Source organism: Flavobacterium salmonis (assembly GCF_903819435.1).
Lineage (GTDB): Bacteria > Bacteroidota > Bacteroidia > Flavobacteriales > Flavobacteriaceae > Flavobacterium > Flavobacterium chungangense.
Window position 1 is genome coordinate 1 of sequence record NZ_CAIJDP010000068.1, and the last position, 115343, is coordinate 115343.

The following is a 115343-nucleotide window of genomic DNA, read 5'->3' on the forward strand; positions in this document are numbered from 1 at the left end:
AATGGCCGTAAAGATTATCTATTTGCTCTAAAGCAGGAATACCAGATGTATCAAAATCTGCAAAATCAGATCAAAGACTGCGATATAGAAATAAAAAAAATACTCCAAGACCAGATTGATAGCGACAACAATAAAAAACAACATTACACGGATCCGAAAATTCACAAAAGAGTCAATAAAAACACACCTAAAAATATTGATTTAAACCTGATGGGTTATCAATACTTCGAAGGAGTAGATTTGTTAAAAATAGAAGGATTTAGCCATCAAACCTTACTTACATTAATGAGCGAAGTAGGTTTAGAAGGGATCAAAAAATTCGGCACAGCCAAACAATTTTCCAGTTGGCTCAGACTTACTCCAAACAATAAAATAAGCGGTGGAAAAGTACTCAGCAGTCGCGTGCCAAAAGGGAGTAATCGCTTGAAAATAGCCTTACGAAATGCTGCCAATGCCATCGGGAATTTAAAAGAATCAACACCTCTGAGAAACTTTTTTCATCGAATTAATTTTCGAAAAGGAAGAGTGTCTGCCATAAGTGCAACAGCAAGAAAATTAGGTATAATCATTTGGAATATGATTGTCAAAAATACCTCATACTATAATCCAGAAAATTACTTATATTTAGACGAAAAAAGAAAACTAACGGTACAAAAAAGAATACAAAAACAAATGGAAAAACATCAATTCAAAGTCGATGATTTTAACTTTATAACCATTTAGTTTTTAGATATCTATAAAACGTTAGTTAGAAGCATAAGATGAAACAATACACAAACATATCCTCAGTTGACTATATAAATAATTTGACATTTGACTATGTTGAGATGTATTCATTTCAGCGAGGAACGGAGTTTGAAGAAAGCAATAAGACAAGTCGACCAGAATATGAGAAGTTAAAGATTAGAAAAGAAAAGCGTAACGATTTGACAATCCTCGAAAAAAAGCGATATTATGAATTGCACCAACTTTTTGGATTTACACAATATTTAATCGATGATAAAGGACAATTTCATCCTTCTAGCACAAAGACAAACACTTTTAAAGCGACTGACCCTCAAATAAACATACTGAAAAACATCTTGCGGACTGAAATTGTAGACGTACCATCTTGGATGTGTGCCCCTATTTATCGTGATGCAATAGTTTTTTATGACAAATTGAACCGAATCATATCTACTTTAAATATCTGTTTAAGTTGTGAATATATGGAAACGAAAATGTTTTGTCACATAAATGGAGACAATAAAACTTATGACTTGCTAAGGCAATTTTTTATTGAACTGGGACACAAAATTGAAGATAGATAAATACCAGCTGGTAACAGCTACAACGGATTTGGGCAGTTGGCTTAATGGAAAAAAGGTTTTGAGAAGGGAAAAGTGAAATGGGAAACAAACGTAATTAAGATTCTAGGAAAACCAAAAATTGGAAAACCCGAAATTAGAGCTCTTCAATACAATAATCTAACAATTACAATTTCGTACGGAAAACATGATTTTGCAGTAGTCAATATTGAAACGGGAGAAATTAAATTTCACGGAGCAGACTAATAACAACTATCGCCAGCAGCGGCAATATCTGCCAACGAAGGTGAATTCAATAACTTAATATAACAAATGATTAAATTAAAAATTATTACTCGCTCATTTATATACTTTACTTCAGTTTTGCTTTTATCAGCTTATACTGTTGGAATAACGGATAATCAAATAATTATAAAAGAAAAAAAACAAAGCATCTCAATTGTTCCGGGAATATATGAGTTTCAGACGAGTTGGCTTCAATCAACTGCTAATTTTAAATCCGATGGAACTTTTGAAATGAGTTACACATTAAGTGACAAACACGAAACTTCTGGAACTTGGACTATTAAGAAAGACATATTGATTCTAAAAAACGATGATAAATTCCCTGCCAATAAAAAATGGCTCATTAGGGATGAAAAACTTTATCCAATATTAAAATCATCAAAAGAATATGATATGAATTATTACTACATTTTACAAAAACAACCTACCGAAAAAGTAAATTATTCCTCATTGAAGAATTGTAAATTGAAATATTCTGATATTGATGATAATTCAACTTACATAATTATTAAAGACAATATACATACTGAGTTTCCAAATGGTGGCAAAAACTATATTAAATCAAAACTGGAATGGATAAATAATTTTGAGTACAATGCAACAGTAATCGAATTAACAGCTAGCGATTTATCTTTTAAAGTTGGTGATAAGATAAATGTGAAATTTGATAAAATTGATAATGAAACTTTTTATTACACAGCGAGTTTTGAGGGTAATATAGTAACAGGGAAATTCAAAATCATTAATTGATATCCTGCGTTCTCCGAAGTGTTCTCATAAAACTGCGCAAATAAATTCGATTATGGAAAACCGTAAGATATGTGATTAAAATTAGGGCTAACTTTGAACACTATTAATTTAAAACATAAAAATGAAAAAGATATTTTTAATAATAATTATTGTTTTTGTTTCATGCAACAAAAAGGAATTACCTTCTAATGTCTCAATGGCGTTACATGAGTTGGATGATTTTGAAAAAATATGTAGAGATTATGACAGTTTGGTAAATACATTAGATGAATCAAAAATCAATACTTTACCACTAGATTCTTTAGATAATATAATTGTTAGATTAAATGTTAATCGTGAGATGCTTGAAGAAAGGGAAAATAAAGTAGAAGAGTTTCTAAAATATAATCCCGAACTTTCAGATTATGATGAAATTAAGAACAGAAAAACAAATTCACTTATTGATATTAATGAAAATTACAGTTTGATCTTAAAAAGGCATGCTGATCTAAAATATAAAAGAGACCGTTAATAAATTTGTTATTCTTTTAATAATATAAACCGTTCAGAGATGAGCGTTTTTTTTGTGGTTTAATCCTAGCCGCAATCTTACCGTTATAAATATCATTAATGATTTTAAATGATTTGTTTTGCTACCTGTTACGCGTGACAGTTCAAATTATTATCAAAAGTAAAACAATACGCGTGCATATTTATTTGATTATCAATATTTTTCAAGTTCAATTCATAGGGTTAATCCGCGTTTTCCGAAGAGTTCTTTTGAAAAGCTATGCGAGTATCTCCTGACTTCGCACCCATAAAATAATGTCCCAAAACAATAAAGAGACTCGAAAGTCTCTTTATAAAATAATATATCTTTATAAAAAATTATTTATTAATCAATTTTTCAAGCCTCACCATCATTTCATCCTTCTCTTTCAACATACGCTCGTACAATGCAATTTTTTCTTCGTGTAATTTTAGCACTTGCTCTACAGGATTAAAAGTAGGGTTATCATTTTTTTGATATCCAATACTATTATCGCCAAAAGTATTAGAAATAACATTCACCGCCTGTTCTTCATCAAAATTCTGAAAAGCTTCAACAGGAATTTTTAATACTGTAGAGATTTGTTTCAGTAGGCTGTCTTCAATTACATCTTTCTGCTCCAGTAAAGAAATTTTCTTTTGGTTCCAGTCTTCTCCCAGATCATAAGCTAATGCTTCCTGCTTTATATTAAGCATTTCTCTGAAACGTTTTACGTTTCTTCCCTGATGTATTTTCTGTTCCATAACGAATATCAATTTTTCTAAAAGCTCAAAGATAAAGCCATTTGAATTAAAAATCCTGAATTTCAAAGATAAAAAAATATCCCGTAAAACATCCTTTTGTCAGTTATTATACCAGTTATATTTATATTTTACACCACTGTTCTCTGGTATAAATTATTGAAGCGTGAGATATTAAACAATCTGAAATTGTTTTTTTAGCCCTCCCCTGCTTAATTTTTAAAGATAGTGTCTAATATATATTGACATACGAAGTTGCTCTCTATTTTCCCGGAAAGATTTTTTTTACTGATAAATACTGGTTTATCCTGCTCTTTTTCAGGAATACATCCATGGGAACCGTTAACCAATTTGGCATCAAGCGGAATCACATTCATAAGAGTGCGAAATCCCAGTTTCTTTTTAATTAATTTTAAAATAATGCGTGGTAAAATAAATTTCTTTTTAGGATCCAAAAACAATTCTACAGGATCATAACCTGTTTTTTTATGAATTTCTACCGTTCGGGCAAAGTCAGGTGCTTTTGCATCATCCAACCAATAATAATACGTAAACCAACTATCTTGTTCTGCCACAAGTATAAGATCGCCTGCGCGTTCGTGATTGAGGTGATACTCTGTTTTTCCTGCATCATCCAATACTTTTGCTACTCCTGATATTTTTTCCAGTAGTTTTTTGAGCTCAGGAATATCATTTTTATTTTTTATATATACGTGAGCTATCTGATGATCTGCCAATGCAAAAGCGCGACACTCACCAGTATCTAATAATTCTAATCCTCTTTCTTCTCTAATTTCCAGATAACCATGGACGCGTAAAAACCTATTGATATGTACTGGATTTGTCACCTTGGTAATCCCATACTCAGATAAAACAATAACTTCTACGCCATTGCCTTCAAAATATTCAATTAAATCCTTACATACCTGGTCAATGGCTTTGACTTCTGTTTCAATTTTTGATGATTCAGGCTTAAATTTTTGACAGCAATAATCTAAATGAGGCAGATAAATTAAGGTAAGTGTGGGATTGTGCCATTCATAAACCAGTTTTGATGCTTCGGCAATCCATTCACTGGAACGGATGGTTGTTTTTGGCCCCCAAAAATCAAAGAGCGGAAATACTCCTAATTGGTCTTGTAAGCGATCCCGTAAATTGGCAGGTTTTGAATACGAATCCGGTTTTTTCTGTCCATCAGCCCAATATTGTGGACGAGGTGTTACTGTAAAATCAGCGTCTGAATACATATTGTACCACCAAAACAAATTGGCACAAGTAAAGGCCGGATCAATCTTTCTTGCTAAATCCCATATTCTTGGAGATTGTATCAGCTTGTTCGACTGTTTCCACATTTTTACTTCGGCATCAGTTCTATCGTACCATCCATTACCAACAATTCCATGTTCTGAGGGCCATTTACCTGTTAAATAAGTAGTTTGAGCTGAACAGGTAAGGGCAGGAAGTACTGGTTCGATAATACTTAAATTCCCCTTTTTCTTTTGCCACTGATGCAAAAAAAGATCGGGATTTTGAAGTAAAGTAGTTGTAAGTCCTACTACATTAATAACGACTGTTTGTTGCATTGTTTTGGTATTAATATCTTTTATTAAAGCGCATTTACATTTATAGTTTGCTCTTTTACATTATCGGTTACCCTGTTCATGACCCATTTTAATTCTCTCTCGATAGATTTAGCCAAATCCGTTTGTAAATGAACAGGTAATACTTGCCATGTATAGGTTTCTACTTCTAAATGTCTGGTAAATTCTTTTTTGCGCCAGCTTTGCAAAATTGTTATAATATCATTTTGGGTAGATTGTAATCGTTGGTAATCCTCAACAAATATTGGGACATGAAAATGCGTGCGAAGCTCCTTAAAGTCGGTACGTTTCATGGCTTCTATTCCATTTTTTAAGTCATTAAATTTGAGAAACTCTCCATTTATCGTCTTAATTACTGCCTGATGCAAATAGGTAGGTTCGTCAAAAGTACGCAGACATTCTTGTAGTTCATCAATTGTTACATTCGCTGAAGCTGTACATTTAAGAGCTGCACTAATCTGTAATTTTCCAATCTTTAAATCGTGTTTTTCCATCTTTTGAATTACTTCTTCACTTTCTTCAAATCCAATGGCAAAATGACAAACATCATAACAAAGCTGTATATGGTTTCGCATATATTCCTGTGCCTGCAATAAGGCACAATCAAGAGTTGAAGCTAATGATACAGCACCTTCCCTGAGTAAATAATCTTCAAAAAAAGCAATATATTCATCGCTGTTTTCAATTATACCATCGGGCTCCGGTTCAATATCCAAATGCATCATTATACCTTTAGTCTCATAAAATTCTACTAACTGAGTAACTACTTCAACTAATTGTTTTGCAGCAACTTGTTTGGCCTTAATTAAATCAACTTCAGTAGTATGCCAATACTTATAAGAGAGTGGTGAAGTCGAAATACCTCCTTCTATACCAGATGGCAAAAGTTCAGCCAAAATAGTAAAAAGTAACTGGGTATACTGCAATCTGTCGTCGCTTGTCCAATCCGGAAAATGAACTTTGTCTTTGACTGGCTCGTTATGAAAATTTCCATACGGAAACCCATTCATCGTAAATACGTACATTTCATTGTCTAGTAACCAATCTTTAAAAATCGAAAGATTATCATCTAGCATTAATTCGGTCGTGGCTTGGTATGAAAGACGTAAACCAATTCCAAAAGGTTTATCCGGTGATACTTCTTTCTTGAGAGGAATACAATAAGTTTCTATGCTTTTAAAAACAGCCTCCCATGACTCACCTGCGTGAATGTTGGTACAATAACTTAAATGACCACTTGGACTTATTAACATACTTCGGTATTTAATTGACAAAATGAATATAGATATCGAATAGATTCGGCAATTAATGTATTATTGAGTGAATGCACCTCTTCGCCTGTTCCAATGTCACTTAATAACATAATGGTAAGCTGACCACCAAGATGTTCTCTAAACTCATCTAATCCTTTTATAACCTCATCAAGATGAGTATCAAGAATAGGGTGAGTTATGGCAAAACCTAAGGTTAAAAAACATTTTAAGATTCGATCCAGGCTGGGTTTGTCAATTTTATGTGCTAAAAAAGAATAAGTAACATCAAGTGCTATCCCTATTGCCACAGCTTCTCCGTGTGTCATTTCATAATTAGTAAGCTGCTCCATTTTATGTGCTGCCCAATGTCCAAAATCTAAAGGACGCGAAGAACCTTTCTCAAAAGGATCTCCTTTTTTAGAAATGTGATCGGTGTGTAAAGCTGCACAACGAATTATAAGTGTTTCCATAACCGGAATATCTCTATTGTTGAGTGCTTGTGCGTTTTGTTCTATCCAGTCAAAAAAAGAGGAATCTTTAATGAGTGCCACCTTTATGGCTTCGGATATTCCGGAACGCCAATTGCGTTCACTTAAAGTCTTCAAAAAATCAGAATCATTAAGTACTGCGTATGGTGGCGCAAATGTGCCCAGAAAGTTCTTTTTGCCAAAATAATTCATGCTGTTCTTTACCCCGACACCCGAATCATTTTGAGATAAAACTGTTGTAGGTATTCGGATCAGGCGTACACCACGATGTGCAATCGCTGCAGCATATCCCACAGCATCGAGTACTGCTCCTCCTCCTATTGCTATAAGAAAAGAATGTCTGTCTATTTTGTTATTGTTTATTAATTGCAGTACTGCTTCTATATGATCCGGACTATTCTTAACGGCTTCACCTCCCTGAACTACAAGTATATTTGCTTCGGTAATTTCAAATTGATAATAATTAAAATAGTTGATAACCTTTGTAATAAATTGGTTTGTACAATCGACAACCCCTTTATCAATTACAATTGTTACTTTGGGCTGTTGAAAACCCGGCTCTTTTTTGATCACATCAATAAGCGATGAATTACTGACATCAAATAAGGAACGGCTAAAAATAATGTCATAATTAAATGTGACTTGAAAATTTTGCTGAAGTATATATTGGTGTTTCATTTTTTGTAAGATATAATCAAGTAACTGCAAATTTTTTGGATAACAGAATGGATAATGGCAATAAAGCCAAAACAAATAACGCATAAAACAATCCTGCTGAACCTGCTACATAACTAGCATTAAGCGGAATTAATGACAGTACTCCTGTTTTTACAGCTTTTTGTATAGTAGCCGGTTGGTTGTAAATGAAGGCTTTATATTTTGCGAAAAAATTAATTCCGTACCAAAAAAGAAGAAAGGGTAATAAAATCCAAAATCTAAACCCAAGTAAGTGTCCTACATAAACAAATAGAATTACTACAATGACATCCAGCAGTAAGGCAACAAGTATAGCTGCTTTGTTATTACCTGATGCTTCTTTTTTGGCAGTAAGTGTAATGGCTGCAATAAATAAAATAGGAATAATACCGATATACCAATAATTAAAAACGGCATCGTTACTAATACTCATTCCTAAAAGCAAATTACCTCCCCGACAAAGTCCCATATTTAATGGACCTACAATAGGATAATGTTTACTTATCTTATCATAACTAAGTGCTAAAAGGCTAATAATAAATGCTAAAATACCACTAAAAACCGATACTATAAAAGCAAGTCCAACTCCCATTAACAACATTAGGCATCCTAGTAAAATTGCCTCATTTTTGCTAACTAAACCACGAGGAAGTATTCTTTCTGGACGGTTTATGGTGTCCGATTCCAAATCAAAAATATCATTAAATACAATCCCTCCTCCATATAAACCAATGGTAGAAAATAGCAGTAACAGCAAATCAAGTATAAAATGACTACTGCTGGTATTAAAGACTAAAACTCCAGAAATTGCAATGCCCGCAAGAATATCAGTCATTGCTGTAATGATATTTGCGGGACGCAGTAAGGTTAGTAAATAAAAAGGCTTACCAGACATTAGTTTTCTATAATAATATTAGGATACACGATTTCTTTGGCTTCTTGCCCTCTAAGAACACTACTTCCTTCAAAGAGTGAATCTTGCGTAATTACCATTTCATTTTTCCAGTCTTCTTCATTCATTTGTCCGCTTTGAGAATAGGCCGTTAAGGCATTTTTATAACACGTTAAATGAACGTCTTCTTTGGTAATTCCTCTTTCCAGCATTAAAGCTGCTGTTTTAGGAACAGATAAAGGATCACTTACACCCCAATCAGCAGAACTGTCTACAATAATACGCTCAGAACCATATTGTTTTACAACTTCAACCATACGTTCATTCCCCATTTTGGTATTAGGATAAATCGTAAAAGCCGCCCAGTATCCCCTATCCAGAACATGTTTGGCAGTTTCTTCATTATTGTGGTCAATAACTACCATATGAGGAGCGATTCCGTGTTCTTCTAACACATCCATACTTCTAATGGTTCCGTTTTTTTTATCTCTGTGTGGTGTATGAACCATCACCGGTAAATTAAATTTTAGTGCCAGCTCAATTTGTAGTCTAAAATATTTATCCTCGACCGCAGTCTGATCATCATATCCAATTTCACCAATAGCCACAACTCCTTCTTTTGCAGCAAATAAAGGCAATAAGTCCATTACTTTTTCTGCCAAAGCTTCGTTGTTTGCCTCTTTTGAATTTAAACCAATCGTACAGTAATGTTTAATTCCGAATTGCGAAGCCCTAAATCTTTCCCAGCCAACCAAAGTGCTGAAATAATCTTTAAAAGAAGAAGCTTCTGTTCGGGCTTGACCTAGCCAAAAAGCCGGTTCAATAACAGCTACAATACCTGCGGCACGCATAGCCTGGTAATCATCAGTCGTTCTGGATACCATATGAATGTGTGGATCTATATAATACATATGCTAAAATTTTAAGTGTGAATAATATTGCGTCCCCATTTCGTCCCATGTAACTAAACTGTCAGGCAGTGTCTCGTTGGGAATTTCATTCTCATTATAAAATGAGCTTTCTTTTAATGCTTTTATAGCTGCTTGTTTTGTTAGTGTATCTCCCGTATGCATAGCATTTACTAAATCAGCTGCTATTTCCTGATTTACATAACCGGCAACTAATCTCCATATTTCGGGTGATACTAATCTGCCAGCCGACCATCGTTCATGAATATAATCATGTATTATTAAGGCTAATTTTTCGTTTTTACGCAGATCCAGATCAATGATTTGATACAACGGACGTCCCATAAAAAGGGCTTTTAAAACCAATTGATTCCAAGCATCAACCGGCAGGTATTTTGCTGCAAAAGGATTCGCTAAAGCTATAGCATCAAACACTGCAACCATATTGGTTCTGATTCCTTCCTGAACCGTCAAAATAAAATCGGCTGCATTTTTTAAGAAAAAAAGGCTCTTATACAAACCAACCAATTCTTTTATATCTGCCATCTCTGCGAGGTTCTTTATTATTTCAACATTTTGATGCACTGGAAGCTGTGTCATTAGCAAACCACGACTAAGCTGTTGTAAATCCCAATGACTCTGTGTAAAACCGGGATATACTTCCTCTAGTATGACGGTTTCCTCTGTCGTCCATTCGGGAATTTCCAGCGAAATTTTTCTGGCAATTAAGCCAAACGTCTGAAAAAACTGTGCGTTATTTTCAAACCTGATATTGTTTTCAAACCAATCTGCTTCAGCTTTTGAAAGTCTGCGTTGAATGATGGTTTGTATGATTTCTTCTGAGCCGGTTTTTAGTGCTATTGCTGTCATGTGGCTTTTTATTTTACAAACATTTCTCTGCCTAATTACTTCAGAATATTCTCCCGTACAACGAGTGAATTATTATCCGGATCCCTGAAAAAGAAAAAATGGTCCATATAACCTTCGTCTGAGCTATTAGTATTGATTATGACACCGTCTATTACATCAATTACAACTTCACTGGCTCTGAAATAATTAAGCGTTGCCTGAATGTCATCTACAATAAAACTGGGTACAGTTCCTGTTTCGGGCAACGGATTAAAAGGAGTCTCAATATCTTTGTACAATCCCAGCATAAAACTTTTTTCATCTTTATCCCCAAGATATAATTGTATATAAGATTCTGTCCCATAATCCCCATCAGAGTTGAGCGTATATCTGTCATCTGTTTTAAAATTGAGGATTTCCTCATAGAATTTTTTAGATTTAAGAATATCACTCACTGATAATTTTATCACTACTGCTTTTGACCTGAATTTCATAAATGGATAAATTATTTATGGCCGGTCATTGTGTCCGGCCAAGTTATTTTAATAGTGATTTTAATTTTTTAAGGAGTAACCGAATGGGCTCCTACCTTTACAAATTCGTATGAAGGTCCAATGGTGTATCCTTCTACACCAGGAAATGGTGTTTCTGCCAATTTTTGACAAATCAGCCTAAGATCAAACATCACTCCGATAGTATTATTAAGGTAACCAGGCTCTCCATTGAAGGTGCGGTGCAAACCGTATAATAAATCGCTATAGGACTGATTGAACAAATCTACTTGTCTTCTTTCCTGAGAACCTGCTGGCAGCATACTGGCTTTTGTATTAGGAAACATAGGCAGTACGTTACTTTCATCAAAAGGAATTTCCGGTCCGCTAAAAGAGTAACCGTGTGGCGCTGTTGGGTCTTTAACCAGTTCTTTGCCCACATATATTTCCTGAAATCTGTAATAATGCGCTATTTCTCCTTCTTCGTCTACCGGTGAAGTTGAAGTTCCTTCTCCCTGCTCAATAATAATATTAATAGCATTTATCGCATCTTCTTTTGTCAAGATAGGGTATAACTGGTCTGAAGGAAAAAATTCTGAGGTTACCTGTCTGGCAGGATCACCCGGCAATATCTCCGGAGCTATCTGGTCTATTTTCGCCTGCAAAGCCATATAAAATTCTCCAATTGTTTTGAATGTTGTTATTTCATTGGCTGCAAACCTCTTGTTAAGATCTAACGGCTCTTCAGGCTCTTCAATTTCCATAAAGACATTCTTCACCAAATCACGCGAAAATTTTTCGATAGGCACAATTAAGCTTCCTCCAATACCCATTGGCAAATGTGTTGGATATTCGGGTACAAAATTCGGATTGGCAATGTCGGGTTTCCCGCCCAGTGCATTCAGTATATTTGCTGCTATACTCATGTGCAGCATTTCTTCGATTACAATAGAATGGATAATACTTCTAATAGCTGTTTCCGTATTAGGTTTAAACGAAAACAAGGCTGTTAAATACGGAGGAATAGTGGCATGTTCTAATTCTATTGCATTTTGCAATAACGGATACAACTCCTCTAAACGTTCAGCATTAACTATAGCATTTACAAATTGTGGGCTTATCTTTAGCATAATATTTTATGTATTAAAATTCAAACAGGTTAGTAATTTCCGGCATATTGAAGTCTGCCCCATTTTTTGCTCTTACAGCATCTCTAAGTCGCAGTTGATTATTTGTTAAAGGAACAGCCTCCGTTACTGTATCTTCCTGAATTAGATTTATTTCTCCTTTGGCTTTTTGTTGTGTTACAACGATCGCTTCTCCTTCAATAATTGGATTTCTAAGCCATTTTAGAATGGTCAGTCTCTTCGTTTCGGATAAATCACGGGTAACCGGCATGTATATCGGATCCTTAATATCCCTGTCAAAAGCAAAAATCAGAAGTTCTTTTTTGGCGATAAGTGCATTCGGATCACTAAAATCGATAAAGAATTTACTCATAATTGGATATAGATTAGCAAACTGTACCATTGTAGGCTGAATATCAGCCCAAACTGGTGTTTCCGGAATTTCGAAATAATCTCTTAAGTGTATGGCAATAAAATTCTGCGGCATTACAGAACCAGATGCAGGATCTGTATTAACACCAGCCAAATCATAATCCAAAGTATATATCTGACCGTCGAGATACCCTCTCGGACTATCAATACTGTTTCCTGTTAATTTTAACACCCCTACACCATTTACGTCGGTAGTAATTACAGCATCGAAAGTCAAACCGTCTGCCGGATAATTATTCCCTGGCACGTCACAAATCGGAGGTGTATTTTGGAGTTTTGGAGTCATGGGAGTAGGTGGCTCCAAAGTAATGTATATAGCATGATTTGGCAACGGCAATCCATACTGAGAAGCATAAAAACTAATTTCATTGGTTTGATTCGTGTCTAGACGCTGTACAAATTCGTCTGCTCTCAAGACGATACCATCAACAGCTTCTCTGGCAATAACTACAAACTGATCTGCTTTTGAAGAAGCTCCAAGCAATAATAACTGGTTGTCTTTTAATGCTGAAAGAACTTCATGTGACAAATTATTAAAATCAACAATACCACTTGTACTGTTAAGCCACCCTGTTCCGTTTTCATATTCCAGTTTTCCTATAAAGAGTACACCATCAGGAGAAACCATATAAGGTGTTGCACCGGGAGAAGGTCCTATTGCTGTTTTGCTAACAGCAAGAAATAATTCAGTATTAAGAGCAATAGTACCTATTGAATCTGATACCGGAAATGAACTTCCAAAGTCAATAGAAAGTCTTGCATTTTCTTTGTCCAATATAAAATTAGAAGCTGCAAAGAAAACATTATTGTTATTTGAAACAATCCCATACAGTCTTCTGGCCGGTGGAAAAAGTTTTGGTTCACCCGAAAACCAAGGCCCCAGACTTCCTAGTATACGTCCTAGCGAAAATCTGCCATCTGTAGCATGAGCATAATAATACCCAAAACCGTTTAAATTAATACTAAGTCTGTTTTCCTGTGTTTTACTTTTTAAGCTCATCAAAAAAAGTGATTGATATGCAAGATCTCCCCAGACAACATCTTCAAGAACTGAAGTCCAGGTGCCTCCTAAAGGCTGCCCGTTAACTCTGGCTCCTGTTTGCTGGCGCATTTGTAAATCTCTAAAACCAGTAGGTTCAATTTTACCTTCAAGCAACAATTCGTTCGTAGCCGTAAGAATTCTGAAAGTTACCCCCCAAAGCTGTGAAACCATCTGCTGCTGTGGATCTAAATCCACCATCTTTCCTGAATTTCTTCCTTCAGCACCACATACAATCTGGCCTATAATACCATCCAGTAAAGGGTCTGAACTGCTATTTCCATCTTCTCCTGTAATTTGCTGTACATGACAATCCTGAAAACCAAAAGTAGCACCACCCTCAGGATTCCACCATCCGTTGTTTGATCCTGTACCAAATTCCTGAAATGATTTTTTAAAAGTGTTGTTGTTATAATGTTGTGGATCATTATTTACAGTAGAAACATCTGAAATGAAATCTCCGGAAAATGTAAGACGAGGGACGTTTAAGTATGACATATGTTTTATGTTTTGATTAAATAAGTTTTATATTTTAACTATTAATGAGAAATAAATCTGCTGAATACCCTTCTCTGGTAAATTTATTTTATCATAACCCTTTTTTACGATTAAATGTCATGAGGAAGCTTTTTTTATACACAGAACGGATAAAATAGTCTATAAGTTTTTGGATAAAGAAGTATAAAATATCGATACTTAAAATTAGGTATCTATACATTTTGATATGCCATATTTCTGACACATTACCTGCGAAAAAGAAGTATTTATTATAAAAAGGAAGACGAACAAAAAAAGTAGTTTTGCTTTCATAAGCTGTTACGACGTTTAGTTATATCAAGTAAAAATATATACTTTTCTTACAAAAAAAACAAGTATTTCTACCTGTTTTTTTATAACTTCTAATTTTTTAATTAACACATAAGCAAAGTATAAAAACCTGTTTTATACATTTGAGATCATGCCAGGACGCTAATTATAAAGCCCAATTTTTAAAGGAATTGGGCTTTATTAAGCATACATCTGTTTAAATACCCTTTTCTGTCATTTTTTAGATATGAATATTTTCGTTTTTTACTTTACGCTCCTTAGGTATTTCATTTTTTTCACTCTTTATGATAAGGGCATCCTGAAGCAGATGCATTTTTTTTATCACTAAAAAACTGCTCTTCGATTAAGCGTCTCTGATCATCAGAAACATCTTCAATTTTTCGAAGTGTATTTACCTGAATATGAGGCCAGCTAGTAGTACCTCCGTCATCTCCAAAATCAAATTCGAAGAATATAATTTGTTCGTATTGCAGCTGAAGGATTTCTTTTCCGTCTTCAACAACAGTTTCAATCCACATGTTCGTATTCATTTCGACTGTAGGAACAAAACGATTTACAAACGGAATATTTAATATTCCTCCTTGCGCTCCGGTTTTATTTTTGGATGACATTTGGATAAAAACATAATTGATGATGTTACTGTCTTTATTAGAATCACGAAGACGTAAATCCGGCCTTACGGAATAAGGATATAAAGGATCTGCAAGTATGCGCTGTGTGTAGATTTTATTTTCTCCGGGATCATTAACATCATTAAGTTTTTCAAATACCCAGGCAGGTGGTGGTGCGTCAAGATTAATAGGATTACTTTCGCTTGCTCCGGCTCCTCCCATGGTTCTTGAAATTGAAAGATGATCGTATCTCCAGGCAGCATCACCCTCCGGAAATGGTGGCGGACCTATGAATAAGAATTTTTTGTCATCTTCAATTCCAGCCGCATTATTTCGAACCAAATCTCCTAATAAAGTTATAGTGCTTCCGTGCGGAATTACGCCACTTCTGGAAATAGAGTAATCCGGTATAAAATATTGCCCCGTTTGACCAGCTCCAACTTTAAGCTCTTTGGCTGCGATAATTTCATAATATTTTCGGCCATTTAAATTTTCCTGCGTTACATATTCTTTTTGACCCAAATCATTTACAATCAAAAATAGCGTTTCGTCCTGATAGCCGCTTTTATATAAATCTTTGTTGGGATTAAGCGGTGATACCGGGTGTATACCGCGATCTTCACTAATCGTTTTTTCAGTCGCCGCATAATTAAATACATCGCTCAACCATAAATACATACCGGTTTCTTCGTGAATTGGGGTATATTGCAAAGCATCCTGACCTTCAACAGTAGTTACGCTTTTAATGCTTTGGTCATATTTTACAGCTCCGCAAAATTGTTCGTTTGCCCCACCTCGATTACGAACTCCTCCAGGAACCAGATCAAATGTTAGTTTTTCTATATACTCCTGACAGTCAAAACTATATTTTCCCGGAATTGTTCCTGCATTTGTGCCAGGCGAAGGCATGATGGTAGTATGTATACCGCTCCCAATCATTTTTCTATCCTTGTCACTATTGTAGCTAACCCAAGTACCCTGTAATGCTTCTAAAACGCCATAATCTACATTGTTTACTATGTTTTGCAAATCATTTTCATGAAAAGGTCTAATGGGATCTTCAATTTGAAGTTTTGTATATCCTTTCATCAAAGAAGCTAATACACCTTCGTTAGCTTCCTGAACAGCTCCCAGGAAGACTTTATTTTTGTTTTCATCTGAATTGACCTGAGATAAATTTATCTCATTTTCAGCGTTTTTACGTTTTAACATGATATCGTTTTTAAAATTAATAATTTGTGCATAACAGGGTTGGCAGCCTCTCTTTTTTAAGAAGTAACTTCATTTTACCATCCCAAATAATAATCTTTAGACAACCAGAACGGACGATCGAGACCAAAATACTCCTGCAGCATTTTTTCTGCTTCACAGAAAGCTCCTTCAACCCAGCCTTGCTGATCAGAATAGGCTTCTCCACAAATATGGATTTGCTCGTCAGCTACCGGTTTTCTCATGTACGGCATTACATTTTCAACAGAAAATCCGGCTTTCCATGCATGATATCCTGCGCCAAAAGGTTCGTCTGTCCAGTCTTTAAAATAAGTTACATAAGGTTCCGGTATCGTTACATCTGGACCGTGCAGTTCGCGAAGCTGGTTCATTAACTCGCCCACCATCATTTTAGTCGCCTGAACATCATTTAGTTGATGAAGTTCTTTTAATGATGCTGATTTGGCCGCTTTTACTTCAAAAAGTACTTTATCATCAGAAAGTGCTTTCCAAAAGGTTTCTGTTTCCATGTCTCCATAACTTCCCAGCAACATCGAATTATCATTTTCGGCATCTGTACCAAAATAATAACACTGTCTCATTGGTAAATCGGTGATAGAATGCCCTGAATCAATTCCTAATTCTTTCCACCAGGGATGCGGAAAGCCCATTAATATCTTAAAAGCCGGTTCCATAATTACGGATCGGATATTGGTATTTAAAACCGAATTTTCGTTAATGTTGAAAAAGAAATTATTCTGATCTAAAAGTTCCAGAGATTTTCTCGGCATGGCAAGAACTAAAGTATTGGCATACACTTTCCATTCGGTATTGGTTTTCAGATTTAGAAAAGTCAGTTCGTATTTATGTGTATCTTTTGAAGGATGCTCTTTTGTGAAAGTAAGCAGTTTGTTTTCAGACCAAATGCAGGCACCTTCATGATCCATATATGAATTGGCTATTGCATAAGCGATACTGTCATAACCCTCTTCAATGGTTTTATAAATTGTTCCTGCTGAGAAATCTCCAACCATATAAGGAAAAGCCTCTGCGGAGTTCCAATTAATGGTATTCGAATAATATCCTCCGGCATTGGCTAAAAATTCATATCCTTCCTGTGAAACCTGATCTTTGATTAAATTCCAGAATCCTAAATCGTTTACTTTACGCTTGTTGTAAGGAGAATTGGGGAAATTATATACCAGTTTAGGTTTTATATCATCCCAATCTCTACTGGTTAATTCAAATGCATAATCATAGATTGAAGGACCTTGTTTAATTTTTTTTCCATAAGTCGCAGCAACCCAAGAATCTGCCATTAAAACATCATAAATGATTTTATTGAACAATTGATCTGAACTGAAACCAAAATCATTATTATTCAGGTAATATCGGGTTGGTAATTTCTGATTTTGTCCCTGAGCAACCGTCCAGGCATCTTGTTTAAAACGCTCTTTTCTAAGATACATTAATAGTTTTGAAGATTCACCCATAGGAAACGGAACAGGCGTCATTTTGTCTTTCAAAACAGGAATACGTATGTTCGGATTTTCCGGAGGTATATAGCCTTCAATTAATGTTGTTACGATTTCCTGAGAAGTCAGGTAACGCATTCCTCCAAGTTCTCCCCAGAAATTCATTCCCGGCATAATAACAGATTCGAGTCTTCCGCCGAGTTTACTGTTCATATCAAAAATTTGCACTTCGCCAGCTGTAAACTTTTTATCTGTTACCAGACGATATGCAGTGTACAACCCTGAAGTTCCGGCACCAATAATAGCTACTTCTGTTTTTAAACCAGGATGCAGTCCTGTGTTTAGATCAGTATTTTTATTCATAATAATACATATTTAAAATGCTTTAAAGAATTTGTGCCCTAATTGAAATGGCGTAATATCAAAATCTGTATGTCCGTCTAATACAAGGTCAGACATGATTTTTCCTAAAAAAGGAGTGAATTTTGCTGCCCATCCTGTGGCGTATAGCACAATATTTTCATGATTGGGTACATAACTTGGTGCAAAATCAATCAGTAATTCTTTATTAGGTATTGTGCTCAGGGCGATAAGACATGTGGAAGTATATTCAGGCTCTGCGCTTAATCCTGTCATATGTTCTTTTACCCAATCAGAAGTGTAGCCCAGTTCTTGTCGGTTAGGAATTAATGTTCTGTCGCTGGGTTCTTCTAAAGGTTCTATTACAAAATCAGGCGCTACACGAATGTATTCCGGATGATCCCAATCGACTTCAGGAAAACCATAAAACTGATTGCCGTTTTCACCTATTGGATTTTGAAATACAAACCAGGTTGGATATTGTATAGCCGGATCGGTCTTTTTAAAATAAGCCGAAGACATATTCCAATAAACAGCATCAATTTTAAAATCTAGTAAGTTGATTACGCTATTAATGTACGGACCAGGGACGATAGCTAGTTTTTTAGTAATATAAGATCCGTTTGGCGTAATAATTTCAAAGAGTTTACCAACATGATTGATTTTAAGCACTGGTGAATTTTCTTCTAAATGAACCGTTTCTTCTTTTTTACACAAGTCTAGAAGCGCTTCATTTGTTGCCTTAAAATTAATGCTGGCACCATCGGCCTGAAACAATCCGGTATAGGTTTCAGGCAGATTTTTAAAATGGTATTTTGCTTCAATTTCTTTCGCTGTTAAAGTGGTATACGGAACGTTTAATGCTTTTAGCGCTTCTTCGGCCTCTGCTATATTTCCTTCTGTAGAATGTACTTCGGGGTCTCCAAACCAAAGTGTACCTACTTTATCCAATAATTTTGTATCGGTTTCTTTTTCCAGTTCATCCCAGTAAGGCTGTGCGTCTAAAGCCATTTGCACCATATATTCATCCGGATATGGAATTCTAAACTGGCGAGAAACTCCGGCAGAACTGCCTAATTGGTTTACAAACGTAAATTGTTCCAACACCAATGTTTTTGCTTTTCGTTTACCAAGATGGTATGCCGTAGCCAGACCTATTGGCCCTCCACCAATAACAATTACATCGTAGTTTTCTGTGTTCATAGTTTTTTTCTTTATAGTAGATTTTGGACATGCATTTAGAACAATACACAAGCATTGTCATAGGTCTAAATTACTGGAGATACAAAATCAATTATAAAAAAATGACACAAAGCAGAGATTATAGGTCACAAGACAAACTATATACTGAATGAGAGATATAAAAGCATAAAAAATGCGCAAAATCCGTAGACATTTGCACATTTTTTATATAATACTTCAAATTACATTACTACTTTTTTCAACTTACTTTTGCTACAAAAGAAGATACTGTTTTGGTATCAGCACTATTTTCGACTACATAAATACCTAATATGTTATTTCTATATACAGTATTAGCACTTGTTACACTGGAATCCGGAAAATCAATATCAATCCAATTTGCTTCTCCAAATGATCCGTCAGAATTTCTGTTTACAGAAACAAAAGATGCTCCGTTTTTTTCTCCATTTACAGTAATCCAATCCGATGGCATATTATAACCATTATCTTTAGCAACTGTAATACCTTCAAAATGAGTAATTATGGATAAAGCTGTTTCGTTCTTGTAACTAAACGATTTTAAATTACTGGTTTCTTTGGTTTTAGAATTGTAATCTACCAGAAAGGCCTGACTTATTTTTCCTAGTTTGAGACTAGTGTATCCTCCGGCCATTGTATAACTGTCTCCACCATTATGCCAAATACCATATAAAGTGGTGGTTAATGAATCCGGCACTTTAAACCCGGTACATTCTTTACTGGATGTATTGTATAAAAATGCATATCCGTTCTTATCATTTTCAACATCATAATTTCCAACAGCTATACCACCCATTACACTGTGAACAAATACATTATTGGTATTTCCTCCATTAGGTGATACCTGAACCCATGTTCCGGAACCATCAATAGCACCTTCGTAATAAAATCCTAGATTTCCACTTGGAGCTTTACCGGTAGAAGCGGCTATTTTATAAGATCCAACAATTTGTATTGTGCCATGAGGTCCGTTATTAGGTCCGTAACAAGAGGTGTTAATAACCGCTGCTGTTGGTGTACTCGGAAAATTAACAACATACCACTTCCCTTCATTCCCATTTGCTTTAAGTGTTCCTTCGTAAATTAATCCCTGAACAAGATTGTTCTCACTTAATAAACTGCCTGCAATATATACATTTTCAGACTCTGAAACCCCTCTTATTCCCTGTATGGTGGTTTGTCCGGCAGGATTATTAAAATCTGTATAACTTACTGTATTCACTTCTGAATTTATATTTTGTGACATGATGTGTGTGTTTTTATTATTAATTGATATTTTTTAGATTTTTAAAGATGCTTTTTTAGTTGAATATTGTAGTACTATAAACATCTTTTGGCATATTAACCCAGAGTTTTTCTATCTCAAGCTGATGCAATTGCTCTTCTAAATCTCTTCTAATTTCACTGTATTCAGGATCGTAAGCAAGATTTGTAATCTCTAATGGATCATTAATTAAATCATACAGTTCATATTGCTTGAAATAAGCTGTTGATGCATCAAAATAATAATCAAATTTCCATTTTTCTGTTCTTATACAACGAATACGATTAGCCGCTTTTACAATTGTCCAGTTACTATTAGAACCAGCCTTAATATCGTCATAAGTAAATAAGATACTATGCTGGACAGGAGTATTATTCTCCATTATTGGAAGTAAACTTGTACCTGCAAGTCCTGTAGGTGGATTTGATACATTTGCTATGTCGATAAAAGTGGGCATAATATCTGCCAATGTGGCTAATGCCATTGATTGCTTTATACTGTGATCTTTGAATAGTATTGGATTTGAAATTACAAGTGGCACTCTTAACGCTTCTTCATAGGCTACAAAAGTTTTCTGACGCAAACCACCGTGAGCCAACCCCATTTCTCCATGATCTGAGGTTAAAGTAACAATTGCAGAATCTGCCAATTTATTTCCATTCTCATCTTCTTTATATAGTTCCTTAATTAAGTAACCAATTTCCTTGTCAACATGACTTAATAAATAACCATAAAAATTAATATAGTTCAGTTTATCCTCCGGAGTAGCTATTTCACCCAGACTTAATGCCATATTGAGTAAAATTTGTTCCTGAGCCATAGGCTTTTTATTTTCAAGCAAATTTTCATTGACAGTCGCCGGAAGTCCAATTTCCCTGCCCGACCAGGTTTCTGTATGATATCCCGACGTTCCGGCCGTTTTTGGATACGCTAAAACATCATGCGGATTAACCAGTGAAAGAATAAGACAGTAAGGTTTATGAATTCCTGCGGCTCTTTGAGCTTTTACACTCTTTAAATATTCTATGGCTTGAGCTGTATATTTTGCATCATGATTTGCATATCCACCACCAAAATTAAGCGGATTAACATCTTCACCTGCATCTGGTGCAACCCAGCCCATTGCCCCATATAACGAAATATCTGCAGCGGTTAAATCTTCGTAATTTGTTTTAGTGCCATTAGGAGCAACTCCTTTACTCATATGCCATTTACCTCTGTATTGCACATCATAGCCATCTGCCCAAAGTACATTCATGATATTAGGCAGCGCATTACTGAGTGTTGGTTCTTGTGGAGATAAAAGACCTCCTTCGGTTAAAGTTTGGCTCACTCCATGTTTAGCAGGATAGGTTCCTGTAAATAACGTTGCACGACTAGGAGAACACATACAGGTGTTACAAAAAGCTCTGTCAAAACTAAATCCATTCTGTTTTAGAAATGTAAGAGTTGGAAGGTTTTTCTCCTCCCATCCCGGAGGAAAATGTTGTGTTGCACGTTGCTCATCGGTAATAATAAGAATCATGTCCGGTTTTTGTCCAATTTGATTAAATTTTTCTTTTAAGTCCATTACGTATTGATTAAATTATTAAATAAAAATATAATTCATAGATGTATCAATATTTTGTCATAACATTAATTTTAGATAACCTGAAAATGTTTTCTTTAAAATTAAAACAATGAAAATGAAATAATTAAAAAGATATTCAATACAGTTAAACAGATCTAAAACTTAGTAAATATGATAACGCTTTATACACATTACAATAATTGTAAAATCCAGCAATTAAATTAACAAGAATAAAATTATATTAATAAAACCGCCTCACACAACGTATAAATACCTGTTTTAGAAAAAAATCGAAATGAATTAAAAAACAATTCAGAAATTACTATAATCAACCCGTTGGGTGAAATTGATTAAAAAAACTGATTTGATTATAAAAAGTATAAAATCGGGAGTAAAACATCATTTATGACTTAAGGAATTGATGTCATCCTGAGCGGAGTCGAAGGCTTTTGAACACGAAAGGACTTCGACTAAGTTTATCCTGAGCGAAGACGAATGGACTCAGCCTGACACTTATTTTTAATTTCACCCAACGGTTTTTTTATTATAAAACTAAGGATGTAAGCTTCAAGACAATAAAATATTACTTTAAACTTAAATCCTTTTTAATAAACATTTCAAAAACAAAATCAGATTAGAAAAACTACTCCATTGAAATAATTACAAACTCACTTCTTCTATTTAATTGGTGCTCTTTCTCTGTACAATCTATATCATCTAAGCATTTATTAATCAATTTGCTTCACCATATCCTTTACCAGTTAATCTGTTTACTGCAACTCCTCTTTTTACAAACCATTCAATAGTTGCTTTGGCTCTTCTGTTGGATAACAGCATATTGTTTTTTTATCAAAACCATATTCCGTTATAACGATAGCTTCACATGCCAAGTCTAATATAACGTTGACAGTCACCTTTATTTCTAAAGGCGAAAACTCGAAGAAATCGCTAAAAATCAATAAAACAAAAACTATTCTTTGGGATTCATCTGATTGAAAATACCTTCCAATGTTTCCTTTCCTGCATTACTCATTGCTATACTAAAACCATGCGATACACTTTTTTTACCTTCTTTTAACTGCCTAAAAATAGAATCAATAAAAGTATCTACCGAATCCCACATATCATGTATTCCTTTACCTCCAAGATCAGTATTCAATGCCGGAGGAATAACCTCAATTACCTCTATCGCACGATCTTCAAGCAGGCGACCAAGAGAAAGAGTAAAGGAGTGAAAAAAGGCTTTTGTAGCACAGTAAACAGGAGCTTTGATAAGAGGCACAAAAGCAAGTCCTGAAGTTACATTTATTATTGTTTTTAATGGCTTAAGCTCTTTGAACAAAACAGTTAGATGCAATGGGGCTTCAACATTAATGGTAATCTCTCTTTTGACTTTGTTAAAAAACTCAGGATCCTCAAGTGACATCCAGTTTTGTATACCCGCATTGTTTACCAAAACACTTAAATCGCTATGCTCTTTCTCAATCCAATGATAGAGTGCCTCACGTTCGCTTTCCAATTCAAGATCACATTGTTTTATTATAAGTGAAGGAAGTTTAAAAACTGCTTCTTCAAGCGCATCCAGTCGTCTTCCACAAATGATCACAGTATTTCCTTCTTTAATAAAACGCTCTGCCATTCCAAATCCTATACCGGTAGCACCGCCGGTAATTAAAATTTTATTGTTACTAAGTTCCATATAATTTTATTTAATTTAATAGTAGTCAAAGGTCGAGATCATATAACCGTTACGGATATACAATACAAACAGACTTTTAGACAAATCAAACTATTTTTTATATCTGACGGAAAGAAAGCGGTGTCAAGCCACTGTGTTTTTTGAAGAATTTAGAAAAATGAGAGACCTCATCAAAGCCAAGGGAAAATGCGATTTGAGCAATACTCCAGTCACTGTGCTTTAAAAGAATTTTGCCTTCGCGAACGGTTCTTCCTCCTAATAATTCACTGGTAGATTTTCCAGTAATTTCTTTTAGGTTTTTGTTGAGATAATTAACATGTACACAAAGTTTTTCAGCATATTCTTTTGGTGTGCGCACTTGTACCCTATCGGCAGGAGAGTTGATAGAAAACTGCTGTTCCAAAAGATCAAAAAACTTTTCAGCAATTCTCTGGGGAGCGTTACGCAATTCATTCCTGCTTACATTAGGTATTAATTTCTGTCCATAATGAATAAGTTCTGCAACATAAGCTCTTATAAGATCATATCTATAAGCATAATCACTATTAATTTCACTACATATCTTTTCAAAAATAATACTCAAGTCATTAAAATTAGTAGACATGACAGCCTTAGATTCTGAAATGATGCAGCTTATTTTTGAAAAAATTGGAAAGTAATTCTAATGCAAAACAAGTCAATGGATGCGAATGATTTTAAAGCATTTAAAATTGAAAATCTGGATACTTATACGCCCTCTTTTGGCAGAAAAGATCTTTATCGAATATGTTTGGTAGACGGAAAAAGTACGGTACATTTTAGAGATAAAAGTATTACCATAAATGGGATGTATCTTTTTTTTGGCAATATAAATACACCCTATTCATGGGAAACAGAATCCGAACAAATTGGCTACAGCTGTCTTTTTACTGAAAATTTCCTGAAGGTCGCCGGATATTTAGATAACACGGAATTGATTTCTATTTTCAACATAGAAAAAGTTCCTGTATATGAAGTTATTGAAGATAAGGAAAAAGCTAATATTCAGTTTATTTTCGAAAGAATTCTGGAAGAAAGCAAAGGTCAGTATCTAAAAAGAAAAGACATGGTTCGAAATTTCATCAGTATATTGATTCATGAAGCATTAAAACTGAATAGTAACGGAGATAATCCTGCTGCCTTCATTAGTAAAAAAGCCTCCGAAAGAATCTCTTCCAAATTCTTAAATCTGCTTAATGAACAATTTCCCATAGAGGATAAAAATCGTATTCTTCCTTTTAAAACAGCTGCTGAATTTGCGCGCCAGTTGAATGTTCATCCCAATTACCTAAATCGTCTGGTAAAAAGGGAAACCGGAAAAACAATTTTAAAAATCATCAATGAAAGAATTGTAACCGAAGCCAAAATTTTACTGCTGCATACCGATTGGACCATTACAGAAATAGCCTGTACCCTCGGGTTTGAATATACCTCTTATTTTGATAATGTTTTTAAAAAGACAACGGGTTTGAATCCAAAATTATTTCGGAAAACAAACTAAAATTTCCTCAGTAATAAAAACTCTATTTTTAAATGAAATGGTTTGAAATTCATAAATACCGGTATAAATATTCTTAACAAATTACTTCTGACGCACTATAATTTTGCTGCATAAATAAATAAGAAAAATATGAATACAATATTAGTAAACACTGTTTTAGGTAAAGTCGAAAACATTGATGAGATTTTACCTCATGAATTTGCTGTTGTGGCAGCCTTGAAGGAAGAAGGTGTTTTAGCTCATCTTTTTATTAAAGAAGCTATGGGTGGTGCTGTTCTTGTTTTTAATGAGACAGATCAGGATAAAGTTCAGAAACTGCTTGCCCGACTGCCACTTTATAAATATTTCGAAAAAATAGAGTACACACTATTAAACCAACAATTTTAATGATGAAAAAAGTATTATTTGTAGTTACAAGTTGTAATGAAAAAGGTGAAACAAAGCTTCCAACCGGATTTAATTTAGCCGAAGTTACTCATCCGTTAGAAGTTTTGGAAAATGACGGAATTCATGTAGATATCGCTTCTATAAAAGGAGGACCCGCTCCGCTTGACGGATTAGAAGATTTTAACGATCCTGTTATTGCCAAATATTGGGAAGATATGAATTTTAGAAACAAAATTGATAACACCCTGAAACTGGAAGATGTAAATGTAAAACAATACGACGCGATATTTTTTGCAGGCGGGCATGGAACGATGTGGGATTTTCCAGACACACCAGCTGTTATAAATGCGATTCGCAAAATTTATGAAGATGGCAAGATAGTATCAGCCGTATGTCATGGGCCGGCAGCACTTGTAAATGCTACATTAACCGATGGTTCGCACTTAATTAGCGGAAAAAAAGTAGCCGCGTTTACAAACGACGAAGAGGAAGAGGTACAGTCTACTCATGTAGTTCCTTTTTTATTAGCCGATGCCTTAAAAATTAATGGAGCGTTTCATCAGCCTGCACCAAACTGGAGTGATAACACCATTGTTGATGGTCGTTTAATTACAGGTCAAAATCCGCAGTCTGCTGCCAGCGTTGGTAAAGCATTGTCTAAATTATTATTAAACAAATAAACGGTTTACAATGAATAATATCGAAAATAAAGTAATCGTAATTACAGGTGCAAGCAGCGGATTAGGCGAAGCTTCTGCAAAAGCATTATCTGCAAAAGGGGCAATTATTGTCTTAGCAGCAAGACGTTTAGAGCGTATTGATGCACTTGTCGAAGAGTTTTCTAAAAACGGAAAAAAAGCTCTTGCGGTACAAACCGATGTGACCAATTTTACACAGATGCAAGCTTTGATGGAAGCGTTGATACATAAATTCGGAAAAATAGATGTGCTGCTTAACAATGCCGGAATTATGCCTTCTACTCCACTAATACATTGTGATGTAGCAACATGGAATCAGGTTATTAACGTAAACATGAACGGAGTTTTAAATGGTATTGCAGCGGTACTACCTTATTTTAAAGAGCAAAAATCCGGGCATATTATTAATGTATCTTCGGTTGCAGCACATAAAATAGGCAAAGGTTCAGGAATTTATTCTGCCACTAAAACCGCTGTAAGAGCAATCTCAGAAGGTTTAAGAATGGAAGCCAAAGATTACAACATTAGAACTACTATTATTTCTCCGGGAGTTATAGATACTGAACTGCCGAACGTAAATGGTGTTCCTGATCAATTAACCCAACAATTCTATCAGGCTGTGGCTATTCCGGCAGATTCTTTTGCACGCGTTGTAGAATTTGCGATCAGTCAGCCTGAAGAAGCTGATATTAATGAAATTCTGTTTCGACCTACACGTCAGGAATATTAAACCGTAAAAAATGAAAAAAATAACCATTATATATTTTTCAGGTTCGGGCAGTACAGCAAAGTTTGCTGAATCGATTGGCAAGGGAGTTTCGTCTCTTGAAGGCGCAACTTTGAATATTATTTCAATAGATGAAAATGATATCATAAGGGGAGGCTATAAAAATGACCTTGTCATAAACCAATTAGAAACAAGTGATGCCATTATATTTGGAACGCCAATTATATGGCGGGATGCGCCGCACAGTTTAAAGCCTTTGCCGATGCAACAATTGGAAGCTGGTCACAGCAAAAATGGAAAAATAAGATCGCCGCAGGATTTACAATATCAGGAACACCAAGCGGAGACAAAATAATCACTTTACAGTATTTACAAGCCATTGCAATGCAGCATGGAATGATCTGGCTGGGCACAGGCGAAATGCCTTCACAGTCAAATGGTGTAAATCGTCTGGGAACATGGATAGGTGCCATGGCTTTTGCAGAACAAAATCAAACAATATCAAGATCCAATTATCATAAGATCCAAATTAAAAACTCGCACTATTGATGCGAGTTTTTAATCATTATTTGATATAATTTTGCCAGATATGAAACTTAAAAAAAATATTCTAATATTTAGAATTTACAGTAAGGTTCTTTTATATAATCATTTAAAACTTATTTTCAACTTCTGCGGCTTTCAGCATCAAATAATGCAAATCAGTATTTTTTACAAAAGGTTTTAAAAGTTCGCTTCCCGGACCAAACATTGCCAGTTCAACATAATCGGCAGAGTGATCCATGCTAATCCAGCCTACCGAATTTATTTTTCCCTGCATTTCTGCAAAAGCTTTATAAGGCAGTTTTTTGTAATTATACAAACCATCTTCTTTATGCAATCCATCATAATATCCTAAGACTGTTTTTGCTTCTTCATCAGAAACCGAATGGCCATTTGCTTTTTCAATAATTTCTTTTACTTGCGAAACAGAAGATTCTGGTTTTATCTGATTCAGAATCCATTCGTTCGTCTGAGTATATTTTTGGATACTGTCAAAATTATCGTTGGCATCTTTACCGTAAATAATTCCAGGATTTGCATTTCCGTGATCTGTGGTTATAACAACCAAAGTTTCTTTGTCTTTCTCAGCAAAATCTATTGCAGCTTTTACAGCTTCATCAAATTCAATCTGATCCTGTATCAAACCTGCAATATCATTGCCATGTGCTGCCCAATCCACTTTTCCGCTTTCAATCTGCAAAACAAACCCCTCCTTATGATTTTTCATTCTGTCAATTGCCTTTTGGGCCATTTCAGCAAGACCTGGAATTGTCTTTTTTAAATTTTCATCACTATTTCTATCCACATAATACGGAAGCCCGTCATCTGCAAATACGCCCAAAATTGGCTGCGTACTTAAAGCTGAATTCATTTCAGATCGCGTTTTTACAACCTGATATCCCTTTGATTTAAAAGCAGAGAACATGTCTTTTTTATCTTTCCTTAATGCCGGGCTAAAATAGTTTGCACCACCTCCCATCATAACATCAAAACCAAGTTCTAAATACTGTTCGGCAATATCCTCCTGTGCATTCCTGCTTTTACTGCTTACGCAAAAGCCCGCTGGAGTAGCGTGCGTTATAGGAACGGTGGTCACACAGCCTGCCATTTTTCCTGCCTTTTTAAATTTTTGCCAAATGGGTAAATGAGGTTCTCCATTCGGACTTATATTCAGTACACCATTATTGACTCTAAAACCACCTCCCCACGAAGAGCTTGCTGCAGATGAATCTGTTACTATAGAACTCGCAGAGGCTGTATCCATTAAAGCCCTTGAAACCCTGTTATCTTTGTATAACTGAATCCAGTTTGAGCCTTTGCCCGTTTTTCTGTTTAGAAATAAATCGGTCATGTTTAATGTTCCCGTGCTCATCCCGTCACTAACCAATAAAATAATATTTTTTGCTTTCTTATTTTTATTAGTAGTTTCTAAATCTAAAATATTGGCCGAACCCTGTAAAGGATTTATCATTACTGCCCCGATTGTAAATAAAGAGCCATTTTTAAAGAACTTTCTTCTGTTCATTATTATTTTATTTAAGTATTTCAAAGATAATTAATAACCCGTAAATCAAAAGCACTATAAGGATAGTACGGTAAACATAACTTTTTTTTAATCTACAAGGTTACCTGCAGTTCTGGGAATTGGAAAAGGATCATTCTCAGAGAAAAAACCATCCTGCAGGTCCATAATTTCGTCAGCCGTGCAAAGACTGTTTTCTAATTGTTTTCGCATTTCTTTTTCATTGATAGAAAATCCAATAAATACTAATTCGTTAAGTCTGTCACCAAAATCAAGTGTCCAGCGTTCTTCTATAATATCCTGGTTTTCGGCAAAGCTTTGATAATTCATTCGCTCTGCCAATGGCATACTTGCCCACCAAACACCTGCGCTTTCCGCTTTTATAGAACCTCCAGCCTGACTCCAGTTTATGGCTTGTTCGGGACGGGATGCCATCCAGAACAAACCTTTACTCCGAATAACAGAGGATGGAAAATCCTTCGAAATAAAATCCCAAAATCGATACGGATGAAAAGGTTTTTCGTTTCTAAAAACAAACGAACTAATGCCATATTCTTCGGTTTCAGGTGTATGGATACCTTCCAGTTCGCGTATCCATCCTGCTGAATTCTCAGCCTCTTCGTAATTAAATAATTCTGTATTGATAATTTCGTTTGGATTGACTTTCCCTAATTCAGAAGAAATAATTCTGGCTACAGGATTCAGTTTTTTAATAGACGCTTTTAGGGCTTTCAATTGGCTTGGGGTAACAAGATCGGTTTTATTGAGGATAATTACATTGGCAAATTCTACCTGATCCATCAAAAGATTTACAATCGTTCGATTATCATTTTCGATGTTGGTTGCCTGAATATCTTCCAACGTTTGGGCAGAACCAAAATCTTTAAAAAAATTCAGGGAATCTACCACCGTTACCATAGTGTCTATGTAGCTAAAACGGGATAAATCAATATTCTCATCCTCGTTTACAAAAGTAAAAGTCTGGGCTACAGGAATAGGTTCGCTGATGCCGGTACTTTCGATTAGCAGATAATCAAATCGGTTTTCTTTGGCCAGTTTCTCTACCTCAACCATCAAATCTTCCCGAAGCGTGCAGCAGATACAGCCGTTGCTCATTTCTACCAGTTTTTCTTCGGTGCGGGAAAGTGTATTTTCTGCTTTTACCAAATTCGCATCAATATTTACTTCGCTCATATCGTTTACGATTACAGCAACTTTCAATCCTTCTTTGTTATGCAGAATATGGTTTAGCAGGGTCGTTTTTCCGGCTCCCAGGAATCCTGATAATACAGTTACAGGTAATTTTTTCATGTATTTTGGTATTAATTTGATGTAGATTTTAGCGTGTGTGTTTTTAGATTTGGCAGCACTTTAAAATAAATCGTTTTGGAATCTATTTTGAAACTATCATAAAAAAACTAATAGAGATTCTGGCTTCACTTCTCAAACCGCCACTAGATCTCGCTATGATATTATTTTAAAGTTGTTACCTTCCTTATCAGGCAATGCTTTTTCATTCTTAACATAACATTATAGCTTGACAGTACTGCTACTGCAATTGTATAAAGAATCGCTGCTGTTAATTTTTGACCGAAAAGCTAATGAATGAAAGGCGTACTATTTGCCAAACAGGATGAGCCAGAAAAAAAGATTTTTTTTCCAGATTATATAATCTGGAATATTGGCGGACCCCGAAGAGAGAAAAGGCTTCCTTTAAAAAAAGAGGAATGTTGGTAAAAGAAAAATGAAGTTAAAGTGTTTACTGCACTATTTTTATGAAAGTGTAAAACATAAAAATTAGTAATTGTAAACAAAATGAAGTTAAAATCACAAGTAAAACATTTTTCAGAAATACTATGACTATGGGTTACTTCTGCTTTACTTTTAGAATAATGACAATGTTTCTCTGCCAGTTGTTCAGTATGATGTTCATAAGAATGTATGGACTGAAACAGTATTGAAAACAATACTGCCATAGACAGAAACACATTGATTATGATAAATTTCTTTTTCATTACTGAAAATTGAACCACCAATTAATAGCATTATAAGACAATTTCTTTATTTGTCTTTTGTAGTACCTTTAATTTAATGCAATAGTGTTGCAAATATAGAGATCTTATTTTTAAATGCAATAAAGTTGCATTTAATTTTACAAACTATTTCTCCGTAATTTTTATAAATCCTTAATTTGATGAAACTAAAATTGAGCAATATTTCACAGCTTTATAAACTTTTTAAGGAAGTGAATCATATGTCAAATGCAAAAACTAATATCCAAATTTTCGACCGCTTCGGAAAATTATTAAAACAAATCAGTCCTCTTGATATTGGATGGGATGGTACCTATAATAACACGAAAATGCCTGCTACTGATTACTGGTATGTTATTAAGTTAGAAGACAATCGCATTTTTAAAGGCCATTTTACTTTAAAACGATAGAACAATCTCAAAAAATGAAGTGGGTAAAGACACTATTAAATAAAATAACGCCATTGTCTTCCAATGGCGTTATTTGTCTTTCGTGGAGTCGCCGGGAATCGAACCCGGGTCCAAACAAGCAACTAAAGAGCTTTCTACACGTTTATTTCCTGATTAGATTTTCGATGTTAAGCAAGGCCAGAAACAGCCACTCAACACTTATCTTCTTAATTTTCAAAATCCACCCGAAGCTCATGGAAATCTAGGTTTATTTTTACGGTTCCCCTAAACAGAACGCCACAAACCAAGGCTTTCAAGGAGAATCCAGCTTCCCTACCTTGTAGGGACGTGGCTAATCTTACTATAATTCGGATTATGCAGCTAAAGCGTAGTTATTTTCGCCGTGTAAAAGTGTAAGATCTTATATTTACGAGCAAGGTCTCAATGCTCGACGTGCTTACTTTTCAATTCGACTTGCTGTCAAAACCAGTCGACCCCAAAAATGAGTTTGCAAATTTATACTATTTGCAGTTACTTTCTATTAAAATTTTCAGAAAAATTAGAAAGCCAAAAGTCGAAAGTTGTAAAGTTTTTAAAGTCACACGGTTGCTTCTTTTTGTTTTCCGCAATTGGTATATTTAAAAGGAACAAAGTCAATATTTACAATTTCTTTATGACTTTCGACTTTGTGACTTATTATATTACTCTTCTTCTTTAAACTGAAAAGGATAATCTCCAAAAATTGGAGCCAGTTTACGAACTGCATACGTATTTCTTGTCATTTTATTAGATAATGCTATAATGGTTATATGCTCTTTTTGAAGCGTAATATAAGAAGATGTGTTTCCGTGCCACCAGCCATTGTGAAAATAAAAATTCTGACCTGTTTCCCAATTGATCATTCTGATTCCTAATCCATAATTTTTGGCACCTTTACGTTCATTGCTCTGACCAGTGTAAACCTCTTTTAATAAAGCCGGTTTTAAAAAATCGGGAGCATATCTGGCTCTGTCAAATTTTAAAAGATCACGAACTGTCGAAAAGATATTTTTATCACCATAAACGTTATCCAAATAGTCAAAACCAATTTCGACCCCATTCCCTTTATAAGAAGGAACAATGTTTTTTCTGTCTTTATCATCATCAAAAACATAAGTATGCGTCATTCCAAGAGGTTTGAAAATCATTTGCGACATTGCTTCTTTGTAGGTCAGTCCCGTTATTTTTTCGATTATGAGTGCCAGCATGGCGTAATTGGTATTACAATAGGCAAAACGGGTACCTACCCTTGACTCCAGACCTACATCTTTAGTCGCCAGAATGTCTAAAATATCTTTATTGGTAAGCTGGTTGTGCCTGTCCCAAACCGATTTGTCATGATCTGTAAAATAAGCATAATTTCGCATTCCGCTTCGATGGCACAATAACATTCGAACCGTACATTCTTCGTATGGAAAAGTTTTTAAAATAGTATTTACTTTTTGATCCAGGCCAATTTTGCCTAAATTGATTAATTTTAAAACAGCAGTTGCAGTCAGTACTTTGCTTACAGACGCAATTTGTACAGGGGTATCAGCAGTAATTTTAGTGTCTTCATTTTTATTGGCAAAACCATTATATCTTTCAAAAATAATCTGACCGTTTTTTGCTACCAGAAAACTTCCATTCATGCAGTTGTTTGGCCAGTTTTTATTGTAAAAATAATTTATTCTCCCTTTTACAGAATTAATATAGGCCGCACTTATTTTTTTTTCAGCCCCCATCGGAACCATTTTTCCCAATGTATCTTTTTCTTTTACAGCTCCATCCTGACTGTTGTTTTTATCTTTTCCACATGAACTTAAAACTAAAACTGAGAAAAGTATTTGTGGTATATTTGTCTTTTTAAGGAAACTCATTTTCATCATTCTTTAAAAACAAATATATAGAATTCAATATTTATGTTTGGTAATTTTGAGAGCTAAAAACGGATACCCTTAAAAGACAATTAACACGTTTTTTTGTTAGCCATTTGAAAATCAGATCATAGTGATTCAAAATCATTAAAAATAAGAAAACAGCAACAAAAAATTAACTATATTTGTTATATTTAAAACAAAATAACAAATAAAAGTTATATTATTAAATTTTAAATCCTAATAAATGAAATTCGGAATTATCAAAGAAAGAAAAAATCCACCTGACAGACGTGTTGTCTTTGCCCCTGATGCATTAGCAAAACTAAAACAACTCCACCCTGAAGCCTATATAAGTGTTGAAAGTTCAGATATTAGAATTTTTTCAGATCTTCAATATAAAAGTATGGGAATTAATGTTGCTGATGACGTTTCAGATTGTGATATTTTATTTGGCGTAAAAGAAGTTCCTGTAGCTAATTTAATTTCGAATAAGTCTTATTTCTTTTTTTCGCATACCATAAAAAAACAGCCTCACAACAAAAAACTTTTACAGGCCATATTAGAAAAAAATATCACTTTATACGATCATGAAACGATTGTTGATGAACATAACCGCAGGTTAATCGGGTTTGGGAAATATGCCGGAATGGTTGGGGTTTATAACGGAATTCGTGCGTTCGGAATAAAATTTGAATTATTTAAACTTCCAAAAGCAGAAACTCTATCAGGAAAAGATGCCCTGATCATGCATTTGAAAAGAATAACACTGCCTCCTTTAAAATTTGTAATCACAGGAACAGGAAAGGTTGGTAGCGGCGCGCAGGAAATTTTGAAAGCAATCAAAGTAAAGGAAATTACTGTAGAAAATTATCTAACCAAAAACTACACGCAGTCAGTTTATGTACAGCTTGATGCTTTAGAATACAATAAAAGAACTGACGGTAAGATTCTTGACTTTGTAGATTTCACCCAACATCCTGAAGATTATACGTCTGATTTCGAAAAATTCACCAAAGTCAGTGACATTTATATAGCCGGGCATTTTTACGGAAATAATGCACCAATGATCCTGACTCAGGAAATGCTGAATGCTAAAGATTGTAAAATAAGAGTTGTCGCTGACGTTTCATGTGATATAAATGGCCCAATTGCAAGTACACTCCGTTCTTCTACAATTGCTGAACCTTTGTACGGATATCTGCCATCAGAAAATAAAGAAGTTGATATTTTTCATCCGGCTGCAATTGTAGTAATGGCAGTTGATAATTTGCCTTGTGAAATCCCAAAAGATGCCAGTGAAGGTTTTGGAGAACAGTTTATGGAACATGTTATTCCGGCTTTTTTTAACGGAGATAAAGATGGAATTCTGGAACGAGCCAAAATTACCGAGAATGGTAAACTTACAGAGCGATTTAGTTATTTACAAGACTATGTTGATGGGAATTAATTAATTTAATTTGTGTTGCTTATTAATTTGTAACTATTTTTTAACACACTTAAAATAACATATTTACTATCAACAGCCAACATGAAAAAACTCATAATTACATTTTCGATTTCATTATTATTAAACTGTGCTCATTTACTCGCCCAAACCAATCCGGAAACTCTTTTGTTTCCTAACGGAATTGAAAAAAATACGGTAACGCATCCTAATCCTGAAAAGGTAGTTGACTCTGTTCTTAATCCGTTGTCATTATCCCATAAAAACAGGGTAATCAGTAATATTTCGGTTCCAACCTATCAATTATTTCCGGCTTCTGAATCGAACAACAAACATATTGGAGTCGTTATATTTCCGGGTGGAGGTTTAACTACGAACTGGGTCGATAAAGAAGGAACTGATCTTGCGATGTGGCTTTCCGGACAGGGGATCAATTGTATAGTGGTAAAATACAGAACTAACAGAAAAGATGAAAAGAGAGAAATGATTATTCCGATGGATGATTATAAAAGAGCCGTTTATCAGGATGCCAGAACAGGTATTTTAAAAATGAAAGAACTGGCGGAAGGCTTAAAAATTGACAAGGACAAAATTGGAATTTTGGGCTTTTCGGCCGGTGGCTGGCTAAGCGAACGCATTGTAATCAAATCTACCGAAACAAAAGAAGCCGTAGACTGGAAACCCGCTTTTGCTGCTTTAATTTACCACGGCAATACGTTAAGCAATTTTAAAAAAATTGACAACGTTCAGGCCTTACCTCCTATTTTTATGGCGATTGCCCGTGACGACAAAAAAATGCCTGTAAAAGAAATTATTCCGGGGCTGGCTGCCATTGCTGCCGAAGTAAAAAATTCGGAATTACATATTTATTCAAAAGGTGATCACGGTTTTGGACTGGCTTATGATAAAGGGCATTCGGTTTCAAAATGGAAAGACAGTTTCTATGACTGGTTATTAGACATTTACAATAAGTAAAATATCAAGTCTTTTAAAAATAGTTTAAACATATAAAAAAGGGAGGGAATTTTAAAATTTCCTCCCTTTTAAGATTGATATATCTCGATCGAAGCCGAACTGATTGCAGTAAAACTAAACCATTTCCTCAGGTTTGACCCATGCATCAAAATCGTCAGGAGTAACGTATCCTAAACGAACGGCCTCCTCTTTAAGCGTAGTTCCGTTTTTGTGAGCGGTTTGAGCAATTTCGGCTGCTTTATAATAACCGATTTTTGTATTTAAAGCTGTTACTAACATCAATGAATTATCTACTAATTCTTTGATACGTTTGTAATTAGGTTCAATTCCCTGAGCACAATGTTCGTCAAATGAAACACACGCATCGCCTAACAGTCTTGCTGACTGTAAAAAGTTTGCTGCCATAACAGGCTTGAAAACATTCAATTCATAATGTCCCTGCATTCCTCCTACTGCAATTGCTACATCATTTCCGATTACCTGAGCACAAACCATTGTTAAGGCTTCGCACTGCGTTGGGTTTACTTTTCCGGGCATTATTGAAGAACCCGGTTCATTTTCAGGAATATGAATTTCGCCAATTCCGGAACGAGGCCCTGAAGCCAGCATTCTGACATCATTAGCTATTTTATTTAAAGAAACAGCCAACTGTTTTAAGGCTCCATGAGTTTCTACAATGGCATCGTGTGCGGCCAAAGCTTCAAATTTGTTTTCAGCCGTAACAAATGGATGACCGGTAAATTGGGCAATATATTCGGCTACTTTGACATCATAGCCTTTTGGAGTATTTAGTCCTGTTCCTACTGCCGTTCCGCCTAAAGCGATTTCAGATAAATGTGCTAATGTATTTCTAAGTGCTTTTAAACCGTATGCCAATTGAGCTGCATAGCCTGAAATTTCCTGTCCAAGTGTCAATGGCGTTGCGTCCATAAGGTGTGTACGTCCGATTTTTACAACGTCTTTAAACTCGGTTGCTTTTTTGACTAATGTTGCATGCAGTTTTTCGACTCCCGGAATGGTGGTTTCCAAAACCATTTTGTAAGCTGCAATATGCATTCCGGTTGGAAAGGTATCGTTTGACGATTGTGATTTATTGACATCATCATTGGCTTTTATGAATTGTTCGCCTTCGCCAATTTCAAATCCTTTAAGCACCTGAGCACGATTTGCTATTACTTCATTGACATTCATATTACTTTGCGTTCCTGAACCGGTTTGCCAGATCACAAGCGGAAATTCATCTTTTAATTGTCCGGCAAGTATCTCATCACAAACTGCAGCAATAGCGTCACGTTTTTCGATTGGCAAAACACCTAAATCATAGTTGGCATAAGCAGCTGCTTTTTTAAGATAAGCGAAACCTTCTATAATTTCTTTTGGCATTGATCCTGAATCTCCAATTTTAAAATTATTTCTGGAACGCTCTGTTTGTGCACCCCAATATTTATTAGCCGGAACCTGCACTTCGCCCATAGTGTCTTTTTCTATTCTGTATTTCATTTTGTTGTTTGTAAAATATTGTTTGTAAAATGTGAAATGTTATTTGTGAGATTTAGAAACTGACGTTTCTTTTGAAAACGAATGCTTTAGCCCTGATGGAAACGGCATCCTTTTATGGGGTGTTCCCCATAAAAGATATAGTGGACAGCAGGAAACAGCTCCTGAAAACACTCATGTTATTTTATTTTAGCTACTTAAAAAAAATCCTTATTTAAAATGAGTATAAATATAGCAATAATTGCCCTTTTAGAAAAATTGATTTGGTTTTTATTGGCAAGGAAAAATATAAAACCTACATTTGTGCTTACATTCAAAAATTCCGGAAAACATGTTTGAATTTTCACAGTACTTAGGCTTTTTGCTTTTCTTAACCATACTAACTATAGGGTTTTGGTTAATGTTTTTCTTGGTTGGTTTCGTATCTTATTGGGTTACGGGAGCTAGCTGGGAAATGTTCAAAGAAAAAAGAGCTAAAAAAAGACAAGAAGAACAATCAGTTAAACTTTAATTGATTTCATAAAAAAGGACCCGTGAAAACGAGTCCTTTTTTTATGCTAAAAAATGAAAAAAAATCCAAACTCCAACTTTTACATTGGAATTTGAATTTTTACGTTTTGGGATTTAACCTATTTTATCCAGGAAACTCTCCTCCATCTCCTCCACCATCATTTCTCGGTGCTCCATTCTTCTCTCTGTCATTTTTAGACTTGTTGAAACGATAAGTAAACGATAAATTGAACTGACGTTTACGGAACTGAAATTCACTGTATGATGTCTGAGTCATTACTCTTGAGTCATTGTAAAAATTCGTGTATGACATCATTTTTCTTGAATTGAAAATATCACTGATATTGAATGCAATTGTAGCTTTGTCTTTTAAAACGTCTTTACTGAAAGCTGTATTTAAACCAAACTGTCCCAGATTTTTACCTTGTGCTGTTTTTTGTTCGCCATTATAATTACCGCTTAATTGCCAGTCTATTTTGTATGGCAGGGTAACTTTTGAACTAATTCTGGCAAACCATGTAGTAGCCTGGTTGTCTAAATTTTGTACAATCACACTACCGTTATTATCTTCATAAGTGTTTTCTCCGGTTGTTTTTACATTATAAAAATTGAAATTACTGTTTAATTTCCACCATTTGAATGGAGTGTAATTAAATGTAAATTCGAAACCAAATTTTTGTTCTTTTCCTAAGTTAATTGGTGAGCTTTTAATAACCGGAATACCTTCAACTGTTTCGCCCGGTGCAGGAGTTACAACATCACCATCAGGAGTTACAACCTCACCTGTAGGAAACCTCACAAAACTAAAAACGTCTTTGGTATCTTCAAAATAAGCAGAAGTACTAAAAGTTACTTTATCCCAACGCTTAAGATATCCAATATCATATTTATCAGTCAATGAAGGATTTAAATCAGGATTCCCCTGAAAGATATTGATATTACTGGCATAGTTTACCGCTGGGTTCATAAAACGCCCTCTCGGTCTGGTTAAACGCTTGCTGTAACTTGCAGTAAAATTGCTTTGGTCTGAAATTTCATAACTTATAAAAGCACTTGGAAATAAATTATTGTAATTCTTAGTATTAAATTTATTTGTATCTAAAAGATTGACTTCAATATTGGTGTCTTCCCAACGCAATCCAAATAAATAAGAAAATTTATTTACTTTAAAACCGTATGAAGTATACAATGCATTTATATTTTCTTTGTACTCTAAAGTATTGGATAAATTTTCATCTTTTTCATACACCCCATTGACAAGATTGGCAACATAGTATACATTATTTAAATCGCCAAAACTTCCTTTGTATCCTGCTTCAAACTGACTTCCTTTTCCTAATGGCAAAACATAGTCTGCCTGCAGCTGAATTTGTTTCTGAACCTGATTATTTAACGTTCTATTGAAAGTAGGCTCAGCTGTAATGACGCTTTTACTGTCGTCTGTGTTTCGTGAAATCGATAAATCGGCTGTAAGTTTATGTCCTTTATCGTTGAAATTTTTGATTAAATTGGATGTATATTCTACATTTTCACCTCCGGTGTCTCCATTATTTAATCTGAATGAATTTCCTGTAGCAACACGATTAGCATCATAATTATAATAATTGATCAGATCTCTGTCTTCTCCTGTATTTTTTTGATAATTGATCGCATTTGTCCAGAAAGTCGTTGGCGTAATTGACCATTCTATTCCGGCCCTTCCATTGAATCCGTCTCTGGTTCTTTTAGTGTCACGGGTTTCATCTAAGTATGATTTAGGAGAACCATCCTCATTAAAGTATTCTGTATTGGTTAAGCCTTCTCCTTCATTTGTTCTGTAATTATATCCGGCTGTAGTAAAATAATTTAATTTTTCCGTTTTATAATTCAGATTGGCACTGAGTCCATACGTTTCAGGAAGTCCCGTTGAAGCAATAAAAGTTCCGTTGAAACCTTGATTTTTTCCTTTTTTAAGAATAATATTAATCAAACCAGAACCACCTTCTGCATCGTAACGCGCTGATGGATTGGTAATCACTTCAACTTTATCAATTGCATCTGCCGGAAGCTGACGTAAAGCTTCGGCAACATTAATTGCGTTTGATGGTCTTCCGTCTATTAAAATTCGGATATTATCACTTCCTCTTAAGCTTACATTTCCTTCTGTATCCACAGAAACTGAAGGAACATTATCCAGAACATCACTAACTGTTCCTCCTTTTACCATCATATCCTGCCCAACATTGTATACTTTTTTGTCCAGCTTTATTTCAACAGATGATTTTTCGGCACGCACTACAACCTCATTCAATTGCGCAGCGTCTTCAGACAAGCTTACAACTCCTAAATTAGTATCTTCTGAAATATTTTTTCCTTTGATTTCAGTAGCTTTAAACGAAATAAACTCAACTTTGATATCATAAATTCCAGACGGAACTGCTAAATCAAATTCACCTTTTGGATTTGTAATTCCGCCGGCAATCACTTTAGTTTCATTCGGTAGAGTAATTGAAATTGTAGCATACTCCAGTGGTTGTTTTGAAACTTTTTCTAAAACTTTTCCGGTAACCTTTACTTTCGCTTGACCCGAAGGTGGTTGTTGTGCATAATTACATAATCCTGAAAGCATAATTAGGATCAATATCGCAAATTTGATTTTTTTCATTATTTTTTTTGGTATTTCTTTTCCTTTTAGACCGCAAATATAGCTTTTGGTTTAAAAGAGTAAATCACAAAAAAATGTTAATCAAATATTTTATATTCCATCTAAAAAAGAAGCTACTTTGTCCAAATCACGTCCAATTATAGCTTTTCCATCTTTTATAACAATCGGCCTCTCTATCAAAATCGGATTATCAACCATAGCCTGAATAACTTGCAAATCTGTCAAGGTTTTTCCTTTGTACTCTTCAATCCATACTTTTTCTTTAACTCTAACTAGTTCAATTGGTTTCATGTCTAATTTTTCTATTAATCTTTTCAGTCCTTCAAAAGTTGGTGTCTCAATAAGATATGGAATAATTTCATAGTCCTGATTCGCATTATCCAGAAAAGCCAGACAACTTCTTGATTTTCCACATCGTGGATTATGGTAAACTTGTATCATGTTATTTTTTTAAGTTGTTGTAAAATAATTGGGCTAAAAAAGGGTATTTTAGCAATCCCCAAAAATAAGATTTACTTATTAATTAGAACTCCATTTTAATTTTAAATAATATGTTTTTAGAACAAGGAATTAAACCAGAAAATAAATTTTGGAAATATCTTTTAGGCTCTGTAGTCATAATTTCAGCATCTGTTTTTGGTCAGTTTCCTTTATGGCTGGCGGTAAAATATGAAACTCTAATCAACAAAAAACCGTATCCAGAGAACGATAAAATGCTGATGAAAATGTTTGATTCAAACCTGACTTTATTTTTAGTTATGGTTTCGTTCGCTTTTGCCTTAGCAGGGGTTTATTATGTTGTCAAATACATGCATCATCAAAGTATCTTATCCGTTACAACTTCGCGAAAAAAAGCAGATACAAAACGTATTTTGTTTTCCTTTTTTATATGGGCGGGTTTTTCAGTATTGAGTTTTGTGTTTATTTATTTACAATCACCTGAAAACTTTATTTTTAATTTCAAACCAATTCCTTTTTTAATATTAGTAGTTATCGGTACCCTGATGATCCCGATACAAACCAGTAGTGAAGAATATGTTTTTAGGGGCTATCTGATGCAGGGTTTTGCCAGCTTAGCCAAAAACAGATGGTTTCCGTTATTAATGACTTCATTTATATTTGGTTCTATGCACTGGTTTAACCCGGAAGTAACTAAAATGGGCAATATTATCATGATTTATTACATAGGTACCGGATTCTTTTTAGGAATTATTACTTTAATGGATGAAGGCATGGAACTGGCACTTGGTTTCCATGCTGCCAACAACCTGATAGGCGCTTTGCTGGTAACCTCAGACTGGACCGTTTTTCAGACCTATTCCCTTTTTATTGATAAATCTGAACCTTCTGCCAGCTTTGATGTTATATTGCCTGTGGTTGTAATCTACCCCATTTTGCTTTTTATTTTCAGCAAAAAATACAACTGGACAAACTGGAAAGAAAAATTAACCGGAAACATCAAAGAAACAAACGATGAAGTGACCGAATTTTTAAATTTAAATTAATACACCATGCTAAACCTTACTCATAAAAACGTTCACAATTATTTTAAAATAGATGGTTATCATTTAAATGGAGACGATTTGCGTTCTGTTGCTTATAGCTACATTAAGGAAGGTGATACTAATCAACAGGCAATTGGAGAATTTTTATTAGACTGGTTCGACGATAAAGAATATATCGAAATGAGAACATCAGGGACTACAGGTCTGCCTAAATTAGTCCGATTACAAAAACAAGCGATGATACAATCGGCATTGGCAACAGGAGATTTTTTTAATTTAAAACCTGGAAACAAGGCTCTGCTTTGCCTGCCGGTGAAATTTATTGCAGGAAAAATGATGCTCGTACGAAGCTTTATTCTGGGTTTAGAGTTGGACGTTACAGAACCCAGCACAACACCATTATCCCTAAATGATAAATTATATAATTTTGTCGCGATGGTACCTTTGCAGGTTCAAAATTCGATTGAAGGATTAAAAAATGTCAAAAAATTAATAGTGGGCGGAGCAAAAATGGATACTGCTCTCGAAGAAAAAGTTTTGCCTTTGAAAACTGAAATTTACGAAACTTACGGAATGACCGAAACTATTACTCATATTGCAGCTAAAAAAGTGGGAGAAAAAGCATTTACTATTCTGCCTAATATAAAGATTTCCAAGGACAGCAGAGGGTGCTTAGCAATTACAGTTCCTGCTATTTCCAACGAAACTATCATTACCAATGACCTGATTGAGTTTGTAAAAGAAAATCAGTTTATATTTTTAGGAAGAATTGATAATGTAATTAATAGCGGTGGCGTAAAATTAATTCCTGAACAAATTGAAACAAAACTCATTAAAAAAATTAATTCAAGATTTTTCGTTACCGGAATTCCGGATTCAATTTTGGGAGAAAAACTAATTTTGGTTATTGAAGGAGAAAAACAAGATTTTCCAACTGGCTTTTTTGATGTTTTGGATAAATATGAAAAACCAAAAGAAATAGTTTTTGTCCCTAAATTTAAGGAAAATGAAAATGGAAAACTATTACGCAAACCAAGCTTACTTTGATAAAATCACAATAAATAAATCCCAAATTCCAAAATATGAATTGGAATTTGGGATTTTAAATTTTAGTATCTATTTGACTAAATTTACTCTTTACGCTCTAATAATGCCATATAAAATCCATCGAAACCAGATTCTGAAGCCAGAATTTTACGGTCTTTTATAAATGTAAATTGTTTTCCGATTTCTGTTTTCAGGAACTTCTCAACTTGTTCCTGATTTTCTGATGGTAAGACCGAACATGTAGCATATACTAATTTTCCACCTGGCTTTACAATTTTAGAATAACTTTCTAAAACCTCAGACTGTACTTTACGAATATTATCAATAAATTCAGGTTGTAATTTCCATTTGGCGTCAGGATTTCTTTTTAAAACTCCTAAACCGCTACATGGCGCATCAATTAACACTCGATCTGCTTTTTCATGGAGTTTTTTAATCACCTTTGTAGTGTCAATAATACGATATTCGATATTAAAAGCACCATTTCGTTTAGCTCTTAATTTTAATTGCTTCAGTTTACTTTCGTATAAATCCATTGCAATTAATTGTCCTTTATTTTCCATTAAAGAAGCAATGTGCAATGTTTTCCCACCCGCTCCGGCACAAGTATCAACAACACGCATACCTGGTTTTACATCAAGAAAACCTGCAACCAATTGTGAGTTTGCATCCTGAACTTCAAAAAGTCCCTGTTTAAAAGCATCTGTCAAAAATACATTTGCTCTTTCTTTTAAAACTAAAGCTTCAGGCTGATCTTTTAAATATTCTGTTTCGATATTTAAATCCATCAATGTGTTTCTTAAGTTTTCCTTAGTTCCTTTAAGTGTGTTGGTTCTTAAGATAACTTTTGCAGGCTGGTTTTGGGCTGCAATTTCTTTTGCCCAAACTTTTTCACCTAGTTCTTTAGCTCCCAATTCATCCATCCAGTCCGGGATAGATTCTTTTAAAGCCCTAACTTTTGAAAGCTCGTCAAAACGACCTTTTATTTTTCTTTCAGGTGTTCCTTCCAACTGTCTCCAGTCCGGAATTGGATAACCTCTTAAAACTGCCCAAACAGCAAACATTCTCCATAAATTATCTCTGTCAAAGGGTTCTTTAACTTCGGCAATTTCAGCATATAATCTTTTCCAACGAACTATTTCGTATATCGTTTCAGCAACAAACTTCCTATCAGAACTTCCCCAACGTTTGTCTTTTTTTAAGGCTCTTGCTACCACTTTATCCGCGTATTCTCCTTCATTAAAAATAGCATTTAAAGAATCGATGGTAGTATAAACTAAATTTCTGTGTAATCTCATTTTAATTGTTTGAGTTGCAAAGGTACTATTAATTGATTGAAAGTTAAATTTTTTAATTTGATTGTTATTTTAACTTCCGGTAAAAAGAAAAACACTCTAAAAGAGTGTTTTTGAATGTATTTTGAAAAATGATTTATTTTATAATCCTTGTCAAACCAATATTCTCCGGAGCATGAAGCACCATTGGAAATTTTTCTATTTTTACAGAACTGCTGTCTAAACCAAAAGCACTTTCTTCAGATAAACTCAATTTCTTAATTAAAAAATAAGAATTCATGATTATTTTTTCGTGCCATAATAAATCAGAGTCATTAGACAAGAATTTTTCAGACAATACAAATTTGAAATCTCCAACAATATTATTTTTGTTCAATGATTCGTAACGGCTGGTAATATCAACTTCTCCATTTTTTACCATATCACGAATAACTTCCCTAAACATTAAATTAATTTTGGTTGGTTCTCTGAAGCCTAAATTGAAATCAATTCTGTAAATATCATCTTTGGCAATTTCGGTTACTTTATACTGAGTTTTATAAGGCTCAGTTAAAATATTCACATGGACAAACCAATAAATATCAGCTCTTTTTGGACGCTTTTGAAGAATAGAATACATCACTTTTTGCTCTAATTCATCAACACGATTAGCATTTGTCATGTAAACCAAATGGGTAGCATATTTTGGAATGGATAAATCTTCGCTCAATTCCATTAAGACTTTCTTGTAATCATCAATTTTGACAATTTTAGTATAGCTTTTATTAATTTTTTTAGCCATATACCATACTGTCATTACCGAAATCAATAAAATTGCAATAATCAACGTTACATAACCGCCTTCGGCAAATTTGGTAATATTAGCCAGTAAAAAACATCCTTCAATTATTAGGTAAATTGTGATTAGAGGAACCATAAAATATAGTTTTACTCTTTTCATAATCAAATAATAGTTCAGTAAAATTGTAGTCATAATCATGCAGAGTACAATTGCCAAACCATAAGCATGCTCCATATTACTGGATTTTTCGAAGTGCAAAACGATTCCCACACACCCAAAAAACAACAGCCAGTTAATTGACGGAATATACAATTGCCCTTTTACTTCGGTAGGATATTTGATTCGTACTTTTGGCCAGAAATTCAATCTCATGGCTTCATTTATCAAAGTAAATGAACCACTGATAAGTGCCTGAGATGCAATAACCGCAGCCAAAGTTGCTATTACGATACCGACAGGCTGAAACCAATCCGGCATGATTAAGTAAAACGGATTACCGTTTTCACCTCCTAATACCTGCAATGTTTGTCCCTCATGATGAATTAAATAAGCAGCCTGACCAAAATAGTTTAATACTAAAGTTAGTTTTACAAAAACCCAGCTAATTCTAATATTTTTTCTTCCGCAATGCCCCATGTCAGAATACAATGCTTCTGCTCCTGTGGTACATAAAAATACAAACCCCAATACAAAAAAACCATCGGGATGTATAGATAATAAATGGTAAGCATAATAAGGATTAATAGCTTTGATGACCTCCGGATGATCCAAAATCTGAATTACTCCTAAAGTCCCCAACATAGCAAACCAAATTAACATCATTGGCGCAAAAAATTTACCAACCAGTTTAGTACCAAACTGTTGAATGGTGAACAAAACAAAAAGAATTCCAATAACAATCGGAATCGTATTTATTTCAGGATAGTAAGTTTTTATTCCTTCTACTGCTGAGGAAACCGAAATAGGTGGTGTTATAATACCATCGGCAAGCAAGGCGCTACCTCCAATAATTGCAGGCACTATAAGCCATTGAATTTTTGTTTTCTTGACCAGGGCATACAAAGCAAAAATCCCTCCTTCACCATGATTGTCTGCACTTAAGGTTATAAGGACATACTTAATTGTAGTTTGGAGAGTTAATGTCCAGAAAACACAGGAAATACCTCCTAAAACAATATCAGCATCGATTGTATGTTCACCAAGTATGGCTTTCATTACATATAACGGAGAAGTACCAATATCTCCATAAATAATTCCTAATGTGATCAATAAACCCCCAATAGACAACTTACTGTGTAAGTTTTTATGCGATGCGCTCATGTATGTTTTATAAAAGACGGTTGCAAATTTACTGTTTTAAAACAAACTAACGCTATTTATAAGAAAAAAGAACAAAAAAAAAACACAATCTAACGATTGTGTCTTTTTTTGTTCAAAACCTTCTTTTGAGATTAACTTCTTCTTCCTCCCCCTCTTGATTCTGAATTATTCTGTCTTTGTGACTGCCCCCCTCCTCTAGCTTCCTGATTTCCTCGTGAAGCCTCTGAACGTTGTGATGCTTGCGGTCTTGCAGATCTGTTATCAGAAGCTGTCCTTTGAGATTCAGCTCTTGGAGACGACGAAGCGGTTCTGTTAGTATTCATTCTGTTCTCATAATTCCCTCTTGAAGATTCTGTTCTTGGAGCTGAAACTGATCTGTTTTCACTCATCCTGTTCTCAGAATTCCCTCTGGAAGTGTTGGTTCTGTTTTCATTAGAATACCCTCTTGATTCTGTTCTGGAATTATCTTCAACCCTAACAGGACTATTTCCTCTAGATGTATTATTCCTGTCTGAACTACCTCGGTTTGAATTATAACTTCTATCAGATGATCCATTTCTATTTTCAGCATAGTTTCTGTTTGGAGTTCTATATTCCGCATTAGAAACTCTAGCTGAGTTTGATCTGTTGTTACTGTAAACACTTTGATTTCTGTTTACTTCTCTGCTTGCAACACGTCTACGATCCAACTCATATCTGTTACCCACATTTGCATGTCTTTGCGAAAAACTATAATTAGGATGGCGTCTTTCGTAACCATAACAACGTCTGGTTTCATATATTACAGGAGCTCTGTAACTTCTTCTGTGATTCACATAATTATAACGATTATTCACATTGATACAAATATTGATATTGTTTCTATATCTGTAAATTGGGTAAGGTCTCCATGCCACATAATATGTTGGGAAAAAATTCCAGGTCCACGTAGAGCAATAAGGTCTGTAGTTCGTAACCCAGAATGATGAATATATAACCGGAGCTACATTATAAACAGGCTCATAAATATAGTTGTCTCCATATAAATAATTATTCCCTACAATCTGAATACTTATTTTATTATAGTTATCCCTCTCAACATCTATTGTTGCAATATCCTGATAAACATCACGATCAAGAACAGCCTGAATGATAACAACGTGAGTTCTGTCTTCAACAGATTCAATAACACGTAAATAATCAACCTCATCATCATTATTCAAGTCAAGATTTGAAATTTGGTATTTTGGATCATTTAATCTTCTTTCGAAATCCTGAAGATTATCCGAGTCTCCAAAAATAGAAGCAACAGCTCTTAAATCTAAATTATCACTGATATCTGAGTTTTTTGCATAAACATTTGTTTGGCTTTGTACAGCAGAAGAACTTAAACCTATAGTTACTAACGCTAAAAAAAGTAGTTTCGCTTTCATGGCAAATCATATTAAGATTAATATTCTGGAGTATCCAATTACTGTGCCACAAAAAAAACAAAATATATTTCACATGTTATAAATAATTGTATTTTAGCAATAACTAAATCTTAACCTATATGAAAAAAGTAATATTATTTTGCGGTGTTTTTATTTTATTCATATCTTTTAAAACATTGAATAATAGCAACAAAACAACTATGTATAGCGGTTTTACTTCTATGCAAACAGATACTTTATTTGAAGATAAAATTAGTATTAGGGCCATTTTAATTGATAAAAATAAAGTTTGGTATGGCGCTGATAATTCCCGTTTTGGATACTACGATTTAGATAAAAAAGAAAAATTTGAAGAGCATATTTACCGGGACACTTTAAAATTAGAATTCAGAAGTATAGCTCAAACTTCAAAAGATATTTTTTTATTAAGTGTTGGAAATCCAGCATTACTTTATTCAGTTTCAAAAAAGACACAAAAAACAAAATTAGTTTACAAAGAAATCAATGAAAGAGTTTTTTATGATTGTATGCAATTTTGGAACGATAAGGAAGGAATTGCAATTGGAGATCCTACAGAAGATACTTTTTCTATCATAATAACCCGTGATGGAGGAGAGACATGGACAAAATTATTATCAGATAAATTACCTACAAATGCCAAAGGCGAATCTGCCTTTGCGGCCAGCAATTCAAACATTGTTATAAAAGGAGATGATACCTGGCTGGTTTCGGGAGGAAAAAAATCCCGGGTTTTTTATTCTCCCGATAAAGGCAAAACCTGGAAAGTTATTGAAACTCCTATTATTCAGGGGAAAACAATGACAGGTATTTTTACAGCAGATTTTTACGATTCTAAACATGGATTTATTGCCGGAGGTGATTACGAACTTCCAAACCAAAAAACTAATAATAAAGCTTTTACAACAGATGGTGGAAAAACCTGGGAACTAATAGGTCAGGGTATGGGTTTTGGATACGCATCATGTGTGCAGTATGTTCCTGGAGGTAACGGCAAAGAAATTATCTGTGTTGGCTCTGAGGGGATTCAATATTCTCAAAATGGCGGTGAAAACTGGACGCAATTATCTACTGATTCAAAGCTTTTTACAATTCGTTTTATCAATAGAAATACAGCAATTGCAGCTGGACATAATAAAGTCATTAGACTTCGCTTTAAATAAATAACATAATAAAACCCCTAAATAATAAAGTAAGTATTATTATATAGGGGTCTTATCGCTGTTGTTCCTGTGATATTTGTCGCCTTTGTGGCATTTGTGACGGCAGTCGGTTTTACTTTTTAAACATTAGTTCTTACCTGCTTTTTCTTTATATTGCTTTAATAATTTTCGATTAAAGTCATCTTCTGATTTTTTTAATTTCAATATTTTTTTAGCCGAAAGCACTTTGCGAAGGTTGCTCATATATTTTTCTCTTAAAAAATATAATTCTTTATCTGTACTTTCTATTTGAGACAACAATGAAGCAGCTTCTTTTTCTGAAAGTGAATTAACTGTATCATCATTCAGCTTTCTCAAATAGGTTTTCATTTTTTCATGACGCAATTCATATTGTTTATCATCAAAATCGTTATAAATTGGCCAGAATTTTTCAGCTTCATTAGAGGTCAGTTCTAACTCTGTAGTCAAAAAGGACACCTTAAAAGCTTTAATTTTTTCACGCTTTTCATCTATTTTATCACTTTGCGCATAAAATGAAAAACTAACTAAAAATAGCAATATGGGAAGTATATTTTTGATTGTCATCTTTATTGTTTTTTTTATTTTTATTCTGAAATTAAATTCTCAATATTTGGATTTGAAGACAAAACATCTTCAAGAGTTTCCTGCTCGAGGACAATATTTTTATTTATAGCTTCAATATCTTTTGTGTCCAGTTCCCGAATCAAATCATATTGATTCAAATTGGACTGATAAGACAAATATGTTTCTAAAGTAGCTTCATCAAGTTCTTTAGATGATTTATAATTATTTACTATCGGAATCATCAATGCAATAAATACTACTGCAGCAGCAGCCATTGTAACAACCTTTTTACGTTTGTAAATTGGTATTACCTTTACTTCTGTTTCACTAATTTGCTGTAAAACTTTTGCCGAAAGATCATCAAAATAATGATCCGGAGTTTTAAATCCAGTTTTAATCTTCGGTTCGTTTTCTAATTTAAATACTTTCATAATACTTATAAGACAAGTTTTATAACAAAAGGTTTAATTTGATGTAACATATAACTCAATTTTTTTTACCGCATGATGATATGAGGCTTTCAATGCTCCTACTGAAGTGCCCAGGATTTCGGAGATTTCTTCATATTTCAATTCTTCGAAATACTTCATTTTAAAAACCAATTGTTGTTTTTCAGGTAATGTAACAATGGCTTTTTGAAGTTTTATCTGAATGTCATCCCCATCAAAATAACTATCGGCCTTTAAATTATCTATGGTTTTATTCTGTAAAGCTTCGGATGTTAAACCATTCAATTTTGCTTTCTGACTCAAAAAAGTCAAGGCTTCATTGGTTGCTATTCGATACATCCAGGAAAAAAGTTTGCTTTCGCCCTTAAAATTTTTCAGATACTGAAATACTTTTACAAAGGTATTCTGCAAAACATCATCGGCATCATCATGATTCAAAACAATATTCCGAATATGAGAATACAACGGTTTTTGATATTCTGACAAGAGTTTCTGAAACGCAACATTCTGCGTTTTAGGATTTAATAATTGTGCTATAAATTCCTTCTCTTCTGTCAAGTTTTTTTTTATTTATCTTGTTTGAATGAATTTATCACAAAAGGTTTAATCTCTCCTTTTATTTTTTTTTAAAATTCAGATTCTTCTTCCGGAGTTGTTTTAGCAGGAGGCGTTTCGGCAGGTTTTTTAGCAACCGGTTCAGACGCAGCAGGTTTGTATACCGGAGTTACAGCAGCCGGAATGACCTTAGGAATAACTGGGTAGTAAATTTCTGTTACTAATCTTGATGAACTTTTAACATCCAATTTCCCTGCTGTTAAGATTTCAAGATGTGACCAGCTTAAATCAGGAGTTATTTTTTCCTTATTAATAAAAGCTGTTGTTTTGGCAATAGCTTCATTTGCATGAGAGTAATCTCCTTTTAAAGTAGTTTTCACAGCCACAAAACTGTTCAATTTACCAGATAAGATATCACTTCCTGCACTTGTGAAAATTTCTTTGTTTATTGGCAAACAAATCGAAATTTTTGCCAAATTGGTATTTGTATCATAAGTATGATAAATAATAAAAGGCTTTCCGTTTGTATATAAATTATTAGTTTTACTAAACTCTATCAGTTTCGGGATAACAATTCTGGCATTTTTATTTACTTTTTGAATCTCACTTGTAAAAGTCTGCTTAATATAAAAACTCTCTGTTTTTTTAACAACCCCATTTACTTTTATAGCATACGTTTTAGTTTCGTAATCCAGATTCTTATCAATATTGACAAGGGTTTTTTCATACATTGTCCCTATTACTTTATCAGAACCACCATTCAAAACAGTATAAATTTTAAAAAGAAAGCTCATTTCTCCTTTAGCTTTCCAGGTAACTTTTGTTTTTCCGTTAAGAGTGTCTTTAAAAATCCAATAAACATCAGCATCTGTCCCGTCAAAATTCATTTTTTGATGAATACTTTCCCCGTCTTTAGCCTGTAGTGTTATACCGCTCCCTTGTGCTTCACTGCCTTCCCATGAAAATAAAGCTCCATTTCCTGTTGTCTTTCCCGGAAAAGACATTTTTATTGTTGGATCTTCAATTGCCCAAGATTCAAAATCTTCAAAATTTCTAAAATCATTTACATAATTATATACAGTTGCTCTTGGCGAATTAATAACTTTGCTTCGCTCAACACTAAAAATGCCTTTTTGAGTAGCCACAAAAACACTTAAAGCAACAAAACTTAATAACAGTAAAAGAAACAGATATTTTAGGATTTTCATGTGTAGGTTGTTTGGTGTCGTAAAGTTATAAATTTATTAATAGTGTTACGAATTACAAAAAATAAAAACAGTTTTCTTAATTATATTTTCTTCAAAAACACATATAACAAAACTATTTTAAAATATTTAAAGTATACTTCAGGTTTTTAAATATAGAAATAGTTTTCAAATTTATCTCTTAAAAAAGAATTTGATTAAAAACAGAATCAGAATAAAAAGCAGAAAACCAATTAATACTTTATAATTTCCCTTATAAAATATCTTGTGTAAAGCAAGATCTTTTCGGTAAGCGAAAATCATTACGATAACAAATGTGATAAAAAAACAGACTGCGAATATTAATTGTCCCTGACTAAACATAATTGAAATTATTTTTGACAAATTTAGAGAATTGTATACGAATAGTTGCTAATTTGGCAGTCCATTTAATCAATAAAAAAATGAAGAAACAAATAGATGCTGTAAAAGAATTCCACACTGCTTTTAAAATAGGTCATAGTGAAACTCCCATTGCAGATTTAGGCGAAACAAAAAAACACCTTCGCTATAATTTAATGAAAGAAGAAAATGAAGAATATCTTGAGGCGGTACAAAATAACGATTTAATTGAAATCGCTGACGCCCTTGGAGATATGATGTATATATTATGCGGAACAATTATCGAACATGGCTTACATGACAAAATTGAAGCCGTTTTTGATGAAATTCAGCGTAGCAATATGAGTAAATTAGGCCAGGACGGAAAACCTATTTATCGCGAAGACGGAAAAGTTATGAAAGGTCCCAATTATTTTAAACCGGACTTTTCAAAATTACTTTAAAATATTAATCCCTAATACGTTTTTAAAACTTACTAGGGATTTTCTAATTTTAAAATCTAATTATTATACTTCAGGAACATCCTCCAGACGATAATAAATCTTCAATTCTTTTTCTTTAGCAATTTTTACATCGTTATCTGCCCCTTTTGATTCTCCTTCAAGACGAAGAACAGCGTCGCATTTTTCAAGAAGCCGATGTGCAACAGGATATTGGATTTCGTCCCAGACGCTGTCACCAATTGCTTTAGATCCGGCTAAATGAAGTAGCGGCAAAGCTAACCATTCGCCAATTACAGGCAAATGCCCCATTCTGAATAACGGAAGGGCTACAGCTTCTAATTTTTCTAAATTTTGTTGAATCAATTTGGGATCGTCATTTGTCCCGCCACGATAAGGGCCAGCGATAAGTATTAACATATTTTCTATATTTTTTTTCACAAAGCACGTGAACATATTACAGCAAAAAAATAATGTAGTTTAAGAAAACCCTATTTCTTTTTATTTGCTTTAATCATACTTAAAAACTCAGGCGTAATTCCCAAGTATGATGCTATTTGTTTTTGTGTAACTTGTTTTACCACTTGCGGATATTTTTCTAAAAAAATATAATACAGTTGTTCTGCCGTGAGAGAAAGATTTTGAATAACCCTTAACTGTTCTCTTATGTAAGCATTTTGCATAATAATCCTGAAAAACCGCTCAAATTTTGGAATTTTAAGATACAAGTCATCTAAATCATCTTTTTGCAAATGTAACATATAGCTCTCTTCAATTGTTTCAATATTCAATATTGCAGGTTGTTGGTTTATGAAACAAGCCATGTCTGTAATCCACCAGCCAGAAACAGCAAACATGATAGTTGATTCTTTTCCTTGCTGATCTCTGTAAAATGCTCTTAAAGTTCCTGATTGTACAAAATTTATTGTTTTACAAATATCTCCTTCTTTTAAAATAATAGTTTTTTTTGGATACTTCATTTCTTTTAAAATCGAAAGAAAATAAGCTGTTTCATTTTCGTCAAGCGAAATGTGTTTGGCTATATTTTTTAAAACCAGATCCTCCATAATCTAAATATTGTTAAAAAAAAATATAAAATAGAAAACCCGACAACTGTTAAGTCATCGGGTTTGTTTTTATATAAATCTTTTGATTATTGAACTTTTACAGTCCATCCAAAAGTATCCTCAGCAAGTTTGTTTTGAAGATTTGTTAGTTTTTCTTTTAGCAGAGAAGCATATGAATTCTCAATTGGAGCCATTTCATAATAAACATCCTGATAAGAAAATCCTTTGATAACACTTACAACGGCTGCTGTTCCTGCTCCAAAAATTTCTTTTAAAGATCCGTTTTTAGCAGCTTCTACCAATTCTGAAACAATAACAGGACGAACTTCTACATTCAGACCTTCTTTTTCAGCAATGGCAATTAAACTTTTTCTGGTGATACCATCTAAAATTCTTTCACTAGTTGGAGCTGTCAATAAAGTATCATTGATTCTAAAGAAAACGTTCATTGTTCCGGCTTCTTCGAGTTTAGTATGCGTTGCATCATCAGTCCAGATTACCTGCTGGAAACCTTCTTTATTAGCCAGGTTTGTTGGGTAAAACTGTGCAGCATAATTTCCTGCCGCTTTTGCAGCTCCAATTCCACCATTAGCAGCTCTACTGTAATGCTCGGCAATAATAACTTTTACTTCACCAGCATAATACGATTGTGCAGGAGAAAGTAAAATCATGAATTTATATTCATCTGAAGGATTTGCAACAACTCCGGGACCTGTAGCAATCATAAACGGACGAATATACATACTGCTTCCGTTTCCTCTTTGAATCCAGTCTTTATCAATTTTTAATAATTCATTCAAACCATCCATAAAAACTGATTCAGGAACTTCCGGCATTGCCATACGAACTGCAGAGTTATTAAAACGCTTGTAGTTTTCATCCGGTCTGAACAACCAAACATCATTATTATCATCCTTGTAAGCTTTCATTCCTTCAAAAATTGCCTGACCATAATGAAAGACTTTAGAAGACGGATCCATTAAAATTGGAGCATAAGGCTTAATGACCGGTGTTTGCCACTCTCCATTTTTAAAATCACATTCGAATAAATGGTCTGTAAATACAGCACCAAAGCTTAAGTTTTCAAAGTCTACACTGCTAATTTTAGAAGAAGTGGCTTTTCTGATTTCAATTTTGCTTGTTTGAGATGTACTCATAATAATGTAAGTTTTACGTAATTTTCATCACAAAAGAAGAATCTTAAAGTGATAATTTGATATAAAATAGAATTTATTGAATGCAAAATTAAGTAAAAATATATAAATTACTTGCCAAAAAACCATTAATTACCTCATTTAACTGCGATTTATTTATCTTACAATAAACTTAAAATTTTAACTGTTTTTTATATGGATTTTATGAAAAAACCTTGATTTTTTAAGGCTTTACGCATTTGTTTTGATTAAATTTGACTTATTCTAAATATTAGAAAGTATCTAAATCGCATTGTAAAGTTCAAAATTAATGGAAAGAGAAATTATAAAAACGCTAGATGGCTCAACTACAATTCATTTAAAAGAATGGGATGAATGTTATCATTCAAAACACGGCGCAATTCAGGAAGCAAAACATGTATTCATAAAAAATGGGCTTTCACTTTTTGAAGATAAACCCGTGAATATTCTCGAAATTGGTTTTGGAACTGGACTAAATGCTTTTATAACTTTTTTGGAAGCAAATCAAAAAAATCAAATCATTGATTATACAGGTGTAGAAGCTTATCCTGTCAATGCCGACGAAGTTTTATCTATGAATTATGTATCTGAGCTTGAAGCGAATCAATTTGAAGAAATTTTCAAGAAAATGCACGAATGCGATTGGAATCAAAAAAATGAAATTAGTCCTAATTATTCATTAACCAAAAGAAAACAATTTTTTGATGAAATAGATGATTTTGAAATTTTTGATTTGATTTACTTTGATGCCTTTGGATACAGAGTACAACCTGAGCTTTGGAGTACCGAAATTTTTCAGAAAATGTACAATAGCTTAAAAACAAATGGTGTTTTAGTAACTTATGCCGCCAGAGGAGTCGTTAAAAGGAGTATGATTGAAGTTGGATTTACCGTTGAAAAATTAGCTGGCCCACCTGGAAAAAGAGAAATGTTCAGAGCTGTAAAATAATTCACACAACATTATTTAGAATAAATCTATATTGATTTATATATATTAAGAAAACGTATTCGTTACCAATATTTTAAAAAAAATAAGTTAAAAAGCTATTTTATATGCGATATTTGATTAAATTTGGTTCGAGTTCAAAAATAGAGATAACCCCCCAAAATCTTATTTTATTATGTCAAAAATGATGTTTGATTACACGAAATCTATACTCGAGAGAGTAAGTTTCGACCCGGTACTTTTTTGTAAAGAATTAGAAAAAGCTATCAAAACACTGTTACCTTACGAAATGGAACAATTGCAAGAATGGTTATTAAACTTCATCGTCGAAAAACCAGAATTAAAAGAATGTTTACTATTAGTTAAAGTATAAAAAATGAGAGACTGTCTAAAAATGACAGTCTTTTTTTTTTGCAGTACTGTTTTGGCTTCATCTTTAAACTAATCTCAATATATTTTGAGAGAGGAGTTGTTTTCTTAAAAATAAAAATCAGCAACTATCTGTAAATTTAAGTTCACAAAAAAAGCCTTGAATTACTTCAAGGCTTTTAAATTTCTGGGTGGCTGACCGGGTTCGAACCGGCGACCCGCGGCACCACAAACCGCTACTCTAACCAACTGAGCTACAACCACCATTTACTTAAGCTTTCGCTTAGCGGTTGCAAATATATGACAAAGGTTTACTTCTACAAAGAAAAAATTAAAAAAAATCTATCTTTTTTATATCAAATCTCCTAAGCTATTGACAGCCAAACACCTTTCTACAGTAAAACCTTCTGCAAAATCTTTACCAACCAGCCTTCCCAGGTCCTGTGCTCTGTAATTTAGGCTTTCCAGAAAATTTTTGCTTGTGATTGGCGTAGCAGGTTCTTTAGAATCTGGATCATAAAATTGCGTTTTGTAAGCCAGAATTGCCTCTATTTTCTTTTCTTCAAAACCAGTAATATCTACAACAAAATCAGGTACCAGATTTTTCCATTGTATATAATGATACACTACTTTAGGTCTCCAGGCTTCCTGTTTTTCTCCATCCATTAAAGTTTCAATTTTTACCAGGCCCGATAAAAAACAAGCGTCTGACACCAATTTACTTCCTTTTCCGTGATCAATGTGGCGATCATCAATAGCATTACACAAAACGATTTCAGGCTTATATTTCCGAATCATTTTTATGACCTCTAATTGATGTTTTTCATCATTAGCAAAAAAAGCATCACGCATAGCTAAGTTTTCACGTACAACCACTCCTAAAATTTTTGCAGCATCTTTTGCTTCCTGATCTCTTGTTTCTGCTGTTCCACGCGTTCCTAATTCTCCACGTGTCAAATCAACAATACCTACTTTTTTACCAAGCGATACTTCTTTTAAGATTGTTCCGGCACAACCCAATTCTACATCATCCGGATGCGCACCAAAGGCTAATATATCTAATTTCATAATTTATCAAATTCAATGGCAAAAATCAATGACAATGGCAATGAGAATTTCAAAAATCAATTCAATCTCAATTTTGAAAACCACAATTGATTTTAACAACATTCTTAATTCTTAATTCTTAATTCTTAATTCTTAATTCTTAATTCTTAATTCTTAAAACCCTTTTCATTGTCATCGATTTGTTGACACTTTCCTCCCACTCCTTTTCTGGAATACTTTCTTTTGTAATTCCACAGCCCATGTACAAAACGGCTTTGTTTTTCTGTATTTGCATGCTTCGTAAATTTACAAATAAATCAGAACTTATATCATTTCCTGCAAAACTGCTATTTAATTCTCCTAGAAAGCCTGTATAAAAAGTTCTGTCATAATTTTCATTTTCCAAAATAAATACTTTGGCTTTTTTCTTTGGCAAACCACAAACTGCCGGAGTTGGATGAAGTGTATCGATTACTTCTTCTAAAGTTGATTTTTTATTTAAAACTCCGGAAATATCCGTTTTAATATGCCAGATTGATCCCGCTTTAATACTATAAGGTTCTGTAACCATCACTGAATTTGCAACTTCCCTCAATCGCTTTATAATAAAATCAGTTACATATTGTTGTTCCTCTTTTTCTTTTTGCTCCCAACGAATTTCAGTTTCAGAATTTGCTTTTTGAGTCCCGGCCAAAGCTGTTGTTTCAAAAATATTTCCGTTCGCTTTTAGCAATTGTTCGGGCGTTGCTCCCATCCAGAATCCAATTTTCGGATGAAAAAAACAATAGCAAAAAGTAGTCGGGTATAACTGAACCAAATGCTGGAACGTTGCTACAAAATCAAATTCAATTACCTCTACAGTTTCACTTCTGGATAAAACTACTTTTTTAAATTCATCATTTTTAATGGCTTCAATTCCTTTTGAAACTAAATCCTGATATAGTTTTTTCGCTTCATGATTCAAATTCAGATCATCAGCTTCAATCGATTCAAATGCTGTTATTTCTTTATCAATACTAATAATTTCCGATTCATTTTCCGGAATTAAAATCAGTTGTTTTTCATCAAAAGAAACAAAAACAAATCCTTTCTCACTATAATCTGAAACTTTATACAAAATATCATTTTGCTGTAAAATCCCAATAAGAGTTGAGCTATTTGGTTTTGAATAAAGTACAAAAGGTAAATTTTGATTGTGATGATGTTTTATTTTGGAAAAAAAAATATTCGTATTCATTACTATTCTGCTTTCTTTTTATCCAAAACCATATTCGTCAGTTTGCAAAGCGAAATCAGGTTTCCGGCTTCATCGGTAATTTTAATTTCCCAAAGATGAAGACTTCTTCCTTTATGAATAATGCGGGCTGTACCAAAAACAACTCCCTCACGGATACTTTTTAAGTGATTTGCCGAAATTTCTATTCCACGTACTTCCTGTTCTTTTGCGTTGATAAAAAAATGTGATGCTGCACTGCCTACACTTTCTGCCAGAGCTACCGAAGCACCTCCATGCAAAAGCCCCATTGGCTGATGAACTGAAGGATTTACGGGCATTTTGGCAACTAAAAAATCTTCTCCGGCATCTATATATTCTATTTTTAGCGTTTCCATTAATGTGTTTTTCGAAAACTCATTGCAATACGCTATAATTTGTTCTTTTGTATAATTCATTAAAATCAGCTTTAAAATCGTAAAATTAAAGAAAAGAAAAGATACAAATCAGAAAAAGCAATTCTAAAATTTAAAATCCGCTTTCAACCTATAAGATTTTTGTTATTTTTACAAAAAACAATTCAAATGCGTCATTATTTTGTTCTCTTCATTTTCGGAATACTTTTAGCTGCCAGTTCATGCCGAACTGATTTTGATACCGTTGCCAGTACCGGAGATTTAAAATTTTCAAAAGACACCGTTTATTTAGATACTGTTTTTAAAAATATTGGTTCCAGCACCTACAACCTAAAAGTATATAACCGAAGTAAAGAAGACATTAATATCCCAACCATTCAACTCAAAAACGGATTAAACTCAAAATACAGAATGACTGTTGACGGGATGAACGGAAATAATGGTAAAATATTCAACAACATCACCCTATTGGCAAAAGACAGCTTATATATTTTTGTTGAAACTACTGCAGACATTACCGATACTAATCCAACTGACTTTTTATATACCGATGAAATCCAGTTTGACAGTGGCTCAAATCTTCAAAAAGTAGCTTTGGTAACTCTGATTCAGGATGCCGTATTTTTATATCCAAAACAAAATCCTGACGGAAGCAAAGAAAAAATTCAAATTGAAGGTAAAGATGTTGATGGATTTTTTCTTGACGAAAATGATGAAACAAACGGAAACGAATTACTTTTTACCAAACAAAAACCTTACGTGATTTACGGATATGCAGGAGTTCCAGAAAACAAAACGGTAACTTTTGAAGCTGGGGCAAGAATTCATTTTCATGCCAATTCAGGTCTTTTTGTTGACAAAAATGCTTCCCTGCAAATCAACGGAAACATTTCATCAACCTCTAAACTGGAAAATGAAGTGATTTTTGAAGGAGATCGGTTAGAGCCTGAATTCTCTGACATTCCCGGGCAATGGAATTCGATTATTTTCGCTAATGAAAGTACAAATCATGTTATCAATCATCTCACTTTAAAGAATGCCAAAATTGGTCTGGATATAAGAAATCAGGATCCTACCGCTTTTCAAATTACGAACACACAAATTTACAATTGTTCCAATTATGGAATTCTGGCCCAAAATGCTAAAATTAACGGAGAAAATATCGTTATCAATTATGCCGGTTTAGCAGCTTTATCATGCGTTTACGGAGGTGATTATAAATTTACGCATTGTACATTTAACAACACTTGGTCGGGCGGACAACAATTTGCAGTTAATTTGAGCAACAAACTGGCGGGAGCAACACCCGAAACAAATCCGCTAACTCAGGCTACTTTTAATAATTGCATCATTTATGGTTCGAATAACAACGAATTCAATTTAGACAAAAATAGTAATAGTGCTTTTGTTTACCAGTTAAATAATTGTTTACTGAAATTCGGCAGCACATCAAATCCCGACTATCAATTCGGCACAGATACAGCACATTATAACGCCATTATTTTAAACGAAAACCCGAAGTTTTTTAATGTCAACCTGAATAAACTTAACATTGACAAAACTTCTGCTGCTTTCGCGAAAGGGAATCAGGCATATAGCATTCCGTTGGATATTATTGGAAACACAAGAACTTCACCGCCGGATTTAGGTGCTTATCAAAATAAAGATTTTCCGAAGTAGTTTGAGATTTATGAAATTAACTTTTGCACTAATCATTTTCAATGTATTTTTTATTAATGCATTTGCTCAGAATACAAAAACAATTAAATGTGATTCTATTTATAAAAACAAAGGAATTACAATAAAACTAAAGAATTTTGACACCGAAACAGATGGCTACAACGATGAAAAAAACTCAATTTTAATTATCAGCCAAAAGATAAATAATAAATCTTCTGTTTTAGTAAAAGATTCGATTTTTAGCAGTGCTCAAAAAATCGAATTCCAAGATTTCAATTATGACGGAATAAAAGATATTTTGATTCAGAATATTTCTGATGTAAGAAGCAATTGGACCTATAATTTGTATCTCTACAATTCTAAAACAAGCGATTTTATAAAAATCATTGGTTTTGAAGAAATCAAAAACCCGACATACAATGTAAAATATAATATTGTAGAAAGTTATGCTACATCGGGTCAAGATTGGGTTTCCTTTTACAAAATAAAAAAGAACCGCATTTACGATTATGGCATCACAATAGTTGATGATCACGGAAAGAATTTTGAAAAAGAATACCAGAAAGCCATAAAAAAGATTTCAGCAAAAAAGTAAACCTCACACCTTCATTTTTTACAGCTAAAAAAATGATCGTAAGAAAATATACCCAAAATTAAACATCGCTTAACACTGTGTATTCATAAAAATAGTAAATTTGGCAAATTAAAACTTTAACAACCAATATATTAAAGAATTAATTTTAATCATTACCCAAATTAACCTTAAACTTTTTTTTATGAAAAAACTCTACTCAGTTTCATTATTACTATGCGTTACATTCGGTTTTGCTCAAATCCCTTCAGGTTATTACAACACTGCAACGGGAACCGGATATACTTTGAAAACACAATTGTACAACATTATTAAAGGTCATACCAACAATGGTTATGCTGGACTTTATACGACTTATTTAACTTCTGACGTCGATAATTTTTACGAAAACGACGGAACAATTTTAGATATGTATTCTGAAAATCCATCAGGCACAGATCCTTACAATTACACTAACGGAACAACACAACGATGTGGCAGTTATTCTGTTGAAGGTGATTGTTACAACAGAGAGCATATTATTCCGCAATCGGTTTTTAATGAAGCATCACCAATGGTTGCCGATGCGCATTTTATTACACCAACTGACGGAAAAGTAAACGGGATTCGTTCTAATTATCCACACGGAACTGTAAATTCAGCTACTTATACCTCTCAAAACGGAAGCAAATTAGGATCAAGTTCTGTATCCGGTTATTCAGGAACTGTTTTTGAACCCGTAAACACTTTTAAAGGCGATATTGCCAGAATGTATTTTTATTTTGCGACACGATATGAAAACACAGTCACAGGTTATTCCTTTCCAATGTTTGACGGTTCAAGCAATAAAGTATTTACAACTGCTTTTTTAAATGTTCTTTTAGCCTGGCACACGCAGGATCCTGTGAGCGCAAGAGAAATTGCCAGAAACAATGCTATTTATGCACGTCAGAACAACAGAAACCCATTTATCGACCATCCGGAATATGTAAACCAAATTTGGGGAGGAACTGCTCCTTCCGGAGACACTCAGGCACCAACTGCCCCGGCGAGTTTGGCTTCGACTTCAAAAACTTCGACTACTATTTCACTTTCGTGGAATGCCTCTACAGATAATGTTGCCGTTACAGGTTATGATGTTTATGCAAACAGCATTTTAAAAACCACGGTTTCTGGAACAACAGCTACAATTACTGGTTTAACAGCTTCTACAAGTTATTCTATTTATATAAAAGCAAAAGATTCTGCAGGAAATGCTTCTGCATCAAGTAGTACGATTGCCGTTACAACAAACAGCAGCGACACTGGCGGAACAGCAACAGATTTGCTTTTCTCTGAATACATTGAAGGTTCCGGAAATAACAAAGCTTTAGAAATTGCCAACAATACAGGAAGTTCCGTAAGCTTATCTGCTTATACTATCAAAAAACAAACGAATGGTGCAGGTTCCTGGAGTACTGGCTTAGCTTTAAGCGGAACTTTAGCAACCGGAAGCAAATTTGTAATTGTAAACAGTTCTATTTCTTCAAGTTGTTTTTCTGTCAGCTCGGCTAATATTTCAACAACAGCTACTGAATTGACTTTTAATGGAAATGATGCTGTTGGTTTATTCAAAAATGGTACTTTAATTGACATCATCGGAACTTTTAGCGGAGGAACAGCCAATTTTGCTATAGATGTAACTTTGAGAAGAAAATCGACTGTTACTTCACCAAGCACTACTTTTAATTTGAGTTCACAATGGGATTCGTATACAACAGATACCTGTAATAACTTAACCAGTAAAAAAGTATTAATTGCTGAAAATGAAGACGAGGAAATTGTTTCAGATTCAGATAACATTATAATTTACCCAAACCCTTCTAACGGAAATTTCAACATTGTTTTAGATAATTCTGCTGCTACCTATTCAGTAGAGATTCTTTCTATCACTGGTTTAAAAGTATTTGAAAAATCCGACTTAACAGATGCTGTAATTTCAATAGATCATCTTTCGAAAGGGACTTATATTATAAAAATTACAAAAGACTCAAAAACAATTAATAAAAAGATCATAATCAAATAATTAGATCTTAATTTCAAAAAAAATATAACAAAAAATATTTTTATTAAAGTTTTCATAACTTATATGTAGATTTGGTAGACTAATTTTGAATCCTAGTATACATTTTATTACAGTAAACAAACCAATATTTTATGAGGAAATTTTACATTCTGTTCTTTACGCTTTATGCTGTTTTTTGTTCAGCCCAGGCACCAGCCAATTATTATTCTACAGCTACAGGAACAGGTTACACCCTAAAAACCCAATTGTACAATATCATTAAAGACCACACAGATAACGGTTATTCAGGCTTATATGTTACTTATCAGACATCTGATATTGATAATTTTTATGAAAATGACGGATCAATACTAGATATGTATTCTGAAAATCCTAACGGAAATGATCCTTATATTTACAGTGCAGGTGCCACACAAAGATGCGGATCAGCCGGATATTCAAATGAAGGAGACTGCTACAACAGAGAACACATTATTCCACAATCTGTATTTGATGAAAAAGCACCGATGGTTTCTGATGCTCATTTTATAACTCCAACTGACGGAAAAGTAAACGGAGTCCGCTCTAATTATCCACATTCGGTTGTAGGAACACCAACTGAGACAAGTTTAAACGGAAGCAAATTAGGAGCAAGTACAACTGCAGGTTATTCGGGACTCGTTTTTGAACCAATAGATGAATTTAAAGGTGACATTGCCAGAATGTATTTTTATTTTGCAACACGTTACGAGAATACTGTTGCAGGTTATTCATATCCAATGTTTAATGGTAGTTCGAACAAAGTTTTTACTCCTGCATTTTTAAGTCAGCTTCTTGCCTGGCACAATCAGGATCCTGTAAGCGCACGTGAAATAGCACGTAATAATGCTATTTATGCAAGACAAAATAATCGTAATCCTTATATTGATCACCCCGAATATGTTGCTGCTGTCTGGACTACTGAAGCAGATGACACAACTGTCCCAACCGCTCCTTCAAATTTAACAGTAGTTTCAAGTACCTCTAACTCTGTTAATTTAACATGGTCAGCTGCGACAGATAACGTAGCTGTTACTGGATATGCTGTATATGTTAATTCGGTTTTTAAACAAAATGAAACTGGATTAAGTGCGACAATTACGGGACTTACCCCTTCTACCTCTTATAATTTTTATGTAGTTGCCAGAGATGCTTCTAATAACACATCAGTTCCAAGTTCAATTGTGAACGGAGTTACAGCAGCCTCAACCGGAGGAGGAAATACAGGCTCTGAAATTTTCTTTTCAGAATATATAGAAGGCAGCAGTAATAATAAGGTATTAGAAATCTCAAATTTCACCGGAGCTCAAATAGATTTATCTGTCTATTCAATTAAAAAACAATCAAATGGTGCCGGAGCATGGGGATCTGGATTAGCTCTAACAGGAACAATTAATGATGGTGCTTCTTATGTAATTGCTTATAATTTAGCAGCTACAAGCTGTTATAATATAGCTGATGCTAGCCTATCGAGCAACAGTACTGATCTTCAATACAATGGTAATGACCCGATTGGCTTATTTAAAAATAATGTCCTGATTGACATTATCGGAACTTTTAACGGAGGAGCTCCAAACTTTGCGATAGATGAAACATTAAGAAGAAAACCTACTGTAACAGGACCAAATACTATTTTTAACAAAAGTGGAGAATGGGATGTTTATTCTAAAGATACTTGTTCCGGACTTGGAAGTCATTCGGTAACATTATCAAATGAAGAATTTAATGCAGCTGAATTTTCAATTTATCCAAATCCGGTAACACACCAATTCACAATTAACTTTAAAGAGGATAGTGATGAATCTTTTTCAATAGCTATTTATTCTTTATTAGGTCAAAAGGTTTTTGAAAGACAAAATACTAACACTAAAATAGTTGAAGTTCAAAGTTTTTCAAAAGGGACTTATATTATAAAAATTACAAAAGACTCAAAAACACTGGCTAAAAAATTAATAATCAATTAATAAAAATCACGTGATACAGAATTAAAAAGCGACAAAATTGTCGCTTTTTTTTTTGAGTTGAATTGACTAAATTTGCACCTCAAAACAACAAACTACACAAATGATCCATTTCTTTGAAAACCAAAGCAAAACTGTTTTTGTCGTACAAACGCAAAACGAAATTTCAGCTCAAGACATTTCAAAATTAAACTGGCTTTTTGCCGACGCAAATAAGATAGAAAAATCTGCATTGACAGGATTTTTTGTTGGTCCGCGTGCTACAATGATCACTCCCTGGAGTACAAATGCTGTAGAAATCACTCAAAATATGGGTGTTCCGGGCATTATCAGAATTGAAGAATTTCATCCTGCAACGGAAAATTTTACTGATTTTGACCCAATGCTTTTTCAAAAATTCAATGAATTAGATCAGGAAATCTTCACTATCAACATTCAGCCGGAACCAATTCTGGAAATTGATGATATTGCTACTTACAATAAAGTAGAAGGTTTAGCTTTAAGCGAAGAAGAAGTAGAATATTTAAATAATCTTTCAACTAAACTAGAAAGAAAGTTAACTGACTCTGAGATTTTTGCTTTCTCACAGGCGAATTCAGAACACTGCCGTCACAAAATTTTCAACGGAACTTTTGTTATTGACGGTGAAGAAAAAGAGACTTCTCTTTTCAAATTAATCAAAAAAACATCTCAGGAAAATCCTAACGATATTGTGTCTGCTTACAAAGATAACGTTGCTTTTGTAAAAGGACCAAAAGTGCAGCAATTTGCACCAAAATCTGCTGATAAACCAGATTTTTATGAAGTAAAAGAATTTGATTCGGTTATCTCTTTAAAAGCCGAAACGCACAATTTCCCAACAACTGTAGAACCGTTTAATGGAGCTGCAACTGGATCTGGAGGAGAAATTCGTGACCGTTTAGCTGGTGGACAAGGTTCATTGCCATTAGCTGGAACTGCTGTTTATATGACTTCATATTCTCGTTTGAATGATGACAGAAAATGGGAAAATGCAGTTGAAGAAAGAAAATGGTTGTACCAAACACCAATGGATATTTTAATCAAAGCTTCAAACGGAGCTTCTGATTTCGGAAATAAATTTGGTCAGCCGTTAATTACAGGTTCGGTTTTAACTTTCGAACATTCAGAAAATGACCGTAAAATTGGTTACGATAAAGTAATCATGCAGGCGGGAGGAATTGGTTACGGAAAACTGGATCAATCAATTAAAAAGAAACCACAAGAGGGCGATAAAATCGTAATCTTAGGTGGAGAAAATTATAGAATCGGAATGGGTGGTGCTGCGGTTTCTTCTGCAGATACAGGAGCTTTTGGTTCAGGAATCGAATTAAATGCGATTCAGCGTTCAAACCCTGAAATGCAAAAACGTGCTGCAAATGCAATCCGCGGATTAGTAGAAAGCGACAATAATCCAATTGTTTCAATTCACGATCACGGTGCTGGTGGACACTTAAATTGTCTTTCTGAATTGGTGGAAGAAACGGGTGGTTTGATCGATTTGGATAAATTACCGGTTGGAGACCCTACTCTTTCTGCAAAAGAAATTATCGGTAACGAATCTCAGGAAAGAATGGGATTGGTTATTGGTCAAAAAGATATTGATACATTACAAAGAATTGCCGACAGAGAGCGTTCACCAATGTATCAGGTTGGAGATGTAACGGGAGATCACCGTTTTACTTTTCAGTCAAAATCAAATGGTTCAAAACCGATGGATTATGCTTTGGAAGATTTCTTTGGAAGTTCTCCAAAAACGGTTATGACAGATAAAACTATCGATAGAAAATATGCTGATGTTGCTTATTTAGCAAATGACTTCGAAAGTTATTTAAAAGACGTTTTACGTTTAGAAGCGGTTGCTTCAAAAGACTGGTTGACTAACAAAGTGGACCGTTGTGTTGGTGGAAAAGTAGCGAAGCAACAAAATGCAGGTCCTCTACAATTGCCTTTGAATAATGTTGGTGTTATGGCACTGGATTATTTAGGTAAGGAAGGAATTGCCACTTCTATTGGGCACGCTCCTATTGCTGCTTTGATTGATCCGGTTGCAGGATCTAGAAACGCAATTGCAGAATCTTTATCAAATATTATCTGGGCGCCAATTAAAGAGGGTTTAAAAGGAATTTCATTATCTGCCAACTGGATGTGGGCTTGTAAAAACGAAGGTGAAGACGCACGTTTGTATGCTGCTGTTGAAGGTTGTTCAGACTTTGCAATTGAATTGGGAATCAATATTCCGACAGGAAAAGATTCACTTTCGATGAAACAAAAATATCCAAACGACGAAGTAATCGCACCGGGAACGGTTATTATTTCGGCTGGAGGAAACTGTACCGATATTAGAAAAGTGGTGGAACCGGTTTTACAGAAAAACGGAGATTCAATTTATTATATCAATTTGTCTCAGGATGATTTCAAATTGGGAGGCTCTTCTTTTGCACAAATTAGAAACACAATCGGAAATGAAACGTCTACCATTAAAGACGCTTCTTTCTTCAAAAATGCTTTTAATACCATTCAGGAATTAATCGGCGAAAGCCAAATTTTAGCAGGACACGATATCGGAAGCGGTGGTTTAATCACTACTTTATTAGAATTGTGTTTTGCTGATGTGAATCTTGGAGCTAAAATTGATTTCAGCGCTTTCGCGGAAAAAGACTTATTGAAAATCCTTTTCGCAGAAAACATCGGAGTTGTTTTCCAGGCAAAATCAGATGCAGCTGTTGAAGCTAAATTAAAAGCAAACAATATAGAATTCTTCAAAATTGGTTCAGTTCAAGAAACTGCAGTTTTGGAATTTGGAATTTATAAATTGGATATTCCAACCTACAGAGATGTTTGGTTTGAAACTTCTTATTTATTAGATCAAAAACAATCTAAAAACGGAACTGCAAAAGCACGTTTTGAAAACTATAAAAATCAGGCTTTAAATTATACTTTCCCTGCACATTTTACTGGAAAAGCGCCTGTAATTGACGCTTCTAAACCAAGACCAAAAGCTGCTATTATCCGTGAAAAAGGAAGTAATTCTGAGCGTGAAATGGCAAATGCAATGTACTTGGCAGGTTTCGACGTAAAAGACGTTCACATGACGGATTTAATTTCGGGCCGTGAAACATTGGAAGATATTCAGTTTATCGGAGCAGTTGGAGGTTTCTCTAACTCTGATGTTCTAGGTTCTGCTAAAGGCTGGGCCGGAGCATTTTTATACAACGAAAAAGCAAAAACAGCTTTAGATAATTTCTTCAAAAGAGAAGATACTTTATCTGTTGGAATTTGTAACGGTTGCCAGTTGTTTATGGAATTAGAAGTGATCAATCCGGAGCATGAAGTTCACGGAAAAATGCACCATAACGAAAGTAACAAACACGAAAGTATCTTTACTTCTGTAAAAGTTCAGGAAAATAATTCGGTTATGTTATCGACATTGGCCGGAAGCACTTTAGGAGTTTGGGTTTCTCACGGAGAAGGTAAATTTAAATTACCTCTTGCCGAAGAAAACTACAACATTGTTTCTAAATATGCTTATGAAGGTTATCCGGCAAACCCGAACGGTTCTGATTACAACACCGCAATGCTATGTGACAAAACCGGAAGACATTTGGTGATGATGCCTCATATTGAGCGTTCGACTTTCCAATGGAACTGGGCGCATTATCCAAAAGACAGAAATGATGAGGTTTCACCTTGGCATGAAGCCTTTGTGAATGCAAGAAAATGGATTCAGAAAAACTAAATTTAGTTTTCATTATATAGACAGCCTCAGCAATATGTATTGCTGAGGTTTTTTTTTTTTTAAAAGAACTATTTTATTTTTGCTTATATATTTTCAAATATTTTTTTTGGGTTAATTAAAAATAAACCGTTATTTTCTTTCAAAAATTAAAGTATATTAGCTAAATAAATGCCCCCCCTCTTTAAAATAAGTTCCAAAACGTAAAACCTAAGTAAAATGAAAACGCTCAAAACATTCCTTTTTATCTTATTTTTTGTTACTATAAAATCACATTCACAAGTTCAGGTTGATAAAATCGTATATAAATCAAAAGAACATTATATTACCAATACTCTTCCTTATCATATTACCGGTACATTCCTGCCTGCAGACAAAAAAGAGCCAAGCACGGTTTTAAATGAAGACGGAACCGGAGTGATACAATATGACGATCTGACCAAGAAAAAAATAAATTGGGGCATAGAATGCAATTGGGAAGGTACTGCCATACTGAAGGAAGGATACAACAGCGCTTCGTATACATTTTGGTACAGAACGGAAGACAGCGACGAATGGATGTATAGCCAGTTTTCTATTCATTTTGCTAAGAAAAAAATGTTTTTGATGGGCGAAAGAATAAAAATTTACGAGGATTACAACGTGCAATAAAGGCTTTGACCACTTAAAATCAGCTTATAAGATTTTTTATTTTTTCAATTGTTAGTAATCCCTAATTTAAGTAGTTAGTAACAGATGAGCTCTAGCGAGTTTGTCTACTTACAACTGTTGATCTTTCTTTGCCGGCACGGAAAAAATTTCCGCACTATCGTTGTGCATATCTGGGCGATCTGGGTTTCTGCCTCATACGCTGCTCAAAAATTAGTTTCAAAGTATATCTTATTCTTTTTCATAATGGGAAGATTTTAAATTCACTAGCGAAATTCCACTCTTTCAAAAGGATAAACTATTCCAGATTTGGATATACTATCTGACAAAGGGATATTTTACGGATATTTTTTTATCTTTGAAATTCAGACTTTTTAATGCAGACGGCTTTATCTTTGAGCCTTCAGAAAACTAACACTCATTATGGAACAGAAAATTCATCAGGGAAGAAACGTTAAACGCTTCAGAGAAATGCTTAATATAAAGCAGGAGGCATTGGCTTATGATCTGGGAGAAGACTGGAATCAGAAAAAAATTTCTATGCTGGAGCAGAAAGATGTTATTGAAGACAAACTGCTTAAACAGATCTCTGCTGTATTGAAAATTCCTGTTGAAGCTTTTCAGAATTTTGATGAGGAACAGGCAGTAAATATTATTTCGAATACTTTTGATAATGGAGCTTTCTTAAATACAGGTCATAGTGCGTCATTTAATGTTAATCCTATCGACAAATTGGTTCAACTACACGAAGAAAAAATAGCTTTATATGAGCGTATGCTGAAAGAGAAGGATGAAATGATGGCGAGGCTTGAAAAGCTAATCAGTAAATAACCCCTTGTTTTTCCAAGTATTCTTTACTAACGTTGTTCATGTTTGTCAAGTGCTTGGTGCCTACTTACAACAGTTAACCATTTTATAAAGTATACAAAAATAAGTTTGATATAAAAGTAAAACCTCGCTATTTGCGAGGTTTTACTTTTATATACTTTATAGAGACTCTTTGCGGGGGCACGGAAAAAATTTCCGCGATCGTTGTCTACATATCTGCGCAATCAGGGTAGAGCCTATCACTCCTTAGAATAAACAAACTTTGAAATAAAATTATATTGTTTATTCTTATTACTATAACTTATTAGTAATCCTTTTTTATTGTAAGTATATTCTATTTCGCTGTCTTCCGATACTTCTTTTATTAATTGCTTTTGTTCATTGTAAATAAATAATGTCTTGAAATTCACAACATCTATTGCATTACTTTTTTCAATTGCACTCAATTCATTTTCAATATTTTCAATTTCAATTGAGGTTTTAAAAATATTTAATTGCTCTTTTGATATACTAAATAATTTTCTTGATTGTTTTGATGTTTTGATGTTTTTAGAATAAGTTATATTTGATTTATATAAATTAGCATAATGATTTAAGTCTGTCGTATTATGAAAATCAATTTCTATTTTCTTTAACTCTTTTCCATTACTAGTATCATTGTAAATTAGTTCCAATCCAATTCTTTCATTTTTATCATTAGTCTTTGTTTTCAAGATTAAATTTCTTTTCTCAAAATATAAATATTCGATTGATGTTGAATCAAAATCAATTCTAGATATTCTTATAATTTTATCTTCTTTATAAAAATAATATTGTTTTATATCTTTAGAATCTGAACGTGAAGCTACTGCACCATTTGGACTACAAGTACTAATGAGCCGACCTCTACTATCGAATAAAATTTCAGATTGTAACATTAGTCCAACAGGTTTTTTATAATAATTTGGATTCTTTTTTGATATGACCAAATATTTTGAAGCCTTAACTATCCCATTTTTTGCGATAACATCTTGAGGAAAATCTATTTGAGCAAATAATTTAAAACTCAAAAACATCAAGATAAAAGTTGTTTTTATACTTTTCATTTTACTTTTTTTATTTGTTTGCCTTATACCATGGATCATTTTCATATGGTCGCCCACCATTATCAAATGCAAATTTAAAAGCCTCTCTTTCGCCCCAAGCATCTGATGCTGATGCTGAATGATTACGACGATAATTAAAATAGTTCATATTATAGAAATTAACCGCATGACCAAATTCGTGAAGCATCGTATGAGCCAAGTTTCTGTAAGAACTAAAAGCCTTTTTATAGAAAACAATGTTTGACTTTTTATAATTATCAGTATCGTATGCAAATGTTTTTGCTTCTGCACTCTTTACAGTATAAATATCTGGCTGTGCTTCTATTAGTGCATATCCAGTTTTTGGATGTATACTTTTTAGAGTAGGTAAACTATTTTTCATTTTAATTAGCGTAGCATCTGTAGCGGGTGCTTCGCTATCTGCACTCGCTCCATAAGCAGTATCAACCTCTCTGTCAAGCTTGTTTTTTACAAATAACTCAACCATTTTATGCATTGCATGATTCAATCCACTAACAACAAGTCCCGTAACAGCTCCCTGCCAAAAATTACCTCCTGTTAAAGCAGCTCCGGCACCACCTGAAACGGTACCAAATGCTATCATACCTAAGTCACCAGTTCCTGCACCAAGACCGGCATGTTTTGTAAGGGACATTGTGTAATTCCCATTATCAGTAATTGTATCTCCTCCACTCCACGCACTAGACGCAATACTACTCAATGCCCCAGCTGCAAAACCACTCCAAAACTTCCCTCCCGAAATAGCCGTCATACTACCCTGAAAAGTTCCATGGGCTACTGCCTGAAATGCCGCCTGCGAATAGAAATTGGTAAATAAACTAGTTGACGCACTACCAATACCATATGTCACAGCTGAACTCGCTGCACCTATAAACGTAGCTTTAGCCAAACCACCAACACTAAACGGCACATCGGCCAGCAAAGCGGTTACTGTATAGGTCAATGCTGCTATAGTTGCACCAATTATCACAGCACCAGCAAAACCAATAATTACCTCTCCACTAGGATCTGTATACATCAATGGATTGTTCAACACATACGAATATCTGTTGTAATTCTGGGTATTCTCAGGTTGCTGTATAAAATTATCCGGCATTAAAAAAGAACGTAAAACAGGATCGTACAAACGGCCGTTCATGTGTATCAGACCTACTTCGGCCAGATGTTCGTGACTGGTATAACCACGGTCGAGCATCATCAGGGCTGCTCCTGTACCGTTTGTTGGCAGGGTGATCGCTACACCATTTTTTTGCAGTTTGGCCAGATTTCCCCACGCATCAAACTGGCGTCTTTCTACCGCTGTACCTGTGTTGTCTGAAATAGCGATAATGCTTCCCAGATAATCCCTGTGAAGGTAATATTTTTTGTCTGTAATGGCGCCTGTCGCGACCGTTTTTGTTTTTTCTGTATACAGAGGTGCTCCGTACGCATCTCCTCCTACGTAAGTTCTTATCGTAACTTCTGTAGGAGTCCTTATAATCTCTACCGTACCGTCATCTGTATAATTTTTGGTTTTGGTATACACACCATCTGCTCCCGGTGTGGGAATCTGATAACCAAATTTCATGGCCTGTCTTGACAGATGGGAATTATACGTAAATGTCGTACTGCCCTTATCGCTTTCGTTTATCGATATTGGACTTTTAAACATATTGTAGGTCACCAATTGTTTAGGTAGATTGTTGTAATAGGCCTCACCCTCTGTCGTCAGTTCTATTTCTTTCTTCTGGTAAATCCCGGTATTAAAATTACCGTTGTAGGTTACCGTACCCAATTTGTTGTTATTGGTAATCCTTCCCCTGTCATCATAGGTATTGGTATCTACAATACCCGTTAAAGGATTTGTCCAATGCGTCAATCGGTCTAAAGCATCATAGGTAAACGTTTCTGATGTTCCCAATGCCACATTCTGACGGCTGCTCAATGTTCCTTTTATGGCATTAAAACTATAGGTATTGTTTACAATATTAATACTGTTTTTGGTATGTGTCTGGGAAGTATAATACCCATGCACATCATACGCATTGGTTATTGCCACTCCGTTCCCCAAGGTTTGGGTTAACGGCTGCATCTTCTCGTTGGCTGTATTGAGTTGCCATAAAACGGCATCATTGCCATCTGTCAATTTATCCATCATACCGTTGTAGGCATTGTACACGTTTTTTGTGGTAACAGATTCGCTTACCCCCGATGTTAGATCCTGTGTTGCATTGGTCGCTGTAACTGGTCTTCCGTAGCTATCGTAGGTTATGGTTTTTGTCTGTGTAAAAGCAGCATTGGTCTCTGTATTTGTTACAGCTCTGTGGTATTCATCATAGGTATAGCCAAAACTATCTATGTTTGCTCCCAAACTATTTTTGCTGACCTCACCTGTAAGCTGAGCAAAAGAGTTATAGGCATATTCTGTCTCGATATCTGCTCCATCCCCTGACACTTTTCTTTTGGTTACCTTTCCAAATTCATCATAGGTTGTATCTGTTCTGCCTTTAGGAGTCGTCTCGGCAATTAACTGTCCAAAAGCATCGTAGCTGTAGGTATAAGTGCCAGCATTAGGATCGGTCATGGCTGTTTTATTGCCCCAGCCGTCGATGGTAATATTCACTTTATGCCCGCCATAATTTGATTCTTTCAGCTGGCCATTCGCATAATAAGTAAAACTGATGGTACCTCCCGGGTCTGTCGTCTGGGTTTTATTGCCCAATGCATCAACTGTAACGGTTGTTGTTTTTCCGTCATCAACGCTGGTTGTAGTCAGCCCTGGGGGATAATCAAAGGTTTGAATCCTGCCTGTTGGCTGTGTTATTTTTTTGGGACGCATCAGGTAATCGTATTCATAGACTACCCATCGGCTTGGGGATGAAAAATAAGGCTCGCTTTCTTTTGTTTTTCTTCCCAGCCCGTCATAGACCACCTGTTTTGATATAGTCGAGTTGACTGCCAGACCTTTCGTTGTTGTGATAACCGCTCTTCCCAATACATCGTATTGTGTGATGCTTTTTGCATTATCGCCTACTGTATTCTGGCTGGTAACAGTGTAGCCTCCATCTGATAATTTAGCATATGTAATGGTGGTTTCCAATGGCACTGCAGATGCACCGGTCGTTTTGGTTTTGGTCAGTTTTCCCCAATTATCAAATGTATAATCGCTTACTACTCCTAAAGGGCTTGTTGATTGTGTTACCTGCCCCAGTCTGTTGTAAACAAAATTAGTTACAAAGTTTTGGTGGTCTGTTTTTTTGACCACGAAACGTTTGGTGGCATCATATTCGTCTGTTATTTTTCGGGCTGTCGGTGCCGGCAATGCATTTGGTGCCGAGACTGTTTTGGTCAGCAGATTCCCTACTGTATCATAAGCCATATCTTCGATAATGGCATAGGTATTGTGCCCTTTTTTCTCTGTTCGGGTAAGATTAGTTCCTGTGTAGATGTATACTTCTTCTGCTGTTCGGGTATCTCCCGAGGCAACATTATTAGTTGAGGAACTTACTTTTTTAGGCCTTCCTATATAATAAGTACTATCTGTACCTGATGGGTTATTGTCATATTCTGTATCCACTGTTGTGCTTCCCTGCTCTGTTGAACCACTATAATTTTTGGTAACTGCTTTTCTTTCCAAACCATAATAATCGGCAGAGTTCACTGCACCATCATAGGTATAGGTATTTTCTATTTTTACCCCGGATAAAGCATCCAGAGTGGTTTGCGAATCCAAGAGTACATTATATACTTTTGACGTCGGGTTTGTATAAGTTGAAAAAACATTGGTTTTAGTACTTAATAATCCGCCTGGTGTAGCATCAAAAACCGTTGAACCATTAGTGCTTGACCAGGTTATGGTATTTGCACCTCTTAGGTTAACATCATTGTACTGGGTAGTCCATAATTTGGTATCGGATTCCGATAAATACCAGCTGCTTCTTGTAGTTCTGGTAAAGCCAACTGTACCATAATTAAAATTGGATACATAGCCACGATACCTGAAATCCTGGTATTTGGAAACTCCATTGATGGTAGCGGTTAATTTGGAAACCAAATAACTCCCTGAATTTCTGACAATCTCAACATTCGGATAGTTTACAGCATCTGCCGAAGAATAAAAATCAGTGCTGCTATTCCCAAATTTGCCGTCTGTGGCTTCCATTGCTTTATAATCAATGGTCTGAATGATTTTACCATTGGCTTCTGTGACTGATTTTAATCGATTGTCCTTATCAAAATCTTTATTGAATTGGTAATATTCAATTTTGTTAGAATGCCCACGAACAATAACCAAATCGGTATTGGCACCATCGTATTTGTAATTGGAAACTAAAGGAATTGGGATATCAGGAGAACCTGAAAAGGAAACACCAGAATCATAAGTCATAGGAAACTTATTAGTACTTGCTGTATTTCCTATATTATTAGTATAGCCTTTAACCCACCATTCTGTATCATGGTCATTAATAGTCCATTTTGGCTTGTAATACCTTCTCCATACACGCACGATATCTGACTTCCCATCTTTGTTGATATCAATAGCATAATAATTGCTAAAATGCACTTGCGTTTTGTAATCGCCCCCTGTATCAGGTCGATACTCCACAATATTGTGTGATTCTTTTACAAAAAAATCGCCTCCGGCAGGTTTTGGATTACTATAATAAATATTCCAAACAGCATGTGAAGCACCTTCTCCTCCTTCCGTCTCCGGAAGCATGACATCGGTTTTACCATCTCCGTTGTAATCGCCTAATAACAATTGTTTTGTAGTTGAGTATTTATCTAAAATCCCTGAACCAATTACTTCTAATTCAACCCATGGGCTTACAGTTAGTTGTTTAAAACCAACTATTTTATACGTTTTGTCAGTGTTAAGAACTAAAACATCTGATTTACCATCCCCGTTAAAATCAGCAACAAATTTCTCTCTGGAAGCTAATAAGTTAGTATTTAAATTAACAAACCCATCACTTGATAATTGGGTGTTTGCATTACTGTCCAAATTCAACCAATAACTTTTTAAATTGCCTACAGGAACTGCCCATGGCACACAATCACATACAAGATCCTGAAATTCAGTCATAAAACAGTTTTCTGTATAATTCATTGAATTTGTATCAACATTGAATATGACTTCACTTATCCCATCCCCATTAAAATCTCCCTCAATTAAATTTGTAATTCCATCATATCCATGATTTCCACTATTATATAAACTTAGATAGTCATTATAACCACCATCATTATCCTGGCAGGTAAAAATCCCTCCTATTCTTTGATTATCCAATAGAATAGTCTTCGTAAAGGTATTATTGATAATACCATTATTTAATTCATAATATTTAAAATCAATTTTATTTGACTCAACTTTAGGAGTTATTATGGAATGAAATTGATTAATTCTACTATTAGTTAAGGTTTTTGCAGCAAAAGATCGAAATACAAGTACATCATTTGCTATTTGAATTGGAGCATTTCCCTTACTTCCCTCAAACAACTTTGTGAAAATTTTATTTCCCGCAACAAAATCTAATAGTCCATCTCCATCAAAATCTCCTGCTAATTGAGTCGTACTGAAATCCAGATTATTTGTATATTCTTTTTCTGTTTTTGTAGTTGTAGTAGGTATACCATCACCATGATATGCAAAAACTACAGGATTAGATTCTTCGCTTTGAGCATTGATTTCCTTTATACTTGTTACTCTTTCATATCCTGAATCATCTTCCTTATGTGTCAATTGATACTTTCTGAAAATAGTATTGTTTGCATATACCTCTATGAATTTTAAAATTTTAGTGGCATAGACTGCACCCCCTTTCATATAATCTCTTTCTACCCTTTTTGCATTATCATATTTAAAAGTAATTTTATCCTGAGCCGCAATTCCTGCTGTTGTGTTGCCGCTAAATATAATGGAATCAATATACAATTGGTTTGTACTGTTATAGGTAACCGTTTGATAGGTATAATCAATAAAATTTCCATACGTATCTTCAAAACGCACAATATACCAGGAATTAACCGATACTGAATTTTGCAGAGTCCCAGCTCCTTTTGAGCCGTACCAGCTTCGTGAACCATCTGGTGCCGTGACTATAAAATACGTTACAGATCCTTCGATTTTTAATTCGATTTTGGTATTGCTTTTATACTCGGTTTCGTAGGTAGAACCGTGTGCCCAATACGTACCTGTTTTTATTAACAATCGTTGACCATCTAAGGATAATTTATCATTATCATCAAAATCAACTCCGTCTACAAAACCGTCAATATCACGACGCGTAGCTATACGACTTATGGCCGAAATACTATTGATACTCCAGCCTTGACCTGCAATACCTCCTCTTACACCACTGCTATAGGTAAGATTGATAATAGGTGCGACATTTTTTATACTGGGCGGCATCGCTATTGGCAAAGTATAGGTAGCAGTACCTGAAGCTGAAATTTGTAATTCTCCTTTAGTATCTGTGAAATTTTGAGAAAAAGAAAAAGAGGAGAATAAAACTATAATGAAAAAGTAAAATTGTTTCATGTCTAAATCTTATTGCTTAATAATTTTAATTGTTTTTGGATCACCTGATTTATAATTGAGTAATACAACATAAACCCCTGAAGGATAAGACTGAAACAAAATGTTTTGGGTGTTATTATTTTTAGTTTCCCGAAATGTATTTAAAACCTGCCCCGCCAATGAAATCAACTGAATTGAAGTTACATAATTGTCATCCGTTAGTTCCCATTTTAAATAAAGTTCTTCTTTTACCGGATTAGGATAATAGGAGAACCTATCTTCTGCTGAAAATTTTTCTAAATCTTCATCAACAAGCGCTTCAATTTCTTTGATTTGTTTTCCAGTTTCCGGCGGGCAGTTAGTACACAATATCCTGCTTACCTGATTGCCGGCAGTATCATAACTAAATTTGATTTTCGTTTGGTTTTGGGCAATAGACGAAAGTGAAAATAGAAATAGGAGAAATAGTAGTTTTTTTATCATATCTATGGGGTGTTTTATAAAATTTAATTTGGTGCAAATTCAATCAATAATGACTTACAAAACAATACCCACATTTAGTGATTTACAATAAAATAATATATGTTTCTTTTTACTTCAAATTATTATAAAACGATAAAAAAATGGTAAAACGATTGAGAGAGTTGACAAAAGCTTTGAAAATCTGTAAAACAAAAAAACGTCCGAAAATTTTCGGACGCTTTTTATTGCCTTATTTAAAAAACTATATATTATTGAGGACAATCTACTTTGGTCAATGTATTTTTTACATCAAATTTTAATGTTTTTCTGTCTTTAAAACTCACTTTTCCATTTGCTTCTACAATATCTCCATAACCTTCAATATAAGTTCCGTCTTTTTGTAAAAATGCTACTTCCCGAATTGATGAAATACCTTCTGAATCAAAAGTATAATCAGCTATAAGAGTATCTCCATAAATGTTTCCTATTAAAGTTCCTTCATTTTTATCTTTCCCTGCCAAATTATAGCTTAGTTTTCCGTTTACTTCCTGATGAGAGTTTACATTAAAACTCATCTCAATAGTACTGCCTTTTGCATTCCAGGTATAACATTGATCTCCGGCTGGCTCTACAATTTCTGCTTCTTTAGGAGGGCTTGGAATTATTTCCGCAGGTGGTGGTGTTGATTCTTTTTTACAAGAAATAAATACACTTAACATAATCATTATTGCAAATATTTTTTTCATAATTTTAAATTTTACTGTTATTAACTTATAAAATTAATTGAATAAAAAAAAATCCACTCGTATTACGAATGGATTTTTTTATATAATTCCCATACCAGGAATACATTTTAAGCATCTAAATCAACAGTAGTTTTGGCAGCAATTTCCTTGTATGTCCCGTTTACTAATTTTTCACGGATTGCTTCAAAAGCAGTAAGCGTTTCAGCAATATCAGCTAATGTATGTGATGCTGTTGGAATAACACGCAATAAAATCATTCCTTTTGGAATAACCGGATAAATTACGATCGACAAGAAAATACCATAATTTTCTCTTAAATCATTTACCATCACCATCGCTTCCGGTACGCTTCCTTCAAGATAAACCGGCGTAACGCAAGTGTTAGTATCGCCAATATTAAATCCTTTATTTCTCAAACCATTTTGTAAAGTGTTTACGTTTTCCCATAATTTATCTTTTAAACCTGGGTTATCACGTAACATTTGTAAACGTTTTAATGACCCAATTGTTTGGATCATTGGTAAAGCTTTCGCAAACATTTGAGAACGTAAGTTGTATTTTAAATAATCAATTATGTCTTTATCTGCAGCTACAAAAGCACCAATATTAGCCATCGATTTAGCAAAAGTAGAAAAGTAAACATCTACTCCATCCTGACAGCCTTGCTCCTCACCTGCTCCTGCTCCTGTTTTTCCAAGTGTTCCAAAACCGTGTGCATCATCAACCAAAAGACGGAAATTGTATTTCTTTTTCATTTCTACAATTTCTTTCAATTTTCCTTGCTGACCACGCATTCCAAAAACACCCTCAGTAATAAAAAGAATTCCTCCTCCAGTTTCTGTAGCTATTTTGGTAGCACGCTGCAGGTTTTTCTCCATACTTTCGATATCGTTATGTTTATATGTAAAACGTTTTCCACTATGCAAACGAACACCGTCAATGATACAGGCGTGACCATCAACATCATATACAATAACATCATTTCTTGTTACCAAAGCATCAATGATAGAAACCATTCCCTGATAACCAAAATTCAATAAATAAGCTGATTCTTTCATTACAAAAGCAGCTAATTCATTTTCTAATTGCTCATGATATTTAGTATGACCACTCATCATACGGGCTCCCATTGGGGCAGCAGCACCATATTGTAAAGCCGCATCTGCATCTGCTTTACGTACTTCCGGATGGTTTGCCAGACCTAAATAGTCATTCAAACTCCAATTCAAAACCTCTTTTCCCTGAAATTTCATTCTTGGACCTAAATCTCCTTCTAATTTTGGAAATACAAAATAACCTTCTGCCTGAGAAGCCCATTTTCCTAATGGCCCTTTATTGTTCTGAATTCTTTCGAATAAATCTTTTACCATAATATATGTAGTACTATTTTTTTAATTTAATCAGCGAGCAAAAATAAAAATTTATTCATTGGTATCATAATAATTTAAAAATGATTCGGTTTCAAAACGGCTCTTTAATAAACTTTTAAGGAAAAATTTTCAGACTTGAAGTAAATTTCCTCGTAAAATCTTAATTCATTTTCAAAAATTCAATAATTTAAAGATGTTATAAATTTGACAAAAGGCACTCACATTGTTTTTATTTTTATTAATTTTAAAACACTTTAAACAAAAAATCTTAACACCTGATCTAATGGCTTTAAGCAACACGAAAGACCTAAAATTAGCCGTTCTTATTGATGCTGACAACGTACCTTACAGCAATGTAAAAGGAATGATGGAAGAAATAACCAAATTTGGAACCCCAACAACAAAAAGAATTTATGCTGACTGGACCAAGCCAAATTCCAATGGGTGGAAAAGCGTTTTACTCGAACACGCCATAACTCCTATTCAGCAATATAGTTATACCGTAGGTAAAAACTCCTCAGATTCAGCACTGATTATTGATGCCATGGATTTACTTTATTCAGGTAAACTGGATGGTTTTTGCATTGTTTCAAGCGACAGCGATTTTACACGTCTTGCCATTCGTTTACGGGAATCCGGAATGAAAGTAATTGGTATTGGAGAAAAGAAAACCCCAAACTCTTTTATTGTTGCCTGTGACAGGTTCATTTATATTGAAGTTTTGGATGGTGCCATTCAAAAGAAAAAACCCAAACCGACTGCTGCAACAGACTCAAAAAAACCGGCAGAAAAGCCAGCTGCAAAGGCTTTAGCTAAAATAGACACCGGTACAATTGATTTAATTGAAGCCACAATTGAAGATATTGAAGATGATGATGGCTGGGCTTTTTTAGGCGATGTTGGAAACTTAATTGTGAAGAAAAAACCCGAATTTGACCCTCGTAATTATGGTTTTTCGAAACTGACGCCAATGTTGAAATCATTAACAGATATCCTGGAGATCGATGAAAGAGAGTCTGACAAAAAAGGCATCAAACATGTTTATGTCAGACTGAGATTCAACTAAATCAAATTTTATATTTTAAGATTAAAAAAACATGAGACAAAAATTCTTTATCTACGGCTTCTTGTTGTTTCTAGTTGTTGCCGCCATATATTATTATTTCAAGCTTGGTTTCTTACTGCTAATTATTTTACCCATTTTGTTAGTTATTGGATTTTTTAATACCCTTCAGAAAAAACATGCCATCTTACGAAATTTTCCTGTTTTGGGCTATTTCAGATATCTTTTTGAAATGATTGCGCCTGAAATTCAGCAGTATTTTATCGAAAGATCTACTGATGGAAAACCTTTTTCCAGAAATCAGCGTTCATTAGTATATCAAAGAGCCAAAAATATTGACTCCAATACACCTTTTGGAACCCAGTTAAATCTCAATGAAAGAAGTTATGAAGGAATCAAACATTCGATTTTTCCGGAAAAAGTCAACGAAGAATTACCACGGGTTTTAGTAGGCGGAAAAGATTGCAAACAACCTTACCTAGCTTCATTACTAAATGTTTCTGCAATGAGTTTTGGTTCTCTGAGTGAACATGCGGTTCGAGCCATAAACATTGGTGCTAAAAAAGGAAATTTCTACCAAAACACAGGAGAAGGCGGATTAACAGAGTTTCATTTAGCAGGAGGAGGCGATATTACCTGGCAGATTGGTACCGGTTATTTTGGATGCCGCGATGCAGAAGGAAATTTCAATCCTGAAAAATTCTCTGAAAAAGCCAATCTTCCAAACGTAAAAATGATCGAAATTAAACTTTCTCAAGGTGCTAAACCAGGTCACGGAGGTGTACTTCCGGCGGCTAAAAATACTGTGCAAATTGCAAAGATAAGAGGCGTAGAACCACATACCATGATTCTTTCTCCTCCAGGGCACCATGCTTTTTCTGATGCGAAAGGATTAATTTATTTCATTAAACAATTGCGTGATTTATCAAACGGAAAACCAATCGGATTTAAATTATGTATTGGAAACACCGCAGAATTTGAAGCTATCTGTCATGAAATGATTGCTGAAGATATTTATCCGGATTTCATTACCGTTGATGGTGCCGAAGGAGGAACCGGTGCCGCTCCTTTAGAGTTTTCTGATGGTGTAGGAATGCCTTTTGAACCCGCTCTGATATTTGTAAACAAGACGCTTAAAGGATTAAATATTAGGGACAAAATACGTATTATCGGAAGTGGAAAAATTATTTCTGGTTATTCAATTCTTCACGCCATTGCTTTGGGAGCAGATATGTGCAATAGTGCCAGAGGATTTATGTTTTCTTTGGGCTGTATACAGGCACTACGTTGTCACAATAATGAATGTCCTACAGGAGTAGCCACTCAAAACAAAATGTTAATGAAGGGTTTGGTAGTGACCGATAAATCAGATCGTGTGTATCATTTTCACAAAAACACTCTACATGCTGCGAATGAACTTTTGGCTGCTGCCGGAAAATCGAGTTTTGCTGATGTTGACATCAATATTTTCATGCGGGGTGATGAATTTGCAAATTTATCCGACTCTTATTTCCCTGATAATTTATCGAATGTAACCAATCATTAATACAAAAGCCTCTTTGTTCACAAATGCAAAGAGGCTTCTTTTTATATTTAAAGCTAAATTCAGAGCTTTGCAGCGACCTTTTTTACTGCAGAACCTGTAAAAGTGGCCAATTCTTCTTTACCTATTAATTGTTTTGCAATAATGGAGTTATTATAGGCTAATAAATAAACATCAAACTTTACATCTTCATCGATCAATTCTTTAGAAATCTGATTATTCTCGATCATTCCTTTCAATAAATCGGGAAATGATTTGCCATAAGCTAGTTTGTTTTCATCTGTTTCCTCAAGATTGGTTTCAATTCTTATTTCAATTTTATTATCTTTTAAAAATGCTTTGGCACTGGTACTAGTAATATTTGGACCATTTTATAGAACTCGAAGTATTGTAGGTCGTTACGTGTTCCTGAATTTTTTGCTTTGTATTTTTACAGCTTACCAACATTAATACAACAACAAAAACAAATGCGATTTGGGTAGTTTTTTTTATAAATTATTGGATTTATAGTTATTTTTTAACTCAAACATAATTAATTTATAATACAAAAACAACATCCGAGTATAAAAAAATAACCGATAATTCCTTGAATACAAATCAATTAAGAATTAAAAAAAAGCAATTTGTAAGAATAAATAAAAACACTTATTCTATTTATTTTAAATTATAAACACAAAAGTCTCTTTAAATTAAACTTAAAGAGACTTTTATATGTAAGAATCTAATCGGGGTGTATATTATAAAAATTTGATTGATTATTTTAAATATTGAAGCGATTCCTTTGTGAGCACTTCCTTATTTAAAACAGTATTATCATCAGCCAAATAATAAAGGTGAAATTCTACTCCTTCTTCTATTAATTCTGTTGGAATCTGATCTTTTTTAATCATGGATTGTCTCATTTTTGCAAATGTTACAGAAGTAGCAACTTTCTTGCCCTCGTTTTGTTTTAAATTAGTTTCAAAACGCAATTCTATTTTGTTATCATTAATGTAACCTCTTGCTGTAGTAAGCGTTACATTTTCGGCTCGAAAACTAGGAGCAATAGTTTTGTTGTATGTAACAACATACTCCTGAAGTTTTTGTTTGGTATTTTTACAGCTTATCAGCAACATTACAACAAAAAGAGTAAAGGCAACTTTGGATATTTTGTTAATCATAACTTTTGGTTTGATGCTATATTTCAACTTTTATTACAATCTTATTCAGTAATCCGTCTGTAATCATTGGTGCATGCACATCTTCAGGGAAAAGAATTACAAATTGATTTTCTTTCAATTTAAAAAACATATCAGGTGCATCTCTAAAAAAACGTACATCTTTCTCTTCATTATAACCACCATTTGGAGTTTTGCAGTCTGCTCTTGGTTTCCATGCAAAAGTTTCTGTTTCACTTATACAAAACTGAATATCAATATTTTTATCATGACATTCAAAAGTTGCCAGACTCTCTTCTATTGTTTTTCCTTTACCCTGAAAACCAAAAAACTTTACACCATCTGTTTCATGTTTAAAATCTGCCGGAAGGTTTTGAACATCATTATTGCGTAAATAATCAAAAGCTTTTTTAAAAGACGGATGCAAAACTTCATATTTTGCTGCATTTTCTAATGAATCTATTATCATAATTCTATTATCGTTTAAAGTGATATTTTCTTGTAAAAATAAGACAATAATTTATTCCAAATCCTATAAATTATTCAATTTACAAAATCAATTACAACTTCTTTGTAACTTTGTTTATCTCAAATTTCCCTAAAACTAGCCAGTGCTCCATTTGAAAAATTATAGAACAATATATTTCCTGTTGCTCATATCGGTCATTTTTCTTGGAATTATTTCCCGAAAAATTGATTTTATCCCCTTGTACTTTGGAGATTTTCTCTATGCTGTGATGATCTATATTTTGACAAGAATAGTTCTAATCAAAAACAAACCGGTTCAAATTGGCATTCTTTCACTTTTTGTCTGTTACTGCATTGAATCCTTTCAGCTTTGTCAGGCAGAATGGATTATTGCAATACGAAAAACACTTTTTGGAAGATATGTTCTGGGACAAGGTTTTTTATGGACTGATTTGATAGCATATACTTTTGGAATTGCAGTTACATTAATTATTGAAAAAATTATTTTAAAAAAAATCACTTATGAAACTCGTTTTTGCATCAAACAACCTGAATAAAATTAAAGAAATTCAAAGCATATTAAACGGATCTATCCAAATATTAAGCCTGGAAGAAATTGGCTGTCACGAAGAAATACCGGAAACAGCGAATACTATAGAAGGAAACGCTATTTTAAAAGCCAATTATATAACTAAAAAATACGGTTACGATTGCTTTGCCGATGATACCGGACTTGAAGTTACAGCTCTAAATGGAGCACCTGGTGTTTTTTCGGCGCGATATGCCGGAGAACAAAAAGATGCAAATGATAATATGGATAAACTTTTAGATGCTTTAAAAGAGGAATCTGACAGAACTGCAAAGTTCAAGACCGTTATTGCATTAAACTTAAAGGGAGAACAGCATCTTTTTACCGGAATTGCAAAAGGAGAAATCACCCTCAGTAAAACAGGAAACCGCGGGTTTGGATACGATCCTATTTTTCAGCCTGAAAATTATACGGAAACTTTTGCCGAATTAGCTTCAGAAATAAAGAACAAAATTAGTCATCGTGCAAAAGCAACAGAGCAACTAATTGATTTTCTGAACTCAACAAAATAATTGTTTAAAATACAACATTTAAATAGGTAAATTTTATATTTTGAGACGTGTTTTTTTAGATTTACTGTCAAAATGTTTTTCATTACAAACATAACTTTTTGATAATCAAATCATAACAAATACACAATTCTTAAAATAGCATTAGTTTATCTGAATAATTAACAGTAATTTTGCACCCTATTTTAAATACACATATGAATAAATTTGAACAATTAGGATTGAATGAATCGTTACTGAAGGCGATTTTAGATCTAGGATTTGAGAATCCGTCAGAAGTACAGGAGAAAGCGATTCCCCTATTATTGGAAAAAGACACAGATATGGTTGCGTTAGCTCAGACAGGGACAGGGAAAACAGCAGCATTTGGTTTTCCGCTAATTCAAAAAATTGATGCTGACAACAGAAATACACAAGCATTAGTTTTATCGCCAACACGAGAACTTTGTTTACAGATTACCAACGAACTTAAAAACTACTCAAAATACGAGAAAGGTATTAATGTGGTAGCAGTTTACGGCGGGGCTAGTATTACAGAGCAAGCTAGGGACATTAAGAGAGGAGCACAAATTATTGTAGCAACTCCGGGAAGAATGCAGGACATGATCAACAGAGGTTTGGTTAACATTAAAAATATAGATTACTGTATTCTTGATGAGGCTGATGAGATGTTGAACATGGGATTCTATGAAGACATCGTATCTATTTTATCCGATACTCCAGATCAAAAAAGTACATGGTTGTTCTCTGCAACTATGCCACAAGAGGTTGCCAGAATTGCAAAACAATTCATGAGCGATCCTGTAGAAATTACTGTTGGAGCTAAGAACTCAGGTTCTGCAACAGTTTCTCACGAATTTTACTTAGTAAATGCACGTGATCGTTACGAGGCTTTAAAACGTTTAGCCGATGCAAACCCGGATATTTTCTCTGTGGTTTTCTGTCGTACAAAAAGAGACACACAAGCGGTAGCTGAAAAATTAATTGAAGATGGATACAGTGCAGCTGCATTGCACGGAGATTTATCTCAGGCGCAACGTGATGGTGTAATGAAATCTTTCCGTGGAAGACAAATTCAGATGCTTGTTGCTACTGACGTTGCCGCACGTGGTATTGACGTTGATAATATTACTCACGTAGTAAATTACCAGCTTCCTGACGAAATTGAAACATACAATCACCGTTCAGGGCGTACAGGTAGAGCTGGGAAATTAGGGACTTCTATTGTTATTGTTACAAAAAGTGAGTTGCGTAAAATTTCTTCTATAGAAAGAATCATTAAACAAAAATTCGAAGAAAAAACAATTCCATCCGGAATTGAAATCTGCGAAATTCAGTTATTACACTTAGCAACCAAAATTAAAGATACTGAAGTTGATCACGAAATTGACAACTATTTGCCAGCAATCAACAATGTTCTTGAAGATTTATCTAAAGAAGAGCTGATTAAAAAAATGGTATCTGTAGAATTTAATCGTTTTATTGCTTATTACAAGAAAAACAGAGATTTATCATCACAATCTGGAGAAAGACGTGAGAGAAATGATTCTGAGCCAAGAGAGTTCAATAATAACGGTGCAGTTCGTTATTTTGTGAACATCGGATCAAGAGACAATTTTGACTGGATGACGCTTAAAGATTATTTGAAAGAAACATTAGACTTAGGTCGTGATGACGTTTTCAAAGTAGATGTAAAAGAAGGTTTCTCTTTCTTTAATACTGATCCTGAGCACACTGATAAAGTAATGGAAGTATTAAACAACGTTCAATTAGAAGGACGTCGTATTAATGTTGAAATTTCTAAAAATGACGGTGGAGGAAGACGTGACCACAATAATCGTGGTGGCGGACGTAGTTCTGGCGGACCAAGAAGAGAAGGTTCTGGCGGAGGAAGTTTTGGCCCAAGACGTGAAGGTTCTGGTGGTGGATTCAGAAGCGACAGAAACTCTGCTCCTAGAGAAGGTGGCTTCAGAAGCGACAGAAATTCATCTGCTCCTAAAAGAGAAGGTGGTTTTAGAAGCTCGACTCCAAGAACCGAAGGTGGTTCAGACAGAGCTCCAAGACGTTCTGAAAGCTTTGGTGATTCACCAAGACCAAGAAGACCAAGAAGAGATTAATAATTTAATATCTATAAATACAAATCCCAAATTCCAGATATAATTGGAATTTGGGATTTTTTCTTATATCAAATAATCTTATCAGTGCCTTTGTTAATTTTCTGATAATTATATTCCAAGACTACGAAATATTTAATCCCGATTTACTACTTTTAATGCTTTAAATCAGGATATGAAATATTTCACAGTTTTCTTTTTCACACTATTCTCAGCTATCGGTTTCGCACAGGAAACAGCATCTACTGTTCCTCAACGGGTTTCCGGTTACATTTATAACGACAATAGTAAAGAGCCTATTCCCAATGTAAATGTCATTAACACCAACAAAGTGCGTGGTGCTATGTCTGATGCAAAAGGATACTTTGAAATAGATGTTCAGGCTAACGACACCCTTCATTTTTCTATTTTAGGTTTTCAATCCCTAAGAATCAGAGTTACAAATGACTGGATAAAAAACAAAGTCACAAGAATTCAGCTTACCGAAAAAGCAATTGCTCTTGAAGAAGTTGTTATTGCTCCTTTTAGTTTAACCGGTTATCTTGAAGTGGATTCAAAATTAATTCCAACCAAAGAAAATTACCGTTATAGTATTTCCGGGCTTACACAAGGTTACGAAGCAGGTGAATATTCTCCAAACGCTTTCGGAAAAGTTTTGGGTTCTATTTTTAATCCCGCCGATATGCTCTATAACTTCTTTGGTAAAAACGGGCGAGAACTTAAGAAGCTTAAAGAAATGAGAAAAGATGATACTGTTCGAAATCTTCTGGAATCAAAATACGATCGCGAAACTGTATCTGTATTGTTAGGTGTAAGCAAGGACGAAATTCCGGAAATCCTGCATCGATGCAGTTATTCAGATGCTTTTATTCAGGAAGCAAATGATTTACAAATTATGGATGCTATCAGTGCCTGCTACGAACAATATAAGGTATTGAAACGAAATTAATTAGAAACACATATATCATCCTCAATTTTAAAAATTGGGGATTTTTTTATGTCTTTAAGGATTTTAAAAACACTACATTTACTTTAATGTTATTAATTTAATTTAAAATCAACATATTATGGCAAAGAGTCAGGATGCTAAGAAAACATCAAAAAAAGAACCGTTAAAAACGGCTAAAGAAAAAAAAGAAGAAAAGAGAGAAAAGAAAAACTCTCCTAAAAGGGATTAAATTTGATAGATACAACCGCAGTTTTCAATTCTCAGCTAACTGATTACCAAAAACTGTGGCTGTTAACTTATTTAACCGGAATATTAGAAAGGATTTCTAATACAAATTTCCAGTATTTCTGAGCAGATGAAATACTTGCTCTTTCATCCGGAGAATGTGCACCGTGAATTGTTGGCCCAAAAGAAATCATATCCATATCAGGATAATTTGTCCCTAAAATTCCACACTCTAAACCAGCATGACAAGCGACTACTTTTGGCTTTTCTCCATTTTGTTTTTCATAAATATCTTTTAAAACTTCTAATATTTCAGAATTTACATTTGGAGTCCAACCCGGGTAAGACCCTGAAAATTCAACTTCACAGCCAACCAATTCAAAAGCGGAACGCAATGCATTTGCTAAATCAAATTTTGAAGTTTCAACAGAAGAACGCGTCAAACATCCAACCAAAATTTCTCCATCTTTTACAATAACACGTGCAATATTATTGGAAGTTTCAACCAAATCAGCCATGTCGGCACTCATTCTGTAAACTCCGTTATGAGCTGCATAAATTGCTCTTATTACACCCTCCTGAACACCTAAATCCATTACTTTTTCAGGCAAATCACATTTTACGATTTCAATTGATAAGTTTGGTTCAGTTGTTTTATACTCGGCTTTAATATCATTGATAATTTCCTGCATATCAAAAATATAAGCTTCATCGAACATTTCAGAGATAATTACTTTCGCCACACTTTCTCTTGGAATCGCATTTCGTAAACTTCCACCATTAATTTCAGCAACCTGTAATCCGAAGTTTTCGAAAGCGTCAAATAATAATCGGTTCATTATTTTATTGGCATTCCCCAACCCTTTATGAATATCCATTCCTGAATGCCCGCCATTTAACCCTTTTACAGTAATAATATAACCAACAGAACCTTCCGGAACTTCTTCTTCATGATAACTTCTTGTAGCTGTTACATCAATTCCGCCCGCACATCCAATATCTATCTCATCGTCTTCTTCAGTATCCAGATTCAACAAAATCTGTCCTTGCAGGATACCGCCTTTAAGGTTTAATGCTCCCGTCATTCCGGTTTCTTCATCAATCGTAAATAAAGCTTCAATAGCAGGGTGTGGAATGCCTTTACTTTCTAATACAGCCATAATTGTAGCTACTCCAAGACCGTTATCTGCTCCAAGTGTCGTACCACGCGCACGTACCCAGTCACCATCAACATACATGTCGATTCCTTGTTTATCAAAATCAAAAATCGTATCAGCATTTTTTTGGTGCACCATGTCCAGGTGCCCCTGCATTACGATTGATTTGCGGTTTTCCATTCCCGGAGTTGCCGGTTTTCTGATGATTACATTTCGAATATCGTCTTCAAAAGTTTCTAAACCTAAACTGGCACCAAAGTTCTTCATAAACTCAATCACACGCTCTTCCTTTTTTGACGGACGCGGAACGGCATTTAAATCTGCAAATTTATTCCAAAGTGCTTTTGGCTCCAGATTTCTTATTTCCTGACTCATTATATTTTGTTTGATGTTTAACAATTAAGAGCTCCAAAGTTACAAAGTTTAAATTCTTTTTCGATACTAATTAATATTGTATTTACATTTACGTATTAAAAATATATCCCGTGAAATCAAAATACATTTTACCTTTATTTCTTTTAATTCAGATTATCTTTTTAAAAATCCTGCGGTTCTTTCCGGATTTTGTTGAAGGAGCTTACAGCAACAATTTTTACATTAGAATTTCACATTTTTCAAGAACACTTTTGGGAAGAATTCCTTTTTCTGTAGGTGATTGTATTTATGCAATTTTAATTATTTCTATAATTGGCTGGTTTTGGAAAATTAGAAAAACCTGGAAGGCACAATGGAAAGACCATCTTCTTAAAATCTTAGGCAAAGTTTCAGTTTTTTATTTTTTCTTTCATCTGCTTTGGGCATTCAATTATTACCGTGAGCCGCTTTTTCAAAAAATAGATATTAGAAAAGAATATACAGATGCTGAATTATTAGCTTTTACAAAAAGATTAATCGTTAAAACGAATGAAATTCAGTTGAAGATTACTAAAAGTGACAGCATAAAAGTAGTTTTCCCTTATTCACAAAAAGAAGTTTTTCAGATGAATTTAAACGGATACGATAATCTGTCCAAAGAACATTCTTATTTTAAATACGAAACCTTAAGTGTAAAAAAATCGCTATTCAGTATTCCTTTAACCTACATGGGTTTTGGAGGCTACCTGAATCCCTTTACCAATGAAGCTCAGGTTAATGATTTATTACCTATGTACAACTTTCCTCTTACGAGTTCTCATGAAATGGCCCATCAAATGGGTTTTGCAAGTGAAAGCGAATGTAATTTTATTGGAGTTCTGGCATCGGTTAAAAATGACAACTTATATTATCAATATTCAGGATATAGTTTTGCTCTGCGCTATTGCCTTGGAATCTGGCAATTTAAAAATGAGAAAATTTTTGAACAGTTAAAAAAACAAACGCATACAGGAATTCTAAAAAATTACAAGGAAAGTCATGATTTTTGGAAGAAATACGACACTTTTATTGACAAAGGATTTCACTTTCTTTATGACAATTTCTTAAAAACAAACAATCAAAAAGACGGAATGGAAAGCTATAGCAAGTTTATTGATTTGATGATTAATTATTATAAAGGAAAAGAGTTTTGATATTTTTCCTTTATAATAATTAATTTCAGAAAAAACTGATGAAATTTTGAAACCGTCAGTATAAATCTTTAAGGTAAAACTTCTATTTCTAAACCTGAATTCCAGTTTTTATTTTCATTTTCATAATATAAATATGCTGAAGAAGCCACTCCTTTATATTTTCCGGGAACAATTGCCTTTAAATCGATGTTGACATTCCTGGTTTCTTTACTGTCTAATTTCCTGAAATACAACACTAATTCACTATCAAATATTTCGTAATAATCGACTGTATTCTTCTCTGTAAGTTCTTTCAGCTGCCACGGCTCCGGTGTAAGTCCGCCCGGAATTCCAATTCTTACAATGGGATTTGAAACCTGGTTATTACTGCTGTTTTGAATTTCAATTTCAAGTCTTGCTGTTTCGCTTATTTTTATTGTGTTTTTCAACAGTTTTGTTTTCAAAACTAACTTACAATCTTCAGAATTATGAGGCTTATACGTTTGATATTGTACATAAAATAAATAAGGTACTGAAGCCTGATCCGGAATTTGAATAGAAAAATTATTATTGCCTGAATTTACATTTAGATTTTTCAAAATTACATTTCCTTCTTTTTCTTTTTGTGTTACGCTAATTGGCTGATTATTTAAATGTAGTATCGCATCTTTTAAAGTAGCATTATAAGAAGCAATTTTAGTATATTCTGTAATAGCTTTCAAAGCTAAGGCCGTGGCTTGTGTTGATCCAAATCCGTAAACGCTTTTTGATGACTGAATGTAATCTAACACATCCGAAACCTGTTTTGTAATCTCGCCTTCTTTCAATAAAGCAAGAGCATAAAGAGAGGCAATCTCCATACTCATCGATCTTCCGTAACTATTAATAATCGATTGTTCTGCCTTTAAATCTTTAAAGTTCTGTTTGCCTATCGCTGTTTTAATTAATTTCATCAATTGTTTATATTCTTCTTTTTTATTTAAGTTGAAAGATGTTAACGCTATCAATTCCATTCGGTATAAATCTCTGCTTTTTAAGGATTCTTTTAAAGCAGTTTCATATTGCTTGTCAAAATCTTTTTGGCCTACTTCTGATAAAACATATACGATATAAGCATTATTTACTACATATTTAATTCCTGAGAAGCCATATTTTGCCGGATTTTGATTAAACCCACCCTTATCATCTTTTCTCGAATTCAGCCATTTTAGATTCCCTTCAATAAGTTTTTTATCGATATTGATAAATTCCTTCATTTCATTAAATTGTAACAAACCATAAGCTGTTAAGGCTTCATTACCTGGATTACCTCCGTACCATTCATAACCACCTTCTTTCGATTCATAGTTTCGTAACTTTCTGTATCCAATTTCTAAGTATTTCAAAGCCCTTTCTTTAAATTCAGGCGAAATATTTCTGAACTTCAATAACTGCATTGCCATTATGTTAGGATAATTTGATGACGAAACCTGCTCAAAACAACCCGAAGGTTCACGCATCATACTTTGCAGCCCATCAAAAATTGAAGAAAACGGATTATATAACAGTTTAAATCCGGCATCTACTGAACCTGGTATCGGCTCTGTAATAGTAAAATCTGCATTATGCGATTTTGTTCCGGCAATATCGACATTCATAGGAAAACCTTTTGCATAAACAGCAATAAATTTCAGGATTTTTGTTCTGTAATTTTCTCCTACTAACGTAATTTCCAAAGGAAGTTTTTTTCCAATCGTTTTGGCCGTTATTGAAATATAAATCGTTTTCGCTTCTTTTGGTTTTAATTCTACCGACTGACTATTATCTTTTTTATCAAAATCAACTTTACAATTTAGCTTTATATTATTTTCGGAATTATTTTTTACCCAAACTGGTAGCTGTATCACATCTTCCTGCGAGGCATAAACAGGAACTTTTACATCACTTTGAATTAATTCTTTTACTGCATAAGATGTTTCTGCTCTTCCAATATCTCCTTTATAAGAAGTACCTTCACCCACTATTTTGAAAGAAGTATTATCATCAGAATTGTAAAATTCAAAATTAGCTTCGCCTTTATTATTTGTTTGTATAATTGAATTCCAATAAATACAGCTTCTAAAATCTTTTTTTTCTTCTACAATCGTTGAACCATATTTTGGGGCATAAAAATTATCTGCCTCATTAAGCTGTTTTGTACCGGATTTTAAAATGTTCTGAAAAGTGTAATTATATTTCTTTCCTAAAATAACATTTCCGGTTAGCAATTTATTCTTTGTTGTTATAATAATTACACCATAAGCTCCACCTGAACCATATATTGACGTGGCAGAAGCATCTTTTAAGATGGTAATTGATTCGATTAAGTGAGGTGACAAGTTTCCTAAAATAGACGAATTTTCATTGTTTGCATATGGAATTCCGTCTAATACGATTAAAGGCTGCCCCGATGAGCGGCTGCCGTAAATTGAAGATGTTCCCCGAATTCTAATTTTATCAGCTCCGCCAGGCTGACCGGACGCTGACGTAATTTGAACCCCTGCAACCCTTCCATTTAATGCTGAAGAAATATCCTGACGTGTGACTATAGAAACTGCACCGGTTAGCGATGATTTTCTTTGATAACCATATCCTACAACCACAACTTCATTAAGAGCATTGTTTTCTGAATCTAACAAAACCGAATTTACAACTGGTTTTGCATTTACGGCTTCACTTATAGGTTTCAAATCGTTATAACTAACCTCCAGAATATCTTTATTTGAAAGTGTGTCTTTCATTTTCAAAAAGACCTTTTCATTTGAAATCGAGTTTGTTATTGTATATTGTCGGTTGTTTTTGCTTTCGACTGCGAGATAGGCCAAATCTGAAAAAGGAATCCTATTGAATTTAAAATAACCGCTTGAATTACTTTTTGTTTCAAAAACTTTTCCTTTATCTGTAAAAAAAAGCACTTTTGCCGAAACTGGTTTTTGTTTATAATTTTGCACAAAACCTTCTACTATATTGCTTTTTTCAGGTTCGAGGTTTTGTCTCTCCAAAAGTAGTTTTTCAAGATTTTCCTGATTGTATTTTCTCCATCCGTGCGTATTTAAGAGCAAATCAATGGCTTGTTCCTTTTCTTCCACTTTTTTATTAGTATCGAAATAAAATCCCGGTTCATGGATTTTTCCTTTTAATTCTGTCCCAAGAAACATCCAGGATAAAATATTATCCTGCTTGTCATCAATATAAGTAAGCAGTTTTGAATCGACTACTGAAACTGAAATATTTGATGAAACAGGCTCATTATTTTTATCTTTTGTAACAATACCAACCTTTACTTTTTCTCTTGGTAAATAAGTTTGCTTATCAGTTTTAATTTCTATTTTAAGTCCGTTCTGGTAATTCAAAAACATAAGTCTTTCAGCCACAATTTTATCTTCAACCATTAAAGAAAATGATTGAATCCCAACCGGAAAATCTTTTGTTTTTATATTCAGTAAGTTCCAGCCCTGTTTCAAATCTAAATTAACTGCCTGATGAATTTTCGCTATATTTCGAACTAAAACTTTAGCTTCAATTGTTAAAGGAGCATAAATTTTCAGAGAAACATTTTCCGGATTCTTTACGGCATTAATAACAAAATCACTTTTTTGGGCTAATGGCAATGCTATTTTTTCTTCAGATTTGAAAGGCGAAGTAACTATTGCAAAATATTTTTTATTTTCTTCAGTTTTTAAAATCACATTTCCCATTCCGTCATGAAGGCTTTTAAATTCGGTGATTTTATTCCCTTTTTCATCTTCAATAAAACCAGCTACATCCATAGGGCGTCCAAATTCGTTTTTTGCAATAAAAAACAATGTCGAAGCTTCATTTAAAACAAAATTGCCGCTTTCTGGTAAGAACTGAAGGTCTGTAAAATTTAGATTTATAGGAATTGAACGTATTACCGATTCTTTTAAATTTTCATAATCTAGGATTAAATTTAGTATTCCGTCATTAGATTTTAAGTCATTTGGAAGTCTGAATCGTATCAATGCTTTTCCTGATTCATCTGTTTTTGCATGAAGAGAATCTATTTTTTTTCCGGCAATGAAAATGTCGTAATTAAATTCATAGTTACGGATAGGCAGGTTTTCTAAATTTTTCAATTCAAAATCAGCTTCACAAAACTCGCCTTTTCCATAGGCTTTTTTCTTAAAGTCGAGTTCCATCAAAATTCTGGGTGAAACAACCTTTTGCACAAAGAAACTTTTTTCAAAAATATTTTCTGAAGTCTGACTCTGAAGCCTGGTATACACCCTGATTTTGTACATTCCTGCAACTCCGTCATCAGGAATTTTATAAGAGCCAATAACGCTTCCATGGCTCACAGCATAGTTTTGAGTCGTTATTTTTTTATTTACACCATCAAATAAGTCGACATAAAGGTAATCGCTCAAAGTCGTTGGGCTATTATCATTTTCAGCAATGTAAACTTTAAAATAAACAGTTTCACCAGGAATATAAAGTACATTATTGAGCTGCAGATAAACCTTCTCTGTAATTGGTTTTTGGTAAACAGCGTTCCAGTCATTTTCTATATTTTGCGTTTTTACAGTCTGAAATAATAGTAAAAACAATATGTATTTTAAATTTTTCATCTGGCTAAAATTTTATGGTTAAGGACGAACCGAAGCTTCTCATCATTGGTGCATTAAAATAATCCAATCCAGCTGAATCTAAAGAGCTAAACATCGAATTACTACTGAAAGCACTCTTACTTTTGGACAAAATAAATACGTTGTTTACAAAAAATGAAAGTGTGTAATTGAATTTTTTAAGTTGATAATCAGGGTTGTTTGAATAGGACAAACTGATGGAGTTCAATCTAAAATAAGTGGCATCTTCAATACCAGTTTCTGCAACGCCGTCAATTCCGTATCTGATCCAGCGATTTTGTTCAACCGGAAGATTAACATCATAAAAGGAAACTGGTTTTGTGTTTACAGAGCCACCCTGCTTAACACCCTCAAAAACATAGTTTGTAATATTTCGCTGTTTTTCTGTCACTTCAGATTTCCCGTAATAATTTAAGGTCTGTTGGGTTCCATTCCACATTTCGCCACCCTGACTCCAATCGAATGAAAGATTAAGTGTGAATTTTTTATATTTGAATGAATTAAAAAATCCTGCAACAAAATCCGGATTTGGATCTCCTAAAATTTTCTGTTCTGAATCTTCTATCGGAAAACCATCATCGTCAATTATTATATTTTGATTATGATCTCTTAAATAACCGTTCCCTACAATAACTCCAAGCGGCTGACCAACAATATAGTTTTTATTAACATCAGCAAAACCTGCAAATGGAATTCTGTCAAGATTATTATTGAGACTAATGACTTTATTTTTATAATGACTAAAATTCAAATTGAAATTATAGGTAAAATCTCTGTCGTAAAATGTTTTTTGTATTTCAAACTCAACCCCATTTTGCTTATAATTTACATCTGGTGACCAATTAACTGTATTCAGGTTAAAATTGGGAACGTATAAATTTTCAACTCTTTTATGGTAAAAAGTGAGACTAAAATTCCATTGATAATTTAAAGCATAGGCCAAACCTAAGTTTGTATTGATTTCCTCTGTTGGAATGGCATTTTTAGGCGTTATTAGTTCTAAATTATTATGAAGTTCTTTAAATTGCCCGACATTATAACGCAAGGAATTAAAATTCAAATTATTATTCTGCAGGGAAGGCTCCACCTGGTTATAAGACTGACTAATACTAAATGACAGCTGTTCATCAAAAAGCCTTTTTATTTCTGCCGAAGCCAGAAAGTTGGGCATAAACTTTCCTTTTACGGTTGAAGAATAATTAAGGTTCGTATTCGCTTTTAAGACCAATTCGTCATAATAAGAAAGAATATCCCGAAAAGTATAGGATATGTTAGCGTTATAAAAAATTTCAAATCGCTGCTGAACAACATTTATTTTATTTTGATTCAAACCGCTCTCAGGAAAGTCATCTGGAGATGTAAATCCGGTAAAATAATTTCTCTCTAAGTTTCTCTCCTGAAACCTGAAATCGATTTTTGTTTCTACAAATCGATGAGTATCAATAGTACGGTTAAAAACATCTGAAACTGAAAAATTGGTAAATCTTTCTGTTCTCTTATTAAAATTGGGTGCGGCAATTCCGGCAAAATAAAAGTCCTGACCATTTGTATTTGTAATTTCAGAAGATTGAAAACCGGTATTTATAATATTCGAATTTTTAAGTTTGGCATATTTATGATTAAAATTGAACGAGATTGTTTTACTTTTATTTTTATCTACATCATTCAAAATCAAATAATATGGATTGTTTTCAGACGCAGCATAACTCCGCTGTAAACCATTTGTTAATGTCGAAGCAAAATTATTATCAAAATGAACAGGCGTAATGGCATTGGCAAAAACAATCTTATTTACTATAAAATTTGAATTGGGAAGATTGTTTTCGAAATCATCATAAGATAAAATAGTTTCAATTTTACTGTATTTAGAAACGTTTCTAAAATATTTAAGAGAAGCAGCAATTTCATTATTTCTACTCGTTGGAATCGTGATTCTGCCTGTTTTATACACAAAATTTATTTTCATAAAATTCCCCTTTGGTCCTTCAATTTGAGTGTTTAGCAAATATTTATTATCAACTGTATTTTTAAAAAAATCGTTTGGATTATAAAGCTGTACTGAATTTCCATTACCTAACGTCTTGTTTACAATATTTCCCTGTGGATAATATTCTGAAGGATTGCCGGAATATTCTAAAGAATTTATATTAGGTCCCCAGCTGAAAATTTCATTTGTTTCGGGAGACTGATATAATAACTGCCCATTCTGGCTTTTTCCCTGCGCATATGTTTTTTGATAATTTGGCATTCGAATTGGAGATGAAACAACTAATTCCTGAGTTGCCTCAAAAGACAATTTATGATACTGACTTTTATATTTCAAGTTATAAAGCCCATCAGCACTTCTGTCTATTTTCATTAAATACCCCTCTCCCATTCCTTCCCAAAGGCTAAAATCAAAAATCCCTGAAGGTTCAGAAATTTTAACGGAATCTGTTGGTTTCTTTAATTTGTTAGTATAATCATCATTTAAAACAGGCTCTACCGTCTGATCATTTTTTTGAACATTTAGACTTGTAACCTTAATGATTTTAGGTTTCATTCCGATAAAAGAAATTTTCAATTGTTCACCAATTTTAACCTCGATGGCGTAATTTCCGTCAAAATCAGAAGTCGTACATCTTGAAGTGTTCATCACACAAATTGAAGCACCGGGAACAGGAATACCGTTTTCACTTACATTACCGTAATACAAATTCTGCGAGAATCCGGATGCTGTAACAAAAAAAAAGGCTAATAGTAGTATTGGTTTCATAAAATTGGCTTTTATATAGAGAGAGTGTTTGAGGCTAAAAGGTTGGAAAGAAAAATAAAAATTATTAGATTGATCCTAAAATTATATTTTAATCTTAATTATTTTTATTTTCACACTGTAACAAAATACCATTATCCCTACTAATACAACATGAGCGAAAACCTAGAACAGTCATTTGTTGTGCAATTACAGGCAAACCAGAATATAATCCATAAGATTTGTAGGTTATATACTGCCGGCGAAGATGCCCATAAAGACTTGTTTCAGGAAATTACAATTCAGCTCTGGAAAGCGTATCCTAAATTTAGGGGAGACAGCAAATTTTCGACCTGGGCTTATCGTGTTGCTTTAAATACTGCCATTACCCTATACAGAAAAACCAAACGAACCGTATCGACTGTAGAATATGAAAGCCATCAGCATTTTGTAAAAGATGTTGACTACAATTATGAAGAGGAAGAACAGATTAAACTGATGTACAAAGCAGTATATCAGCTAAATGACATTGAAAAAGCATTGGTTTTTATGTTTCTGGAAGACAAAGATTATCAGGAAATAGCCGAAACATTAGGTATTAGTGAAGTGAATGCCCGTGTGAAAATGAACCGAATTAAAGGCAAACTTAAAAAAATATTAAATCCTTAAAATACCACCATGAAAGAACTGGATTTATTAAAAAAAGACTGGAAAAAGAACGCGGATTCTTTTGAACAAATTTCTGAGAAAGAAATCTACAAAATGATTCACAAAAAATCATCTTCAACCGTAAAGTGGATTTTGATTATCAGTATTTTGGAAGTACTGTTTTGGACTGCTTCAAATTATTTTTCGAATATTGATGATATTCTCAAAAAAATAAATCATCCTGAAATTATACTTTATATGGAAGTCTTGATGTACTTTAATTATGCTGTTGTTTTAATTTTTATTTATTTCTTCTATAAAAATTATAAAACAATTTCCACAACAGTATCAACGAAGTTGTTAATGAGCAGTATTCTAAAAACCAGAAGAACGGTTCAGTATTATGTTTGGTACAACCTGGCAATGATCGTTGTTTCTTCAGTATTAAGTTTCTTTATTGGATATGTTTACAATCCTGACATGGCAATCATTAGAGATAAATTAGCATTAAACGGCAAAGCAATGTTGTTTTCCATACTTGCTTTGGTTTTACTTACTTTAGTGTTTTTCGGGATGTTCTGGTGTATTTACAGACTTCTATACGGAACTTTATTACGTAGATTACATGCTAATTACAAAGAGCTAAAGAAAATTGATTTTTAATATTTAAATTACTAAAATTCTAAAGGAAATTGCCTGAATTTTCATTAAAATTCTACTGCCGTTAAACTGAAATTAAACTTGAAACTTTTAAAAATCTAATTTTCGTTTTCTGAAGCCTTATAACTCCATCTTCTCATTTCATTAAGTTCTTCCTGGACTTTTAATTCTTCTGCCGGGATAACTTTTAAAAATGATGGATGCTGTTCTATTGCATATTCTACTTTTTCAACAATTTCTTCAATAGTATCATTTTCATAATCAATCTCAAGAGGCTCTTTGATAATAAATGATTGCAGAATATTTTTCTTTTTCATTCGAAGGCCTTTTTTATCAAATGAACGGCGAAACCCATCAATAACAATTGGTATTACAATAGGTTTATGCTGCTTGATAATGTGTGCAGTACCTTTACGAACAGGTTTAAACGATTTTGTAGTACCCTGTGGAAATGTGATTACCCAGCCATCTTCAAGAGCGATTCTAATGTTTTCAGTATCATTTGGATTAACATCACGCTTTTCAGTTACGTCCACTCCTTTTGAGCGCCAGGTTCTTTCTACGGTAATTGCTCCCACGTAGGCTAAAATTCTTGGCAGTAAACCAGCCTGCATCGTTTCTTTGGCCGCAACATAGTAAATATTCATTTTTGGCTGCCATAAATACCCAATATTTTTAATATTATCCTGGCGACCACTTAAGCTTGCATTAAAAACATGGAACATCGCTACCACATCGGCAAAATAGGTCTGATGGTTGGATATAAACAAAACATTCGTATCAGGTAATGATTTAATTATTTCAGATCCATCAATCTGCAAATCATTAAAACCTCTATATCGTCTGTGTGTCATGGCGCCCAAAATGCGGATTAACCATTTTTTAATAAATAATATATGTCCAAAAGGATTTCGTTTAAACAATCCCATAGCAGTGAATTATGTGTTTTTGTTAAGGCGCAAACATACAAAAATTATTTTTCTGGAAATTTTCATAAACATTTTCAAAAATAAACAGTTATAATAATGAATATCAAATCATTAAATTTACGTTTTTAAATCTTTTTTTTCAAAAGTAATTTTCAAAACTTCTCTTAATTCACTTAATATCATCGCCGTTGCTCCCCAAACTACATGATTTTGAATATTAAATGCAGGAACTGAAATATTAGTGGCATATGAGGTTGATAGTGTGGCCTCAATTATAATTTCATCATTTAAAAAAACTGAAAGCGGGAGTTCTATAATATCTGCTACCTCTCTGATATCAGGGTAAAATGAAAGTTCTTGTGATGAAATTCCTAAAAAGGGATGTACTAAAAAATTACTTGGCGGAATATACATTGGTGTAAATTGCTTAATAATCTCTATTTTTTCAGATGAGATTCCTACTTCTTCGTGTGTTTCGCGCAAAGCCGTTTCACGAAAATCAGCATCTGAAATTTCATACTTACCACCCGGAAAAGCAATTTGAGAAGAGTGCACGCCATTATAAGCATTACGAACAATTAAAACCAAATGTGTTTTATCATCTTTAGGATATAACAACATCATAACGGCTGCAATTCTTGGTTTTTTGGTTGATAAATCAAGGTTTTTCATTAACTGAATCCTTTCTAAAGGAGCCATTTTTACATGTGCTTTATCAGCCGGAAGTTCAACCGGAATTAATTTAGGAACATATTGCAAAAAATCTTGAAAATCCATAATCAAAGTTTATTTTTGTACTTTCAAATAAATTATAAATATAGCCCAGAAAACGCGTTTTCACAAGTTTTCTAAAACCAAAACCCTGAAAATGTACAGCAGAGAAGAATCACAAAAACTAAAAAGAGAATTCTGGGTGGCTTTTGCCGAAAAGTATCCTAGAAAATGGGTACTTTATGATACCAAGATCAAAGACTTTTCCTTTAAATTTTATGTAGACAATAAAAAAGCGCAAGTTTTAATTGATATAGAACAAAGAAGCGATGAGAAACGAATTGCTTATTTTAAAAAATTAGAAGCTCTAAAAAACATCCTGAATGAAGAGTTCATTAAAGATTTGGTTTTCGAAAAAAACTATACTCTGGAAAGCGGCAAGACCATTAGCAGAATCTGGGTTGAAAAATCCGGAGTTGGCTTTAGCAATCGCAACAACTGGGATATTATTTTTGATTTCTTTTTCGAAAAAATGAATGCTCTGGAAATGTTTTATTTAGAATATGATGAATTTATCAAGGATATTGATTAGACTAAATTAAGAATATTTAATATTTTAACGCTTTATTCTTAAGTATCATTACATCTTAAGAGTATGCGAAAATAATTAATAAAGAAATACCTATAATTGATTCAGGTTTATCCAAAATTTTTATATTTGAAAAACCTAAATTCATAATGAAAAAACTTTTATTGGTGTTTTTTTTAGTTTCATTTTCAAAAAACTATGCACAAACTGATTACGCTTCTGTATACAATAGTGAGTCTATAATTAGCAAAGGTGCCAGCCTGCACGATGATAAAAAATATGACGAAGCCTTAAAAGAATATTACAAAATCAGTAAAACAGATCCTAAATATCTAAATGCTCAGTACGAAATAGGTTTAACACTCTCTGCTCAAGATAAAAAAAGTGAACTCAAAACATTCTTAGAAGATTTATATTCTAAAGGAAAAATGGCTGAATATCCTGATTTATACAGGATGTATGCTATATTTTTAAGCGATGAAAAAGAATATGAATCTTCTGAAAAAATTTTTAAAGAAGGCGAAAAATATTTACCCTATTCATCTACATTTCTGTATAATTACGCAATACTATACATCCGTAAAAAGGAAAATCAAAAAGCGCTTGACCTGCTTAAAAGAGTTGTTACAAACAACCCAAATCATGCACAGTCACATTATTTATTAGGTATAATGGCTTTTGAAAACGGAAAAATAACCGAAGGCACCCTTGCCTTAATGAGCTATCTTGCCATTGCCCCAACAGGACAATATGCTAATGAGGCAATTATGAATCTAAATGCCAATTTTGGCCAAAATTACCTTAACGAAAACAAATTAGTTTTTTCAAAATCCGGTGATAACTTTGAAGATATTGAAACCATTTTAAGAAATCAATTACCATTAAAAAAGGTCTACAAAATTAAGTCGGGTATCGATGACAAAATAACACGCCAGGTCCAGGCCATTGCCGAATATGCAACAGAACATAAAATGGGGGACGGATTCTTTGAAACAACTTACATTCCGTGGGTGAAAAGCCTTGTTGAAAAAAATCAGCTGGAGGGCTACTCTTACTACAGTCTACTTTCTATGGAAGATAAACTTGGAAAAGAACTGAACAAGCAAAAGAAAAAAATTACTTCTTTCCGTGACGATTATTTGCTAAAAGATTTCTGGTCTGTTTTTGCAAAAAGAAAACTGGATATTTTTGGAAATACAGAGGATGTAGTCGTTACCATCAGAAATGAAAAACCTTTTATAATTGGTCCTCAAATAAATGGAGAGTTTCATGGCAAATGTAAATACGTAAATGTCTACGGAAATTTAGGTGGAGAACTAAATTTTAAAAATGGACTTCTTGATGGCCAGCAAAAATATTATAATGAAAAAGGAATGTTGAATGAAGAAAAATATTTTACCGCAGGAAAATTAGATGGAAAAAGGACTACTTATTATGAAAATGGAAATTTAGCTCTAATTGAAAATTATAAAGATGACAAACTTGATGGAATTAGTACTTCCTACTATCCAAATGGAGGTAAAAACTGTGAAATAAATTTTACTAATGGCGAACGTAACGGTACTTTTATCTGCTTATACGAAACAGGAACCAAAAAAACCGAAATTGATATTACTGATGGAAAACTGAGTGGAAAGTATAACTCTTACAATGAGTCAGGAGCTTTAACAGAAACTTATAATTGCTTAAATGATAAGATTGAAGGCAACTATTTACAATACTTTGATGGTAAACTTGTAAAATCTGAAGCTGTTTATAAAAATGGTGTTATCGATGGAATTTACAAATCTTACTACGCAAATTCAACTTTAGAAAAAGAAAATATTTATACTTCAGGCAATATTACCAAATCAAGCGAGTATTTTGAAAATGGCAAAAAATCATATGAAAGTTTTTATAATGACAAAGGAGAATTAGAAACATATGATTGTTTTGATAATGACGGAAATAAATATTTTGAAGAGAAATATAAATCCGGAGAGTTAAAGTCTGGTCTGCAGTTTACTTCAAATTCACCAAAAGGAACAGAAATAAATCTGACCAAAAAAAGTTTTGAAACTAAAAATTTTGATGGTTCGCTCAAAGTAAAAGGTGCTTTTGAAAAGGGAAAAAGAACGGGCGAATGGAATTATTTATACTCCTCAGGGATTACTAGCCTAAATGAATCATATGTTAATGGAAAGACAAATGGCATCAGCACAAATTACCTCTTAAATGGTGATTTATCAAGCAAATATAACTCCACTAACGATACCATAAGCGGACGCTATGAAACTTATGATGGAAATAAAGTAAATCAAATTTATAACTACGAAAAAGGAGAACAAAACGGACCATTTCAAACTTTTTATCCTGACGGAAAAGTCAGTACTGAAGGATTTATGGCTGCTAATGATGTTGTCTCTGACAAATTTATATACACTCAAAGTGGAAACATCTCTATTATTGAGCATTATATAAACAGCTATATGGTAAATCGCAAAACTTTCGATACCAAAGGAAAACTTGAAAATGAAATTGATTACAAAAACAAAACCGAAAAATTTACTTTATCATTTCAAAATGGGGCTTACATCAAAAATTATGAAATGACAAATGGTATTTTGAATGGTAAATTTAGTGCATTAGATAAATTTAAAACTAAAATAACTGAAGCTGAATATATAAACGGAAAAGTCCATAATTTATATAAAACATATAGCCCCGTTGGCAGTCTTCTTTCAGAGAGAAACTACTATTGCGGTAAATTAAACGGGCAAAGCAAACATTACGATTACGCCGGAAATCTAAGGATTACAGAAGAATATCTTTTTGGAGTTGAAAATGGAAAAACGATTCGTTACTATAACAACAAATCCAAAATGATGGAATACTCATCAGTAAACGGCTCTATTGAGGGCGAAACCATTTACTATAATCAAAAAGGAGAAGCCTTAGTAATCATTGGCTATCAAAACAATATCCCAAGATATTTTATCCGAAAGAACAAAACAGGAGAGTTGAATGAAAAGGTAACTATTGAAAAACAAACTTCAGAAATTACATCTTCTTACCCTAATGGAAAAATTGCAATTCAGTTTACTTTAGATAAAGGAAGCATAAACGGTAAATTTATCATCAATAATATAGAGGGTAAACCTGAATATGAATGTACCTACAAAAACAACAATTTAGAAGGTGAAAGAACTGAATACTACGCAAATGGCAAACCATCTAAAAAAGAAAACTTTGTTAATAATGGATTTGATGGTAAACAATTATACTTCAAAGAAGATGGAATGCTTATTGCCGATTTATCATTTAGAAATGACGAATTACACGGAAATTCTTTGATTTACAGTGCCGGAAAACTTACACAAACAAAAAAATATGATTCAGATGAATTGGTCGAAATTATTAAATAAAACTTTTTTTCTGACTGCATTCTTCGCTTTAAATTCTATTTTGGCAATTGCACAAAAATCGTTTCAGGATATTAAAAACCTGTATCCGGACTATAATGAAATCATTTTGCAAAACGCTGAAGTATATGATATTTCTATTGAAAATAACGGCTTAAAAATTATACAGGACAATCATTATGAGTCAATGGTTTTGACCCAAAACGGAATATTTAATAACAAAGAATCCTTTTCTTATTCTGATTTAATTTTATTGAAAAACTATGATGCGTATACCGTTATTAATGAAAATGGGAAAGAAAAAAAGATAAAGGTAACCCAGACCATTGAAAAACAGTCACAACAAAGTTCTGTTTTTTATAATGATGTAAAAGAACGCCAGCTTACGTTTCCGAACATAGAAACAGGAGCAAAAAAAGTATACGAATATCAAACACAGTTTTTAGATCCGCATCTGCTTCACAAATTTATATTTGGTGATGCTATACCTATACAAAATTCTTCTTTGGAAATCAGGGCTGACAAAAACATTGTTATTGATTATAAAATTTTTAATGATCCTAATCAAACTATTTCTTATTCAAAGACTGAAAAAAAGGGAAAATGGATTCATAAATGGACCTTATCTGATATAAAGCCTGCTAAATACGAAGAAAATGCACCAGGCTATTTGTATATAGTACCTCATATCAATTTCTATATAAAAGAATACACAATAGACAACAAAACAACTCCGGTTTTGGGAGATATTCCTGAGCTTTATAATTATTATCAACAGTTTGTAAAAAACTTAAACAAAAAAGAAGATCCGGAGTTAAAAGCACTGTCTTTGGAAATTACCAAAGACAAAAAAACGGATGAAGAAAAAATTAAAACTATTTTTTATTGGGTCAAAGAAAACATCAAATATATTGCTTTTGAAAATGGATACGAAGGTTTTATTCCGCGTGAAGCCAGTTTGGTATTCGAAAGAAAGTTTGGAGATTGTAAAGATATGGGCAATATTATTTCGTGTATGGCACTATATGCAGATGTGAAAAATGTTACCATTGCCTGGATTGGTACACGAAGTATTCCATATTCGTATAATGATTTGGCGACACCTTCAGTTGATAATCATATGATTGCTGTCTTTAAAAAGGGTGATGAGTACATCTTTTTAGATGCAACTGATAAAGAAACCCGATACGGAATTCCAACGGCTTTTATACAAGGAAAAGAAGTTCTTTTTAGTGAAAATAGTCAATACAAGATTTATCCGGTACCGGTCGTTCCTGCTAATCAAAACGAAATTAGGGAAACAATAAATTTAAAAATTGAAAACAGCAAACTGAGCGGATCTGCAAAGATGGAGCGTTACGGTTACAACCGAAGCCATACTTTAATGCAAATTGGCGATGCCGCAAATAAAGCGCGTCGTGAAATGATCAAATCTCTGGTTTTAAAAGGAAATAATAAATTCGATTTAAAAGATTTTAAAGAAGAAAATCTAACTGATAAAGATTTACCGTATGCAATTGATTACAATTTTGACCTTGATAATTATATCGTAAAAGTGGATAAAGAAATTTATGTGAATTTGTTTTTAGATAAATTTTTAGAAAAGGCAATCATTGCAAAAGACCGCGTTTCGCAATATGAATTTGAATATCTGACGCAATTTACAACACAATATACTTTAGAAATTCCTAAAAACTACAGTATAAAATATCTGCCTAAAAACTTTGATCTGGATAACAATTATATAAAAGCTCATTTTACATATGAACTAAAAAATAATATTCTGTATCTAAATATCAGCTTAATACAAAAAAAATTATTACTTAATAAAAACGATTTTGACCCCTGGAACGAGGCAATCAAAAAACTAAAAACTAATTATAACGAAACCATAATTTTACTCGAAAAATAATGAAAAAACAATTCCTAAAAAAGTTCCTCAGCTTTATTACAATCCTAAGCACATCTGTTTTTTTTGCTCAGGATTATAGTTTTAAAACCTATGACTGGAACGAAAAAGACACCAAAATTGACGTCCCAAAAAAATATGCAGATGAGAAGGAAATTTTCTTAAACCGTACATTAAAAATAGAAATTATTGTAGATAAAAATACGGCAACCCAATACCGCTTAATACACGAAAAAAAATATATTAATTCTGATGATGCTATAGAACGCAATAACAAAGTTTACATCCCATTTGGCAATCAGGAGAATATTCTGACTACTAAAGTACGTGTGATCTTAAAAAATGGAAAGGTCATTAATTTGGACAAAAAAGATATTAAAGAAGAAGTTGATGAGGAAAAAGGTATGAAATACAACTATTTTGCTCTTAACGGTCTTGAAAAGGGAGCTGTCATAGAAAAACTATATGTAATAGAAGAGGCTCCTGATTTAAATGGGAATACCATTAAAATGCAGGATCAATACCCAATTGCCGAATTTAATTTTGATTTGATTACACCCGTGCATCTAATTTTCAAAACTAAATCATACAATGGTTTAAGTGAACCGGTTTTAGATGAAAATAAGCTGGAAAACAAAAAGGTTCTGAGCATATCTGAAAAAGATATAGCAGCTTTAAAAGACGATGAAGAATATTCGAATTGGGATGTCAGATTAAAACTTTTCCGTTATAAATTGGACCAGAATCTATACTCCGGTGCTAAAAATCTGAATAACTTTAAAGAATATGCAACCAATACTTATGAGCGAATCAATCCGGTTTTAGATAAAAAACAAGAAAAAGCAATTGCAGCATTCTGTAAATCTATTCCTGAATCAAAAGATCCTCAGGAGCAAATTTGGAATATTGAGAACAAGATTAAAAAAACAATTATTTATGACAAGTATACAGACTCAAAACCATCTTTGAGTGATGTTATCAATACAAAGCAGGCGAATAGTCTGGATATTATAAAATTATATACCGCAGTTTTTAAATACTTTAAAATAGAACAAAATATTGTTTTCACTTCAAACCGATATAAAATTCCTTTTGACAAAGACTTTGAAAGTCACGAAAATCTTAACGAGTTTTTATTTTATTTCCCAGGTATAAAAAAATACCTTACCCCAACTGAAATAGAATATCGTTTACCCCTATTTCCAAATTATTTAGGAAACAACAATGGATTATTCATAAAAGAGAAAATTTTTGCAGGTGTTCCGATGGGGATTGGAGAAGTAAATTTTATCGAAATTCCAGGGACTGAAATTACGCATGACTATATGGATATTACTGTCGATTTTACACAAGATATTGAAAACCCTTTGGTTACAAGTAATATGACTTATGGAGGGTATTCCGGATTAAATTTCCAACCTATAAAAGACTTTGTGTCCGCTGATCAGTACAGAACAATGCTTAAAAATATTTCTGAAAATTATACTTTACAAAGCGAATACAAAACACTTACTACTGAAAATGACGGAACTGAGTTTATTGGCAAAAAACCTTATAAACTAAACCTAACTTTTGATGGTAAAGATATGATACAGAAAGCAGGGCCAAATTATTTATTTTCTGTAGGACAGACTATTGGAAGACAAATGGAACTTTATCAAAAAGACAAACGTATACTTCCTATAGAAATTCATTATCCGCATTACTATACCAGAAAAATTAAAATTATATTACCGGAAGGGGCAACAATTAAAAATCTGGACAAATTTGTAATGAATTTCAAAACTGACCTTGATGGTAAAACTGAGGCTGCTTTTACCAGTAATTACACTCAAAACAAGAATGAAATTACGGTTGAAAACACAGAATTTTATAACCTTATAAATTATCCTCTAGCCAGTTTTGAACAATACAAATCAGTTATTAATGCAGCTGCCGATTTTAATAAAATAGTAGTTATTGTTTCTAAGTAAATACTGAAAATAATTATATAAAAATAGCCCGACAGTTTAAAAAATTGTCGGGTTTGTTTTTTATTCCCTATCCAAAAACCTTTGAATAATTAGACATTAAAAATATTATACACAATAATATGATTCTCATAATTAATGTACAACTGTTTACGATAGTCTTGTTTTTTACGTGTAATAATTGAAATTTTGCAGTCAATACCACTATTGTCCTTACATACAAATGAATAGACAATATCAGTATCATTTTCTTCCCTTTCGATATATTCAATAATATTAAAAAGCTGTATTTCCTGCGAATACACAACAATTCTGTGCTTTTCTGTATCTAATATTACAGAAAGATTAACCAGATCCAGATTTGACCATTCGCCCCATTTTCCTTTATCGTTTTTTTCTAAAACACTAAAACCCGATGTTTTAAATCGATAAGACTGACTGTAGGTTTGCTGTATTGCTAATACGAGAAAAAGAAGTACTATATAGTGACGTAAAATATTCATAATGTAGTTATAGGGGCTATTAAAACTCAAATTTAGTTTTTTCCTGACAAGCAGCTTCAAAATCGGTAATCATTTGATGAATTATTTTTTCTGCAGGTAAAATTTCATGAATCAATCCTGCAATTTGTCCTATTTCAAGTTCACCTTCTTCAAGATCTCCTTCAAACATTCCTTTTTTTGCTCTTGCTCTACCTAAAAGCTGTGCTAAATCTTCTTTTGAAGGGCATTTTCTATATAAATCCTGAACATCCTCATAAAATTTATTTTTAACCAACCTCACAGGCGCTAATTCTTTCAGTGTCAATTGGGTATCACCTTCTTTTAGATCTAATATCTTTTGTTTGAAATTATGGTGTGAAGATGATTCTAATGATGCAGCAAAACGGCTTCCAACCTGAACACCATCTGCGCCTAAAATCATTACGGCCAACATTCCTCTACCGGTAGCGATTCCACCCGCAGCAATAATCGGAATCTGGATTTTTTCTTTTACCATCGGAATCAAAGTCAGTGTTGTGGTTTCTTCACGACCATTGTGACCACCGGCTTCAAAACCTTCTGCTACAATGGCATCAACTCCGGCTTTTTGTGCTTTTAAAGCAAAAATACTGCTGCTGACAACATGCACAACCGTAATTCCTTTTGATTTCAAAAATGAAGTCCACGTTTTAGGATTTCCTGCCGAAGTAAAAACAATTTTCACTCCTTCATCAACCACTATATTCATAATTTCTTCAATATTTGGATACAACATCGGAATGTTTACCCCAAATGGTTTATCAGTTGCTCTTTTGCATTTTTGAATATGCTCACGCAATACTTCCGGATACATCGATCCAGCGCCAATAAGGCCTAAACCACCGGCATTGCTTACTGCAGAAGCTAATTTATAACCACTGCTCCAAATCATACCGCCTTGAATAATTGGATATTTTATATTAAAAAGTTGGGTAATTTTATTCATTCAAAACTATTATTGTTTTATAATCTTTCCCGTTTTATGTAGACCATCAGCATCAAAAGTATAAAAATAGAGTCCGCTTTTTAATGATTCTATAGAAAGATTTGGGTCTTGCCCCGTTATCTTTTTGTCAATTACTTTTTGTCCTAAAATAGAGTAAACAATAACCGTAGCATTATTTATTTCATCAGAAAACGAGAATGTGATAGTGGTTTTAGCAGGATTTGGATAAACAGTAAAATCTTTATTTACGAAACTATCAACTGCTAATGTAATAGCACCAAAATTTGGAATTCCGTAACCGTAATTATTATCAGGTGTTAAATACTTATCCGAAGACTTAATGATCATATCTCTAATTTCCTGATTTGTTTTTGTTGGAAAAGCCTGCCATAGACAAGCAATCATTCCGGCCATAATTGGGCATGAAAAGGAAGTCCCGCTAGCTGTAATAATATTGCCTGAAGTATTCGAAACTACAGCAGCATTACCTTGAGCCATAACATCAGGTTTTATTCTTCCGTCATAACTGGGACCAATAGAACTAGTAGATGATTTAACTTTTGAGGCAGTAACAGAGCCTACAGTAATAACGGAAACAGCATCAGCAGGCGATCCGATATGTTTTTCAGTCTGAGTTCCTTCATTCCCGGCAGAAGCTACTACAATTATTCCCTTACTAAAAGCAATTTGTGCACCTCTGGAAATAAAATTTGTCGTTCCGTTCATATCACTATAGCTATGATTATAATCCGGATTATCGCGATCACCAAAATATCCTAATGAGGTAGTAATAATGTCGACACCCAGGCTATCTGCTTTTTCTGCTGCTTCTACCCAAAGCGATTCTTCAAACGGGGCTTCTAAAGGATCGCTTTCAGTAATAAATAAATAGTATGATGCATCGGGTGCAGTACCAATTAAAGCATTTTCCTTATAGCCTCCCATTGTCGAAAGTACCATTGTACCATGATCACCTCCAGCATAAAAATTATCATTTCTGGAAACATAATCATATCCTCCCAAAATTCTGTTATTAGCAATAAGATTCTGAAAAGGCTGAGCAGTATTTACACCTGGAAAACCGGCATCCATAACAGCAATTATTTTTCCGGTTCCGGTATAATTTTGCTGATGCAAAATATGCCCGTTCAGCATCTGAATTTGATTTGCCGAAGTTCCATAGGTATAATTAGCTGCTGTTTCGAGTTTATCGTTTGTATTTACAATTTGATTTTCAAGAACTTTTTTTGACGTTGTATTTAATGCCTTATTTGCAAAAACAACTTTATCTACAAATGAAATTGATTTTAATGCTAAAATATTGGTTTGACTCCCCTGTACATGAAGCGCATTCAACCACTTTGATTGTGCCAGAACAGTAATTCCTGTACTTGATTTTATCTGATCAACATATGTTTTTTCTAAGGGAGCATCTGTAGTATTTAGAGCGATACTTTGATTAGTTCTTCTGTCTAAAGAACGTTGGGAAAGCATCAATAACGGAGAGTCTAAGTAGGTTTGCGCATTTGGCTTGGCATTAAAATAAACCCAGGCATCTTCCTGCGAAAACATCACAGTAGAAATCAATAAGAATAGAATGGAGTAATGTATCTTCATAAAATAGCAATTTACTTTTTTAAGGCCAGAACCTTTACAAAAAAGTATAAAGCTATGAAATTACTCCCGAACCAACTAATTCATTTTCTAAATACCAGGCTACAAATTGGCCTTCAGTAATTGCTGATTGCGGTTCTTCGAAACGAACATACATTCCGTCTTCAAATTGGTGCAGACTTGCTTTTTGCAAAGGCTGGCGATAACGAATTCTTGCCATTACTTCCATAGTTTCTCCAACATTCAAGACTAAATCAGTACGAATCCAATGTACTTCCGATTTTTCTATAAACAAGGCTTTTTTAAACAATCCGGGATGATTGCTTGTTAATCCTGTATAGATCGTATTGGTTTCAACATCTGTTGCGATAACAAATAGCGGATCAGTAGTTCCGCCAACATTTAACCCTTTTCTCTGTCCAACAGTAAAATAATGAGCTCCCTGATGTTTACCCATAATTTTTCCCATCTCCGGTCTATAATTCAACTTTTGGGCTTCCGTTTTTAATTCTTCTTCCAAAGATAATCCGGCTGGCTTTTCAACTGTATAAATCGGATCATTTTTATCAATCTGAACAATTTTTCCTTCTTTAGGCTGTAATTTTTGTTGCAAAAATTCCGGTAAACGTACTTTACCAATGAAACAAAGTCCCTGAGAATCTTTCTTCTCCGCCGTTACCAATTCCATTTCTGCTGCAATTTCACGAACCTGAGGTTTAGTCAAATCTCCAATTGGAAATAATGCTTTAGACAACTGTTCCTGAGACAGCTGACATAAAAAGTACGATTGATCTTTGTTATTATCCGCTCCGGCGATTAACTGATAAACAGCTTTTCCATCAACTTCAATTTCACTTTTTTGACAATAATGTCCTGTGGCCACATAATCGGCACCAAGACTTAAGGCAATTTTCATGAAAACATCAAACTTGATTTCGCGGTTACAAAGTACATCAGGATTTGGAGTTCTTCCTTTTTCGTATTCGTTGAACATGTAGTCAACAATTTTTTCTTTGTACTCCTCGCTCAAATCAACAGTCTGAAACGGTATTCCTAGTTTTTCTGCTACCAGCAAAGCGTCATTGCTGTCTTCCAGCCACGGACATTCATTTGAAATAGTCACAGAGTCATCATGCCAGTTTTTCATAAAAAGGCCAATAACTTCGTAACCCTGCTGCTGCAGTAAATAAGCTGCAACACTCGAATCTACTCCACCGGAAAGTCCAACAACTACACGTTTCATTCTAAATCGTTTATATTTTTACAAGGGTGCAAAGATAAATCAAATTATAGATAATTATACCTCTTTTGATTAGTTTATATAATGAAAGGGTAGATAAAACCTATGGCTTTTTTAATTACTTTTAATCATCAATTAAAATGTCATGCCAAAACCCTTTTTTACTTTTATTTTCTTACTCATTTTTACGACTTTAAGTGCCCAAAATTATAGTGCTTCCTTACCAAAATATAAGGCATACCAAGCATTTAAAGGCAAACCCTTATCTGATAAATTTTCGAATATCGAATCAGTAAAAGTCATTTATGATTTGAAAAAGCAAAAGATGTATTATTTTAACAGTACACTTATTCGTCTGCATTATGATTTTGTGACCAATTATTTAGGATACGGCAAAGACCTAGACATCTTTAATGATAACAACTATAGTAATACAGATAAAGGCAGAGAATTTTTATTAGGAAACCTGAATCATATCAAGGGAACTGACAAATGGATTTTTGAACTGGCAGCTTCAGATCATATGCCTGTTTTATTAATTGAACGCTTTTATCATTTAATTGTAAGCTCTTCTTTTATTGGTAAAGATTTAAAATTTTACCTGAATAATCCTGAGCAAACAGAATGGTTTCAACAGCAAAAATTTAAAATTCCGTGTGTTAAATCAAATTATATTTTTAATGAAATTACGTATCAGGAAGTTGTTTCCGGAAGTAATGTGGGTATTCTCAAGCAATATAAAATAAAGGATTTAGAAAAAACAAAACCAAGTCCTGATGAAATTATAATTCTGGACGGAACGCCTGATATTTTGCCAAATGTAAGAGGAATTATTGTGAATGAACTCCAGACACCGTTAAGTCATTTGGTGCTTTTGGGTAAAAACAGAAAAATTCCGATAATGGCTTACACAACCGTTGATAAGGACAACAACATCAAAAAACTGCTTTCAAAAAAAGTAGAATTAAAAATCAAGGTTGATACTTTTTTTATCAAAGAAAGCAACAAAAAAATAGTTCCGAAAACCAATACAAAAAAGAAA

General features: G+C 33.8%; 96 protein-coding genes, 1 tRNA gene and 1 other RNA gene (1 of these 98 running past the window's edge). 42 read left to right on the forward strand and 56 right to left on the reverse strand.

What is annotated here, in order from left to right; all coding sequences use genetic code 11:
- The 5 genes from FLACHUCJ7_RS10120 to FLACHUCJ7_RS10140 form a co-directional block, all read left to right on the forward strand.
- A partial coding sequence (locus FLACHUCJ7_RS10120; RefSeq protein ID WP_180908818.1) for a transposase occupies window positions 1–723 on the forward strand: 723 nt, incomplete at its 5' end.
- 38 nt (window positions 724–761) lie between these two features.
- Window positions 762–1310 (forward strand): hypothetical protein, encoded by a 549-nt coding sequence (locus FLACHUCJ7_RS10125; RefSeq protein ID WP_180908819.1) that lies wholly within the window; start codon window positions 762–764, stop codon window positions 1308–1310.
- Window positions 1311–1382: 72 nt separating this feature from the next.
- Window positions 1383–1553 (forward strand): hypothetical protein, encoded by a 171-nt coding sequence (locus FLACHUCJ7_RS10130; RefSeq protein WP_180908820.1) that lies wholly within the window; start codon window positions 1383–1385, stop codon window positions 1551–1553.
- A 66-nt stretch (window positions 1554–1619) separates the two neighbouring features.
- A complete protein-coding gene (locus tag FLACHUCJ7_RS10135) occupies window positions 1620–2342 on the forward strand; it encodes a lipocalin family protein (RefSeq protein ID WP_180908821.1) in 723 nt (240 codons plus the stop codon).
- A 121-nt stretch (window positions 2343–2463) separates the two neighbouring features.
- Window positions 2464–2853 carry a hypothetical protein gene (locus FLACHUCJ7_RS10140; protein ID WP_180908822.1) on the forward strand — a complete coding sequence of 130 codons (390 nt, stop codon included), beginning with the start codon at window positions 2464–2466 and terminating at the stop codon, window positions 2851–2853.
- A 356-nt stretch (window positions 2854–3209) separates the two neighbouring features.
- Here the strand turns inward: FLACHUCJ7_RS10140 and FLACHUCJ7_RS10145 are convergent, their stop codons facing one another.
- From FLACHUCJ7_RS10145 to FLACHUCJ7_RS10225, 17 genes are all read right to left on the reverse strand, one after another.
- Window positions 3210–3614 (reverse strand): helix-turn-helix domain-containing protein, encoded by a 405-nt coding sequence (locus FLACHUCJ7_RS10145; protein ID WP_180908823.1) that lies wholly within the window; start codon window positions 3612–3614, stop codon window positions 3210–3212.
- Window positions 3615–3823: 209 nt separating this feature from the next.
- A complete protein-coding gene (locus tag FLACHUCJ7_RS10150; RefSeq protein WP_180908824.1) occupies window positions 3824–5194 on the reverse strand; it encodes an alkaline phosphatase family protein in 1371 nt (456 codons plus the stop codon).
- Window positions 5195–5217: 23 nt separating this feature from the next.
- Window positions 5218–6465, reverse strand: a complete 1248-nt coding sequence (eboE, locus tag FLACHUCJ7_RS10155) for a metabolite traffic protein EboE (RefSeq protein WP_180908825.1) — start codon at window positions 6463–6465, stop codon at window positions 5218–5220.
- Window positions 6459–7631 (reverse strand): 3-dehydroquinate synthase, encoded by a 1173-nt coding sequence (locus FLACHUCJ7_RS10160; RefSeq protein WP_180908826.1) that lies wholly within the window; start codon window positions 7629–7631, stop codon window positions 6459–6461. The genes eboE and FLACHUCJ7_RS10160 overlap by 7 nt, the downstream gene beginning before the upstream one ends.
- A gap of 16 nt (window positions 7632–7647) precedes the next feature.
- Complete coding sequence (gene eboC / locus FLACHUCJ7_RS10165; protein ID WP_262891022.1) at window positions 7648–8544, reverse strand: UbiA-like protein EboC; 897 nt, start codon at window positions 8542–8544, stop codon at window positions 7648–7650.
- Complete coding sequence (locus tag FLACHUCJ7_RS10170; protein WP_180908828.1) at window positions 8544–9452, reverse strand: TatD family hydrolase; 909 nt, start codon at window positions 9450–9452, stop codon at window positions 8544–8546. The genes eboC and FLACHUCJ7_RS10170 overlap by 1 nt, the downstream gene beginning before the upstream one ends.
- Window positions 9453–9455: 3 nt before the next feature.
- Window positions 9456–10319, reverse strand: a complete 864-nt coding sequence (locus FLACHUCJ7_RS10175; protein WP_180908829.1) for an EboA domain-containing protein — start codon at window positions 10317–10319, stop codon at window positions 9456–9458.
- A gap of 35 nt (window positions 10320–10354) precedes the next feature.
- Window positions 10355–10792 carry a VOC family protein gene (locus FLACHUCJ7_RS10180; RefSeq protein ID WP_031457055.1) on the reverse strand — a complete coding sequence of 146 codons (438 nt, stop codon included), beginning with the start codon at window positions 10790–10792 and terminating at the stop codon, window positions 10355–10357.
- A 68-nt stretch (window positions 10793–10860) separates the two neighbouring features.
- Window positions 10861–11919, reverse strand: a complete 1059-nt coding sequence (locus tag FLACHUCJ7_RS10185) for a ferritin-like domain-containing protein (protein ID WP_180908830.1) — start codon at window positions 11917–11919, stop codon at window positions 10861–10863.
- 13 nt (window positions 11920–11932) lie between these two features.
- Window positions 11933–13885 (reverse strand): hypothetical protein, encoded by a 1953-nt coding sequence (locus FLACHUCJ7_RS10190; RefSeq protein WP_180908831.1) that lies wholly within the window; start codon window positions 13883–13885, stop codon window positions 11933–11935.
- A 605-nt stretch (window positions 13886–14490) separates the two neighbouring features.
- Window positions 14491–16038 (reverse strand): peroxidase, FMP-type, encoded by a 1548-nt coding sequence (locus FLACHUCJ7_RS10195; protein ID WP_180908832.1) that lies wholly within the window; start codon window positions 16036–16038, stop codon window positions 14491–14493.
- Between the two features lie 74 nt (window positions 16039–16112).
- A complete protein-coding gene (locus tag FLACHUCJ7_RS10200; protein ID WP_078226399.1) occupies window positions 16113–17873 on the reverse strand; it encodes a flavin monoamine oxidase family protein in 1761 nt (586 codons plus the stop codon).
- A 12-nt stretch (window positions 17874–17885) separates the two neighbouring features.
- Entirely contained in the window at window positions 17886–19073 is a 1188-nt protein-coding gene (locus FLACHUCJ7_RS10205) for an FAD-dependent oxidoreductase (RefSeq protein ID WP_180908833.1), read from the reverse strand.
- A 238-nt stretch (window positions 19074–19311) separates the two neighbouring features.
- Window positions 19312–20337: a hypothetical protein gene (locus tag FLACHUCJ7_RS10210; protein ID WP_180908834.1), complete on the reverse strand. Its 1026-nt coding sequence runs from the start codon at window positions 20335–20337 to the stop codon at window positions 19312–19314.
- Between the two features lie 55 nt (window positions 20338–20392).
- Window positions 20393–21925, reverse strand: a complete 1533-nt coding sequence (locus FLACHUCJ7_RS10215; RefSeq protein WP_078226396.1) for a sulfatase-like hydrolase/transferase — start codon at window positions 21923–21925, stop codon at window positions 20393–20395.
- A 970-nt stretch (window positions 21926–22895) separates the two neighbouring features.
- Complete coding sequence (locus FLACHUCJ7_RS10220) at window positions 22896–23624, reverse strand: SDR family oxidoreductase (protein ID WP_180908835.1); 729 nt, start codon at window positions 23622–23624, stop codon at window positions 22896–22898.
- 97 nt (window positions 23625–23721) lie between these two features.
- Window positions 23722–24228, reverse strand: a complete 507-nt coding sequence (locus FLACHUCJ7_RS10225) for a helix-turn-helix domain-containing protein (RefSeq protein WP_180908836.1) — start codon at window positions 24226–24228, stop codon at window positions 23722–23724.
- A 60-nt stretch (window positions 24229–24288) separates the two neighbouring features.
- Between FLACHUCJ7_RS10225 and FLACHUCJ7_RS10230 the strand changes: the two genes are divergently transcribed.
- The 5 genes from FLACHUCJ7_RS10230 to FLACHUCJ7_RS10250 all read left to right on the forward strand — a co-directional run bounded on the left by FLACHUCJ7_RS10230 (window position 24289) and on the right by FLACHUCJ7_RS10250 (window position 27504).
- The gene (locus tag FLACHUCJ7_RS10230; RefSeq protein WP_180908837.1) at window positions 24289–25143 is read left to right on the forward strand and encodes a helix-turn-helix domain-containing protein; all 855 of its coding nucleotides are present in this window, start codon (window positions 24289–24291) and stop codon (window positions 25141–25143) included.
- Window positions 25144–25272: 129 nt separating this feature from the next.
- Window positions 25273–25530: a muconolactone Delta-isomerase family protein gene (locus tag FLACHUCJ7_RS10235; RefSeq protein WP_180908838.1), complete on the forward strand. Its 258-nt coding sequence runs from the start codon at window positions 25273–25275 to the stop codon at window positions 25528–25530.
- Window positions 25530–26210 (forward strand): type 1 glutamine amidotransferase domain-containing protein, encoded by a 681-nt coding sequence (locus FLACHUCJ7_RS10240; RefSeq protein ID WP_180908839.1) that lies wholly within the window; start codon window positions 25530–25532, stop codon window positions 26208–26210. The genes FLACHUCJ7_RS10235 and FLACHUCJ7_RS10240 overlap by 1 nt, the downstream gene beginning before the upstream one ends.
- A 10-nt stretch (window positions 26211–26220) precedes the next feature.
- Window positions 26221–26958, forward strand: a complete 738-nt coding sequence (locus tag FLACHUCJ7_RS10245) for an SDR family oxidoreductase (RefSeq protein WP_180908840.1) — start codon at window positions 26221–26223, stop codon at window positions 26956–26958.
- A gap of 222 nt (window positions 26959–27180) precedes the next feature.
- Window positions 27181–27504 carry a flavodoxin family protein gene (locus tag FLACHUCJ7_RS10250; protein ID WP_180908841.1) on the forward strand — a complete coding sequence of 108 codons (324 nt, stop codon included), beginning with the start codon at window positions 27181–27183 and terminating at the stop codon, window positions 27502–27504.
- A 103-nt stretch (window positions 27505–27607) separates the two neighbouring features.
- Here FLACHUCJ7_RS10250 and FLACHUCJ7_RS10255 read toward each other — a convergent pair whose 3' ends face one another.
- Window positions 27608–29023: an alkaline phosphatase gene (locus FLACHUCJ7_RS10255; RefSeq protein ID WP_180908842.1), complete on the reverse strand. Its 1416-nt coding sequence runs from the start codon at window positions 29021–29023 to the stop codon at window positions 27608–27610.
- An 87-nt stretch (window positions 29024–29110) separates the two neighbouring features.
- Window positions 29111–30331: a GTP-binding protein gene (locus FLACHUCJ7_RS10260; protein ID WP_180908843.1), complete on the reverse strand. Its 1221-nt coding sequence runs from the start codon at window positions 30329–30331 to the stop codon at window positions 29111–29113.
- Window positions 30332–30625: 294 nt separating this feature from the next.
- Here FLACHUCJ7_RS10260 and FLACHUCJ7_RS25545 point away from each other — a divergent pair, with 294 nt between their 5' ends.
- Together FLACHUCJ7_RS25545 and FLACHUCJ7_RS10265 are read left to right on the forward strand one after the other, a co-directional pair.
- Window positions 30626–30757 carry a hypothetical protein gene (locus tag FLACHUCJ7_RS25545; protein WP_262891023.1) on the forward strand — a complete coding sequence of 44 codons (132 nt, stop codon included), beginning with the start codon at window positions 30626–30628 and terminating at the stop codon, window positions 30755–30757.
- Window positions 30758–31214: 457 nt separating this feature from the next.
- Window positions 31215–31463, forward strand: a complete 249-nt coding sequence (locus FLACHUCJ7_RS10265) for a T9SS type B sorting domain-containing protein (protein ID WP_180908845.1) — start codon at window positions 31215–31217, stop codon at window positions 31461–31463.
- Between the two features lie 80 nt (window positions 31464–31543).
- Here the strand turns inward: FLACHUCJ7_RS10265 and ssrA are convergent.
- Together ssrA and FLACHUCJ7_RS10275 are read right to left on the reverse strand one after the other, a co-directional pair.
- Window positions 31544–31940, reverse strand: a transfer-messenger RNA (tmRNA) gene (gene ssrA, locus FLACHUCJ7_RS10270).
- 203 nt (window positions 31941–32143) lie between these two features.
- A complete protein-coding gene (locus tag FLACHUCJ7_RS10275) occupies window positions 32144–33346 on the reverse strand; it encodes a serine hydrolase domain-containing protein (RefSeq protein ID WP_180909086.1) in 1203 nt (400 codons plus the stop codon).
- 238 nt (window positions 33347–33584) lie between these two features.
- On the opposite strand from FLACHUCJ7_RS10275, the gene FLACHUCJ7_RS10280 reads away from it, so the two are divergent.
- Together FLACHUCJ7_RS10280 and FLACHUCJ7_RS10285 are read left to right on the forward strand one after the other, a co-directional pair.
- A complete protein-coding gene (locus FLACHUCJ7_RS10280) occupies window positions 33585–34787 on the forward strand; it encodes an NAD(P)-dependent oxidoreductase (RefSeq protein ID WP_180908846.1) in 1203 nt (400 codons plus the stop codon).
- An 81-nt stretch (window positions 34788–34868) separates the two neighbouring features.
- Window positions 34869–35759: an alpha/beta hydrolase gene (locus FLACHUCJ7_RS10285; RefSeq protein WP_180908847.1), complete on the forward strand. Its 891-nt coding sequence runs from the start codon at window positions 34869–34871 to the stop codon at window positions 35757–35759.
- A 114-nt stretch (window positions 35760–35873) separates the two neighbouring features.
- On the opposite strand, the gene fumC is transcribed toward FLACHUCJ7_RS10285, so the two are convergent.
- Complete coding sequence (fumC, locus tag FLACHUCJ7_RS10290) at window positions 35874–37259, reverse strand: class II fumarate hydratase (RefSeq protein ID WP_180908848.1); 1386 nt, start codon at window positions 37257–37259, stop codon at window positions 35874–35876.
- Between the two features lie 328 nt (window positions 37260–37587).
- Here fumC and FLACHUCJ7_RS10295 point away from each other — a divergent pair, with 328 nt between their 5' ends.
- Window positions 37588–37767, forward strand: coding sequence for a hypothetical protein (locus tag FLACHUCJ7_RS10295; RefSeq protein ID WP_078226371.1), 180 nt, complete (start codon window positions 37588–37590; stop codon window positions 37765–37767).
- A 123-nt stretch (window positions 37768–37890) separates the two neighbouring features.
- Here FLACHUCJ7_RS10295 and FLACHUCJ7_RS10300 read toward each other — a convergent pair whose 3' ends face one another.
- Together FLACHUCJ7_RS10300 and FLACHUCJ7_RS10305 are read right to left on the reverse strand one after the other, a co-directional pair.
- Window positions 37891–40410 carry an outer membrane beta-barrel family protein gene (locus tag FLACHUCJ7_RS10300; RefSeq protein ID WP_180908849.1) on the reverse strand — a complete coding sequence of 840 codons (2520 nt, stop codon included), beginning with the start codon at window positions 40408–40410 and terminating at the stop codon, window positions 37891–37893.
- Window positions 40411–40500: 90 nt separating this feature from the next.
- Window positions 40501–40851 (reverse strand): ArsC/Spx/MgsR family protein, encoded by a 351-nt coding sequence (locus tag FLACHUCJ7_RS10305; protein ID WP_180908850.1) that lies wholly within the window; start codon window positions 40849–40851, stop codon window positions 40501–40503.
- A 110-nt stretch (window positions 40852–40961) separates the two neighbouring features.
- On the opposite strand from FLACHUCJ7_RS10305, the gene FLACHUCJ7_RS10310 reads away from it, so the two are divergent.
- Entirely contained in the window at window positions 40962–41915 is a 954-nt protein-coding gene (locus FLACHUCJ7_RS10310) for a CPBP family intramembrane glutamic endopeptidase (RefSeq protein ID WP_180908851.1), read from the forward strand.
- 6 nt (window positions 41916–41921) lie between these two features.
- Window positions 41922–42962: an AMP-binding protein gene (locus tag FLACHUCJ7_RS10315; RefSeq protein WP_180908852.1), complete on the forward strand. Its 1041-nt coding sequence runs from the start codon at window positions 41922–41924 to the stop codon at window positions 42960–42962.
- Window positions 42963–43045: 83 nt separating this feature from the next.
- Here the strand turns inward: FLACHUCJ7_RS10315 and FLACHUCJ7_RS10320 are convergent, their stop codons facing one another.
- The 3 genes from FLACHUCJ7_RS10320 to FLACHUCJ7_RS10330 form a co-directional block, all read right to left on the reverse strand.
- Window positions 43046–44260 carry an RsmB/NOP family class I SAM-dependent RNA methyltransferase gene (locus tag FLACHUCJ7_RS10320; protein WP_031457168.1) on the reverse strand — a complete coding sequence of 405 codons (1215 nt, stop codon included), beginning with the start codon at window positions 44258–44260 and terminating at the stop codon, window positions 43046–43048.
- Window positions 44261–44393: 133 nt separating this feature from the next.
- Window positions 44394–46358 (reverse strand): KUP/HAK/KT family potassium transporter, encoded by a 1965-nt coding sequence (locus FLACHUCJ7_RS10325; RefSeq protein WP_031457169.1) that lies wholly within the window; start codon window positions 46356–46358, stop codon window positions 44394–44396.
- Window positions 46359–46489: 131 nt separating this feature from the next.
- The gene (locus tag FLACHUCJ7_RS10330; RefSeq protein ID WP_180908853.1) at window positions 46490–47770 is read right to left on the reverse strand and encodes a hypothetical protein; all 1281 of its coding nucleotides are present in this window, start codon (window positions 47768–47770) and stop codon (window positions 46490–46492) included.
- 119 nt (window positions 47771–47889) lie between these two features.
- Here FLACHUCJ7_RS10330 and FLACHUCJ7_RS10335 point away from each other — a divergent pair, with 119 nt between their 5' ends.
- A complete protein-coding gene (locus FLACHUCJ7_RS10335; protein ID WP_078226365.1) occupies window positions 47890–48951 on the forward strand; it encodes a beta propeller repeat protein in 1062 nt (353 codons plus the stop codon).
- A gap of 126 nt (window positions 48952–49077) precedes the next feature.
- Here FLACHUCJ7_RS10335 and FLACHUCJ7_RS10340 read toward each other — a convergent pair whose 3' ends face one another.
- The 5 genes from FLACHUCJ7_RS10340 to FLACHUCJ7_RS25330 form a co-directional block, all read right to left on the reverse strand.
- Entirely contained in the window at window positions 49078–49536 is a 459-nt protein-coding gene (locus tag FLACHUCJ7_RS10340; RefSeq protein WP_078226364.1) for a sensor of ECF-type sigma factor, read from the reverse strand.
- Between the two features lie 20 nt (window positions 49537–49556).
- Window positions 49557–49967: a hypothetical protein gene (locus FLACHUCJ7_RS10345; RefSeq protein WP_031457173.1), complete on the reverse strand. Its 411-nt coding sequence runs from the start codon at window positions 49965–49967 to the stop codon at window positions 49557–49559.
- A 33-nt stretch (window positions 49968–50000) separates the two neighbouring features.
- Window positions 50001–50543 carry an RNA polymerase sigma factor gene (locus FLACHUCJ7_RS10350; protein ID WP_180908854.1) on the reverse strand — a complete coding sequence of 181 codons (543 nt, stop codon included), beginning with the start codon at window positions 50541–50543 and terminating at the stop codon, window positions 50001–50003.
- A gap of 68 nt (window positions 50544–50611) precedes the next feature.
- On the reverse strand, window positions 50612–51748 hold the full coding sequence (locus FLACHUCJ7_RS10355) for an SRPBCC family protein (protein ID WP_180908855.1): 1137 nt from the start codon (window positions 51746–51748) through the stop codon (window positions 50612–50614).
- Window positions 51749–51919: 171 nt separating this feature from the next.
- Window positions 51920–52108 (reverse strand): hypothetical protein, encoded by a 189-nt coding sequence (locus FLACHUCJ7_RS25330; RefSeq protein ID WP_031457176.1) that lies wholly within the window; start codon window positions 52106–52108, stop codon window positions 51920–51922.
- An 80-nt stretch (window positions 52109–52188) separates the two neighbouring features.
- On the opposite strand from FLACHUCJ7_RS25330, the gene FLACHUCJ7_RS10360 reads away from it, so the two are divergent.
- On the forward strand, window positions 52189–52569 hold the full coding sequence (locus FLACHUCJ7_RS10360; protein ID WP_180908856.1) for a pyrophosphohydrolase domain-containing protein: 381 nt from the start codon (window positions 52189–52191) through the stop codon (window positions 52567–52569).
- 63 nt (window positions 52570–52632) lie between these two features.
- Here FLACHUCJ7_RS10360 and FLACHUCJ7_RS10365 read toward each other — a convergent pair whose 3' ends face one another.
- From FLACHUCJ7_RS10365 to FLACHUCJ7_RS10375, 3 genes are all read right to left on the reverse strand, one after another.
- Window positions 52633–52986, reverse strand: a complete 354-nt coding sequence (locus tag FLACHUCJ7_RS10365) for a DUF4406 domain-containing protein (protein ID WP_180908857.1) — start codon at window positions 52984–52986, stop codon at window positions 52633–52635.
- Window positions 52987–53057: 71 nt separating this feature from the next.
- The gene (locus tag FLACHUCJ7_RS10370; RefSeq protein WP_219634080.1) at window positions 53058–53633 is read right to left on the reverse strand and encodes a Crp/Fnr family transcriptional regulator; all 576 of its coding nucleotides are present in this window, start codon (window positions 53631–53633) and stop codon (window positions 53058–53060) included.
- 86 nt (window positions 53634–53719) lie between these two features.
- Window positions 53720–54790: a branched-chain amino acid aminotransferase gene (locus tag FLACHUCJ7_RS10375; RefSeq protein WP_180908858.1), complete on the reverse strand. Its 1071-nt coding sequence runs from the start codon at window positions 54788–54790 to the stop codon at window positions 53720–53722.
- Window positions 54791–55097: 307 nt separating this feature from the next.
- On the opposite strand from FLACHUCJ7_RS10375, the gene mnmD reads away from it, so the two are divergent.
- Both mnmD and FLACHUCJ7_RS10385 read left to right on the forward strand, forming a co-directional pair.
- Window positions 55098–55757, forward strand: a complete 660-nt coding sequence (mnmD, locus tag FLACHUCJ7_RS10380; RefSeq protein WP_180908859.1) for a tRNA (5-methylaminomethyl-2-thiouridine)(34)-methyltransferase MnmD — start codon at window positions 55098–55100, stop codon at window positions 55755–55757.
- Window positions 55758–55929: 172 nt separating this feature from the next.
- Window positions 55930–56127 carry a hypothetical protein gene (locus FLACHUCJ7_RS10385; RefSeq protein ID WP_031457182.1) on the forward strand — a complete coding sequence of 66 codons (198 nt, stop codon included), beginning with the start codon at window positions 55930–55932 and terminating at the stop codon, window positions 56125–56127.
- Between the two features lie 186 nt (window positions 56128–56313).
- Here the strand turns inward: FLACHUCJ7_RS10385 and FLACHUCJ7_RS10390 are convergent.
- The 4 genes from FLACHUCJ7_RS10390 to FLACHUCJ7_RS10405 form a co-directional block, all read right to left on the reverse strand.
- A tRNA-His gene (locus FLACHUCJ7_RS10390) sits at window positions 56314–56387 on the reverse strand.
- 87 nt (window positions 56388–56474) lie between these two features.
- Complete coding sequence (bshB1, locus tag FLACHUCJ7_RS10395; RefSeq protein WP_180908860.1) at window positions 56475–57191, reverse strand: bacillithiol biosynthesis deacetylase BshB1; 717 nt, start codon at window positions 57189–57191, stop codon at window positions 56475–56477.
- 139 nt (window positions 57192–57330) lie between these two features.
- Window positions 57331–58407: a chorismate-binding protein gene (locus FLACHUCJ7_RS10400; protein WP_180908861.1), complete on the reverse strand. Its 1077-nt coding sequence runs from the start codon at window positions 58405–58407 to the stop codon at window positions 57331–57333.
- Window positions 58408–58409: 2 nt separating this feature from the next.
- Entirely contained in the window at window positions 58410–58841 is a 432-nt protein-coding gene (locus tag FLACHUCJ7_RS10405; RefSeq protein ID WP_031457185.1) for a PaaI family thioesterase, read from the reverse strand.
- A 126-nt stretch (window positions 58842–58967) separates the two neighbouring features.
- On the opposite strand from FLACHUCJ7_RS10405, the gene FLACHUCJ7_RS10410 reads away from it, so the two are divergent.
- The 7 genes from FLACHUCJ7_RS10410 (at window position 58968) to FLACHUCJ7_RS10440 (ending at window position 70327) form a co-directional block, all read left to right on the forward strand.
- Complete coding sequence (locus FLACHUCJ7_RS10410; protein WP_180908862.1) at window positions 58968–60479, forward strand: hypothetical protein; 1512 nt, start codon at window positions 58968–58970, stop codon at window positions 60477–60479.
- A gap of 10 nt (window positions 60480–60489) precedes the next feature.
- The gene (locus FLACHUCJ7_RS10415) at window positions 60490–61074 is read left to right on the forward strand and encodes an XAC2610-related protein (RefSeq protein ID WP_031457187.1); all 585 of its coding nucleotides are present in this window, start codon (window positions 60490–60492) and stop codon (window positions 61072–61074) included.
- A 181-nt stretch (window positions 61075–61255) separates the two neighbouring features.
- Window positions 61256–63115, forward strand: a complete 1860-nt coding sequence (locus FLACHUCJ7_RS10420; protein ID WP_180908863.1) for an endonuclease — start codon at window positions 61256–61258, stop codon at window positions 63113–63115.
- Window positions 63116–63246: 131 nt separating this feature from the next.
- Window positions 63247–65097 (forward strand): endonuclease, encoded by a 1851-nt coding sequence (locus FLACHUCJ7_RS10425; protein WP_180908864.1) that lies wholly within the window; start codon window positions 63247–63249, stop codon window positions 65095–65097.
- Window positions 65098–65197: 100 nt separating this feature from the next.
- Window positions 65198–68851 (forward strand): phosphoribosylformylglycinamidine synthase, encoded by a 3654-nt coding sequence (gene purL / locus FLACHUCJ7_RS10430; RefSeq protein WP_180908865.1) that lies wholly within the window; start codon window positions 65198–65200, stop codon window positions 68849–68851.
- Window positions 68852–69067: 216 nt separating this feature from the next.
- On the forward strand, window positions 69068–69499 hold the full coding sequence (locus FLACHUCJ7_RS10435) for a hypothetical protein (RefSeq protein ID WP_180908866.1): 432 nt from the start codon (window positions 69068–69070) through the stop codon (window positions 69497–69499).
- Window positions 69500–69919: 420 nt separating this feature from the next.
- The gene (locus FLACHUCJ7_RS10440) at window positions 69920–70327 is read left to right on the forward strand and encodes a helix-turn-helix domain-containing protein (RefSeq protein WP_180908867.1); all 408 of its coding nucleotides are present in this window, start codon (window positions 69920–69922) and stop codon (window positions 70325–70327) included.
- 236 nt (window positions 70328–70563) lie between these two features.
- Here FLACHUCJ7_RS10440 and FLACHUCJ7_RS10445 read toward each other — a convergent pair whose 3' ends face one another.
- The 5 genes from FLACHUCJ7_RS10445 to FLACHUCJ7_RS10465 all read right to left on the reverse strand — a co-directional run bounded on the left by FLACHUCJ7_RS10445 (window position 70564) and on the right by FLACHUCJ7_RS10465 (window position 80507).
- Window positions 70564–71409, reverse strand: coding sequence for a hypothetical protein (locus tag FLACHUCJ7_RS10445; RefSeq protein WP_180908868.1), 846 nt, complete (start codon window positions 71407–71409; stop codon window positions 70564–70566).
- 10 nt (window positions 71410–71419) lie between these two features.
- Window positions 71420–77950: an RHS repeat-associated core domain-containing protein gene (locus FLACHUCJ7_RS10450; RefSeq protein ID WP_180908869.1), complete on the reverse strand. Its 6531-nt coding sequence runs from the start codon at window positions 77948–77950 to the stop codon at window positions 71420–71422.
- Between the two features lie 9 nt (window positions 77951–77959).
- Entirely contained in the window at window positions 77960–78412 is a 453-nt protein-coding gene (locus tag FLACHUCJ7_RS10455) for a T9SS type A sorting domain-containing protein (protein WP_180908870.1), read from the reverse strand.
- A gap of 248 nt (window positions 78413–78660) precedes the next feature.
- On the reverse strand, window positions 78661–79137 hold the full coding sequence (locus FLACHUCJ7_RS10460; RefSeq protein ID WP_180908871.1) for a hypothetical protein: 477 nt from the start codon (window positions 79135–79137) through the stop codon (window positions 78661–78663).
- 107 nt (window positions 79138–79244) lie between these two features.
- Complete coding sequence (locus FLACHUCJ7_RS10465; protein WP_180908872.1) at window positions 79245–80507, reverse strand: aminotransferase class I/II-fold pyridoxal phosphate-dependent enzyme; 1263 nt, start codon at window positions 80505–80507, stop codon at window positions 79245–79247.
- A gap of 283 nt (window positions 80508–80790) precedes the next feature.
- On the opposite strand from FLACHUCJ7_RS10465, the gene FLACHUCJ7_RS10470 reads away from it, so the two are divergent.
- Together FLACHUCJ7_RS10470 and FLACHUCJ7_RS10475 are read left to right on the forward strand one after the other, a co-directional pair.
- Window positions 80791–81573, forward strand: a complete 783-nt coding sequence (locus tag FLACHUCJ7_RS10470; RefSeq protein WP_078226342.1) for an NYN domain-containing protein — start codon at window positions 80791–80793, stop codon at window positions 81571–81573.
- A gap of 31 nt (window positions 81574–81604) precedes the next feature.
- A complete protein-coding gene (locus FLACHUCJ7_RS10475) occupies window positions 81605–83116 on the forward strand; it encodes an FMN-binding glutamate synthase family protein (RefSeq protein WP_180908873.1) in 1512 nt (503 codons plus the stop codon).
- 59 nt (window positions 83117–83175) lie between these two features.
- Here the strand turns inward: FLACHUCJ7_RS10475 and FLACHUCJ7_RS25335 are convergent, their stop codons facing one another.
- From FLACHUCJ7_RS25335 to FLACHUCJ7_RS10490, 3 genes are all read right to left on the reverse strand, one after another.
- Complete coding sequence (locus FLACHUCJ7_RS25335) at window positions 83176–83343, reverse strand: hypothetical protein (protein WP_230408809.1); 168 nt, start codon at window positions 83341–83343, stop codon at window positions 83176–83178.
- Window positions 83344–83868: 525 nt separating this feature from the next.
- Window positions 83869–84273 (reverse strand): hypothetical protein, encoded by a 405-nt coding sequence (locus FLACHUCJ7_RS10485; RefSeq protein ID WP_180908874.1) that lies wholly within the window; start codon window positions 84271–84273, stop codon window positions 83869–83871.
- Window positions 84274–84289: 16 nt separating this feature from the next.
- Complete coding sequence (locus tag FLACHUCJ7_RS10490; RefSeq protein ID WP_180908875.1) at window positions 84290–84739, reverse strand: YhcH/YjgK/YiaL family protein; 450 nt, start codon at window positions 84737–84739, stop codon at window positions 84290–84292.
- Window positions 84740–84881: 142 nt separating this feature from the next.
- On the opposite strand from FLACHUCJ7_RS10490, the gene FLACHUCJ7_RS10495 reads away from it, so the two are divergent.
- The 4 genes from FLACHUCJ7_RS10495 to FLACHUCJ7_RS10510 all read left to right on the forward strand — a co-directional run bounded on the left by FLACHUCJ7_RS10495 (window position 84882) and on the right by FLACHUCJ7_RS10510 (window position 88899).
- On the forward strand, window positions 84882–85295 hold the full coding sequence (locus FLACHUCJ7_RS10495) for a ribosomal maturation YjgA family protein (RefSeq protein ID WP_180908876.1): 414 nt from the start codon (window positions 84882–84884) through the stop codon (window positions 85293–85295).
- Window positions 85261–85839, forward strand: coding sequence for a non-canonical purine NTP diphosphatase (locus tag FLACHUCJ7_RS10500; RefSeq protein ID WP_180908877.1), 579 nt, complete (start codon window positions 85261–85263; stop codon window positions 85837–85839). The genes FLACHUCJ7_RS10495 and FLACHUCJ7_RS10500 overlap by 35 nt, the downstream gene beginning before the upstream one ends.
- Before the next feature lie 194 nt (window positions 85840–86033).
- Window positions 86034–87953: a DEAD/DEAH box helicase gene (locus FLACHUCJ7_RS10505; protein WP_078226336.1), complete on the forward strand. Its 1920-nt coding sequence runs from the start codon at window positions 86034–86036 to the stop codon at window positions 87951–87953.
- A 172-nt stretch (window positions 87954–88125) separates the two neighbouring features.
- Window positions 88126–88899: a carboxypeptidase-like regulatory domain-containing protein gene (locus FLACHUCJ7_RS10510; protein WP_078226335.1), complete on the forward strand. Its 774-nt coding sequence runs from the start codon at window positions 88126–88128 to the stop codon at window positions 88897–88899.
- A 296-nt stretch (window positions 88900–89195) separates the two neighbouring features.
- Here FLACHUCJ7_RS10510 and FLACHUCJ7_RS10515 read toward each other — a convergent pair whose 3' ends face one another.
- Complete coding sequence (locus FLACHUCJ7_RS10515) at window positions 89196–90656, reverse strand: aminoacyl-histidine dipeptidase (RefSeq protein WP_180908878.1); 1461 nt, start codon at window positions 90654–90656, stop codon at window positions 89196–89198.
- 110 nt (window positions 90657–90766) lie between these two features.
- Here FLACHUCJ7_RS10515 and FLACHUCJ7_RS10520 point away from each other — a divergent pair, with 110 nt between their 5' ends.
- Window positions 90767–91828, forward strand: a complete 1062-nt coding sequence (locus tag FLACHUCJ7_RS10520) for a DUF3810 domain-containing protein (RefSeq protein ID WP_180908879.1) — start codon at window positions 90767–90769, stop codon at window positions 91826–91828.
- Between the two features lie 68 nt (window positions 91829–91896).
- On the opposite strand, the gene FLACHUCJ7_RS10525 is transcribed toward FLACHUCJ7_RS10520, so the two are convergent.
- Window positions 91897–96414 (reverse strand): TonB-dependent receptor plug domain-containing protein, encoded by a 4518-nt coding sequence (locus FLACHUCJ7_RS10525; RefSeq protein WP_180908880.1) that lies wholly within the window; start codon window positions 96412–96414, stop codon window positions 91897–91899.
- A gap of 4 nt (window positions 96415–96418) precedes the next feature.
- Window positions 96419–99187, reverse strand: coding sequence for a carboxypeptidase-like regulatory domain-containing protein (locus FLACHUCJ7_RS10530; protein ID WP_180908881.1), 2769 nt, complete (start codon window positions 99185–99187; stop codon window positions 96419–96421).
- 150 nt (window positions 99188–99337) lie between these two features.
- On the opposite strand from FLACHUCJ7_RS10530, the gene FLACHUCJ7_RS10535 reads away from it, so the two are divergent.
- Window positions 99338–99832, forward strand: coding sequence for an RNA polymerase sigma factor (locus FLACHUCJ7_RS10535; protein WP_078226330.1), 495 nt, complete (start codon window positions 99338–99340; stop codon window positions 99830–99832).
- Between the two features lie 9 nt (window positions 99833–99841).
- The gene (locus FLACHUCJ7_RS10540; protein WP_031457311.1) at window positions 99842–100474 is read left to right on the forward strand and encodes a hypothetical protein; all 633 of its coding nucleotides are present in this window, start codon (window positions 99842–99844) and stop codon (window positions 100472–100474) included.
- 95 nt (window positions 100475–100569) lie between these two features.
- On the opposite strand, the gene FLACHUCJ7_RS10545 is transcribed toward FLACHUCJ7_RS10540, so the two are convergent.
- Together FLACHUCJ7_RS10545 and FLACHUCJ7_RS10550 are read right to left on the reverse strand one after the other, a co-directional pair.
- A complete protein-coding gene (locus FLACHUCJ7_RS10545; RefSeq protein ID WP_031457312.1) occupies window positions 100570–101400 on the reverse strand; it encodes a lysophospholipid acyltransferase family protein in 831 nt (276 codons plus the stop codon).
- 117 nt (window positions 101401–101517) lie between these two features.
- Window positions 101518–102177 carry an NUDIX hydrolase gene (locus FLACHUCJ7_RS10550; protein WP_078226329.1) on the reverse strand — a complete coding sequence of 220 codons (660 nt, stop codon included), beginning with the start codon at window positions 102175–102177 and terminating at the stop codon, window positions 101518–101520.
- A gap of 91 nt (window positions 102178–102268) precedes the next feature.
- Between FLACHUCJ7_RS10550 and FLACHUCJ7_RS10555 the strand changes: the two genes are divergently transcribed.
- From FLACHUCJ7_RS10555 to FLACHUCJ7_RS10570, 4 genes are all read left to right on the forward strand, one after another.
- A complete protein-coding gene (locus FLACHUCJ7_RS10555; RefSeq protein WP_180908882.1) occupies window positions 102269–102703 on the forward strand; it encodes a DUF4268 domain-containing protein in 435 nt (144 codons plus the stop codon).
- Between the two features lie 146 nt (window positions 102704–102849).
- Window positions 102850–106104, forward strand: a complete 3255-nt coding sequence (locus tag FLACHUCJ7_RS10560) for a toxin-antitoxin system YwqK family antitoxin (RefSeq protein WP_180908883.1) — start codon at window positions 102850–102852, stop codon at window positions 106102–106104.
- Complete coding sequence (locus FLACHUCJ7_RS10565) at window positions 106079–108013, forward strand: DUF3857 domain-containing protein (RefSeq protein WP_180908884.1); 1935 nt, start codon at window positions 106079–106081, stop codon at window positions 108011–108013. Before FLACHUCJ7_RS10560 ends, FLACHUCJ7_RS10565 begins: the two co-directional genes overlap by 26 nt.
- Window positions 108013–109983, forward strand: coding sequence for a DUF3857 domain-containing protein (locus FLACHUCJ7_RS10570; RefSeq protein ID WP_180908885.1), 1971 nt, complete (start codon window positions 108013–108015; stop codon window positions 109981–109983). Before FLACHUCJ7_RS10565 ends, FLACHUCJ7_RS10570 begins: the two co-directional genes overlap by 1 nt.
- A gap of 89 nt (window positions 109984–110072) precedes the next feature.
- On the opposite strand, the gene FLACHUCJ7_RS10575 is transcribed toward FLACHUCJ7_RS10570, so the two are convergent.
- The 4 genes from FLACHUCJ7_RS10575 to mnmA are packed head-to-tail and all read right to left on the reverse strand — an operon-like array spanning window position 110073 to window position 114304.
- Complete coding sequence (locus FLACHUCJ7_RS10575; RefSeq protein WP_180908886.1) at window positions 110073–110483, reverse strand: hypothetical protein; 411 nt, start codon at window positions 110481–110483, stop codon at window positions 110073–110075.
- Between the two features lie 19 nt (window positions 110484–110502).
- Window positions 110503–111447 (reverse strand): NAD(P)H-dependent flavin oxidoreductase, encoded by a 945-nt coding sequence (locus FLACHUCJ7_RS10580; protein WP_180908887.1) that lies wholly within the window; start codon window positions 111445–111447, stop codon window positions 110503–110505.
- A 9-nt stretch (window positions 111448–111456) separates the two neighbouring features.
- Window positions 111457–113064, reverse strand: coding sequence for a S8 family serine peptidase (locus tag FLACHUCJ7_RS10585; RefSeq protein WP_078226322.1), 1608 nt, complete (start codon window positions 113062–113064; stop codon window positions 111457–111459).
- Between the two features lie 52 nt (window positions 113065–113116).
- Window positions 113117–114304: a tRNA 2-thiouridine(34) synthase MnmA gene (gene mnmA, locus FLACHUCJ7_RS10590; RefSeq protein WP_180908888.1), complete on the reverse strand. Its 1188-nt coding sequence runs from the start codon at window positions 114302–114304 to the stop codon at window positions 113117–113119.
- A 142-nt stretch (window positions 114305–114446) separates the two neighbouring features.
- Here mnmA and FLACHUCJ7_RS10595 point away from each other — a divergent pair, with 142 nt between their 5' ends.
- On the forward strand, window positions 114447–115343 hold the beginning of the coding sequence (locus tag FLACHUCJ7_RS10595) for a PEP/pyruvate-binding domain-containing protein (RefSeq protein ID WP_180908889.1). It continues 981 nt past the right edge of the window; only the first 897 of its 1878 coding nucleotides appear in the window; its start codon is at window positions 114447–114449; its stop codon lies beyond the right edge, outside the window.

Excerpts from the sequence above, each read along its gene's own strand:
- FLACHUCJ7_RS10125 (WP_180908819.1), top strand. The coding sequence starts at position 762 with ATGAAACAATACACAAACATATCCTCAGTTGACTATATAAATAATTTG.
- FLACHUCJ7_RS10135 (WP_180908821.1), top strand. The coding sequence starts at position 1,620 with ATGATTAAATTAAAAATTATTACTCGCTCATTTATATACTTTACTTCA.
- FLACHUCJ7_RS10140 (WP_180908822.1), top strand. The coding sequence starts at position 2,464 with ATGAAAAAGATATTTTTAATAATAATTATTGTTTTTGTTTCATGCAAC.
- FLACHUCJ7_RS10145 (WP_180908823.1), bottom strand. The coding sequence starts at position 3,614 with ATGGAACAGAAAATACATCAGGGAAGAAACGTAAAACGTTTCAGAGAA.
- FLACHUCJ7_RS10150 (WP_180908824.1), bottom strand. The coding sequence starts at position 5,194 with ATGCAACAAACAGTCGTTATTAATGTAGTAGGACTTACAACTACTTTA.
- eboE (WP_180908825.1), bottom strand. The coding sequence starts at position 6,465 with ATGTTAATAAGTCCAAGTGGTCATTTAAGTTATTGTACCAACATTCAC.
- FLACHUCJ7_RS10160 (WP_180908826.1), bottom strand. The coding sequence starts at position 7,631 with ATGAAACACCAATATATACTTCAGCAAAATTTTCAAGTCACATTTAAT.
- eboC (WP_262891022.1), bottom strand. The coding sequence starts at position 8,544 with ATGTCTGGTAAGCCTTTTTATTTACTAACCTTACTGCGTCCCGCAAAT.
- FLACHUCJ7_RS10170 (WP_180908828.1), bottom strand. The coding sequence starts at position 9,452 with ATGTATTATATAGATCCACACATTCATATGGTATCCAGAACGACTGAT.
- FLACHUCJ7_RS10175 (WP_180908829.1), bottom strand. The coding sequence starts at position 10,319 with ATGACAGCAATAGCACTAAAAACCGGCTCAGAAGAAATCATACAAACC.
- FLACHUCJ7_RS10180 (WP_031457055.1), bottom strand. The coding sequence starts at position 10,792 with ATGAAATTCAGGTCAAAAGCAGTAGTGATAAAATTATCAGTGAGTGAT.
- FLACHUCJ7_RS10185 (WP_180908830.1), bottom strand. The coding sequence starts at position 11,919 with ATGCTAAAGATAAGCCCACAATTTGTAAATGCTATAGTTAATGCTGAA.
- FLACHUCJ7_RS10190 (WP_180908831.1), bottom strand. The coding sequence starts at position 13,885 with ATGTCATACTTAAACGTCCCTCGTCTTACATTTTCCGGAGATTTCATT.
- FLACHUCJ7_RS10195 (WP_180908832.1), bottom strand. The coding sequence starts at position 16,038 with ATGTTAAAACGTAAAAACGCTGAAAATGAGATAAATTTATCTCAGGTC.
- FLACHUCJ7_RS10200 (WP_078226399.1), bottom strand. The coding sequence starts at position 17,873 with ATGAATAAAAATACTGATCTAAACACAGGACTGCATCCTGGTTTAAAA.
- FLACHUCJ7_RS10205 (WP_180908833.1), bottom strand. The coding sequence starts at position 19,073 with ATGAACACAGAAAACTACGATGTAATTGTTATTGGTGGAGGGCCAATA.
- FLACHUCJ7_RS10210 (WP_180908834.1), bottom strand. The coding sequence starts at position 20,337 with ATGTCACAAAATATAAATTCAGAAGTGAATACAGTAAGTTATACAGAT.
- FLACHUCJ7_RS10215 (WP_078226396.1), bottom strand. The coding sequence starts at position 21,925 with ATGGACTTAAAAGAAAAATTTAATCAAATTGGACAAAAACCGGACATG.
- FLACHUCJ7_RS10220 (WP_180908835.1), bottom strand. The coding sequence starts at position 23,624 with ATGGAACTTAGTAACAATAAAATTTTAATTACCGGCGGTGCTACCGGT.
- FLACHUCJ7_RS10225 (WP_180908836.1), bottom strand. The coding sequence starts at position 24,228 with ATGTCTACTAATTTTAATGACTTGAGTATTATTTTTGAAAAGATATGT.
- FLACHUCJ7_RS10230 (WP_180908837.1), top strand. The coding sequence starts at position 24,289 with ATGCAAAACAAGTCAATGGATGCGAATGATTTTAAAGCATTTAAAATT.
- FLACHUCJ7_RS10235 (WP_180908838.1), top strand. The coding sequence starts at position 25,273 with ATGAATACAATATTAGTAAACACTGTTTTAGGTAAAGTCGAAAACATT.
- FLACHUCJ7_RS10240 (WP_180908839.1), top strand. The coding sequence starts at position 25,530 with ATGATGAAAAAAGTATTATTTGTAGTTACAAGTTGTAATGAAAAAGGT.
- FLACHUCJ7_RS10245 (WP_180908840.1), top strand. The coding sequence starts at position 26,221 with ATGAATAATATCGAAAATAAAGTAATCGTAATTACAGGTGCAAGCAGC.
- FLACHUCJ7_RS10250 (WP_180908841.1), top strand. The coding sequence starts at position 27,181 with ATGGCGGGATGCGCCGCACAGTTTAAAGCCTTTGCCGATGCAACAATT.
- FLACHUCJ7_RS10255 (WP_180908842.1), bottom strand. The coding sequence starts at position 29,023 with ATGAACAGAAGAAAGTTCTTTAAAAATGGCTCTTTATTTACAATCGGG.
- FLACHUCJ7_RS10260 (WP_180908843.1), bottom strand. The coding sequence starts at position 30,331 with ATGAAAAAATTACCTGTAACTGTATTATCAGGATTCCTGGGAGCCGGA.
- FLACHUCJ7_RS25545 (WP_262891023.1), top strand. The coding sequence starts at position 30,626 with ATGAAAGGCGTACTATTTGCCAAACAGGATGAGCCAGAAAAAAAGATT.
- FLACHUCJ7_RS10265 (WP_180908845.1), top strand. The coding sequence starts at position 31,215 with ATGAAACTAAAATTGAGCAATATTTCACAGCTTTATAAACTTTTTAAG.
- FLACHUCJ7_RS10275 (WP_180909086.1), bottom strand. The coding sequence starts at position 33,346 with ATGAAAATGAGTTTCCTTAAAAAGACAAATATACCACAAATACTTTTC.
- FLACHUCJ7_RS10280 (WP_180908846.1), top strand. The coding sequence starts at position 33,585 with ATGAAATTCGGAATTATCAAAGAAAGAAAAAATCCACCTGACAGACGT.
- FLACHUCJ7_RS10285 (WP_180908847.1), top strand. The coding sequence starts at position 34,869 with ATGAAAAAACTCATAATTACATTTTCGATTTCATTATTATTAAACTGT.
- fumC (WP_180908848.1), bottom strand. The coding sequence starts at position 37,259 with ATGAAATACAGAATAGAAAAAGACACTATGGGCGAAGTGCAGGTTCCG.
- FLACHUCJ7_RS10295 (WP_078226371.1), top strand. The coding sequence starts at position 37,588 with ATGTTTGAATTTTCACAGTACTTAGGCTTTTTGCTTTTCTTAACCATA.
- FLACHUCJ7_RS10300 (WP_180908849.1), bottom strand. The coding sequence starts at position 40,410 with ATGAAAAAAATCAAATTTGCGATATTGATCCTAATTATGCTTTCAGGA.
- FLACHUCJ7_RS10305 (WP_180908850.1), bottom strand. The coding sequence starts at position 40,851 with ATGATACAAGTTTACCATAATCCACGATGTGGAAAATCAAGAAGTTGT.
- FLACHUCJ7_RS10310 (WP_180908851.1), top strand. The coding sequence starts at position 40,962 with ATGTTTTTAGAACAAGGAATTAAACCAGAAAATAAATTTTGGAAATAT.
- FLACHUCJ7_RS10315 (WP_180908852.1), top strand. The coding sequence starts at position 41,922 with ATGCTAAACCTTACTCATAAAAACGTTCACAATTATTTTAAAATAGAT.
- FLACHUCJ7_RS10320 (WP_031457168.1), bottom strand. The coding sequence starts at position 44,260 with ATGAGATTACACAGAAATTTAGTTTATACTACCATCGATTCTTTAAAT.
- FLACHUCJ7_RS10325 (WP_031457169.1), bottom strand. The coding sequence starts at position 46,358 with ATGAGCGCATCGCATAAAAACTTACACAGTAAGTTGTCTATTGGGGGT.
- FLACHUCJ7_RS10330 (WP_180908853.1), bottom strand. The coding sequence starts at position 47,770 with ATGAAAGCGAAACTACTTTTTTTAGCGTTAGTAACTATAGGTTTAAGT.
- FLACHUCJ7_RS10335 (WP_078226365.1), top strand. The coding sequence starts at position 47,890 with ATGAAAAAAGTAATATTATTTTGCGGTGTTTTTATTTTATTCATATCT.
- FLACHUCJ7_RS10340 (WP_078226364.1), bottom strand. The coding sequence starts at position 49,536 with ATGACAATCAAAAATATACTTCCCATATTGCTATTTTTAGTTAGTTTT.
- FLACHUCJ7_RS10345 (WP_031457173.1), bottom strand. The coding sequence starts at position 49,967 with ATGAAAGTATTTAAATTAGAAAACGAACCGAAGATTAAAACTGGATTT.
- FLACHUCJ7_RS10355 (WP_180908855.1), bottom strand. The coding sequence starts at position 51,748 with ATGAAAATCCTAAAATATCTGTTTCTTTTACTGTTATTAAGTTTTGTT.
- FLACHUCJ7_RS25330 (WP_031457176.1), bottom strand. The coding sequence starts at position 52,108 with ATGTTTAGTCAGGGACAATTAATATTCGCAGTCTGTTTTTTTATCACA.
- FLACHUCJ7_RS10360 (WP_180908856.1), top strand. The coding sequence starts at position 52,189 with ATGAAGAAACAAATAGATGCTGTAAAAGAATTCCACACTGCTTTTAAA.
- FLACHUCJ7_RS10365 (WP_180908857.1), bottom strand. The coding sequence starts at position 52,986 with ATGTTAATACTTATCGCTGGCCCTTATCGTGGCGGGACAAATGACGAT.
- FLACHUCJ7_RS10370 (WP_219634080.1), bottom strand. The coding sequence starts at position 53,633 with ATGGAGGATCTGGTTTTAAAAAATATAGCCAAACACATTTCGCTTGAC.
- FLACHUCJ7_RS10375 (WP_180908858.1), bottom strand. The coding sequence starts at position 54,790 with ATGAGTACATCTCAAACAAGCAAAATTGAAATCAGAAAAGCCACTTCT.
- mnmD (WP_180908859.1), top strand. The coding sequence starts at position 55,098 with ATGGAAAGAGAAATTATAAAAACGCTAGATGGCTCAACTACAATTCAT.
- FLACHUCJ7_RS10385 (WP_031457182.1), top strand. The coding sequence starts at position 55,930 with ATGTCAAAAATGATGTTTGATTACACGAAATCTATACTCGAGAGAGTA.
- bshB1 (WP_180908860.1), bottom strand. The coding sequence starts at position 57,191 with ATGAAATTAGATATATTAGCCTTTGGTGCGCATCCGGATGATGTAGAA.
- FLACHUCJ7_RS10400 (WP_180908861.1), bottom strand. The coding sequence starts at position 58,407 with ATGAATACGAATATTTTTTTTTCCAAAATAAAACATCATCACAATCAA.
- FLACHUCJ7_RS10405 (WP_031457185.1), bottom strand. The coding sequence starts at position 58,841 with ATGAATTATACAAAAGAACAAATTATAGCGTATTGCAATGAGTTTTCG.
- FLACHUCJ7_RS10410 (WP_180908862.1), top strand. The coding sequence starts at position 58,968 with ATGCGTCATTATTTTGTTCTCTTCATTTTCGGAATACTTTTAGCTGCC.
- FLACHUCJ7_RS10415 (WP_031457187.1), top strand. The coding sequence starts at position 60,490 with ATGAAATTAACTTTTGCACTAATCATTTTCAATGTATTTTTTATTAAT.
- FLACHUCJ7_RS10420 (WP_180908863.1), top strand. The coding sequence starts at position 61,256 with ATGAAAAAACTCTACTCAGTTTCATTATTACTATGCGTTACATTCGGT.
- FLACHUCJ7_RS10425 (WP_180908864.1), top strand. The coding sequence starts at position 63,247 with ATGAGGAAATTTTACATTCTGTTCTTTACGCTTTATGCTGTTTTTTGT.
- purL (WP_180908865.1), top strand. The coding sequence starts at position 65,198 with ATGATCCATTTCTTTGAAAACCAAAGCAAAACTGTTTTTGTCGTACAA.
- FLACHUCJ7_RS10435 (WP_180908866.1), top strand. The coding sequence starts at position 69,068 with ATGAAAACGCTCAAAACATTCCTTTTTATCTTATTTTTTGTTACTATA.
- FLACHUCJ7_RS10440 (WP_180908867.1), top strand. The coding sequence starts at position 69,920 with ATGGAACAGAAAATTCATCAGGGAAGAAACGTTAAACGCTTCAGAGAA.
- FLACHUCJ7_RS10445 (WP_180908868.1), bottom strand. The coding sequence starts at position 71,409 with ATGAAAAGTATAAAAACAACTTTTATCTTGATGTTTTTGAGTTTTAAA.
- FLACHUCJ7_RS10450 (WP_180908869.1), bottom strand. The coding sequence starts at position 77,950 with ATGAAACAATTTTACTTTTTCATTATAGTTTTATTCTCCTCTTTTTCT.
- FLACHUCJ7_RS10455 (WP_180908870.1), bottom strand. The coding sequence starts at position 78,412 with ATGATAAAAAAACTACTATTTCTCCTATTTCTATTTTCACTTTCGTCT.
- FLACHUCJ7_RS10460 (WP_180908871.1), bottom strand. The coding sequence starts at position 79,137 with ATGAAAAAAATATTTGCAATAATGATTATGTTAAGTGTATTTATTTCT.
- FLACHUCJ7_RS10465 (WP_180908872.1), bottom strand. The coding sequence starts at position 80,507 with ATGGTAAAAGATTTATTCGAAAGAATTCAGAACAATAAAGGGCCATTA.
- FLACHUCJ7_RS10470 (WP_078226342.1), top strand. The coding sequence starts at position 80,791 with ATGGCTTTAAGCAACACGAAAGACCTAAAATTAGCCGTTCTTATTGAT.
- FLACHUCJ7_RS10475 (WP_180908873.1), top strand. The coding sequence starts at position 81,605 with ATGAGACAAAAATTCTTTATCTACGGCTTCTTGTTGTTTCTAGTTGTT.
- FLACHUCJ7_RS25335 (WP_230408809.1), bottom strand. The coding sequence starts at position 83,343 with ATGATCGAGAATAATCAGATTTCTAAAGAATTGATCGATGAAGATGTA.
- FLACHUCJ7_RS10485 (WP_180908874.1), bottom strand. The coding sequence starts at position 84,273 with ATGATTAACAAAATATCCAAAGTTGCCTTTACTCTTTTTGTTGTAATG.
- FLACHUCJ7_RS10490 (WP_180908875.1), bottom strand. The coding sequence starts at position 84,739 with ATGATAATAGATTCATTAGAAAATGCAGCAAAATATGAAGTTTTGCAT.
- FLACHUCJ7_RS10500 (WP_180908877.1), top strand. The coding sequence starts at position 85,261 with ATGAAACTCGTTTTTGCATCAAACAACCTGAATAAAATTAAAGAAATT.
- FLACHUCJ7_RS10505 (WP_078226336.1), top strand. The coding sequence starts at position 86,034 with ATGAATAAATTTGAACAATTAGGATTGAATGAATCGTTACTGAAGGCG.
- FLACHUCJ7_RS10510 (WP_078226335.1), top strand. The coding sequence starts at position 88,126 with ATGAAATATTTCACAGTTTTCTTTTTCACACTATTCTCAGCTATCGGT.
- FLACHUCJ7_RS10515 (WP_180908878.1), bottom strand. The coding sequence starts at position 90,656 with ATGAGTCAGGAAATAAGAAATCTGGAGCCAAAAGCACTTTGGAATAAA.
- FLACHUCJ7_RS10525 (WP_180908880.1), bottom strand. The coding sequence starts at position 96,414 with ATGAAAAATTTAAAATACATATTGTTTTTACTATTATTTCAGACTGTA.
- FLACHUCJ7_RS10530 (WP_180908881.1), bottom strand. The coding sequence starts at position 99,187 with ATGAAACCAATACTACTATTAGCCTTTTTTTTTGTTACAGCATCCGGA.
- FLACHUCJ7_RS10535 (WP_078226330.1), top strand. The coding sequence starts at position 99,338 with ATGAGCGAAAACCTAGAACAGTCATTTGTTGTGCAATTACAGGCAAAC.
- FLACHUCJ7_RS10540 (WP_031457311.1), top strand. The coding sequence starts at position 99,842 with ATGAAAGAACTGGATTTATTAAAAAAAGACTGGAAAAAGAACGCGGAT.
- FLACHUCJ7_RS10545 (WP_031457312.1), bottom strand. The coding sequence starts at position 101,400 with ATGGGATTGTTTAAACGAAATCCTTTTGGACATATATTATTTATTAAA.
- FLACHUCJ7_RS10550 (WP_078226329.1), bottom strand. The coding sequence starts at position 102,177 with ATGGATTTTCAAGATTTTTTGCAATATGTTCCTAAATTAATTCCGGTT.
- FLACHUCJ7_RS10555 (WP_180908882.1), top strand. The coding sequence starts at position 102,269 with ATGTACAGCAGAGAAGAATCACAAAAACTAAAAAGAGAATTCTGGGTG.
- FLACHUCJ7_RS10560 (WP_180908883.1), top strand. The coding sequence starts at position 102,850 with ATGAAAAAACTTTTATTGGTGTTTTTTTTAGTTTCATTTTCAAAAAAC.
- FLACHUCJ7_RS10565 (WP_180908884.1), top strand. The coding sequence starts at position 106,079 with ATGAATTGGTCGAAATTATTAAATAAAACTTTTTTTCTGACTGCATTC.
- FLACHUCJ7_RS10570 (WP_180908885.1), top strand. The coding sequence starts at position 108,013 with ATGAAAAAACAATTCCTAAAAAAGTTCCTCAGCTTTATTACAATCCTA.
- FLACHUCJ7_RS10575 (WP_180908886.1), bottom strand. The coding sequence starts at position 110,483 with ATGAATATTTTACGTCACTATATAGTACTTCTTTTTCTCGTATTAGCA.
- FLACHUCJ7_RS10580 (WP_180908887.1), bottom strand. The coding sequence starts at position 111,447 with ATGAATAAAATTACCCAACTTTTTAATATAAAATATCCAATTATTCAA.
- FLACHUCJ7_RS10585 (WP_078226322.1), bottom strand. The coding sequence starts at position 113,064 with ATGAAGATACATTACTCCATTCTATTCTTATTGATTTCTACTGTGATG.
- mnmA (WP_180908888.1), bottom strand. The coding sequence starts at position 114,304 with ATGAAACGTGTAGTTGTTGGACTTTCCGGTGGAGTAGATTCGAGTGTT.